Genomic DNA, 114967 nt, shown 5'->3' with positions numbered 1-114967 from the left:
ACGGCCGATGGAGGTTTTGCCTACGCCGGGGGGGCCCACCAGCAGGATGATGGAGCCGCTGATCTCCCCTTTAAAGGCGCCCAGAGCCAGGAACTCCAGAATGCGGTCTTTGACGTCATCCAAGCCGTCGTGGTGCTTGTTCAGCACCTTTCTGGCCTGGGCCAGATCCAGCTTGTCGGTACCTGTGATGCCCCAGGGCATCTGGGTAATCCAGTCCAGGTAGTTGCGGGTGACTCCATACTCTGGGGAGCCAGGCTCCAGCACGGAGAACTTTTGCATCTCCTCCTTGAGCTTCTTTTCCACCGCCTCTGGCAGGGTTTTGCCCTTGAGGCGGTGTTGGAACTCCTCCAGATCCGCCGTCTTGTCGTCCTTGGCCACCCCGAGTTCCCGCTGGATGATCTTGAGCTGTTCCCTGAGGAAGAATTCGCGCTCATGTTTGCTGATTTTGCGATTGACCTCTTCGGCAATCTCCGAGTGTAGGCGCGAGGCGTCCAGCTCCTTCTTCAGCAGTGCCAGGGTCTTCTGCATTCGCGGCAGCAGTTCAACGTTGTCCAGCACCTCCTGCAACAGGGGCGCCGGTGCCGTGGTGATGGCAGCGCCGAAATCGGTCAGGGGTGAAGGCTCATTGGGTCCGAAGCGGTTCAGGTAGTCTTTGAGTTCCTCGGAGAGCAGGGGGTTGATGGGGAGCATCTCCTTGATGGCGCTGATCAGCGCCATGGCGTAGGCCTTGATCTCCTTGGTCTCACCCACGGGCTCGCCTGGGTAGCTGACGTTGGCCAGATAGGGGTGCTCCTTGCGGACCCAGCTTTCTATTTGCACCCGCTCAATTCCTTCGGCAATAAACTGGATGTCGCCATCGTCAGTTTCCTTGACCTGATGGACGCGCACCATGCAGCCGGTCTTGGGCAACACTTCCGGGTTGAAGGCCTGGTCCCGGTCAAACTCCTCGCTGTAGAACAGGGCCAGCATCTGATGATCGGTCTGGCTTACCTGCTTCAGGGTTTCGCTCCAGTCACCCTGCTTGATCAGGACCGGCATCACCTGAGCCGGAAAGAAGGGGCGGTTCTGGATGGGCATAATCAACAGCTGCTTGGGGCGCTGTTCGTCCGGGACGATCAGCTCTGTGGTGCTGTGCTCTTCTTCGTTAATGAGATCAATCTCTTCGTGCTGCATAAACCCTTTCCAGCCAGAAATACTCTATCCACTGAAGATGGGGATGGAATTGGAAAAAGCAACCTGAGACAGGCAAAAACTCTCTATCGGTGGCCGTTGTTATCGTGCCCTTGCAGGAATGGGGCAAACAGCGTATCCCGGGCCCAGCGGTGGCCGGTATCCGCTTTGGCCCGTTGATGCCACAGGGCGGTGATGGTAATGGCCTCCATCGGCTGGGGGCAGGGGCGCGCGACCAGGTCGAGAGTCGCCGACGCTGTTCGAGCCAGGGATTCAGGCAACAGGGCAATCAGGTCACTGCCGGGGAGCAGTGGCAGTTGCATCTGCAGCGAGCCGGTGGTCACGGCCACCCGGCACTCCTGAAGCAGTTCGGCTGTCGGTGGGTGGCTGTGATTCAGCTGCTGGTGAACCACCAAAGGGTGCTGATTCAGCACGCCGGGGTGCCAGTCGTCCAGGGCAGGGTGAGCAGAATCCAGGACACAGACGACGGAGTCGTGCCGTAGCCGCTTTTGTATGAACCTGGGTTTGGCGCCTATGCCGGCTCCAATGAGCAGATCCAGCTCTCCATTGTCCAGGGCCTGGTTGCTGTGGCTGTCCAGAAGCGACAACTCCAGTGACATTGCCGGATGCTGAGCCCTGAGATTCTTAATTCCCCGGGCAAGGGCGCCTTCCACCATGAAATCGTGGGTGGCGATACGGTACTGGTGTATCAGCTTGCGGGGGTCCTCCTCTGACGGTGAGAGCAGGCCGTTAATTTGATCCAGCAGGGATTCCAAAGGTTGCTGCAGGGCCAGGGCTCTTGGCGTGGGATCCAGGCCAGCACCGGCGCGCACGAACAGGGGGTCGCCCAGGCTCTGGCGAAGCCTGGCCAGGGTATGGCTCATCGCCGATTGGCTCAGCTGCATTCGTTGGGCGGCGCGACTGACGCTGCGCTCTTGCAGTAGCACCCTCAGTGCCTTGAGCAGGTTGAGATCGATATTATTAATATCATGCATGATACGTATTGATGTTGGCCTATGTTATTCATGATTATCGCCGACTAGTCTGTGGGCTTCTACCCCCCCTGTTTAGGAGCCCGTTTATGGTGCTGGTAAAGAGTATTCTCACTCTGTTCTTTCTGTTGGCCGGTTCGGTAAAGCTGACCGGCTGGCTCAGACCGGTGTTCACCGTGCAATTGGATTACTTTCGAAGTTATGGGCTAAGCCGATTCATCATGGCGCTGGTGGGGCTGGCGGAGATGGGCGGCGCCGCAGCCCTGTGGCTGACCCCAGGCCTTGGGGCGCTGCTGTTGGCCTTGGTCTCCTTGGGGGCTCTGGCTTGTCACTTGAGATTTGATACCTGGAAAGAGGGGGTTCCGGCCATGGTGACTCTAACTCTGTCGTTGCTGCTCTATTGCCACCCACTGCCTCTCTGACGGGCTGAAAGACACACTCTTTGCTCTCCCTGTCTGATTGCCTGGCTCGACTAAACTTAGGAGGAGTCGGCGGATTATCTGTTTCTGCCAAAAACTGAGTCAGGCTAAAGCCACTGTTTCAAAGTGAGTTTGGCGGCTAGTCTTTGCCTACTCACGGGTCCGGGCCGGTGGTGGGCTACATTTTTACCCCTTGTGTTGCCTCGTTAGCTGTGATGGTCATCTTTTCGACGGTCAAAGAGGTGATTACCCTAAAATCTTTGGGGGTTTAGCGAAAATTTTTGTTCTCTGAGCCCCCGGGATTCCTGAATCCAAGTCATGAAGGCCAGATTGGTCTTACCTCTTGCAGTCTTTATGACTGAGATCACGGATGCACTCAGGTTTTCTTCAAACCTGGCTGGGGGGTTGATAGCCTGATCGATCAGGAATGGGGTTCAGCTGACCCTTTCCGGACAATTACCTCTGAAGTAGTAGGCCGGTGCGGCTGACGCCGGCCAGAGAAGAGCAAAAAATGATAAAGATCTCCATAAACAATCAAGAAGTTGAAGTTGAGGAGTCCGCCAATTTGCTGGAGGCCTGCCGGGCCGCTGGCTTTGAGGTGCCCTCCTTGTGCGGCGGCCCCAACGGTGAGGGCCAGGAGGCGTGCGGTCTCTGCGCAGTCGAAATCGACGGCGAAGTGACCCTGAGCTGCCGCTACCCGGTCACCAAGGAGATCCAGGTACAGACTCAGAGTGAGGCGCTTACCGAGACCCGTAGGGCTGCCCTTAAGCGGATTCTGTCTGACCATACCGCCGACTGCGAAGCGCCCTGTAAGGTGGCCTGTCCCGCAGACGTGGACATCCAGGGCTATCTCTACGACATCGCTCAGGGGGATCACACCAAGGCGGTCAATACCATTAAAGACACCCTGCCGATGCCGCTCTCCATCGGCCGGGTCTGTCCTGCATTTTGTGAAACTGCCTGCCGTCGTACCCTGGTGGATGAGCCCCTGGCCATTCGTCAGCTGAAGCGACACGCCGCCGATCTGGATCTCAATGACCAGCAGCACCTGGCGCCCATCGCCCCCAAGAAGGGCAAGAAGGTGGCCATCATCGGTGGTGGTCCGGCTGGTCTGTCTGCAGGTTACTTCCTCAGCCACAACGGTTATGACGCTGTAGTCTTCGAAGCCATGCCCAAAGCGGGTGGCTGGCTGCGCTACGGCATCCCTGAATACCGCCTGCCTAAGGCGACCTTGGATAAAGAGATTGAATTGATGTGCCGTGCCGGCATGGAGATTCGCCTTAACCAGGCCATGGGCCGCGACTTTACCCTGGATCAGCTGAGCCAGGAGTATGATGCGGTCTGTCTGGCCATTGGCGCCCAGAAAGCGGTGGCCATGGATTACACCGGTTCCGACCAGAAGGGCTGCATGCTGGGGGTGGACTATCTGAAGGAGTTCACCCTGGGCAAAGAGGTGTCCGTGGGTAAAAGGGTGGCGGTGATCGGCGGCGGTAACACCGCCATCGACTGTGCCCGTACCGCCCTGCGCCAGGGCGCCGAGGTCAGCATCATCTACCGTCGTACCAAGGCAGACATGCCGGCGGAAGATTACGAAATTCATGAAGCCGAGGTGGAGGGAGTCAACTTTGAGTTCCTCTCCCTGCCGGTAGAGAACCTGGCTGACGACAATGGCCGGGTCTGCAAGGTGAAGGTGGAAACCCTGAAACTGGGTGAGCCGGATGCTTCGGGCCGTCGCCGCCCCGAGTCCACCGGCGAATTTCGCTGGATGGAGTTCGATACCGTGATTGCGGCGGTGTCCCAGAAGCCGGATGCCGAGTTGCTGGCCTCAGAAGCCAGCCAGCTCAAGGGGGAGGCTCTGCCTCTGACCCGCTGGACCACCGCCGATGCGGATCCCACCACCATGCACACCGGCATGGCCAACCTGTTTGCCATCGGCGATTTCCGCCTCGGTCCGGCGACTGCGGTCGAAGCGATTGGCGACGGTAAGAAGGCCGCGGTGGCCATTGATGCCTTCCTGCAGCAGGGGCTGGTCGTGCCTCCTAAGGCCCAGTTCAATGCCCGTAAGGCCAAGAGTCTGAAAGAGGTGGAGGCCCGCTTCCTCGACCATTGGCCGAAAGAGCGACGCCTGGCGATGCCGGAGATCCCGCCGATGGAGCGTCGTGACAGCTTCGATGAGGTGGAGCTGGGCTTCGACGTGGATAAGGCCATTGCCGAAGCGGCCCGTTGCCTGGAGTGTGGCTGTCAGGTCAATACCGACTGTGGCCTGCGCGATTATGCCACCGAGTACCGCATCAGTGACGATGACCTGGATTACTCCAAGGCGCAGCAGAAACGCATCGACTCCAGTGCGCCTTTCATAAACTTCGACCCCAACCGTTGCATCAGTTGTGGCCAGTGTGTGGTGGCCTGTAACGAGCGCGGCGTTCATGGTGTGCTCGGCTTTGATAAGAGTGCCCCGCATCAGCGCGTCTGCTTCGATAATGGCGAGCTGATGGCCAACTCCAACTGCAGCCAGTGTGGCGCCTGTGTTCAGGCCTGTCCTGTGGGCGCACTCACCGACGCCAGGGATCGCAGTCAGGGCCGCACCAAACAGCTGAAAACCGTCGACACCATCTGCACCTACTGTGGTGTGGGCTGTGGTGTGCGCCTGCACGTTGATGAGCAGGAAAATAAGATTGTTAAGGTCACCGGTGTGGAAGGGTCCCCGGTGAACGAGGGGATGCTCTGTGTGAAGGGCCGTTTTGGCTTTGACTTCATCGGCTCCCAGGAGCGACTGACCCAGCCGCTTATTCGCAAGGATGGCGAGCTGGTGCCCACCACCTGGCACAACGCCATCGCCTTCATTGCGGCCAAGATCGAGAACATCATCAAGGCCAAGGGCGGTGACGCCATGGCGGGCTTTGCTTCCGCCAAGGCCACCAACGAAGACAATTTCCTGTTCCAGAAGCTGTTCCGCAGTGTTATCGGCACCAACAACATCGACCACTGTGCCCGCCTGTGTCACTCCACCACGGTCAGCGGTTTGCGCGCTGCGGTGGGCAGTGGTGCCATGACCAATGACATCCCGTCCATCAAAAAGTCGGATCTGATCTTTGTCATCGGTTCTGACACCACCGCCGCCCACCCGGTGATCGCTTCCCACATCAAGCAGGCGGTGCGTCACCACGGTGCCCGCCTCATGGTGGCGGATCCCAAGCGCATCGGGCTGGCAGACAGTGCGCAGCTGTACGCCTGCCACCGTCCCGGTACCGATGTGATGCTGCTCAACGGCATCGCCCGGGAGGTTCTGGTCAATGGCTGGCAGGATGATGGCTATGTGTCCCGTCGTACCGAAGGGTTCGAAGCGTTCAAGACCGAAGTGATGAAGCCGGACTACGAACCGGAGCGTGTCGCCGCCGTCACCGGTGTTCCCGCCGATCAGGTTCGGGAGATGGCCCGTCTCATCGGCACCGCCGAAAAGACCGCGGTCTACTACGCCATGGGCATTACCCAGCACACCACGGGTCATGACAATGTTCGTGCCATTGCCAACCTGCAACTGCTGTGCGGCAACATCGGTGTGGAAGGGGCGGGCATCAACCCGTTGCGCGGTCAGTCCAACGTACAGGGCGCTTGCGACATGGGGGCTCTGCCCAATTATCTGCCCGGTTACCAGAACCCGGAAGATCCACTGATTCGCGAGAAGTTCGAGGCGTTGTGGCATACGGACCTCTCCGGCAACAGCGGCCTGACCGTGACCGAGGTGATGGATGCCATCCTGGATGATCGCGTGGACGGTCTGTACGTGATGGGCGAAAACCCGGTATTGTCCGATCCGGACCAGCACCATGTGATCAAGGCGCTTAAGGCACTGGATCTGCTGGTGGTGCAGGACATCTTTATGACCGAGACCGCCCGCATGGCAGACGTGGTTCTGCCGGCCTTTGCCTTTGCTGAGAAGACCGGTCATTTCACCAATACCGAGCGCCGGGTTCAGCGTCTTAACGCTGCGGTGCAGGCTCCCGGAGACGCGCGTAAGGACTGGCAAATCCTACAGCTGCTGGCTCAGGCACTGGGTGCCAACTGGCGCTATAAGGATGAGCGGGCCATCTGCAATGAGATTAACCTAGCGGTGCCCCAGTACGCCGGCATCCGTTGGGACCGGGTCGGCACAGCCGGCATGCAGTGGCCCTGTGTGGATGACAAGTGCGACGGCATGCCGGTGATGCACGTGGATACCTTTGCCATTGGTGAGCGCGCCTTTATGGAGCCCATCCCCTTCAAGTACGCCGCCGAACTGCCGGACGAGGAGTACCCCTTGGTTCTGACCACGGGCCGGCTGCTGGAGCAGTTCCACACCGGAACCATGACCCGCAAGACCCAGGGCCTGAATGATCTGGCCGGTCCTACGGCGATGATCTCGGTACCGGATGCGGAGCGCCTGGGGATTGGCAACGGTGATCCTATCCGCCTGACCACCCGTCGTGGTGAAATTGAGCTCAACGCCTTTGTCACCAAGCGGATTCAGGTCGGGGTGGTGTTTACCGCCTTCCACTTCGAAGAGGCTCCGGCCAACAGGCTGACCAACCCGGCTCTGGATCCCCATGCTAAGATCCCTGAGTTCAAGGTGTGTGCTGTGCGCCTGGAGAAGCGGGAAGAGGCAGAAGTGGTCGCCTAAGCGGCCTGGTTGTTGTATAAAAGCCCGCAGAGAGCGGGCTTTTTTGTGAGACCAGGGGCATTATGGCACTTGGTACAGAGTGAGGAGACAGAGTGAAGGGCTGGATTCAGGGTTTAATCGTGTCGGTGTCTTTGATGGCTTCTCAGGCCCACTCTGTGAGTTACCCATTGCCTGCGGAAGGGGAGTACCTGGTTGGCTTCCCACAGGGGCATACCGTGGCGCCTGGAGAGCATCTGGCCCCCATCGCCGAGAAGTATGGCGTCGGGCTTATTGCCCTGATGGAGCTCAACCCTGGTGTGGATCCCTTCCTCCCCACACCAGGAACCAAGCTCAAGCTGCCCACTTACATGCTGCTGCCCGATGTGCCGCGCACAGGGGTGGTGATCAACCTGGCAGAGCTGAGGTTGTATCACTTTCAGGGTGAGCAGGTGCATGTCTATCCCATAGGCATAGGCCGCATCGGCCATGACACGCCTCTGGGGGCAACCAAGGTGACCCAGAAGACCCCGGATCCCACCTGGACACCCACCGCCTCAACGCGTGCAGAGTATCTGGCTCAAGGCATCGAATTGCCTCAGGTGGTCCCGGCGGGCCCCAATAATCCCCTTGGCAAGTTTGCCTTGCGCCTTGGCTTCGACAAAGGCCAGTACCTGATCCACGGCACCAACAAGGAGTTTGGAATCGGCCTGCGTGTCAGTGCCGGCTGCATCCGCTTGTGGCCCTCGGACATTGAGGAGCTGTTCGGCCAGGTTCAGTGGGGCGAGAAGGTGAGGGTGATCAATCAGCCCATCAAAGTGGCTACCGGGCCTCAGGGAGAGGTGATGCTGGAGGTTCATTCACCCCTGACCTCGAAAGATGGCCAGAAGCAGCCGTTAAAGTTTTCGCTGGAGCAGTTGAGGGTTGTAGAACAGAACCACGTCAGTGCGGAGTGGGTGACTCAGGCTCTGGTTGAGCAGAGTGGGGTGCCGAAAGTAGTGGGCTGGCCCTAGCCAGCCCACGGCCGATTCTTACTTGCGGTAGGACTCGGCAATGTTGTCGATGCGCTGGTTGGCGCGCATCGCTTCGGCGGCGGCGTCATCGGCTGCACGCTGAGCATTGGATGCGGCCTGCTTGGCTGCATTGATTTCACGATCCTGACGCGCCTGATCGCTGGTCATGCTTTCTACCTTGTTGGACAGAGCGCTGACTTGAGCTTCCAGTTCGGCGTTGTTGGCACAACCAGTCAGCATCAGTGCGGAAGCGGCAGCGGCCGCCATCAAAAATTTGGACTTCATATCCTCTCCTTTCCTTCATCAACACGGCACCGAATCGAATGTGCCGAGATTAGTTTGGCACAAATTTGTGCGATTGCATCTGGTTACAATAAAAAAATTTCCTGAAATGGCAATAAGTTTTAAGAAATTGTCGTGAAAATCACCCATGATGACATTTCGATGGCTGAATCAGACAAGGGACCGTCAATGTTCCAGGAGGGAAGATGGAGCTGATACTGTTACGTCATGCCAAATCCAGTTGGGAGGAACCCTATCAGAGCGATTGGCACCGGGGGTTGAATCCAAGGGGAGTGAAAGCCCTGCCTAAGGTGGTGGCTCAGTTGCATCGATGGCTGTCTGGGGTGGACCTGATCGTAGCCAGTGATGCCTGCCGGGCTCAACTGACCGCGGAAGCAGTCTCACAGGCCTTTCCTTCGGCCCGTTACGAGACACTGCCGCAACTCTACCGGGCGGACTGCGAGGAGTTTATGGCCCTGCTGAAACAGTTTTGGTGCGAGGGAGAGGTGCAGGTATGGGTGGGCCACAACCCGACACTCGAACTGCTTGTCCGGAGATGGTTGGGCTGTCCTGTCGAGACGTTTCCGACGGCTGCCATGGTCAGGGTCAGCTGCAACAGAGCGGGTGACATCGACGGCCCCGTCAGGCTTTGGACTGTGAAGGGGGGAGAGTGTCAGTTAATTTGACGATTCACTGCTGGCTGTCGTTAAGCCATGGTCTTTAGGCGGCGCGCTTCTGCTTCTTGATGGCACAGGCACAGAGGCCACCGCTGAGGGCGGGGCAGCGCTTGCAGGGAGACTTCTTGTAGGGACGACGGGCAAAGGCCATGGCCTCTTGCTCCAGGGGTCTTAGGCTGATGACCTTGGCCTTGACTGGCTCTATATGCAGAGCCTCAGCCACCAACTTGTCGGTCATCGCTTTCAGTTGCTTGTTATCGAGTGTCACCATCTCCCCGCGTTGCTGCTTCGCGGCCTTCTTGGCCTCTTTCAACGAGCGTTTAAGGGATTTCTTGAGGGCCTTGGTTTGGCGCTTGAGCTGCTTTTTGGTGTGCTTGTCCATCTGAAACTCCTCAATGGTGAGCTTCAGAGTTTAAATGATAACAATTCGCAGTCAATAGTGTGGCGAGAGTTTGTGAAGGGGACTGGGTTATCCCCCTTTTTGAGAGATCAGATGGTTTCATCCGCGACCAGAGGCACCAGGTGCAAGCAGCCATTGAGTACACCACTTTCACTCAGCTGGATGTTGGCGAACTCTTGCAGGCTGAGAGCATTGCCCTCCAGGGCGATGGATTCCATTCGGAAGTGCTCATCCAGGCAGACCAGCATGGTGGAACGAACAATATGACTGTACTGATGCAGGTTTTCCATCAGACGAGTGGCCAGAGTGCGTTTGCGGGTGTCAAACACATAGCTCAAGGTGGCGATGCAGGGAGTGAAAGGGTCGGTATCCAGCAGTTTGTCTTTACGCTTTTCTCTGATCATGTCCCGGAAAAGCTCACTGCGGTTGCGGTAGCCCCCATCTTCGGCCAGCTGATCCAGCTCACCCAGCAACTCGCTGTCCAGTGATACGGTAATACGCTCAGTTCCCATAACTCATCTCCCCAGGTAACAGGAACATACTAATTTTAAATTGTTCATAATAACTTGATTTTGATCAGGGATGAATCGGGGAGGGGGCGATCTTGTGATTCGCCCCATGATGATGCCGCATTAATTGCGACCAGCAGTAAATTCTTGATGCAGAGCCAAAGAATCACTGACTCTGATCAGTCGTTCCGTATCGCCGTTGGGCTTGCGGTAGTTGTAATGGGTAGCATCGATGGCCAGAACGGTATCACACCGGGCAGGGATGTAGGCCTCGCCGAGCCAGGCACCGGTGTCGAGCCTGTAGGTGTCGATGCGGGTTTCACTGATGCAGGTCTGGTCACCTTTCTGGGTCCAGGTCGCGTCACCTTCGAATCCCATCCCCATCTTGGTGTACTGACCCTGAGTGAGCAGGGTGCCATCAGCCTGGAAGGTCATGTACTGAAAACAGCTCTGGCCTTTGTCGGTGGACTGGCACCAGCTCCCCACTGGGGAGCTGGAGAGGGGGTGCGCCAACACGGGTAGGGTGGTGAGTAGAAACGCAGAGGTCAAAATCCGTCTCATGTTCATATCTCCTACGACTCTTCTTTCTTGGAGTCGTACATCAGGTTAGGGCTAACAATAGGGGGTATAAGTGGTTTTCTGCTCAAAGGGGGACGTTGAGTCGGGCAGCACGGGAAGACGCATAGGCCGATGAATTTGACCATTGAAGCTGAACTGGTGTGGAAATAAAGCTGTCATAGCGTCCTTCTATGATGTCAGGGCTGAGCCTAGATTGAGCAGCGCCTCTCGAAGTGGTGATTTGCAGGCCAAACTCCTTTTGTGCCTGAACTCCCCATAACTCCGACCAGCGGAAATAACTGGTCGGGATAGTACTCCTTTGTGACGGGGCCTTCAAATCTATCTAAGAACCCAATTCAATGAATTGAGAGGAAAATCCAGTTTCCGGGCTAAAGAATCACTGACAAAAGATGACAATGTTAAATGTGTGATCTCTCAGGTGGCATCAAGCCATAAATGAGGGCCGGTTCCCGGCTGTGGCCTGCATCTTATCCACCATGGAGAGGACTCTGCCATGCACCTTGGGGGCTTCCAGCAGGCCAAACAGGGTGCCGCTCACGACGACACTGCGGCCGCCGTGGGTATGGACCCGGTAGCTGAAGCAGATTCTGTCCAACAGGGTGCGCTGGCGGGAGCGGGCAAGGTCAATCTCTTCCAATGAGAGGCTGATTCGTCCGCGCTCCGGGCTGTCACCCAGTTCTCCCATCATGCCCGACAGATTCTGTGGGTTGACTTCGACCACGTGGTCGCCTTTATCTCTGACCTGAAAGAAGACGCTGATGACACCGGCCACAAACAGGCCGCCGGCCATATGGCCTGTAATCGCGATCGACACCAGGGTAGCGACAATAAAGGCCAGGGTGACCACCAGCCCATGGCCGCGAAGGAATCCGTCTCGAGAGGGGGAAAATCGCTCAATCATGGGCGCCTCCCGTTAGAAAGTGTAGTGAGCCTGTCCATAAGCGCCTCGTTACTGCCTGTGAGGATGTAGTTCCATCCTATGCCTGCCATTGGCCCGAAACAACGATTCGGGTATCTCGATGTGCGGTTGTGTGATCTTCAGGTTCAATTTGCTGAAAAGGGGATCTTAGCCGTGATTATTAATGAAAAAATGAGACATTGAGTTATAAGGTAAGTCTCTGTTGCCAATGTTAATTGTGTGTTTTTCAATGTTTCTGTTTTGAGCTTGGCAGCAGGCTTGGAACGGCTGAATTTAACAGAAAAATCCGAATAGGTTTTTGCGTGGTTGGTGAAAGGTTAATCAGAGGTTGCCGATGTTGCTGTCAGTGCGGCTGTGGTGTCAGGGGAGTCATTTCGCCGTGGGTGCCAGCGCTAGAGAAACTCGATTCCCCGGCTCTGCCACAGCGGTTGCCGATCACCGAGGAGAGATCACAAGCGACCATGAACAGAGCCAGTGAATATTTCTGGTGGAAGAGGATAAGCGCAGAGCCTGGATCAAGGAGGGCGCCAACGGCTCTTGCTGTTTCTGACTCGATCAGGAAGTTGAATTCACTGTGAAACAAAAGCCTCAATTAAGTCCTTTGGCAGAATTACTTAAAATGGTGGTGGGATGAGCCTCGAAGCTCCTGCGTGGTTAACGGCCATTTAACAATGGCCAACCTAATGAAACAGGATTTGGTGAAAAAGTACCGGATATCTCACTTTCGCCATTGAATATGATTTTATCACCCTCATTTATCAGAATATTTCCTTGAAGTGAAAATGAAACTGATTATCATTCGCCTCGAATAGTTTGCAGAGGTTTACAAAGATGCAGTTTCGTTACTCCCTATTGGCCATGGCGTGTACCGCGGCCCTGATGCCCCAGATGGCCCATGCCGCGGAAGAGAAAGTGGACCAGCCTGAGCGCATTACCGTCTACGGTCGACAGAACCAAGTGGTGATGAACTCCGGTCTTGCCACCAAGTCAGACATGTCTCTGATGGAGACCCCGGCGGCAGTGGTGGTGATCGACAAGGATCTGATTCAGGCACAGGGAGCCGACAAGCTGCAGGATCTGGTGCGCAACATCAGTGGCCTGACCCAGGCAGGCAACAACTACGGCATCGGTGACAACCTGGTGATCCGTGGCCTGGGGGCCAACTATACCTACGATGGCATGTATGGTGGTGCCGGCCTGGGCAACACCTTCAACCCCACCCGCTCCATGACCAACGTCGAGTCCATCGAGGTGCTCAAGGGGCCGGCGACCGGCCTCTATGGCATGGGCAGCGCCGGCGGGGTGATCAACCTGATTGAGAAAAAGCCTCAGTTTGACTCCAGCCACGAATTCACCGGCGAAGTCGGCCAGTGGGACACCTACTCCCTGGCCCTGGACAGCACAGCCGCCCTGAGCGACAACACCGCCTACCGGCTGGTGGCCAAGAGTGCCCGCAGTGACGGCTACCGTGGTGTCGGCACCGATCGTGACGAAGTGTATGCCTCCCTCAAGGGGCTGTTGAGCGACGATCAGGACCTGCTGTTCTCCGTGGCCTACATCAAAGATGCCATCGCCGTGGACTCCATCGGTCACCCGATCCGCATCTACAACGCCGACTCAACCGGCGGCAAATCGGCAGGCGAAGTGACCTGGGAAGACCTCATCAACGATCCCAACGGCGTTGGCCTGCAATTGACCGACGAACAGCGTCAGCAGCTGGCGGACTCCCTGGCCTCCGGTGATGGTCTGGAACCTGTCGATCTGGGGGACTCCAATCTCATCTCCCCCATGGCCAGGGACAATGAAGGGGAGGAGCTCAGATTCAAGCTGACCCACAACATCCACTTCACCCCTGAACTGTTCCTCAACCAGCAGCTGCAGTATCGCAACTATGACAGTGGTTTTGCCCGTCAAACCGGTGCCTACAACTACGTCTACTGGAACCGCCGCGGCACCATCAACGCCGATCCCCGGGCGCCGCTGGTGGAAGACGGGGTGCTCTACCCCTATGCGGCCCGCCGTCAGGAGTACCGTAAGGTGGAGGCGGATGAGTCCTCCTGGCAGTACTTCGCAGATCTGCGCTACGACTTCAGCCTGGGCGGCATCGACAACGAGCTGCTGGTCAACGCCAACTACGAAGACCGGGATATCCGTTTCAAGCAGTACTCCATCTACGACGCCGACAAGGTGATCAAAAATTCCGACGGCGAGGTCATCTATCAGGGCCAGCTGCCCTACATCTACGATCTGCGTAACCCCAACTGGGGCGATGGCAGCTTCGAAGACTACGATCCTCTGATGACCGCCAACTACAACAAGACCGTCAGCGCCTGGGGGGTGGGCATTCAGCACGTGGCTTACCTGGACTGGGGCCTGACCACCCGCATCGGCGTGGCGTTCAACGAGATTGAGCAGAGCTATGAGCATTTCGGTGTGGACCCGCGCTACAGTGCCAGCCGTGCCCAGCCCACTCCTGAGCAGGACACCAAGGACAACGGCGTGACCTACAACCTGGGTGTGACCTACATGCCGAGCGACAACCTGTCACTGTTCATCAACCACTCCAAGGGGCGCACCGCCTACAGCATTCTGGGCAGCGTTGCCGGTGATGACTCCGATCGCAAGGACTCCGAGTCCATCAGCAATGACGTCGGCATCCGCTATAAAGGGTTCGACGATCAGCTGCTGGCCTCCCTGGTGGTGTTCGAAAGCTCACGCACCAACCTGCGTTTCACCAACCCTCTCTACGAGGAGGGTGTGACCGGTCCCGAGGTGCCTCAGTACCTGTATGACGGTGAGGAGCAGACCAAGGGGGTGGAGCTGGACATGAATGCCCACCTGAATGAGCAGTGGAAGCTGAACATCAACGCCATGTATCAGGATGCCCGCGACAAGAAGGACCCGACTCGCAGCACCTACGATGTACCTCAAAAAGGGGTGCCAAAGGTGACCGCCAGTGCCTGGGTGACCTACGATGCCCAGTGGTTTAACCTGAATCAGCCCCTGAGCCTGAGTCTGGGCGCAGCCTACGTGGATGAGCGCAGCACCCACTCCAGCGCCTTCGGCATCCCCGATGGCCATGTGCCCGCCTACACCAAGGTGGATGCGGCCATCGCCTACGATGCCAGCGACTGGAAGCTGCAAGCAAACCTGGATAACCTGTTTGACGAGACCTACTACGAGAAGGCGATGTTCCTAGGCGGGATGCCTGGCGAAGAGCGCAACTTCAGTCTGAGTCTGACCTATCGTCTCTAACCTGACGACTCAATGAAAAGGGGAGCCATCGGCTCCCCTTTGTTATTTCAGTCTGGCGGTTCTGCCTCGGCCATCGGCGCTGGCGATCATCGAGTCCAGTTGCGCCTCCAGCTCACGGTAGTAGGGATTCCAGCTGAGCCTGGCCACCATCTGGTCAGGCTCCTTGGTGCCCCAGGCGCCGTACCAAGGCTGCGGGTTCTGTGGACAGGCTGCTTCCAGCTGTTCGCTCTGGCCATTGTCACAAATGCGATAACGCCCCTGCCGGCCATAGTACTTATTGTCCGGCCTGAACAACACACTCATGTGGGCGATGCTGGCGATTCGCTGTTTGGGCAGGCGTCCAGGCAGGGTGGTGGTTCTGGAGGGCGGCGTCTCCAGCTCGCCATACCACACCAACTGGCTACCGGGGTGGGTGAAGTGCTCTTGGAACAGCGACAGCACCCCCTGGGGCGCAATCACGCTGTCGGCGGCGCTGATGGTCACCAGGGCCGGGCGGTCGACCCCCTTGCGGACCAGGGCGTCGCGTACCTGCACCGAACTTTGGTAGTAGAGGGCTGCGCCGTGCATGGTCAGCGACTCATAGCGGTAGTAGTTGGTTTCCGGGTCCAGGTTGGCCCAGGTCACCAGCCAGTCCAGGTAGGGGGAGAGGGCGGTGGTTTTAAACCTGGGTTCAAACCCGGGGGAGAACAGCAGCAAGCCGTCGATTCTGGGGTTATCTATCGCTTCGGTGGTGACAAGGTTGGCGCCGGTGGAGAAGCCCCCCAACCACAGTTCATCCACTTGTTCGCCCAGCAGTTTGGTGTGGTGAGCCACGGCCCGGTTCCAGCTCTGAAGACTGGCCAGTTGCAGGTCCGCCGGGCGACTTCCGTGGCCCGGCAGCAGCAGGGTGCGCACTAGGAAGCCACGATTCGCCAGGCTCTGGGCGATGTCTTCGAAGTAGGTGGGCGAGTCGCTCAAGCCGTGCACCAGCAGTATTCCTCGCCTGGCCCCTTCGTGGGGGATCACCTCGAACGGCGTGTTGGCCTCAATCTCTGCCAGGGTGTCACCGGAGACAAAGGCGCGGTTGTCCCTCAGCCACCGCCGGGTTTCCTCCCGGTAGGCATCGAAGCTGGATTGCTCGAAACCGGGCAGGGATGAGGAGGTCTGATAGCTTTCTCCCTGTGGCGTCTGAATGCAGGCCAGCAACAACAGGGCGGCGGTAATGGGCAACAGCAGTCTGAGCAAGTGATGAACTCCATATCGGCAATATCCCTCTATCCTACGCAACCCTCCCTCACCGGCACCAGTCCATAACGTAACCAAGTTTTAGCTTGTTCCTTCAAAAAAAGAGCCCTGCTGTTTAGCAGGGCTCGTGCGCTAGCAAAAACGGGTCAGGCTTACGCCTTTTCCACTCTTACTGGAATGCCTTGACGGCAGTTGGTGCCGGCGTAGTAGTCGTTGAGCATGGAGACCTTGCCGGGACGGGTCGGATCGGCGGGGATCATCTGATTCACCGCAGTACCGCCGCCACGGCGGGCGATGCCTTCGATGACCTTGCCGTCGATTATGCGGGTGTCTGCACCATAGGCCTTCTTGTGACCGAAGCAGTGGGACACACACACGGAGCCTTTGGCCACACCGGAGTCCGCCTGCAGCACGCCTTCGGCTGGGGTGCCGTTGCCGGATACCACCCGAACCTTGTCACCATCGGTCAGCCCCATCTCGGCGGCGGTATCGATGTTCATGTAGACGAAGTTCTGCGGTGTTACCTCGGCGCAGCGGTCAAAGGCGGCGGAGTAGTTGGAGCGCAGGGTCGGCTTGTAGTTGGAGAACAGCAGCGGGAACTCCTTCTCAGGCCAGTGCTGCTCCCAGGTGTCGCCGTTCCAGAAGCGTTTGGCTTCGTAGGAGGGCACGCCAGGATAACGCTCGCCAGAGTGGCAGTGGCGCAGCTGAGCCATGTCGGCGTTGTAGATCTGCAGGAACTTGCCGCCGCCGCCATTGATGAAGTTGCCGTCGTATCGCTCGGCTTCCTCGTAGTAACCACCGCGGGAGAGCAGGGCTTCCACCTTGGCCGCTTCCTCGCCGGTCAGGCGGGGACGCAGAGGCGCCATGGAGTACTCCAGGGCCGCCCACTCGCGGTCCTCATCGGATACCGCTGGCAGCTTGCTGCACTGGGCGGCGATGTTGGCCAGGTAGCGGGAGTGCCAGTCTTCGAAGGTCAGCAGGTCCACCTTGCGACCGTCGGCGGCGGGGATGGCACCCTTACCGAAGCCGGGCAAGTCCATGGCCATGGCCATATCGATCATGAACTGCTCCATGCAGATATGCTGGCCCTTGGCGTTCTTGGGGGTACGCGGGGTCACCAGAGGCGCACCTGCGACCACACCCAGTTTGAATGCGCCCCACATGCGGTCGGCGGCGTACTCTTCGTACATCACGCGATCCGGGATGAAGTAGTCGGCGTAGCGGTTGGTTTCGTTCATGTAGCAGTCGATGGCGACAAACAGAGGCAGTTTGTCGGTGTCCACCAGCGCCTTCTCCACATCGTTGCTGATGGAGGCGGCACTGTACAGGGCGTTGCTGCGCCAGTTGAACAGGGCCTTGGCGGTGTAGGGGTTGGCATTGGTGTGGGCGGTCAGCGCCTCGGCGGCGTTGAAGGAGGCGTAGCCTGCCACCAGGTTGTGCCACATGTCGCTGGCGGGGTAGGGGTTCTCGCCCTTGGCCACCTTCTGCTTGTACTCGGTGGAGTCCTCATAGGCGCCGGAGCGGCAGATGTTGATGTCTGCGCTGACATCCAGTTCACCGTCGAAACCACCCAGGTTGTAATTGCCTTCGAAGCCCCAGTAGGCGCCGTTGGCATACAGGGTACCGCCCTTGGCGTCGTGGGAACCGATCAGGGTGTTCATGGTGGACACCAGCCAGCCGACCATGATGGCATCACCACTGTTGGCACCGGAGTTGGTCACTACCGTGGCCTTGCGGCCATGGTGAGTCAGGTCCTTGGCGGCCTGCTTGATCTGGGATTGCTGGATACCGCAGTCGGCAGACAGCGAGGCCAGAGGCGCCTGGTTGGCCTGGGCCTTGAGCAGGGCCAGGGAGGAGGTCAGCTGAACCTGATTGCCGTTAACATCGGTGAACAGGCCGTCGACGAACAGATCGGCCTTCTTCGCCAGGTTGGCGGAAACCAGTTTGCCGTTCTCAACCACCATGGCTTCGTCGCCGCCCACGCCGAAGTCGGAGGCTTTGGCGAACAGGGTGAGGTCCTTGTGCTTGGCGTCGGTGACCACTAGGTGGCTGGCGTTGCTGTGGTTCACTTCACCGGCAGCCTTGGCGGCGTCGGCGTTGGGAATCGCCAGGAATTCGGCGTTAAACCAGTTCTCAGTGAACATCACCTGCATCATCGCCATCATAAAGGCGGCGTCGCGGCCGGGGCGAATGGGCAGCCACTGGGCACGGGTGTCGTTGGCCACCTCGGTACGCAGCAGGGGGTCGACGCTGGTGTACTTGAGGTTGCGCTCGACACGGGCGTCTGCCAGGTTGCGACCCAGCAGGTTCAGGCTGGCGCCGGAGGACCCTGGGGCGGTACCCAGGAACATGGCGTACTCGACGTTATCCCAGTCGATGTCACCCAGGCCGGGCTCCAGGCCGGGAGCCAGGCCGATGCCATAGCCGATGCCGGTGGGCGCACCACAGTAGGCGTGCTTGGTCACCAGGTTCACGGTGCCGTAGGCCTGACGCATGAAGCGCGCGTAGAGGCTGCCGCGCAGGGTATCCTCTTCACCGAAGGTGGCCAGCAGGCGGTTGGCGGCGGAGCCGAATTCCGGATAGCCCGGAACTGCTGGCTTATCCAGTTGACGAATCGCCTTGATGCCCTCCACGTGGCCTTCTCCGAACAGGTCGCCCCCTTCGAGGATCTCGGTCAGGGCCTGCTCGTAGCTGATGCTCTTCCATTTGCCTTCGCCGCGCTTGCCCACACGCTTGAGCACCTGGGTGACACGGCGTGGGTCGTCCACACAGCCAACGCCACTGGCGCCTTTGCCACAGGTGGTGGCGCGGTTTTCCAGGCCGGTGTTGCCTGCCAGAGCGGCATAGCTGTCACGGACCGGCATGCTCAGGGGCAGGGGAGAGCCGGAGTTCATCTCGCAGTAGGGGTTACCGCCGACCTTGAGCACCTTGTCGCTGGCTTCGTCGATGCGCACGCGCAGGCCGCACATGTTGTTGCAGGTGAAGCAGCGGGTGTACATGGTGCGGATGCCCGGGGTCTTGTGCAGCTTGCCGTCGGCACCCAGCTGGGCTTCGGTCGGCAGGGGATTACCAAAGCGGGTATTGCTCTTGGCCACGTTCAATGGCGCGGGCTCGCCACCCTTGGGGGTGGAGCTGCAGGCGGTGCCGGTGGCGGCCGCAGCGGTGACGATGCCGGCGCGGGTGATAAAGCTTCTTCTGTCCATCGTCATCTCCTATCGTTGCCATTCCAGGTGGTTGAGTTTCAGGATCTTCTTGTCATCGCTGGGCTGTGGCAGGCCGATGTAGAGGATGCTGGGCAGGTTGCCAGACTCGGGCAGCATGCCGTATACCTTGTTGTCGCGAACCAGCTTGGCCACGTCGCTGTTGGGATCGTTCAGATCGCCAAATACCCGGGCTTCGCCGATGCAGGTTTCCACACAGGCGGGCAGCAGGCCCTGCTCCAGGCGGTGCACGCAGAAGTTACATTTCTCAGGCGCGGTCTTGTACTTGGGATCCTTGCGGCGGGCGCCGTAGGGACAGGCTTTAACGCAGCGCTGACAGTGGATGCACTTGTCGTAATCGATGACTACGATGCCATCTTCCGGACGCTTATAGGTGGCGTTCTTAGGGCACACCTCGACGCAGGAGGGGTTCTCACAGTGGTTACACTGGTTGGGCACCGCCAGGGTGGCCACACCGTCTGCGGTTTCCACAGAGGATTGGGTCACCCGGGTACGGGCGCGGCCTTCGGGTACCTGGTTCTCGATGGAGCAGGAAACGCTGCAGGAGAGGCAACCGGTACAACGGCGAACGTCGAACACCATGGCCATGCGCTTACCCTGGGTCTGGGCCAGCAGGCTGGTGCTGGGGATCAGGGTCAGAGCCGCACTCCCTGCCGCCATTTTGAGTAATGAACGTCTGTCTAACATAAGAGGTCCTTTAATATGCCCGGCCAATTTGGCAAGGCTGAATAAAGAGAAACTGGGCAGGGGATAAAATAGTTGAAACGGAATTAAGAGGGGAGCATTAGCTATATTTTAAGCGTTGTATTGCAGAGGTGCTCCCATCTTTCCAATAGCGAAAATCGTGTCTTGCGGATAGTGCAATGTAATCTGTTTCTGTCGGGTGTTAATGAGAGGTTGCCTTGCCAGGCCCATGTTTACGCGGCCTGACGCTTGTTTTGGCGGAAAGTTCACCAGTGCGAGCATGTGACTTAAGGTGGGTTAATTTTCATGAGGAAGAAAATTTAATGCCTGAGTTTCAATATATGGCTTGGCTGGCATTATTCATAATAGAAAAAACTAAATGTGGATATAAATAACGTGATTGGAATCAATAAATTTTTTCTTCAAGACAAGTGTGACTGCCATTAAATAAGTCCTCTGCATCGGTTTGGTGTATGTGCCGAGACCGGGTGAGGCACGCCACCTTAAATTCTGAAACACTTTAATAACAACTTGCTGTGAGCAGGCCAGTATACTTGAGCGAAAAATTTTCGGACAACGGCGATGAACCTCTCCCGCTCTTCACTGAAAAATCCTGCCGCTGTGCTGGTCATCGTGGCGCTGATCTTCCTGTTTGGTACCTTGGCGATGCTGAAGCTGCCGATTCAGCTGACCCCGGATATTGAGCAGCCGCAGATCACCATCTCCACCGGTTGGCGCAGTGCCGCCCCGGAGGAGTTGGAGTCGGTGATCATCGAGCCTCAGGAGAACGTGGTTAAGAACACCCGTGGGGTGGTGGATGTGGCCACCACCATCAACAGTGGGTTTGGCAATATCACCCTCACCTTCGATGTGGGCACCGACATGCAGCAGGCGATGCTGGATGTGATCAATAACCTTAACCAGGCACCGCCGCTGCCGCTCGATGCCTTCGAGCCTAGGGTGGCGGTGGGCGGGGGGCGCGACGGCCCTAATGCCGCTTCCCTGCTGGTGAAGATTCTGCCGGACAATCCGGTGCAGGAGATCGACCAGTATCAGAAACTGATTGAAGACGTGGTGGAGCCAAGGCTGGCGCGCATCCAGGGGATCAGCCAGGTCAACCTTAACTCGCAGCGCCCCAGGGAACTGAGGATCAGCTTCGATCCCTTCGCGGCCGCCGCCATGGGAATTCAGGTAAACCAGATCAGCCAGACCATCGCCCGGGCATCTGACGTGTCCGGCGGCTTTGCCGATGTAGGACGCCGTCAGTACACGGTGCGTTTTGCCGGTCAGTACGACGTGCAGAACCTCAGCGAGATGATCGTTGGCTATCAGAACGACCGGCCCATCTATCTGCAGGACATCGCCACCGTCGAGGATACTCTGGTGGACCGTTTCGGCTTTACCCTGAGAAACGGCTCGCCCGCCTACTACATCACCCTGAGCCGGGCCAGCGACGCCAATACGGTGACCCTGCTGGATGAGGTGAATCGGGCCATTGACGAGCTCAATGTCGGCCCCCTGGCAGAGGCGGGGTTGGCCATCGATCTCAGTTTCGACTCCTCGGTGCACATCCGTAACGCCCTGACTCTGGTGAAGAGCAACCTGGGGTTGGGGGTGATGCTGGCGTTGGGGATCCTGTGGCTGTTCCTCCGAGGTGTGAGGACCACCCTGATCATCGCCACCACCATTCCCATCTCCATCATGGTGGCCTTCCTGGGGCTCAGCCTGTTTGACCGAAGCCTCAATGTGATCTCTCTGGCCGGTCTGGCATTCTCCGTGGGACTGGTACTGGATGCGGCGATCATCGTCCAGGAGAACATTGTCCGTCTGCGCAATGAGGGGATGGCCAGTCATAAGGCGGTGCTCAAGGGGGCAATGCAGGTGACCGGGGCCCTGTTTGCCTCCACCGCCACCAGCGTGGCCATCTTCCTGCCGATTCTGTTCATGGAGGGAATCGAGGGCCAGCTGTTTTCTGATCTGGCCCTGACCTTGTCTATTGCGGTACTGGCTTCTCTGATTACTGCTATTACCGTGCTGCCCATCGCCAGCAAGTACTGGCTGGCGGGCATCAGTGATAACGACCCTTTCCAGGGCTACTGGACAAGACTCACGCGGCTGGTGATGAGCCTGACCGCGACGCCGCTGCGTCGCACCTTGTGGGTGGCGGGGCTGCTGGGCGGTTCTGCTGCGGTGACCCTGCTGCTGATGCCCAGGACCGACTTTATGCCCAGGGCACCTATTGACGGCTTCTTTTTTAACATCAGCCTGCCGCCGGGGGGCAACCTGGAGTATGTGGATCGGGAGATGGCCCAGTTGGTGCGCGAGCGCATTCAGCCCCATCTGAGTGGCGAACGTCAGCCTGCCATCAAGAGCTACAATTTCTACTCTTTCGGGGCCGGGTTCAGCGGCGGCTTTATCTATGCGGCGGACCCAACCCATGTGGAGGAGTTGATGGCGGTGGTTCAGGAGGAGATCCTGGCGGGACTGCCCGATACTCAGGTGTTCCTGTTCCGGGGATCGATGATTAACGTCAGTGGCGGTGGCAATGGCCGCTCCATCAGCGTCAACATTCAGGGTCCGGAGCTGGAGCAGCTGATTGATACGGCCCAGGCGGGACTGGCGGCGATTCAGGCGGCTATGCCCGGGGTCAGTGCCCGGCCGGTGCCCGGATTGGCCATTGCAGAACCCGAATTGCAACTGATCCCCAACGACAGGCGAATCACCCAGGCGGGGCTGAGTCGGGCCGACGTGGCCAACACGGTGCGGGCCTACACCGACGGTCTGTTTATCAGTGAGTATTTCGACGGCAACGACAGGATGAACGTCATCCTGCGGGGCAGCGAATGGCGTACCCCCGAGGAGCTGGCCGCGCTGCCGGTGCACACTCCCTTGGCGGGTTTGCAGACCCTGGGAGAGCTGGCGGAGGTGCGGCGCACCGTGGGGCCAACCCAGCTCCGGCGGGTGGATGGCAAGCGCACCATCAGCCTGGAGATCTCCCCGCCGGAGGATATGTCCATGGAGGAAGCCCTGAGCAAGCTCAACGACAGTGTGCTGCCCGAGATGCGCCAGGTGCTGCCGGCCAATGCCACCATCAAGCTCAGTGGCAACGCCAACAAGATGGCCGAGGCCATCGACGAGATGCTGGTGAACTTTGCCCTGGCCCTGGTGATCCTGTTTTTGCTGATGACCGCGCTGTTCAAGTCGGCTAAGGACAGTCTGCTGGTGCTGCTGGTGATGCCGCTGGCTACCGGCGGTGGGGTGATCGCCTTGGCATTGCTGAATCTGGTGACCTTCCAGTCTCTGGATCTGCTGACCATGATCGGTTTTATCATCCTGCTGGGGCTGGTGGTGAACAACGCCATCTTGCTGGTGGACCAGACTCGCCGGGGGGAAGCTGAGGGGCTTGCACGGCGTGAGGCGGTGGCCCAGGCTGTGCGTATCCGGGCCCGACCTGTGTACATGAGTACCCTGACCAGCCTGTTTGGCATGCTGCCGCTGATGCTGATGCCTGGGGTGGGCTCGGAGATCTACCGTGGGCTGGCCACGGTGATCGTTGGTGGCATGGCCATCAGTGCCTTGTTTACCCTGATTTTACTGCCCGCCCTGCTGAGAATGGGGGAGGGACACTCTAAACAAGAAAGTGACGAGGGCCAGCCTGTGGCGGTGCCTCTGGAGGTGAGAGGATGACACACCTGAAACTACTGCTGCTGGCCCTGCTCAGCTTTGGAGCTGTGGCCAACGAGCCGCCAGCGACACCAGTCGAAGTGGCCGAGGTGCGCCATACCGATTTGTCTCCCACCGCCAAGCTGCTGGGGACAGTGCACAGCCGTCATAACATCGCCATTACTGCCGGGGTCAGCGGCCAGCTGACCTGGGTGGTGGAGCCCGGCACCCTGGTGAGCCAGGGTGAACTGCTGGTGAAGATGGACACCTTTCCCCTGGAACTGGCCAAGCTGGAGCAGGAGGCACGCATCCGCCGTGCCCAGATTAACCTGCGCTACCTGAAGCGGGAACTGGAGCGGTTGGTTACCCTGCAGGCTCAGAACAACGCCGCCGAATATCAACTGGATGAAAATCGCAGCCGTTATGAGTTGGCCAACGCGGATCTTGAGATTGCCCAGCTCAAGCTGAAACAGCTCAATGACCAGCTCGCCAGGGCCAATGTCCGAGCGCCCTTTGACGGGGTGATCACTGAGCGGCTGCAGCGGGAGGGCACCGACGTTAATCGTGCCGACCTGCTGTTGCGGATGATGGACACCAGCAACCTGGAGGTGCACCTGCATGTGCCGGTGAAGTACATGGGCAACATCGACAAGGGGCGTCCGCTGCAGGTACTGAGTGACAACCGACTGACCCAGGGCACCATCCGCGCCATCATTCCTGCGGCGGATCCCCGCTCTCAAACCATTGAGCTGCGAATGTCTCTGCCTGCCGACAACGCTCACCACCTGACCGCAGGTGAGTTGGTGAAAGTGGCGATTCCGGTGCAGCAGGCCCGTCAGACTTTGGCGGTGCATCGTGATGCCCTTATCCTGCGTCGCCAGGGTTCCTACGTGATGATGATCGATCAGGACAACGTGGCTCATCGTCGGCTGGTCGAGGTGGGCCATGGTGACGGCGACTGGGTGGCCGTCGAAGGGGAGTTGGCTCCAGGGGATCAGGTGGCCGTGCGCGGCGCCGAGCGTTTGCGTGAAGGGCAGAAGGTGCGGGTACAGGGCAGCCGAAGCTGATAATCGGGTTTCCCTTTCCCGGCAGACATTGGTATTCCTTGAGTGCTCAACCCTCAGTGAGTATTGAGCACGACTGACCTGATGGGCGCATCCGGTGATTCGGGGATCAGTTCAGGAGCGGGTAGTTGTTGCTGTTTTCGCGAGTTCCTTCTGTGTTTGCATCATAGCCTTGCTCATTGAGGTACTGGTCAAGGTTCTCCCACCTCAACGGCTTAGACAGATAGAAACCTTGCAGGCGATTGCACCCCAGAGCCTTGAGCCTGCTGTATTGAGTTTCTGTTTCCACCCCCTCCGCCACGGTGTCCAGATTAAAGATACAGCCGAGTTCAAGCAGTACCTCTGCCAGCGGACGGTTTTGTTCCGTTCCCGCTGCTAGCTCACTAATGAAGCTGCGATCGATTTTAAGGGTGCTGACGGAGTGCCGAATCAGCTGCTTGAAACCTGTATAGCCTGTTCCAAAATCGTCCAGTGCGATCCCTACGCCCATTTTTCTGAGTTCACCCAGCAACTGTTCGGTGGATTCATCCCAGTCAACCAGCATGGTTTCGGTGATCTCCAGCTCCACCCTGTTGGGGGCGATGGCGTATCGGCTAAGAAGCCCATTGAGCTTCAGTAACAGCTCTGTGTTTTGAAGCTCAATGGCGGAAAGGTTGATGCTCATGCTGCCGTCAAAGCCATAGGAGTCTCTCAGCCTCGCCAACGCCTTGAGTCCCTCCTCCAGGACCCAGAAGTCAATCTGCCGAATCAGTCCATTGGACTCGGCGACGGGGATGTATTCGTCCGGCCCCATCTCCAGCAGGTCGGGGTGAGAGCAGCGAATCAGGGCTTCAAATCCGGACAACTGCATGTTTCGGCTGAAATGGATGGGCTGAAACACGAGGTAGAACTGCTTCCGCTCAAGGGCTTCCTGCAGTCCTTGCTCGATACTCAGCCGAGTTTGCTGCTGCTGTGCCAGATTTGGATTGAACAAAATGCACTGGCCTTTCCCTTTTGCCTTGGCCTGATACATGGCGGTGTCAGCACAGTGCATCAATGAGATGAGATCCCGTCCATCCTGCGGCGCCAGGGCGATGCCCAGGCTGACATGAACTCGATGTTTGATGTCATCGATCATCAATCCTTCTTTGGTGAGCGCCAGAATCCGTTTTGCCACGGCAACGGCATTGCCCGGCTTTCTCAGTCCGCCCAGAACCAGGGCGAATTCATCGCCTGCCAGTCGAGCCAGCATCAGCTTCTTGGGCGAGGAGAGAACGAGATCCGAGGCGCGGACCGTGTCCTGAAGGCGGCGGGCATATTGTTTGAGAAGTTCATCGCCGGTCTCATGGCCGTAGTTGTCATTGACCCTTTTGAAATTGTCCAGATCGATGAACAACAGGGCCGTCAGCAGACCCGACTCCTTATCCTTATCGAGAATCTGCTGAGCGGTTTGTTGGAAGTTTCGGCGATTTGCCAGTCCGGTCAAAGGGTCAAAACTCGCTAACTGATTGACGCTGGAGAGCAGAGAAACATAGGCGTTGTTGAGCTGGGAGATCTCGTCGTGTCCAGGAGACTTTGTTAATGGATGCCCAAGTTTCTTATGCAGCTTTACCTGGCCTGCCAACGTCAGCACTGGCGCAATGACATAGCGGTGTATCAAGCCTCTAAGCAGCGCGTAGGTGGCCAGTAAAGAGCAGAAGAACAGCAGTAATTCGTACTTAATGACCTGATGACTGTCACGCCAGGCTATTCCTTCCTCTGTCGCCAGGTTGATGGTGAAGAGTGGGGTACGGCTGAAGGCGGTGTCTTGATGCTGAGAGATCTCTCCCTGGAACAGTACGGAGAGAGGCTGGCTGCCCGTTTTCGCCCAGGAGTGGGAACCAGAAGGTTCAATCTGCACTGTCAGGCTGGACGAAGGCTCACTGATGGTTCCCTGAAGCGTCAGGGCGCGGTCCAGCTTCAGGGTCATCAGTGCATGAAATCGGGATTCGGCTGAGAGTTGCCGACTGTTGTGGATATTGGCCAGTCCTGGCACAAAGCCTTTGAGCATCACCAGGTAGGTTTCTCCCTCCACTCCGTTGTAGAGATAAAAGGCGGTGCTCTCCTTGTTATTGAGTCCGCTCCCCTGCCACCACCGCAAATTGTCCGGGATATGAGGTTGATAGGGAGGAGCGAAAGGATCCTGGTTGTCTGCAGAGACCAGTAACTCCCCGTTTGGTGCGTAGAGCTGTATCACCTCGAGATTGGGCAGTGTCTGACTCAGACCGGAATGAAACTGCTCTACAAGATACTGCAGCGACAGGCTGCCCGTTTGACTGATGCTGGGCGCTTTTAACGATCGGACGACCTGATAACTGAGGAGAAGCCTTAGGCTGTTGTCCATCAGGGTGGCCTGTTCCTCAAGACGCTTCTGGTAGTTTTCCAACTCCAGTGCAAGGCTACGCTCGATGTAGGCCTCAGAGTTGTTGACGGTCTGATTGACCGTCAACAAGGCGGCCAGAATAAACACCACGGTGATTACGGGGAGCAGGGTCCAGTTGAGTCTCTGATTCAGTCTCATCCCCGCCCTCCTAGTCTTTAATGGTGGCGACCATTTTGGCTCTAAGGTCGATGGCATCCTTGGACAAGCTGCGGAACACCTCGCTGCGATTGGTTATCTGCTCAGTGGGATAGAGCTCCCTGTCCTGTCTGTGCTTTAGGGTGGTCAATGCCTTGGCGCTGGCGATGGGGGTTGGCATCCAGGTGGTCTCCGCATTCAGTGCGGCGATCTCTGGTTGGTTGATGAAATTAAGGAAGGCCAGGGTGGCGGGTTTTATGGGGTGGCCTGCAGGTGCAGTCCAGCAGTCTACCCAAAGCATGGTGCCTTCGTTGGGGATGCGATAAACCCAGTCTTGTTGTCCGGTGGCCTCGATGATCTCCTCAACATCGGCCGAATAGGCCAGGGTCATGGCCATCTGACTGTCCTGCCGTCGGCTTAAGGCATAGGAGAGGCCGTAATCGTACGCAAGGACGTATTGTTGCTGCTCTTGCATCAATGCATAGGCCGCTTGAAGTTCGCTGCGTTCCTCGCTGTTGGGGTCGAAGCCTGCTGCGATAAGGGCCACCGCGGTGAAGTCATGGATGTCGGTCATCATGACCACTCGCCCTCTCAGGGGGCGGGACGGGGAAAACAGCTGCTTCCAGCTGATGATGTCGTGGACCAGGGAGCTGCGATAGGCAATCCCGAGTGTGCCCCAGCTGTATGCCAGGCCGTAATCTCCGCAGGCCTGTTGCCAACGCCGGTCTATATGTTCGCCATTTGGCACCTTATCGCTAAGAGGTTGGATCAGCCCATCCTGGGCATAGACTCGGGTTGCATTACTGTCGGTCATCACCAAATCAAACAGCAGACCTCCATCCGTCGCCAGAATGGCGTTTCGTTCAGTATCACTGCTGATGAACACCTGATGAATGCTGTGTCCTGTCTGCTTGGCAAAGGCAGCGATCACCTCTTTTGACAGGTAGGCTTCCCAGGTCAGCACTCTAACCTCATCGGAGATGACTAAAGAGGGGGCCAGAAACAGTGCCGCACCCAGGCTGAGAGACAGTCTATGCATAACCTATCCTTGGTCGCTTCAGATGAGCCCTTTGGCATCTAGAGATGCCAAAGTCTTTGAAAAAGTTTCCCCTTTTTGAGCTTAGTTCTTTGATTGAATTCTGTACATGAGGGATGGGTGCTCAGGAATTGAAATACTGAGGCGGAATGCCGTTTTCGTGCCGGTGGCATTTTCAACAGCCGCTCGGTTTTCGGAGAGCTTTGGTGGGCGCCTTGGCTGTAATCTTTTGATATTATTTGTGTTTTTTTGCGGGTCTTTGCGTTGGCACCCTGGCGCTCTGCGGTTTATCGGAACATCGAGGTGGTCATCTTTCCAGGCGGGAACGGACACAAATTGATCCAAGAATTTCTCCCGCAAATAGGTCGGACGACCGCAGTTGATTATCTGGTTGGGTGGATCCCTTCCAGTTCTCCCGCTTGAATCTGCTCCATCAAGGTAGCGTCACCCAGGGGTTGCTGGCCCACCTTGAGCAGAATCAGGGAGAAGCTCTTGGCCATGGCTCTTTCATGAGAGCGGATGGCATCTGGGTCGCCCATGGCCAGCACGGAGTGGTATTGCCAGGTCAGGCTCTTAGGCAGTTCGGCTTCAAACCTCAGTCCCAAACCATTTCTCAGTTGGTACTGCTCATCTTTGCCGTGGCAGGCTTCGCACTCCACCTTTTGAAGCCTCAGTTGCTGCTTCATGGCGTCGGCAAACACTGGGTGACCGCTGGCCTTGGTACAGAGCAGCAGGGAAAGCAGCAGAAGGGTAGAGATCCTGTTCATCGCGCCCCCACTTTTCAGGGATAACCTGAAGTTATTATATGTATAAGTGATTTAGGGTCGATGACTTTTTAATCAGGGGGTGTGATCAGCCTATCAGAACACTCACCAGGCTGTGCGAAACAGTGGGTCTGAAAGCGGGTTACTGGTTCTTGAGGTTGTCGATGACCGCCGAGATACGGCGTTTAGCTTCTTCAGGCCTGTCATAGAGCAGAACGCTTCTCTTCATGACCTCGGTGCCGGGATAGAGTTCGGTATTCCCCTTGTGAGCGTCCGAGGTGAGTTTCCTGGCGGCACCGATAGGTGAGGGGAACCAGGCCTGTTCAGCATTGAGGGCAGCAATCTCGGGGCGGTTTATGAACTCCAGGAAGGCCAGGGTGGCCTTATTGACGGCACGGCCTGAGGGGATCACCCAACAGTCGACCCACAGGAGAGTTCCTTCGTTGGGAACCACATAGGTCCAGTCTTTCTGCCCAGTGGCGCTGATGATCTCTTCCACATCGGCGGAATAGGCCAGTGCCATGGCCATCTCGCTCTCTTTTTGCCAACTGAGGGCATAGGAGACCCCATAGTCATAGGCCAAAACATGTTGTCTCTGAGCCCGCATCAACTCGAAGGCACGCTGGAGTTCCCGAGGATCCGAACTGTTGGGGCTGAAACTGTGAGCCATCAGGGCGGCGGCAGTAAACTCTTTGGAGTCGGTCATTGTCACCACCTTTCCCTGGAAGGGGGCTGGAGGTACAAACAGTTGTTGCCAGGAGTCAATCTGTATCCCAAAGGATTGGCGGTAGGCTATCCCCAGGGTTCCCCAGCTGTAGGCGGCGCCAAACTCACCACAAGCCTGTTGCCAGTCTGCGTCGATGTGAGCCAGGCTGGAAACCACCCCAGTCATCTTTTGAATGAGCCCTTGTTTGGCGTATGCCTGGGTAGCCCCATTGTCGGCCATGACCAGATCGAACAGGGTGGCACCGCCTGCATCGAACATGGCATTACGCTCTGAGTCGGAGCTGATGAAAAACTGCTCAACCCGGTGGCCGGTTTCCAGGCGAAAGGCATGGACTACCTTATCCGAAAGGTAGGCTTCCCAAGTCAGCAACTTCACTTCACCTGAATAGGCGAGGGCGGGAAGAAGCGCCAGGATGAGCACTGGAAGAGTTCGATTAAGCATAAGCTCGACTTGGTTTTGGTCTGACAGGGACGGTGTCTCTGCATAGGGCGTGTCAAACAGAAAATTATACCTTGAACTAAGAGTATTATCGAAAACTTTGAAATGGATTCAGTGGTGGAAGGAAGTCCCGATGAGAAGCCACCAGGCGGGCGAGGCTCATGCTTACTAAGGTATTGAATCGGAATCTAATAGGCATTAGGTTAACTTCGGCTGTAACGGTAATGTTGAATTCACTAAAGGTCTAATGGCCGGAATCGGTGAATCCGATACACTTTGACTAATCTGTTACGCCATGGATAGGTGCACCGGCGCCTGGGGTATCCAACGTAATCTGCCTGCCTTTGGGCGAGGTGGCATGAGTGCACCCACAAGGACGCCATATGTTTCAACCGGAAAAAATAATCATTGCCGACGATCACCCGCTGTTTCGTCAGGCCCTTCTCTCTGTTCTGGAGAAACAGTTTCCCAATTCCCAAGTGCTGGAGGGGGAGTCGGTGCGCCAGTTGAAGGGGTTGTTGGCGCAGCATGGTGATACAGACCTGCTTTTGCTCGACCTCAACATTCCTGATGCCCATGGTTTCAATACCCTGGTGCAGATTCGCTCTGAATACCCCGAGCTTGGAGTGATCATCATTTCGGGCCAGGAGGATAATCGCACTATCGCCCAGAGCGTTCGCTGCGGAGCCGCTGCCTTCGTGCCTAAATCTCAACCTGTTCCCAGAATGATAGAGGCGGTGGAAGCGGTGATGTCCGGTCAGCAGTGGTTGCCCGAGGGGACGGACCTGAGCGATGGCGCCAGGGATGGCGTCGAGGAGAAGATCGCCAGTCTCTCCCCGCGCCAGCACAAGATTCTGATGATGTTTGCCGATGGTTTGCTCAACAAGCAGATTGCCCAGGAGCTGGGTTTGTCTGAGGCCACCATCAAGGCCCACGCCAGTGCGATCTTTCTCAAGCTGGGGGTGCGCACCCGCACTCAGGCGGTGATTGCCATGAAGCAACTGCAACCGGGGGCGGTCAGCTGACCAGATGCTCGCCCAGGACTTAGCTGTTCTGGGTATCCAGCTCCTGACCATAGTTCTGTTGCAGCTCCCTGACCAGGGTGGCACTCATCAGTGCCCGCAGAGCAACTGGCTTCACCAGCTTGCGCAGGAACCCGAAGCCCGCCTCTTTGGCCTGGTTGACCACCCCTTCGTCTGTGGTGGCACTGATCAGGATGCCGGGCAGGGGCCGGGCACTTAGCTGCTGCATCCGCTGCATCACCGAGATGCCGTCCTCATCGTTGTTCAGCTGGTAATCCACCAGCATGATGTCCATCTCGCCATGGCGGCTCTGCAGCAGGGCCTGGGCGCTGGCCAGACTGTCGGCGACAAAGACGCTGCATTGCCAGCTGCCGAGCAACTGCTCCATGCCGGCGAGTACTGCCGGGTCGTTATCGATGCACAGCACCCGAACCCCTTGCAGGGTAAAGGCGCTGGTCTTGGTGGGCACAGCCTGAACCTGAGGGCGGGCAGGAGGCAATGCCAGAGAGAAGCAGCTGCCCCGTCCTGCTTCAGAGTCCAGTGACAGCGTGTGTCCCAGCAGCTGGCTCAGCCCCTGGGCGATGTTCAGTCCCAGCCCCAGGCCATTGGGGCCGCCGCTCTGCAGGCGGGTGAACTGCTCGAACACCAGTTGCTGCTTCTCTGCGGGGATGCCGGGACCATTGTCCAGTACCTGGATCTCCAACTGCTCGCCCCGGCGGCAGCCCAGCACCACCTTGCCGCCACTGGCGTACCTGAGCGCGTTGGAGAGCAGATTTTGCAGGATTCGCCGTAGCAGCTGCTTGTCGCTGTGTACCCAGGCACTGCAAGGCACCGCCCTCAGGGTGACCTGGTAACGGGGGGCCAGGGCGCCGAACTCCCCCACCAGGGAATCCAGCAGGGATTGCAGGGGGAAGGATTCCAGTTTGGGCACTATGGTGCCACTCTCAATCTTGGTGATGGCGTTCAGATCCAGCAGCAGTTCATTGGCCACCTGCAGGGAGCGATCGATCTGCTCCAGGCCCGCCCTCTGGTTGGGGGTGAGGCTTCCCTCTTCCATCAGGGTGGAGGAGAACAGTCGGGCGGCGGACAGCGGCTGCAGCAGGTCGTGACTGCAGGCTTTGAGGTACTGACTCTTCTGGCGGTGTGCGGATTCCGCCTGTTCCCGGGCGGCATCCAGCTTGGCGTTGGAGCGGGCCAGCTGCTCATTGGCCATGGCCAGCTTGTTGGTGCGCTCGGACACCAAGGACTCCAGATCCAGGTTCTTTTCGGTCAGTAGCGCCTCCGCTTCCCGGTAGACGGTGATGTCGGAGAACAGCATCACAAAGCCGCCGCCGGGCATGGGGTTGCCCTCGATGCGAATCACTGTGCCATCGGGCAACTGACGCTCCGAGCTGTGGCGGCTGCCTTGGCGCAGGTAGCGAAGACGCCGGGCCACCTGGCGTTCCACTTCCTCCTCATCGTCGATAAGTTGGCTCAGGTTGTAATGGATGAGGTCTTCCACGGGACAGCCGGGATAGACCAGGCCCTCGGGGTAGTTAAACAGGCTGAGGTAGCGGCGGTTCCAGGCCACCAGCTTGTGATTGTTGTCGGTGACGGAAATTCCCTCGGAGGCGTTCTCGATGGCGCTCTGCAGCAGCTCTCGGCTCAGTGCCGTGCGCTGACTGGTGGCTTCATCCATCAGCTGAGCCACCTCATCCAGGGCGATGTCCCTTCCCTGCAGGGCACAGGAGATCACCAGCCGCGCCGAGGCCGACCCCATCACCGTCGCCAGCAGGTTCTCTGTGTAGAGCACCAGCTCCTGATCGGCATTCTGTCGCCCCTCCCTGAACCTGGGGTGGTTGCGGTAGTAGAGATCGAATCCCTGTGTGGCTTTGTCGTGACCGACGAAACGGGCGGCCAGCAGCTCCAGCTCCCTGGGGTCGATGCGCCCCGCCTTGATGGGCAGGCGTTCATGGATGTCGGGGCGGGCGAAGAACAACTCCATCTGCATCTGCTCTTTGACCGTCTGCCGGCTCAGGGCGGAGATCAGCCAGATCATCCCCATATTCACCAGCAGGCCCAACAGGGTGGCCATGGTGGTCGCTCCAAAAGGCGAACCCTCCATGGGGTGGGCATAGAGCCCCAACTGAGGAGCCAGATTGAACAGCAGCCAGATGCCAAATCCGGCGCCGATGCCGGATATTACACCGGTCAGGCTCACCTTGCGCCACCAGAAGGCGGCGAACAGCGCCGGGCCAATTTGGGCGATGGCGCCGAAGGCCACTTCTCCCAAAGAGGAGAGGGTGTGGGGCGGGGCCACCAGGAACATGGCAAACGCCAGGGAGATCACCACCAGCACCAGGCCCTTGCGCACCATCAGCAGCCTGGCTCTGAACCTGAGGAAGTCGGTCTCCTCCAGGGCACTGCGACGGAACAGGGCAGGGAACACCACTTCGTTGCTGAGCATGATGCTCAGGGCCATGGTGGAGATGATCACCATGGCACTGGCGGCGGAAATGGCGCCGAGGAAGCTGAGCAGGCTCAGCCAGTAGTGGCCGTGATAAGCGGGCAGGAACAGTACATAGGCGTCCGGTGCCATGGAATCACCATAGAGCAGGGCGCCCGCCTGGCCCAAAGGGGCGGCGAAAAAGGCAAACACCAGTACGTAGAGGGGAAACAGCCAGCGGCTGATCTTGGCCTGTTCCGGGTCTTTCAGCTCCACCATGGTGACCTGAAACTGCCGGGGCAGGCAGAGAAAGGCGCACACCACGATCACCGTCAGCCCCAACATGGACACCAGGCTGTTGCCGGTGAACGCCGGCTGGGCGGCGGCTTCGGTGGCTCGCTGCCAGATCTGGGCCGGGGAGTCGAAGGCCACAAAGGAGACAAACAGACCCACCACCAAAAAGGCGATGAGCTTGATCAGCGATTCGAAGGCGATGGCCACCATCACTCCGGGGTGGCGCTCGGTGACGTCGATGGCGCGGACCCCGAAGATGATGGTAAATCCCGCCAACACCAGGGTAACCAACAAGCCCAGCTGCCAGGAGGTCAGGGTCATGGTCTCCCGCAGGATCTCGTAGGAGTCGACGATCGCTTTCAGCTGCAGGGCGATGTAGGGCAGGGTGCCAAACAGGGCCACCAGGGTCACCAGTACCGCCAGTTTCTGAGACTTGCCGAAACGGGCCGCCAGCAGATCGGCGATGGAGGTGATGTTCAGTCTCAGGCAGACCCGGATGATGCGTTGGATAAAGGGCCAGCCAATAACAAACAGCAGGATAGGGGCGATGTAGACAGGCAGGTAGGAGAAGTCGCCGCGAGAGGCCTGGCCGGCGGTCCCCAGAAAACCCCAGGAGGTGCAGTAGACCCCGAGCGAGAGGGCGTAAATAAGGCTGTGCTGATGGGCCGCCAGTTTGTGGCGGTAGCGATCGCCGAGAAATGCGATGGCAAACAGCAGGCCGATGTAGGCCAGGCTGACCAGCACCAGGAGCCAGTTTGGAAACATGAACTATCCCTATCGTTGTTCTTTAGCCCAAAACTCCTTAGGGCCTGTTTTGCATCAGTGTAACCCTGCTCAGCGAAGGCTCACCTAAGACTTTCGTATTAATACCTCTGGCCTAATACCTATTCCCAATTGTGAGACAGGTCGCCTTTCACGATGTTTAAGGCACCACTACAACAAGGGATGAAAATGATGAAACACTCAGTCAAACTCGCGGTTGCCGGCTCTCTGCTGGCCTTTTCCGGCAGTGCTCTGTCCGGTTACGAGATTGAATTGTCAGAGAACGACAAGCTGATTTTCGGCGGATATATCAAGGTGGATGCCCGATACGTGGACGGGGATGTGGCCTATAAGGACTTCTGGACTGGCGGTGGTACTCCTCTGGAGGAGAGCGCGTCCCAGTTCCGCATTTTTGCCAACGAGACCCGTTTCAACACCAAGTACATCCACGGCGATGTGACCGGTTTCATTGAGATGGATTTTTTCGGCACTGGCGGCAACCAGGTTATCTCCAACTCCACCAGCCCCCGTATCCGTCACGCCTTCGTCAGCTACAAAGGTATCCTGGCCGGCCAAACCTGGACCACCTTTATGAACACCAGCGCCATTCCTGAGTCTGCCGACTTCGCCGGTGCCCTGGTGGGCCTCTCTTTTGTGCGTCAGGGACAAATTCGCTATTCCGCTGGCGGCTTCCAGGTTTCGGTGGAGAACCCCGAGACCTTTGGTGGTGATACCTCCAACGACAGCATGCCTGATGTGGTCGGTCGTTATAACTTCAAGGGAGACTGGGGTAACGTCAACGTCTCGGTTTTGGGCCGCGAGCTGAATACCACGGGCGGCAGCAGCGAAACCGCTTTCGGTGCTTCTATTGCAGGTAAGATCAACACCTTCGGTAAAGATGACTTCCGCTTTCAGTACCACCAGGGGGAGCTGGGCCGCTACATCTCCGGTGGCGCTGCCATGGACGTAGTGGGTGAAGAGGTGGAAGACACCACCGCCTGGCTGGCGGCCTATCGCCACTACTGGACTGACACCCTGCGCTCTACCGCGCTTTATGGTTGGGTGGAGACCGACGTCACCAAGGTTGAGCGCAGTCAGTGGGGCGTCAACCTGTTCCAGAACCTCACCAAGGAGCTGGCCATCGGTTTCGAGGTGGGTCAGTTCAAGATGGAGGAGGTCGACAAAGACTCCTTCTATGGTCAGTTCTCCATGCGTTACGCCCTGTAGCGCACCTTTCGGCGCGACGGGGATTCTCCCCGTCGCCCTCTGTGACACCCCAGTCGGGCAGTGGATGCCCCTACCCAAGAATCAGGAGTTTGGGAATGACAGATTCCATCCTCAAAGTCGAGCACGTCTCTCTCGCCTTCGGCGGGGTCAAGGCGCTGACCGACGTCAGTTTTGAAGTGCCCCGGGGATCGGTGTTTTCCATCATCGGCCCCAATGGCGCGGGCAAGACCTCCATGCTGAACTGCATCTCAGGTCGTTACCGCCCCCAGAAGGGGGCCATCCATTTTGACGGGCGTGAGGTGACCCACTTGCGGCCCAACGACCGAGCCGATCTGGGGATTGGCCGGACCTTCCAGAACCTGGCGCTGTTTGGCCATATGACGGTGCTGGAAAACATCATGGTGGGTCGGCACCACCTGATGAAGAACAACTGGGTGACCGGCCCCCTCTACTGGTTCTCTCCGGCGGAGAAAGAGGAACTGGCCCATCGACGCGAGGTGGAGCAGATCATCGACTTTCTCGACATCACCCACGTGCGTAAGTCGGTGGCGGGCACCCTCTCCTATGGCCTGCGCAAGCGAGTGGAGCTGGCCCGGGCCATGGCCCTCAAACCGAAATTGATTCTCCTGGATGAGCCCATGGCGGGGATGAACCTGGAGGAGAAGGAGGATATGGCTCGCTACATCCTCGATCTCAATGAGGAGTTCGGCATTACCGTGGTGATGATCGAACACGACATGGGTGTGGTGATGGACATCTCCCACGAAGTGATGGTGCTGGACTTCGGTAAGAAGCTGATCAGCGGACTCCCCGAGCAGGTGATGGCGGATGAACACGTCAAACGCGCCTATCTGGGCCTGGAAGACGGTGACGAGATGCAGGAGGCAGGCTGATGAGTCAGGCATTCAACGCGGCCGATCACGGCTTTGAGATGGGCGAGCTCAATACCTTTCCCAAGATTCTGCGCCACAACGGCCAGCACTGGCCCGGTGACGTGGCGATGCGGGAGAAGGAGTTCGGTATCTGGAACGAATTCACCTGGGCCGACTATTTGGACCGGGTCAAGTGGATGTCTCTGGCTCTCCATAAGCTGGGAATCCAAGCTAAGGACACCATCGCCCTGCTGGGGGACAACCGCCCCGAGTGGGTGTGGGGCGAGCTGGCGGCGCACACCCTGGGCTGCTACTCGGTGGGAATATACCAGGACTCTCTCCACGAAGAGGTGGCCTACCTCATCAACCTTTCCGGCACCAGTGTCGTGATCGCCGAGGATGAGGAGCAGTGCGACAAGCTGTTGGAGCTGGAGGATCAGATCCCCGGCGTAAAATACATCGTCTACTGCGACCCCAGGGGGATGCGCAAGTACGACGACGAGCGACTGGTGGATGTGGAGGACCTCTACCGCATCGGTCGTGAGCAGGAGAACAATCACCCCGAGCAGTTTGACCAGATGGTGGATGCCACCAACCCCGACGAGGTGGCCATCTACTGCACCACCTCAGGCACCACCTCCAAGCCCAAGATTGCCCTGCTCAAAGGGGGCAACTTCATCAAGCACTGCAGTGCCTACCTCAGAGCGGACCCGCGCAGCGCCGGTGACAACTATGTGTCCGTACTGCCTCTGCCCTGGATCATGGAGCAGGTGTACGCCGTGGGTCAGGCGCTCATCGCCCGTCAGATCGTCAACTTCGTCGAAGAGCAGGAGACCATGATGGCCGATCTGCGGGAGATTGGTCCCAGTTTCGTGTTGCTGGCACCACGGGTGTGGGAGCAGATCCTGGCGGACGTGCAGGCGCGGATGATGGACTCCACTCCGCTGAAGCAGAAGCTGTACGACTTTGCCATGAAACGGGCGGAGCGGGCCCTGGACCAGGGCAAACAATCCACCCTGGCCGACTGGCTGCTGATGAAGGCACTGCGCGATCGTCTGGGTTTCTCCTTCCTCAAATCCGCCGCCACCGGTGGCGCTGCCATGGGGCCGGATACCTTCCGCTTCTTCCAGTCCATCGGTGTGCCACTGCGTCAGCTGTATGGCCAGACGGAGATGTGTGGCGCCTACACCATCCACCACGCCGATGACGTCGATTACGACAGCGTCGGGGTGGCCTTCGACAACGCCGAGGTGAAGGTGATCAACGCCGATGCCGAAGGGCTGGGCGAAGTGGTGGCCAAGACCGAGGGGATGTTCTGCGGCTATCTGGGCAACCAGGCCGCCTATGATGAGGATGTTCGCGAGGGCTGGATGCACACCGGCGATGCCGGTTACTTCAAGGAGTCCGGTCATCTGGTGGTGATCGACCGCATCAAGGATCTGGCCCACACCAGCACCGGCATTCAGTACTCCCCCCAGTACATCGAGAACAAGCTGAAGTTTTCCAGCTTCATCGGTGAAGCGGTGATCCTGGGCAAGAACCGCCCCTACCTGTCCGCCATCCTCTGTATCCGTTTCTCCATCGTCGCCAAATGGGCAGAGCAGCAGGGGCTGGCGTTCACCAACTACATCAACCTGGCCAGCCTGCCGGAAGTGTACGCCAAGCTGGCTCAAGAGGTGGAGAGGGTCAACGCCACTCTGCCACCGGCGCAGAAGATCGCCAAGTTCGTGCTGCTCTACAAGGAGCTGGATGCGGATGACGGTGAATTGACCCGGACCCGTAAGGTGCGCCGTGGCGTCGTCGCCGAGAAGTATGGCGACATCATCGACGCCATCTACAACGATGAGGCCCAGGTGGACATCGACACGGTGATCACCTTCCAGGACGGCTCCAAGACCCGGGTTCAGACCCAGCTGGAAGTGGCCACCCTCATTGAGCAACCCAAGGGCCAAGAACCGGGCGATGAGCAAAGGAGAGCATCATGAATTTCGAGCTGTTACTGCAACTGGTGGTCAACGGACTGATCGTTGGCCTGCTGTACGGGGTGGTGGGGATGTGCTTCGTACTGGTGTACAAGTCGACCCAGATTGTGAACTTCGCCCAGGGTGAATTCCTGCTGGTGGGCGCCTGGACCTGCTGGGCCCTGCTGGTGTACCTGCAGCTGCCGTTTTTTGTCGGCTTTCTGCTGAGTCTGGCCTTTATGGCGGTGTTCGGGGTGGCGCTGCAGATGATCGTCCTAAGGCCGATGATTGGCGAGCCGATCATCTCGGTGATCATGGTGACCATCGGTCTCTCCATCTTCTTCCAGTCCCTGACTAAGTGGATCTTCGGGGTGGCACCGGAGAGCTACCCCAAGGTGTTTGATACCCAGAGCATCAACCTGTTTGGCCTGAACATCGAGCTGGCGTACCTGATGAGCACCGGCATCGCCATCCTGATCATGGTGGGCTTCTACCTGTTCTTTACCCACTCCAAGCATGGCCTGGCGATGCGCGCCACCGCCTTCGACCAGCAGGTGGCCCAGTCCCTGGGGATCTCGGTCAAACAGGTGTTTGCCATGAGCTGGGGCATCGCCGCCACGGTATCGGCCACCGCCGGTGTGGTGATTGGCATGGTCAATGGGGTCTCCGACTCCCTGTCGGTGATGGGGATCAAGGTGTTCCCGGCGGTGATCCTCGGTGGTCTGGATTCCATTGTCGGTGCCATTGTCGGCGGCATCACCATCGGTGTGCTGGAGAATCTGGCGGAGTTTGTCGACAGCCAGTACCTGCACGTCGGCAACATGTACGACATTGCACCCTTCTATGTGCTGTTGGTGATTCTCTGGTTCAAGCCCTACGGCCTGTTCGGCACCAAAGACATTGAGCGGATTTAAAAGGAAGTAACCATGAGTTTTATTGTGAAAGGAGTGCGCCATGTCTAGCCCGGTCATGCGTCCATGCGGCGATTTTCGCACCAGCTATAAGCAGGACAACACCATCTTCGAGACGCGCACCATCCACTGGATGACGGTGGCGGGGATCGCCCTGGCCTGTCTGGCCCCCTTTGTGCTGGACGCCTACTACCTGACCCTGTTCATCCAGATCTCCTACCTGGGGATCGCGGCTCTGGGCCTGAACATCCTGGTGGGCTACACCGGGCAGATCTCCCTGGGACACGGCGCCTTCTTCGGGTTTGGTGCCTTCGCCTCCGCCTGGCTTAATACCAGCTTTGGCATTCCGGTGTTTCTCTGTATTCCCCTGGCGGGCTACCTGACCATGGGCGTGGGCATGCTGTTCGGCATGCCGGCGGCGAGGATCAAGGGGCTGTATCTGGCCATCGCCACCCTGGCGGCCCAGTTCATCATCGAGGACTTCTTCGGCCGCGCCGAGTGGTTCTCCGGCGGCAGCGCCGGGTCCATGGCGGAGCCGGTAAACCTGTTCGGCTTTGTGTTCGATACCGATGAGGCCTTCTTCTACATCGCCCTGTTCGCCCTGGTGTTCATGTATCTGTGGGGCTGCAACCTGATGCGCAGCCGTGATGGCCGTGCTTTCGTGGCGGTGCGCGATCACTACCTGTCCGCAGAGATCATGGGGGTCAAGCTGAATAAGTACCGGCTGCTCTCCTTCGGCATCTCCTCCTTCTACGCCGGCATCGGCGGTGCCCTGTACGCCCACTATCTGGGCTATGTGTCCGCAGAAGGTTTCACCATCTTCATGTCGGTGCAGTTCCTGGCGATGGTGATCATCGGTGGCCTGGGATCGGTGAAGGGCACCCTGTTGGGCTGCATCTTCATGGTGCTGCTGCCCGAGGCCCTGGAGGGGGGCGTTGGCCTGCTGAAGATGACTGACTGGGGCAACATCCCCATGGTGGTGGACGGCCTGGCCTACATCAAGGAGATGGCCATCGGCCTGGTGATCATCCTGTTCCTGATTTTTGAACCTCAGGGACTGGCCCACCGCTGGCAGCAAGTGAAGAACTACTGGAAATTCTACCCCTTCGCCTACTAGGGGAGTGTAATCCTTCCTCCCGGTTTGCCGGGGGGAGCGCGGGGATGCCGGGCGGTCGGGCATCCCCAACAACGGAAAACGGGCCTGTGGCGCCCGCAAACAAGGGATGACAACTATGTACAAGAAATCTGCGATCTTCGCCGCCACCGCGGCCATGATGATGGGTGCGCCGGCTCAGGCTGAAGAGTCGGTCTTCGTCGGCCATCTGGCGGACATGTCCGGACCTACCGCTTTCGTGGGCAAGGTGTACGCCGATGGCGTGCGCGATGCCATGACTTACATTAATGCCAATGGCGGCATCAGTGGCACCAAGCTGGAGTTTGAGACCATCGACTACGCCTACAAGGTGCCTCAGGCGATCGCTTCCTACAAGAAGTGGAAGTCCCGCAAAGGCATGGTGGCCATGCAGGGTTGGGGCACGGCTGACACCGAAGCGCTGATCTCCTTCGTGGCCAAGGATGAGATTCCGGTGTACTCCGCCTCCTACTCCGGTCACCTGACCGACCCCATGGGTAAGAACCCCAAGACGGCCAAGCCAGCCCCCTACAACTTCTTCTACGGCGCCTCTTACTCCGATGCCTGTCGTGGCCTGGTGCAGTGGGCCGCCGAGGACTGGAAGGCCAAGGGCAACAGCGGTAAGCCCAAGTTCACCCACATCGGCGCTAACCACCCTTATCCCAATGCGCCCAAGGAGGCGTGCGCCATCTACGCCAAGGAGCTGGGGTTCGAGGTGATGCCCCCTGTGGTGATCTCCATGAAGCCCGGTGACTTCAAGGCTCAGTGCCTGAGCCTGAAGAGCTCCGGCACCAACTATGGCTACATCGGCAACCTGGGTGGTTCGGTGTTGTCCCTGGTGAAGTCCTGCAACACCGTCGGCACCGACATCCAGTTTATGTCCAACATCTGGGGTGGCGACAAGAAGGTGTTCGAGGCCGCCGGTGAAGGCATCAAGGATTACATCTTCCCCACCATGACCCCCTTCTGGACCGACGAGGTGCCCGGCATGTCGCTGGTGCGGGAGATCTCCAAGGTCTCCGATCCCTCCGGCAAGGAGGAGCGTCTGCACCACTACATCCGTGGGGTGTGCTCCGCCTACTACATGAAGGAGGCGATGGAGTGGGCCAAGGCCAACGGCGGCATTACCGGTGAGAACATCAAGAAGGGGATGTACGCCCGTAAAAATTGGGTGCCTGCCGGTCTGGAAGGGGTCTGTCTGGCCGCCAACTGGAGTGCTGAGGATCACCGCGGCATCAACCAGGTCAACATCTACAAGGGCAACTACAACGACGGCAACGTTCAGATTGAGCGCGTCAGCCAGATGACCCTGGAGCGCCGTGACGACTGGCTGGGTTTCTGAGCCTGGCGAAGTAACAGATAAGGGGGGCACCCCGGTGCCCCCGGTCAAGGAATAAAGGAGTCCCCATGACAGAAGCTGCAGTTCAGATTCAAACCGAGGAGCCGGTGCTGGCGGTCAACAACATCGAGGTGGTGTATGACGAAGTGATTCAGGTGCTTCGCGGCGTCAGCATCGAGGTACCCAAGGGCAAGATCGTCACCCTGCTGGGCCCTAACGGTGCCGGCAAGTCCACCACCCTCAAGGCAATCTCCGGCCTGCTGAAGACCGAAGATGGCGAGGTGACCCGGGGGGACATCCATTTTATGGGCCAGCGCATCGATACCGCCCATGCGGAGGAGATCGTCCGTGCCGGCATCTTCCAGGTGATGGAGGGACGCCGCATTGTCGAAGACATGACGGTGATCGAGAATCTCAAGCTGGGGGCCTATACCCGCAGCGATAACGAGGTGGCACAAGACATCGAGATGGTGTTCGAGTACTTTCCCCGCCTCAAAGAGCGCACCGGCCTGGCCGGTTACCTCTCCGGTGGTGAACAGCAGATGCTGGCCATCGGCCGGGCCCTGATGGCCCGCCCCAAGATGATTCTTCTGGATGAGCCATCTATGGGCTTGTCACCTCTGCTGGTAAAAGAGGTGTTTGGCATCATCGAGAAGATCAACCGCGAGCAGGGGATCACCATGCTGCTGGTGGAACAGAACGCCAATTACGCCCTCAAGGCGGCCCATTACGGCTACATCATGGAGTCGGGCAAGATTGTGCTCGACGGCACCCGGGAACAGCTGCTGAACAATGAGGATGTGAAGGAGTTCTACCTGGGTGGAGGCAATGAAGAGCGTAAGAGCTTTAAAAACCTCAAGTCCTATAAGCGGCGGAAACGTTGGCTCTAAGGAGGTTGGTATGTGCGAGTTTTTCGACGACAAGGAGTGCCTGGACCCGCAGGAGCGGGAAGCGGGCCTGTTGGCGCAACTGGATGGTTTTATCGACTTTGCCCGGGGCAGCAGCCCCTACTTCGGCGCGCTGCTGGCTGAGCTGAATGGCCCGGTGGGCAGCCGGGAGGCGCTGGCCAGACTGCCGGTGACCCGCAAGTCTCAGCTGATTGAGCTGCAGGAGGAGCGCGGCCCCTTCGGAGGGCTGAACCCGGAGGGGGGCAGGGTGGAGCGACTGTTCCAGTCTCCCGGTCCCATCAACGAACCGGAGAACACCAGTAATGACTGGTGGCGCATGGGCCGGGCGTTTTACGCCGCCGGCTTTCGTCCCGGACAGCTGGTGCAGAACTGCCTCTCCTATCACCTGAGCCCAGGCGGTTTTATCCTGGACTCAGGCGCTCGCGCCTGCGGCTGTACCGTGATTCCCGCCGGCCCGGGTCAGACGGAGTTGCAGCTGGAGATCAACGCCAGTCTGAAGCCTCAGGGCTACTGCGGCACGCCGTCGTTCCTTAAGATTCTGCTGGACAGGGCGGCGGAGAGGGGGCAGAGCCTCTCTTTCACCCACGCCCTGGTGACCGGCGAGGCCCTGCCCGGGGCACTGCGCAGAGTGTTCCAGGAGGCGGGCATCGAAGTGCGCCAGGCCTATGCCACCGCCGACATCGGCCTGATTGCCTACGAGAGTGAGCCGGACCAGGGGCTGGTGCTGGCGGAAGACATCTTGGTGGAGATCGTCCGTCCCGGCAGCGGTGACCCCGTGGCCGACGGCGAGGTGGGCGAGGTGGTGGTCACCAGCTTCAATCGTGACTATCCGCTGATCCGGTTCGCCACCGGTGACCTCTCTGCCATGATGGACGGCCCCAGCGATTGTGGTCGCAGCAATGGCCGCATCAAGGGCTGGATGGGACGGGCGGATCAGACCACCAAGGTCAAGGGGATGTTTGTCCACCCGGTTCAGCTTGAGCGCCTGCGCAGCCGGGTGGCAGGCATGAGTCGCATCCGCGCCCTGGTGGAACGCCAGGCCCACAATGACCAGCTTACCTTGTTGTGTGAACCCCAGGCGGCGCCACCCTTACCCGAGTCGGAAGTGGCCACTTTGGCCCGCGCCCTGCTCAAGCTGGGCGTCGACGTAACCTGGGTGGAGCCCGGCAGCCTGCCCAGAGACGGCATCGTCATCGAGGATCGCCGTCCTGCTCCCTGATAGTTTCCCTAGTAACCTTTGACTGTAGTGGTTTGCCGGTGCACCTGCACCGGCTTTTTTGTGGGCCTGGACAGGTGTGGTTTCTCGATCCTGTGGAATATCGGCTCACTGATTATTGGACGGTTTGAAATTCCATAAAACCCCGAGAAACCCAATAAAGGAACCCAAGGCTAAAAATAATACGCAAAACAGCTTGGCGGATTCTTCAAAAATGGCAGAGACGATGGTCCTTGGTTCGTGGGTCGCATCGATAAAGGTATGGGCCACATAGAACGCGAAGCCTATAACAAACAACTCAAGAAGCATTCGACAGCGAACTATGCTCGGCAAAATTGACGCCATGATGAGTAATGCAACCACGCCATAGAGTATGACAATGACATCATTCCAGTTTCTATAGATGCCTGAGTCTAGGTATTGAGCAAGGACAGTCCCAAAGCGTTCATGAAATTGAAGCAGCTCATCTAAAGCGAGAATTCCGAAACCCAGAGTCATGATTACCCAGGGCCAGACATTGGGATCTTTTGCGCGAACGGTTATCGCCAATGAGCCCAGAGAGAAGGCACTGGCCATGGCCAGATAGATGGCTGACAAAGCGGTGATCGCACCATCTTCGTTGACGAAGTGATAGTCAGGGTGTTCTCCAGATGGAATAGCAAAAATCGCCAGTACGATATAGGCAAGAGTCGAGGCAGTAACAAAGGCAATAATAGGGTTGACCTTGGGAAGATCCGTCTGCTTTCGATAAGCGACTGCATCCCGCAATTTGTAACTGAAGCTGTTGTTCATATCTGCACCCGCTGATAATGATTGGATTAGTCTTGCTTGCTACACAGTGTTGATTTTTCTTGATTTAGTATTTTAGAACAGAAAAAGAGAGTTGTTGGTAACACTCATTTGTCATCGGCCATCACAAGGCGATTTTGGGAACAGTTGCCAGTAGATATACCCCGATATAAAACAATGTATTACACCCAATGAAAAGAGATCATAATCTCGGTGAGTGGGGATAATTCTAGGCGGATAGATAAGGTGTCGGTCGACGCGGCGCTCAAGGTGTGAATCTGTAACCCGGCCTCTGGAGCGGCAATCTATTTAACAATAAGAAACTGGCTAAAAAAGAATAGCTTAGATCAACAAAGCCATGGCTGGGTTGTGGCACCTTAGGTGAACAGGCGTTATATCGCGGGTAAGGAAAGGGCAAAGCCACATGACTGCACTATGTTTCGAACAGCTAAAACGACGTCATCGCCTTGAGCGGGAGATCTACCCAGAGGGGTTGAATCTGAGAGTCCATCGGGCGCTCAGCTGGCTAGACAAAGCGGAAAGCTGTGAGGATGACGACAGCAAACTGATCTTTCTGTGGATCGCCTTTAACGCGGCCTATGCGTGCGATATCCCCATAAAGTACCGGCCCGGTGAGCAGCATGTCTTTGGCGAGTTCATCAGTCGCCTTAACGCTCATGATAAGCAGGAGCGTCTGTCGCAATTGGTGTGGCAGAGCTTTACCGGGCCCATCCGAGTTTTGCTGGATAACCGGTTTGTGTTCCAGCCCTACTGGGACCATCTGAATGGCAAGCTGAGCGAAGAGGCGTGGAAGGCCAGCTTTGCCCGTGCCAAAAGGGCGGCCTCGAAGGCGCTGAGCAACAATGACACGCCCAAACTGCTTTCCATCGTATTGGCGCGAGTCTATACCCTACGCAATCAGCTGGTGCATGGTGGTGCGACCTGGAACAGTGGCATCAACCGCAACCAGGTCAGGGACTGCACACATCTGATGCAGGCACTGGTGCCCAGCATCATCAACATCATGATGGATGCTGCTCAGTCTCACTGGGGGGATCCCTACTACCCAGTGATCAATGATTCTTGAGTCGACGCCACTCAGTGAGTCACTCTGCGCCGGTTTTGTGCGGTCGCGAGTGTTTTGGCCATCTATTTGATAATTCGCAATTTATATATGGATAACCCTAGGGTAAAGTGGGCCCCTTATTGCAGGTGAGAGAGCAATCATTGTGTCGGGTAACAGAGGGGAAATGAATCGGATCCGATAAATGCATAACATCTCAATTCGTAACAAGATAGCCATTCTGGCTGCCATCTGCCTGATCCTGGCCCTTGGGACCATGGTCAGCTTCTTTCTGTACGACTCCAGTCAGTCCCAGGTGCTGATTCGCCAGCAAACCTCCGACAATCTTCGCCAGTCGGCCCGTGACTATGTGGGTGCCCTGGCCTCCGAGCAGGCATCCCAGGTTCGCAGTGTCATCGAGCGTCACCTGTTCCGGGTTGAGGTGATTGCCGAGTCTGTGTTGAGCATGCGCGCCGACTCATTGCGGCAAAGTGGCGACACGGCTAACTTGCGTCGGCATCTGAAAGAGTACATTCACCATCTGGTAGAGGCGCACAATGACATCAAGGGCATCTTCCTGGTGATGCGCCCCGACGGTCTGGATGAGCAGGACTTTCAGTTCCATGACAATTTTGCCCTGGCTTCGAACGAAAAAGGGCGCTTTGCCCCCTATTGGTATCGAGACGCCAGCGGCAAGCCGGTGCTGCAGGTCGTGAACGAGCAAGATGTCCGCAACAGCAGTCCCACCAAGCAGGGCATGCCACAAAACCAGTGGTTCAGTTGTCCGGTGGAGCGCGGTCGCGCCTGCGTGCTGAACCCCTATGTGGATGAGGTGGGCAGCGATCAGGAGTTGATCACCTCGGTTACCCTGCCGCTTATCTCCCAGGGTGAAATTATCGGGGTGGTCGGCATCGATCTGTCGGTCGCTGCCATGCAGCCGCTGATTGAGCAAGTGGACAGCAAACTGGTGTCCGGAAAAGGGCAGGTGGCGCTGGTCAGCCAGGATGGGTTCGTTGTGGCCAATGACACCGACTCCGCACTTTTGGGTCAGGGAAAGGCAATGTTGCCCGAACCCATTCAGGCGGCACTGAAGCAGCAGCCGGGTAGCTGTGAGTGGAGTGACGATCTGGCCTCCCTGTATGCTGTTCAGAGCATCCCCTTCAGTGGCACAGACAGTAGCTGGACCCTGGCCTTCAGTGCTCCGGCCGAGCAGGTGCTGGCCAGTGCGCTTGCCCTGGACAAGAGTATCGCTGAGCACAATGACACCGTGACCTGGCAGGCTCTGATGGTTGCCGTCGTCATCACCCTCCTATCCCTGGGGATCATCTGGATAAGCTCCCGGTATCTGGTGCGTCCCATCTGGAACATGACCCACAGACTGCAGTCCATCGCCTCAGGCGAATGGGACCTGACTCAGCGTCTGACCATCGAGCATCGGGATGAGGTGGGCACCTTGGTGCATTGGTTTAATCAGTTTCTGGAAAAGCTGCAAACCACGGTGCAATTGATCGATGAGTCGGTCAATCAGGGGCAGGCCACCTCACAGCGAGCCTCTGAGATTGCTGCGCGCACCAGTGACAGCAGTCAGCAGCAACTGCTGGAGATGGAGCAGGTGGCCACCGCCCTGGAGCAGATGACCGCCACCGCCAACAGTGTGTCAGAAAACGCCGTTCAGGCCGCCGATGCCGCAGGCGATGCCAGCGAGGCGGCTGTCGAGGGGCAACAGGTGGCCGGCGACACCAGTGTGGCGGTACAGTCCCTGGTGCAGGATGTGTCCGAGGCGATGCCCATGGCCCGTCAGCTGGAGCAGGAGAGCCAGAACATCGAGTCCATCCTCAAGGTGATTCAGGAGATCGCCGAGCAGACTAACCTGCTGGCACTCAATGCCGCCATCGAAGCGGCCAGGGCCGGGGAGCAGGGACGCGGCTTTGCTGTGGTCGCGTCTGAGGTTCGGGCCCTGGCAGAACGCACTCAAGAGTCGGTGGGCGAGATCCGCCGGTTGATTGAGCTGTTGCAGGGCGGTACCCGTAACGTCGTCCAGGCTATTAGCAGCGGCAACGACAAAGCCCTGGCCGCAGTCAGCCAGGTACAGGCGATGGATGATGCCCTCAAGGTGATCGTGGAGCACATCCGCCACATCACTGACAACGGTGCCATGATCGCCAACCTGGCTTCGGAGCAGAGCAGTGTCGCCAATGAGATCAGTTTGAACGTCAGCAACATTCGTGAAGCCAGCCGTTCTATTGCGACAGAAGCGGAAGCCTCGGCGGGACTCAGTGAGGAGTTGCAGCAACTGTCGGTGGAGCAGAGGCAGATTGTGACCCAGTTTAAAGTGTAGCGCTCATCCCGGTGTCGAAGGGCTCTGAGAATCAGAGCCCCATTCTGTCGAATGGCTCTGCACGCCTGTTGTTAAGGGCCAGCAAATCTGCATCCAATTTGCAATTTTATTGGGTTAATAATTATCCAGATAACAAGATTCAGTTCCAGAGTGTGATTTGTTTACAACCCTGAGAATGAAATAGTCACGCATACTTTACAGTGTAAATACACATATATAGATTTGAATCCATTTCGTTAGTTAGTCACAGTGCCAGGCGGCTGTAGAACGATGGAACAGACAAACTTTATTCACCGCAAGATCTCTTTTATCTCAGGAAGTTGCCTGATTCTGGCCTTGGCCATTCTGGTCGCTTTTTCCCTTTTTCATTCCGGTGAACTGCAGAAGCTGTCACGGCAACAGACAACCGAAAACCTTAAGGCTTCTGCTGAAAGCCATCTTCAGGCCCTGGCGGCTGAGCAATCCCAGGTGGTGAAGGCGATCATCGACAAGAACCTAGTAAGGGCTCGTGCGATGGCGCAAGCGGCGTTGTTTATGCGTACTCAATCCGCCCCCGGTGCCGAGGCACGGGCCCAGATAAATGCATTCTTGAAAAGCAGCCTGCTTGAGTACAAAGACGTTCTCGGTGTCTACATGGTGTGGAACCAAGACGCTTTGGGGCGGGACGCGGAATTTATCGGCGATGACGAGTTGGCATCCAACAGTGTTGGTCGCTTTACCCCTTACTGGTACAGGGAGGGTGAGGGCCAGATCGGGCTGGAGGTGATGCTGGAAGAGGACCTCCATGATACGGCTCTGAATGACTACGGCATCCCCGAGGTTGAGTGGTATCAGTGTGCTGTGCGCCAGAGGAAGGCTTGTGTGCTAGACCCCTATCTGGATGATGTCGGTGACAATGAGATGTTGATGACCTCAGTCACCTATCCTCTGCTCCAAGGGGGAGAATTGGTGGGCATGCTGGGCATCGACATCTCCCTGGCCGGATTGCAGCCCCTGATCGAATCTGTGGACTCCCGTCTGGTAGACGGAGAGGGTGAAGTGGCCTTGGTCAGCCAGGCGGGCATCCTGGTGGCCCGTGATAATGGGGATGGCCTGGGGGCTCCGCTGCCGGCCGCGGGGCAGATCGGCCGAGATCAGGTAATGTCCTGGCTGGGTTCCAATCAGCCTTTGATTCAATGGAGTGACGATGGCGAACAGCTTAGAACCTGGTCTCCGGTTCGTTTTGAAAATGCCGCTACCAGCTGGGGTTTGGTGCTAAGTGCACCCTCTAAAAAGGTTTTGGCTGCAGCAGTAGATCTGGACCGAAAATTGACTCAACTGACGAGTGTGGCTTTCCGTCAGGAGATCATCGCTGCAACTGTCATTGCTTTAACGGCCTTGTTGATGGTGTGGTTTACCACCCGTCGGTCGGTCAAGCCTATCCGAACGATCACAGAGCGAATCGAGACCATTGCCTCTGGCGAGTGGGATCTGACCCAGAGGTTGTCGCTGAAGAGTAACGACGAGATTGGGGTTTTGGCCCACCGGTTTAATCAGTTTTTGGAAAAGCTCCATGAAACAGTCAGTGCGATTGAACAGTCCGTAAATAGCGGAGAGGCCACTTCCCTTCGAGCCTCAGAGATTGCAGTGCGAAGCAGCAGTGGCAGTCAGCAGCAGATGTTGGAGATGGAGCAGGTGGCCACCGCTCTGGAGCAGATGACGGCGACCGCCAACAGCGTATCAGAAAATGCCGCCCAGGCTGCAGATGCCGCAGGAGATGCCGGAAACGCAGCCGCCGAAGGCCAGCGGGTGGCGACCGATACCAGCTTGGCGGTGCAGTCTCTGGTGCAGGATGTGTCGGAGGCGATGCCCATCGCCCGACAGCTGGAGCAGGAGAGTCAGAACATCGAGTCCATCCTCAAGGTGATCCAGGAGATCGCCGAGCAGACCAATCTGCTGGCCCTCAATGCCGCCATCGAAGCGGCGCGAGCCGGGGAGCAGGGCCGCGGCTTTGCCGTGGTGGCGTCCGAGGTTCGGGCCCTGGCGGAGCGCACTCAGGAGTCGGTCGGGGAGATTCGCCGGTTGATTGAGCTGCTGCAGGGCGGCACCCACAATGTGGTCCAGGCGATCAGCAGTGGTAACGACAAAGCCCTGACAGCGGTCAGCCAGGTGCAGGCGATGGACGACGCTCTTAAGGTGATCGTGGAGCACATCCGCCATATCACCGAAAACGGCACCACGATCGCCAGCCTGGCCTCGGAGCAGAGTAGTGTGGCCAACGAGGTCAGCCACAATGTCAGCAACATTCGAGAAGCCAGCCGCTCTATCGCCTCGGAGGCGGAGGCCTCCGCCGGCTTAAGCGAGGAGCTGCAGCAACTGTCGGTGGAGCAGCGTCAGATAGTCACTCAATTTAAGCTATAGTGACCCGGACACAGACAGTAACAGGGGCCCAGCCAGGGCCCCTTTTTTACATGATAACGATACTGCTGTAGCCCTGAGACTGGTAGCCGATGAGGGAGATAAAGGTGTTGCCCACCGGCTCGATGCCGGGCAGTAGCTGGCTGTTGTCGACCCCAAAGAGCTCGGTGGCGATAGAGCAGGCCTCCATGCGAACGCCCCTGGCTTTAAGCCGCTGAATCTGAGAGGCGATTTTTTGGCGTGCAGGGTTATGGCCATCCTGACCATGGATAAACTGTACCGATGCTCCCCGGAATGCGATGACAAAGTCGGGAGCTGTGCCTTGCGCTGTCAGCCCATCATGGGTCATCTCAATCACCTGCAGGTACAGCGGCAGTTTCTCCAACTCTGACAGGTTGATGTCAAACAGTGCTTTGCCTTGTGCCACCCCTTTCAGTGCTTGAGTATCCAACGGACGCTCTGTCGCATGAGCCGAGACCAGATTGAGACAGGCCAACAGGGGCAGACCAATGAGAAGCAGTTTTCTTATAGAGGGCATGGTGTTTCCTTGCGCTGAGAGGTGTTGAGGCAAGGATAAAGGGAAGAGCCAACCCTGTATATAAGAATTTTCTTAATTAGAGAAAATTAAAGTTCGTGTCACGAAGGCGATTTCTGCTGATAGAGGGCGGCAAGCCGCGGGTGCGGCTTGCCGAAGAGGGACTTTAGTCAACCAGGCCGTACTGCTCCTTAAGAATCTGGATGATCTCCGCTTTAGGGTTGTCGGACAACACCAGCTTCTGGCCGGTGATCTTCTCGGCGATGTCCACATAGGTTCGCGAGACCGCCATCAGCACCGATTCCGGCAGGTCGTTGTCACGGGCCAGGGCCTGACGCTCATCCATGCGATCTTTGTTGAGCAGGATATCCGGATCGGGGAAGTGGCTCAGCAGCATCTGGCGGAAGCCCTCCTTGGAGTTCTCCACGACGATGCCGTCCCGGTAGCCGGGGCCGTCCCAGATGCGGGAAGAGTCGGGAGTGCCAACCTCGTCCATGTAGATCAGCTTCTCCTGACCCTGGCTGTCGGTGACGTAACCGAACTCGAACTTGGTGTCGACAAACACCTGGTCCAGCTTGCCCAGGGCATCGCTGATGACGTCGAAGCCCTCTTTGAGCAGTTTTTCGTACAGGTCGATGTCTTCCAGGGTGCGGAAGTTGAAGGCCTGGTAGTTGTCGACGATGTTCTGACGGGTGATGTTCACGTCATCCGCTTCTGGAACCCCGGGAATGCCCTTGAGGATCCCCTTGGTGGAGGGAGTGATCAGCAGCTCCGGCAGTTTCTGATCTTTTTTCAGACCTTCCGCGATCTGGATGCCACAGAACTCACGCTCTCCCTTGGTGTAGCTGCGCCACATGGAGCCGGTGATGTACTGGCGGCAAATGGCCTCAATCATCACCGGGCGGGCTTTTTGCACAATCCAGACGAAGGGGTGGGGAATGTCCAGGATGTGGCTGTCCGCCAGGCCCTGCTCGCGGAACAGTCTAAACCAGTGGTTGGAGATGGCGTTCAGGGCGGCGCCTTTACCCGGCACTCCGGACAGGCCGTTTTCGCCATGCCAGATGCAGTCAAAGGCGCTGATGCGGTCACTGATCACCATGATGGCCAGGGGGGCATCGGCGGCGACGTCATAGCCCTTTTCCTTGATCAGGCGAGCGCTGTCTTCGGGGGTCAGCCAATAGACGCTGCGTACTTTGCCGCTGTGAACCGGCTGATCGGTACGGATAGGAAGATCGTTGTTAACGGCCAAAACTTTATCGGCGAGACTCATGACAACTGTCCTGTTTCTATGAGGTTGTAGGGTTGCGCCAGAGGCAGTGGGAGCGCAGTGTTCAGGGTGCGAATCCGGGGTAGGGTCCGGGGAGATCCGCGAGCTTTCCTGTTGTAGTTGAATTATGAAAACTCAGCGTTCTAAATTTCGCACAATGATGAGGGCGAACAGCCTGTTGTTTTTGCTGTTTTAGGCTTAGCCTTCCCCTACTTCAGCGGTAGAGATAGGGTTCATTTTCTGGGTCTGGCACTCCAAGTCACTTATGTAACTGGCAAATTCTGATGCGCGCCGGCTGTTTTTATCTCTGTTGGCGTGGCGTTTGCCGTCGCAATCAGTGGCGGGAATCATACCAGATATTGAGGGCGGCTCCATGGTGAGCGCTTGAAAAACCACCGATTATGGTCGAACACATTGTTCTCAAAAATGACCAATGGTCATCTCCTGCTCTCTGCTTGCCCAGGATTCTTTGGCAGTGTGCCAGATTCGCTTCTAGTCTTAGAGGTTATCGCTGAGGTGGAAACCTTTTATAGCTCAGGCTTCTGCCCGGTGCCGTTCTCAATGCGGTAAGTGGGATGTCGCCTATGACCATAGCCATCGTCCTGATCGCCCTGTTGCTTGCCTCTCTCTGGTTTCACTTCGCCGGAGGCTGGCAATTGCCCGAGCTGGCCTCCAACTGGGGCGACATTGACCTGACCATTGCCATTACCCTGGCCATCACCGGCCTGGTGTTTATTGCCGTTGTGGTGTTTATGGCCTGGGCGGTGTACCGCTACCGTTATCGACAGGATCATCAGGCGGAGTATCAGCCGGAGAACTCCCGGTTGGAGTGGTGGCTGACCGGGCTGACTGCCGTGGGGATCACCGCCATGCTGGTGCCCGGTCTCTACGTTTACTCCGATGTCGTCAGTGTGCCCGATGACGCTCATCAGGTTGAGGTGCTGGCTGAGCAGTGGAGCTGGAAGTTTCGCCTGCCGGGAGAGGATGGCTCGCTTGGCCGTACCGACATCCAGCGCATTACACCGGACAACCCCTTTGGCATCGATCCGGCCGATCCCCTGGGACAGGACGATCGCCTGGTGACCGCCAATCGGCTTCACCTGCCTCTGGATAAGCCGGTCCAGCTGCTGCTGCGCTCCAAAGATGTGCTCCACGATTTTTACGTCCCCCAGATGCGCAACAAGATAGACGCCGTGCCGGGCATCGTCTCCTCCATGTGGTTCACCCCGACTCGACCAGGGGAGTTTGAGATCCTCTGCGCCGAGCTGTGCGGGGTGGGGCACTTCAACATGAGAGGCAGCTTGCTGGTGGAGTCGCCAGACGCCTTTCAGGCCTGGGTGGCCGGACTGCCGACTTTCGCCTCCAGTATGACCGCCTCGGTGTCCAGCGATCTCAGCCCTCAGGCCAGGGAGGGGGAAGCTCTGGCCAGCTCTCAGGGTTGCCTGGCCTGTCATGGCTTCGAGTCCAGTCCGCTGGCACCCAGTTGGCTGGGCCTTTATGGCAAGCAGGAAACCTTGTCTGACGGCAGCACCGTTCTGGCGGATGACGCCTACCTGATTGAGGCCATACGGGACCCCGGCGCTAGCCTGGTCCAGGGGTATGCCAACGTGATGCCCCCCTATCCGACACTGACGGATCTGCAGTTGGGCGCCATCATCGCCTATATCCGCGAGCGGGGCGGGGAGGCCGGTGTCGCACCGCCGTCTCAAGAGGCGGGCGACGTCGAGCCGTCTTCACCGGTGCCCCTGCCTGAAGAGGCAGCCGTCGAGCCCCTATCCGGAGAGCAGTTGGCGCGCAGCAAGGGGTGCATCGCCTGCCACAGCATTGATGGCAAACCGGGGGTGGGCCCCAGCTGGCTGGGCCTGGCGGGCAGTGAGCGGCGACTGACCGACGGTCGCACCCTGATGGCCGATGAACCATACCTGCGCCGGGCCATCGCAGAGCCAGCGGCAGAGCTGGTGGAGGGGTATCAGCCCCTGATGCCCCCGATGCCGTTGACCGAGGAAGAGACCCAGGCACTGATTCTGTATATCCAGGAGCTGGCGGACAGCCCCTGACAGGAGGCGAACATGAGCCAGGAGTTTGATCATCCGGCGCCCACAGGGTTCTGGCAAAAGTACGTATTCAGCCAGGATCATAAGGTGATCGCCATTCAGTACACCCTGACCGCCGTGGCCGTCGGTCTGGTCGCTTTGGTGCTGTCTCTGTTTATGCGTCTGCAACTGGGTTTTCCGGACCAGTTTGACTTCATTGATCCCGCCTCCTACTACCAGATGATCACCATGCACGGCATGATCATGGTGGTCTACCTGCTGACGGCCCTGTTCCTGGGGGGCTTTGGCAACTACCTGATTCCCCTGATGGTTGGTGCACGGGACATGGTATTCCCCTTCCTCAATATGCTCAGCTACTGGGCCTATCTGGTGGCGGTGCTGATTCTGATGGCCAGCTTCTTTGTCACCGGCGGTCCCACCGGCGCGGGCTGGACCCTGTATCCGCCCCAGGCGATTCTCCAGGGCACCCCGGGTGTGGATGGTGGCATCGTATTGATGCTGGCCTCACTGGCGGTGTTCATCGTGGCGGCCACCATGGGTGGACTCAACTACGTCACTACCGTGCTTCAGGCTCGCACCCGTGGGATGACCCTGATGCGCATGCCCCTGACGGTATGGGGGATCTTTATGGCCACCATCATGGCGCTGCTGGCCTTTCCGGCGCTGTTTGTCAGCGCGGTGATGATGCTGTTCGATAAGCTGCTGGGCACCAGCTTCTTTATGCCCGAGCTTATCTCCCTGGGCCAGGCCACAGACTATGGCGGCGGCAGCCCCATACTGTTCCAGCACCTGTTCTGGTTTTTTGGCCACCCCGAGGTGTATATCGTGGCGCTGCCCGCCTTTGGCATCGTCTCCGATCTCATCAGTGTCAACGCCCGCAAGACCATCTTCGGTTACCGGATGATGGTGTGGGCCATCGTCATTATTGGGGTACTCAGTTTCGTGGTCTGGGCGCACCACATGTATGTTTCCGGAATGAACCCCTACTTTGGCTTCTTCTTTGCGGTGTCTACCCTGATCATCGCCGTGCCCACCGCCATCAAGGTGTACAACTGGGTACTGACCATGTGGCGGGGCAACGTGCGGATGACGGTACCCATGCTCTATTCGGTGGCCTTCGTACTGACGTTCGTCTTCGGCGGCATGACCGGGCTGTTTTTGGGCAATGTGGTGGTGGACCTGCCCCTGTCCGACACCTACTTCGTGGTGGCCCACTTCCATATGGTGATGGGGGTGGCGCCCATCCTGGTGATCTTCGGCGGTATCTACCACTGGTATCCCAGCGTCACCGGCCGCATGCTCCATGACGGCCTGGGCAAGCTGCATTTCTGGATTACCTTCCTAGGCACCTGGGCCATCTACTTCCCCATGCACTACCTCGGGGTGCTGGGCCTGCCGAGGCGCTACTACGCCTACGATGACTATGCCTTCATTCCTCCTGAGGCTCACAGCATCAACGCCTTCATCACAGTGGCGGCCCTGATAGTGGGTGTGGCTCAGCTGCTGTTTCTGTTTAACCTGGCCTGGAGTTACATCAGAGGCCCTAAGGCCAAGCCCAACCCCTGGCAATCCGCCTCACTGGAGTGGCAAACCCCCACCCTGCCGCCCGGTCACGGCAATTGGGGGCCGGAGTTGCCCGTAGTCTACCGCTGGGCCTATGACTACAGCGTGCCCGGTCATCCTGATGACATGGTGGTACAGACCGATCCCTGGCAGGGCGGCGACGCTTTGCCGGGGGATGCCCAGCCGGAGGTGAGCCGATGAAACTGCTGGATACGTTGATGCAAAAGCCCTGGCAGGATTCTGGCTACCTGCCGGAGGCTGCGACGCCCAGAAATGCCGGCTCCATCGGACTGTGGGTGGGGCTGGCGGTCATCACCTCGCTGTTTGTGCTCTTTATGCTGTCCGCCATCATGCGCTCTCAGTCCCCGGACTGGCAGCCGCTGACCGAGCAGCCCTGGCAGCCGCTGTTTGACCTGACGCCTTTGTGGATCAACACCCTGGTATTACTGTGCTCCTCCCTGGTGATGCAGCTGGCCTGCCTGCAGCGGCGCGAGGGCGGCGGCATGTTGGCCATGGCGGCGGGGCTTATCCTGGCGCTGGTGTTTCTGGTGGGGCAGTGGTTGGTATGGCAGGCTTTTGCCGAGCGTGGTTTTGGACTGCAGAGTGGCCCGGCGGCAGGATTCTATTTCCTGCTGACCGGCCTGCACGCCGTGCATCTGGTCGCCGCGTTGCTGGTCATCAGTTTTGTCCTGCCGGAGCTGTGGCGGGACACTGGCCTGGGGCGACTCAGGTTGCTGACCCGCTATTGGCACTATCTGTTCCTACTCTGGTGTGTGCTGTTTGCCCTCATCAGCCGGCCGCCGGCCACCTATAAACTGCTGGCAGCTCTCTGTGGAATTGATGTCGGAGGCTAAGATGAACGCTCTGCAACAGTTGGTCAGTGATTGGTCCGGGGATCGACGTACCTTTCAGGTTCCCTGGGGCAAGGCGATGATGTGGATCTTCCTGCTCAGTGACACCTTTGTCTTCGGATCTTTTCTGGTGGGCTACATGGTGGCGCGGATGTCCACCACGGTGCCCTGGCCCATCCCTTCCGAGGTGTTTGCCCTGACCGTAGGCGGTGTGACCGTTCCCCTGCTGCTCATTGCCATCATGACCTTCATCCTGATCACCTCCAGCGGCACCATGGCGATGGCGGTGAACTATGGTTACCGCAAGAACCGCAAGGTGGCGGCGGCCCTGATGCTGGCGACGGCGGTGCTGGGGGCCAGCTTTGTGGGAATGCAGGCGTTCGAGTGGAGCAAGCTGATTGAAGACGGTGTTCGTCCTTGGGGCAATCCCATGGGGGCCTCTCAGTTTGGCGCGGCGTTCTTCATGATCACCGGCTTCCACGGCCTGCATGTCTCCATCGGCGTAATTCTGCTGTTGGTGGTGGCCAATAAGGTGCGGCGAGGGGACTACGAGGCCAGCGGTGATTACGGCATTGTGGAGACCACCGGTCTCTACTGGCACTTTGTCGATCTGGTCTGGGTCTTTATCTTTGCCTTCTTCTATCTGTGGTAGGAGGGAGTATGCACACGAGTGACGGAGGACAGCAGCATCCGATAGGTCTCTACTTCAAGATCTGGGGGCTGCTGTTTGTACTGAGTGCCCTAAGCTACATGGTGGACTACGCAGGTCTGGAAGGGATGCTTCGCTGGACGCTGATCATCCTGTTTATGCTGCTTAAGGCGGGGCTGATCGTGGCGGTGTTTATGCACATGATGTGGGAGCGGCTGGCGCTGATCTACGCCATATTGTTACCGCCCCTGGCCCTGTTGGTGTTGGTGGCGCTGATGGCGATGGAGTCCGATTACACCCAGGTTCTTCGTCTGACTCACTTTGTTACCGGCGACTAGCCTAGCCGCGACTGCCAGAAGCGGTAGAGCCCTTCGATGTCGCTGCTGCACAGCAGTGGCATCGCTTCGGCCAAAAGGGTTTCATCCCACTCCCACCAACACATCTGCTGCAGCCAGGCGATCCGTTGTTCATCAAAGCGCATCTTAAGTACCCTGGCCGGATTGCCACCGACGACCGCATAGGGAGCGACGTCCCTGGTGACCAGGGCGCGGCTGGCGATGATGGCGCCATTGCCCACCTTGACGCCGGGCATGATCATCGCCTCGCTCCCCACCCAGACATCGTGGCCGAGCTCGGTATCGCCCGCGGTGGCAAACCCGTCAGCGGCGCCTTCAAACTCAGGGTTGTCCTGATAGAAAAAGGGGAAGGTGGCTGCCCAGTTGCTGCGGTGCCCCTGGTTACCCGCCATCATAAAGACTGCACCAGAGCCGATGGAGCAGTAGCTGCCGATGATCAGCTTATCCACGTCGGTGCGATCCGGGGCCAGGTAACGGGCACAGTCATCGAAGCTGTGGTTGTGATAGTACCCGGAGTAGTAGCTGTGCTTGCCAGCGATGATGTTGGGGTTGCTGGTCTGGTCTCGAATCGGAGCGCCACAGAAGGGCGAATCGAAATAGTTGTCCATGATGTTCCCAGATAAAGGGGCAGGGTGACGGAAGTCTACTCCTGCCCCAGCCAGAGTGCCAGGGTGTGTTAAACCTGGCTGAATCTCTTGTAATACCCTCCTGCTCCAACTACCACAGTGGGTGCTTCAGCCACCAATGCTGCATGCGTACGGCGCCGGATTCCACCCCCTGTTCGTGCCCCATATCCAGCACCATGGGGTGTTTGGACAGAACCTGGGTGAGGTCGGCTTCCTGGGCCGATTCAACGTCCACCAGCATCAGGTGCTGACCGCGTTCAATGGAGCTGTGGTAGCGCTGCCTGATCTCGTGAGGGGCACTGATGCCGATCAGACCTCCCTCCCAGATACAGAACCCCAGCAGGATCCCGGCAAAAATCAGGAAGGGGGCCCAGCCATAGACGCTGTTGCCCACGTCGAACAGGCTGGCTACGGCAAGGCAGAGCAAGGCAAGCTGGGCGCCAATTTTGGCGCCTTGCAGGGTGGAGTGTGCCAGCTCAAGGAACAGCAGTGAGTTGCCGTTCTGCAGTTGAAAGCGTTTGGCCAGGGAACCTTTGTCGCTGACCACATGGATCTGGGCCGGGCTCAGACCCTGCCGTTCCAGCTGGGTTTCAATCTGACCCAGTTCCCACAGGCTGTTGGCGAGGTACAGATGTCTGGTCATGATCCTCTCCCGGTTGCTCAGTCGCCTTCGCAGGCGGGCAATGAAAATCCGTGGAGTAAAGTATAAACAGCCTGCGGCAGTCTGATCTAAGTTGGTGCAGATTTGTGTCCCTGAGTGGCGGGCAAGTTGATATACTGCGCCGATTGCAATTTATATGAGCCTTTAACACCATGCTGAGCTATCGCCACAGCTTCCACGCCGGCAACCATGCCGATGTGCTGAAACACGCGGTTCAGGCGCTGATTCTTGAGTCGCTGAAGCGAAAAGATAAGCCCTTTGTTGCCCACGACACCCATTCCGGCGCCGGGCGCTATGATCTGACTTCCGAGCATGCCGAAAAGACCGGTGAATACGTGGACGGCGTCGCCCGGCTTTGGGGAGAAGACTGCCCCGAAGAGCTCCACCCTTACCTGAAGGCGGTAAAGGCACTCAATCCAAGTGGCAACCTGCGCTACTACCCCGGCAGTCCGCTGCTGACCCGGGCCTTGATCCGCGAACAGGACCGCATGGTGCTGACCGAGCTGCACCCGACGGACTTTCCCCGTCTGAAGCAGGAGTTTTCCCGCGACCGTCAGGTGAAGGTGTATCAGGAAGATGGCTACGCTCGGCTGAAAGCCTCCCTGCCTCCGAAAGAGCGTCGTGGTGTGGTGTTGATCGATCCTCCTTACGAGCTTAAAGGGGAGTACAAGGATCTGGTTAAGGGGGTCAAGGAAGGGGTTCAGCGCTGGGCCACCGGCACCTACGCCATCTGGTACCCCGTGGTGAGCCGTCAGGAGATCAATCGTCTGGAGCGTGCTCTGGAGGCCACCGGCATTCGTAAAATCCTGCAGATTGAGCTGAACGTCACTGAAGACACCCGTGAGTTTGGCATGACTGGCTCTGGGATGATTGTCATCAATCCACCCTGGACTCTGGAACAGCAGATGCAGAATGTGCTGCCCTGGCTCAGGGATAAACTGGCGCAGGATGAGATGGCCAATTTCCGATTGCGCTGGATCGTACCGGAATAGTGAAGTCAGACGGGGCCCCAAAAGGGGCCCTGTTTCGTTGTTGGGGCGGTTGACTGTTATCCAGGCTCAGGCGGGAACCGGGGCTTCGGCGAAGCCGTTGCTCAGGCCAGCTTCGCAGACCCGGTTTCTGCCGAGTCTTTTAGCCTGGTAGAGGGCGGCGTCAGCCTGTTGGTAGATCTGCCTGGAGGACTCAAACTGTCCAGGGTCGACGGTCTTGATGCCTATGGAGGCGGTGATGTGCAGGCTGCCTGACGTCAGAGGCATAGGTGTTTGGGCCAGCTTATGGCGAATCATTTCGCACTGGGCCACCAGGCCAGGCTGATCCGGTGCCGTCAGCATGGCGGCGAACTCCTCGCCGCCAACCCTGAAGCACTGGCCGTGAACCAGTGACACCGATTGATCAATGATGCTGGCGGCGTGTTTCAGGGCGCGGTCCCCCATCTGGTGTCCAAACCTGTCGTTGATGGACTTGAAGTGGTCCAGATCAATCAGTACCAGGGCCCGGGTCTGGCCACTGACCTCTATCTCAAGTTTGTCCAGTGCGTAGCGGAAACTGCGGCGGTTCTTGAGGCCGGTCATGGCGTCACAGTAGGCCTGCTCTTTGAGCTTCTGATTCAGCACCTCCAGCTCTTTGTTCCTGGCCATCACATCCAGGTTCATCTGCCTGGAGGAGTCGCTGCGGGCGCTGACCAGATCGTTTCTGAGCTGGTAGAACTGTTTGGAGATCAAGATCCCGAGCAACTGCATCTCAACGGTGAACAGGCCGCTGAGCAGGTATTTGGTGTCCAGGGAGATCGGCACCCAGCCCAGGGCGTTGGCAAAGCTCAGGCCGATGCAGATCAGCAGGCAGGGCCAGGCTAACAGGAACAGCAAGTTGGTCCAGCCAGGCAGTCGCCAGGCCATGATCACAGCGCAGCCACTCAGAAGGGCCAGAATCAACATCGACAGCGGAATCAGCATCGCCATGGTGGCCAGGTGCACGCCGGTCAATGTAAGCAACAGAGCAACCAGCATCAGGCCGATAAGCAGTTGCAGAACCCTTCTTAATACAGGGAAATGCTGGCGAATATTGAGAAAGCGCTCAGCAAAAAGGGAGGAGCTCAGAATCAGGGCGGTATAGCTGATCTGAAGCGCCCAGAAGTTAACTGTGGGCCACTCTGGCCACAGCCATCGGAAACCGAAACCGTAATAGAAGAGGGTGCATAACAGCGCCGTAAACAGATAGGCGCTGTAGGTGATGAAATTGGTGTTCTTCAGCACGATGGACAGGGTCAGGCCATACACCAGCATGATAGCCAGAGAGCCGAAGAACATGCCAAACAGAAAGTTACGCTCCAACTGGTGCTGGGCCCACTCCTCCTTGGTGTGCAGCTTGAGCGGCAGCAATTCGAAAAAGCCGCCTTCGGTGCTCAGTTTGACCCAGACATTGGTGCTGCTAAGTGGGGGCAGGGTCAGCTCAATGGTGGGGGTGATGCTCTGCAGCGGTCGCTCATCAAAAGGGACTCGGTCTCCCATTTTGTAGTGGCCAGCCAGCTCCGAGTAGACTTCGATGTAGTCCTGGGTGGTGGAGCTGAATTCAAGCAGCCTGCTGCGAGGGTGTTCCGACTGATTGCTGACAACCACTTTTAACCAGTAGGTGGCGTTGGAGATGCCGAAGCGAGCGGTGTCATCGGGCAGGCGCCGCCATTGAGCGGGGTTCATTCGGGCGATGTCGTAAACTGCGAGGTCGCTGCCGCCGTCCTCGAAATAGAAGACCTGCATCTCTACCGCTCTGGCCTGAGCCAAAAACGGCAGGAGTAAAAGGACGATAAGAGCTAAAAGGCTCCGGTCCCGCTTCCTGTTCACCCACCCAAATCCATTGGCGAATATTGTTTGCGCAATCTATCACCGTCAATTTTTCGTTGCACCGTCAAAGATATGTTGTGTGATCGGCGTCAAAGAAAATGGGGGCTTTTCGCCATCTGATGGGTTGACCTAACACATTGAGTGCGTGTTAGAAAGCCTCTGTGGAAAATGAACGAAACTTGGTGAGGCAGGCAATGAAAAGGCCGACTCTTGGGTCGGCCTTAGGCTTACGGCTGTGGTGATTACCACATCAGATCATCTGGGATCTGGTAGTCGGCGTAGGGGTCGTCCTCGGCTGGGGTACTTTCGTCGTTCTGGGCCAGGGGGATCACCATGCTGGGGTCGCGCTGCTCAATCTTCTCCACCACCTTGGAGGGCACCAGCTCGTAGTTCTCCTCCTGAATGACGATGCCGAGTTGGCCGGCGATCAACTGCTGTTGCTGAGTCTTGGTCACATAGACTTTGGTGATTTTGCCGTCGTGACTGAAGTTGTAGGCGATGTCACCCTTGTTGCGATCCTGCTTACTGGTGTCGATCAGCTGTTTGATCTGGGCCAGAATCGCTTTGGCTTGAGCCTCTTCCTGCTTCTGGCGGTTCAGCTCACGGTCACGCTCCTGCTGTTCACGTTTGCGCTGTTCAGCAAGCTGCTTGGACTCGTCGGTCACCACCTGCTTCGCTTTACGCTGCTTGTGCTTCTCTTTTTTGGCCTTCTGTACCGACTTCTTGTCGGCCAGGCCTGCTTTCAAAAGTTGGTCCGCTAACGACATGGTCGCTCCGTCCTTAATCAATAAATATCGCAGTGACCAAGTGTATCAGCTTGGCAGCCAAACCCAAATGGCCCCTTTGGCTCTGGATTTTCACAAGTCTCTGCCCTAGTGTGGTGGTTTTCATCATAGACGGTAACAGGCAATGACAGTCACCACCCACTCACTGGTTGTGGGCCAACAGGCGACAGGCACAGACATCACGGTACCCGTGATCCGTTTTTCTGGATCAGGCTCGGGGCCCAGCACTTACATACAGGCGAATGTGCATGGTGCCGAGGTGCAGGGAAACGCGGTCATCCATCATCTGGTGCAGATGTTAAAGAAACACCCTCCCTTGGGAGATGTGGTGCTGGTGCCCATGGCCAACCCTTTGGGCATCAACCAGAAAAGTGGCGAGTTTACTCTGGGCCGGTTTGATCCGGTAAGCGGAGAGAACTGGAATCGTCAGTATCACTTTGATCCAGGTTTGGTGCAGCATCTGGCTCAGACCATGACCCACGCCAGTGAGCAGGAGCTGGCTCAGGCGATGCGTGAAGGGATTCGGGCCCAGCTGGATGCCAAGCTGGCTTCGCCCTTTGGGGTCAAGAGTGGCCAGCATCTCGCGTTAAGGTTGCAGCAGATGGCGTTGGAGGCGGACATTGTTCTGGATCTGCACACAGGCCCTATCTCTGCCCGCCACCTCTATGTGCCCCAGTACGCGCGAGCGCGGGCACATCTGTTCAATATTCCTCTTAATATTCTGATTCCCAGCGATTTTGACGGGGCCATGGATGAGGCCAGTTTCAGCCCCTGGTGGCAACTGTCCGAGGCAATGGCGAAGCTGGGTCGGGAACTGCCGGTGTTGGTCGATGCCTTTACCCTCGAACTGGGGTCCCAGGAATACCTCAATGTCGACGACGCATACTGGGATGCCTTGGGAATCGCCCGTTATCTTCAGCACCAGGGCGTACTGCCTCAGTTTGATGCGCCTCTGCCCCAGATTACCCAACATGCCTGCCAGCTAAAGGATTATCGGCCGGTGTACAGTCCCTGTGGCGGTCAGATTGAGTACCTGGCCAGCCTGGGGCAAACGGTTGAACCTGGGCAACCGCTGGCCCGCATCTGGCATTTCGATGCTTTAATGACAGGCAAACGGGAAAGTCGGGATCTGACCCTGCCGGAAACCGCGATACCTGTGCTCAACTTTGCTTCGGCCAGCGTCCGCCAGGGGACAGAGCTGTTTAAGGTGCTGACCAATACCTTCCTACTGTAGAAGTTTGCATGGCCCCAGTTCTCAACTCGTTATTTTTTAAGCGGTTAGCCATATAGTGAACAGGATTTGGTGCGAAATGCAGCGGAAGGGCCCGGGGCTGGGCAAAGATAGACCATTTGCATCTGTGACCCTTGCAAATCTGCCGGGAGGGAGTATCATGCGTCCTCGTTGTCGGCCAGTAGCGCAGCCTGGTAGCGCACCGTCATGGGGTGTCGGGGGTCGGAGGTTCAAATCCTCTCTGGCCGACCACTTTTTCTTAAAGTTACAGAATGGATGACTCCCTCTGTAGCTGTCGACCCTGAAAAGTGCTTCGCACTTTGGGTCGGACCGGGACGCCGGCCGGGTTAAATCCCTCTGGCGACCACTTTTTCTTAAGGTTACAGAATGGAAGACTCCCTCTGTAGCTGTCGACCCAGGAAAGTGCTTCGCACTTTGGGTCGGACATTTCAGATGCAACTGCGAGCTCTGAAGTGACAATCAGTTTTGTCGGCCAGTAGCGCAGCCTGGTAGCGCACCGTCATGGGGTGTCGGGGGTCGGAGGTTCGAATCCTCTCTGGCCGACCACTTTACTGAGAAAAGCTCTTACCGTTAGGTAAGAGCTTTTTTCGTATCTCCGCCCCAGGAAAGTGCTGCGCACTTTGGGTCGGACCCTGGCCGGGCGTCGGGATGCCGCCCAGGTCGAATCCCTCTGGCCGACCACTATTCAAATGAACCGATTCACGAAAGTGAGTCGGTTTTTTTGTGCCTCCTTGCCGGAAAGTGCTGCGCACTTTGGGGCAAACTTTTAATCAGTGATGCTTCTCTTTTCCGGCAGTGCCGTAGTAGCCGGGAAAACTTAAATTATTTTAATGTTCGGCATACATGTTGGGAATTGAATAAAGAAAGAGCACTCGGATTGGCAAAGGTTGCAATTCGTGGGGGAGAGGGTATTATCCCTCCTCGTTGTCGGCCAGTAGCGCAGCCTGGTAGCGCACCGTCATGGGGTGTCGGGGGTCGGAGGTTCGAATCCTCTCTGGCCGACCACTATTTTGAGAGAAGCTCTTACCGTTAGGTAAGAGCTTTTTCGTTTCTCCGCCCCTGAACAGTGCTGCGCTTGGCAAGGGTCAACTGGATTTTGAGGAGCCGGCCTGCACCAGGTGTTGGTGCTCAGCGGGCACGGCGTCGTTGTACGGTTCGGAGACATCCCAGCGTTTCAGGTAGTAGGGCAGTAGGGCTTCTCTGACGCGCTCACGACGACAGAGTGTTTCAGGGTCCATGCCGTAGTCTCGCGCTATGATCCGCCTTTGCCTCTCTTCAAGCCTTGGATTAGGAATCAGGTTGACCTCAACCAGCCGGTTCCAGGCGGTATCCTCCTCCTTCCTTTGACCAGCCTGTCTCTGTTCCAGGCTCAGTTCCCCACGAAATCGACTGATCACAAAGTCCCGGAATTGTTGGTTCTTCTCACACCAGGCTCGTACGTGCCAACGAAAGCCGTTGTATACCAGGGTATGAGGGGCCAGAAGCCTGACAGGGTCATCCTCGGGGGGCGCTGCGGATAGGGACTCATAGTGTCCCTCGACGGTGAGCCCTTGACGTGCCGCCTGGATCAGGGTTCGCACTACCTGGGGGGAGACGTACCTGGAGGGGGCGTCCATATAGTGGGTGGCATCGGGCTGCAGACTGGTAAGTGACAGCATGTCGCCAAGGTCATCGTGGCGATCCAGCAGTTGCAGGTACTCATCAACCTGGCCTCGGCAGAAGGAGGGCGTAAACCCTTTGGCCGGTTTGTACCCTTTTAGGCTGCGGTCATACACCAGGCTGGCACCCGAGGATTCCTTTATGTAGGCATTGATGTCCTTTGAGGCTTGCTGGCGGCCGATATCGAAGGCCTGACACAGGTGATTGGTGGTCAGTCGCCCCTCCCACAGGGCGATGATTTCGATGAGGCGGTACCTCAATCTCTGGTCGAGGCGCATAGAGTTTCCATCTGCTTGAAAAGGCGACATGTTAATGTAGCCAGTAATGACATGTAGTTTCAAGCTACATTAATATTGGCGTCAGGCAACACCCTCATATGGTGGTTGCCGCATATTCGTTCAGTTGATTGTGTTTTCAACTTAAATCACTGTTTTAGAAAAATATTGCCATCACTATAATCCACTGAACTTCGCTACATTCATTTTGGTTAAAAAGAGAACGCTATGGAACTCTCTCTCAATGATCTGGGCCTGGCCCTGTTTGCCCTCACGGCCATCAACAGTGCCCTGATCCTCTATCTGCTGGTTCGCCAGTCCGCCATGACGGCGATGCAACAACAGCTGTCTCAGGAGACTGAAGTCCGAATCGGTGAGTCCGCTACAGAGATCGCGTCTCTGATTACCAAATGCGCCACTCAGGTTCAGGAGCGAAACTTCACCACCTGGGAGCAACTGAGTTCCAGCCTGAAGAATCATGCCAAGGCGGCGGAGGAGAACCACAACAAGCTGGCGCAGACATTGATTTCGGTGTCCGGAGAGCTCCGGGGCCACAACGAAGCCCTGCAAGAGCACCTGCTGGAGGCGATACAGGAGGGGCGAGCGCGCACCAAGGTGGAGTTGGCTAAGGTGTGTGACGAAGTGACTGCCGTCCCAGGAAGGGTGCAGCCTATGATGCAGGCGGAGCGCAAGCAGATAGAAGCGAGCCTGGTGAAAACCCACGAAGTTCAGCAGAAATGCAGGCAGGCAGTGGAGTCCAAAGTCGAAACCGAAGTAGCGGAACTGGGTCAGGCGCAAAAGCGTGCGAGCCAAGTGCTGACCGGTAAGCTGGTTGAGATAGCCGGGCAGCATCGACTGGCGGCGCACCAGGAGAGGCTGGCGTTGGTGGAGCAAGTGACTCAGCAGATACAGAGCCTGAAGATCAACAACGCGGTGGACCTCACCAACGCTCTGATGGAGGGGCGTGACCTGAAAGTGGAGACCGAAGAGTTTGTGAAGCACCTGGGCGAGTGCAAGGTCACGTCCATGGAGGATAAGCTCAGTGGTCAGGTGACAGAGATTCTCTACGAAGAGGGCCGTAAGGTAGCCAGTCGCACCTTCGAGAATGGTCTCCTCAAGTACCAGATTCAGTTCGACGGTCAGGGACGCGCCGTCAAGGGAGAGGAGTTCGGATCCGATGGAGAGGTGGCGTTCGAATACCGCTACGATCTTGCGGGCGAAGTCAGCGGTCGCCAGGACCACGCGGCTGCAGAGCAGTAATTAACATACACAGAATTCAAAAGGCTTATCCGATGTTTTTAAACCTTCTCCCTAAGAAAGAGCGTCAGCATTTCCTCAACCTGGCCCGCTATGCCATGGGGCTGAACGGCGAGTTCAAGTCCGAAGAGTTGGAGATCTACAACTCCTTTGTGCATGAGTGTGACCTGCATGGCTATCAGGCAAAATCCGGCAACAAGCAGGTGACCGAGTCCATCGAGGCGCTCGCCTCCGGCAGCACCGGTCACCGCAAGGCGGTGATGATCGAACTGTGCGGCATCATGCTGGCGGACAGCGCCATCTGTGACAATGAGCGGGTGTTCATTCAACGGCTGTCCGACGCCTTCGACATGGAGGATTTCGAGGTGCGCCGCATCGAGCGTTGGGTGGCGGCCATGAATGACCTGGTGGCCGAGGGCTATCAGATGGTGGAGGCCTGATTATGCTGGGAAGGGTATGGAGCTCGGTTCGCAGCTGCGCATCCAGAGTGGTCAGCCGGGTTAAGAGCGCCTGCTCTAAGGCGTGGAATGCGGTGACCGGCAAAGACAAGTTTCTGGAAGCGAAGAGGCTGCACGAAGAGTTGATGGCCCGCTATAAGCGGCAGCAGACGTTGTATCAGGAGCAGGTCGAGGCGAGAAGCCTGGCCATTGAAGGGCGCCTTAAGGCGATCAACGGCTTCAAGCAGCAGATTTTCGACACCCAGTTCCCCAGGTTCATCGCCCTGGCCAATCGGCTCCATAATGTGCGGGTGGCCGGCTGCCATTTCGAAGAGTTTTTTGACAACAAACTGATGGAGGTGGCCACGGCATCCGGGGTTCGCTCCAAAGCCGAGTTGTTCGAGATTGATTTCGACAACCTGGGCTTTCGTGAGGTGGCGTTGTCGGTGCTGACACTGGGGATCTACTCCCGCAAAAAGGCCAAGGAGTCACTGCAGCAGGTCAAAGATGAGGCGGTGCGAGTGGAGGAGGAGATCGCCAAGATGGAGGCTCAGCTGGCCAAGATCGAGGTGGTGGAGCAGTCCATCGTTCAGGTAGAGCTCTACTTCGATGAGTTGATCGCCAACTATGGTCGCCTGCTGGACAGGTTTGAGTATGGCATCAATTCTCAGCGCATCCTGCAGGTGGGAATGAACCCGGAGATGTTTGCCGCCAAGCTGGACTTCCGTCTGCTGCCGGTGGTGCACATCCAGGAGTTCCAGGCCCTGTTTAACCTCTCCGTGGTGCTCAAGCGCATGGCTCAGATGAGTTACCTGAGCCGGGACGGTGCCGTCATCGATGGGGAAGCCTCAGAGGCCGCCTCACTGTTCGCGCGTGCCGCAGCACTGAAAGCCGCCTGATGGGAGCCTCGACAATGCAACAGCATGCCCAACCAACACTGACCAGCGAAGCGGTGCTGGCCCAACTGAGTGGCGTGTCGCCTCTGCAGGCGAGCAGCGTACTCATCGATCTTGAGCTGTATGAGCAGCGGGAGTCGATTGAGGTGCTGGAGTCTGTGTATCAGGAGTTTGAATCCAGGTCCTCGGTGATGGATGAGTTGGTTAAGCCCATGGCGCTGAGTGTGCTCGATGGCATCATCAGTCACAAGGATCTTAAGCTCAATCGCACCGGCCTCTCTGCCTCCCGGGTGTGGAATGAGGTGCAGCAGTTTGACTATGGCGAGGGAGCGACCCTGAGCAACGATGCCCAGCAGTCCCGCCAACAACTGGATGCGATGCGTCAGGCGCGTGACTATGACGAGAAGGTGCGCGCCTCCATGACCAAGGAGAAGAATCGCGAGCAGCATAAGGAGGCCCACTTCGGGGGGGCGGCGCAAGGGTACAGTGACCTTGAAGTGAATGACGATGGCAGCAAGGTACGGGTGTATCGCAAGCAGGATAAGGCCATTGAGAAGGGCAGTTACTGGCGGGCGGTGGATACTGACCATGTGGTGCCGGTGAAGCAGATCAATGACCGCTACGCCAACAACGCCTTTTTGACCGAGAAGGATTTGGTGACCATCACCGACGGTGAGTTCAATCTGGTTGAGATCTCCAATCGGTTCAATCGCTCCAAGGGGGACAGCAGCTTCTCCGATATGCTAGCGGAGAAGCAGGCGCTGGAAGCCAAACAAGCGGGCGGTGGTCGTCTCAATGCCAAGGAGCGCAGCCGTCTGGCCAAGCTGTCCATGAACAGCGATGACACCTATGACGCTGCGGTGGACAAGCAGCGTCAGGCGGAGAAGGCGATCCACCAAAAGGCGCAGAAGAAGGCTGTGGAGAACCTGAAAGACAACAAGTGGTCAGTGTCCAAAAAAGCCGCAAAGCAGGCGGGGGAGCAAAGCGCTTACCAGGCCATAGGTCATGGCATCATCGCCCTGATAAAACCTCTAATCCATGAATTGATGGATGCGGTCCGCAATGGCTTTGCCGAAGGGGTGGGGGCCGAAACCGCCCTGGAAGGCCTGAAGGTGCGTCTGTCCAGGCTGATGAGATACCTGAAGCGGGAGGTATTGCCTACCCTGGCGCAAGGGATCAAGGATCTGCTGAGCAACTTTATCAAGATTCTGATTGAGGGCGTGCTCGGGCTGGTCACCGGCATGTTCAAGACGGTGATGAAGGTGATCTCCGAGGGGTTCTCGGCATTGGTGGGGGCTGGCAAGATTCTGATGCAGCCCGACTCGGCCATGAGTCGGGCTCAGAAGGCCGATGCCATCGTCAAACTCTTTGCCGCCACGGCAGCGGGCTTTGTGGTCTATTACTTTGAGGGCAGCATCCTGTCGGCGCTGCCCAAGGGCTTTATCAAGGACATCGCCCTGAGCACCTTAAGTGGCGTGGCCTCTGTGGTGGTGGTGTACTTGCTGGATCAGGCCGACATCTTCTCCACCAAGGCGGAGTTACGCTCCAAGCGGGTGGCGGAGATCTTCGAGCACAGGGTGGCGCAGATCAAGCTTAACACCGACGCCTTTGAAAAGGCCGCAGTCACCAAGCTGGCTCAGGACAAGCTGGCTTTTATGACCATCAGTGAGCAGATGCAGGGGTTGATCGACGCCGATGAGGATGTGAATCCGGCGGTGGAGACGCTGGCCAACACCTTCAACATCGAGTTGTCGGTAAAGGACACCGATGAGTTTCTGAACCTGTTGGAGAGCAGTGACGCCCTGGTGGTCTAAAAGAAACAGCGAAGCGGTCTGTGGACCGCTTCGCTGCTGACCTTCCTTGGCCGGGGGATATTCAGTTGACCGCTGCCAGCAGGCTTAATACGGCGGCTGGGGCGATAGCGGCAAAGGCCACGGCGGCCCAGTCCACCAAGGACTGGTTATCTTTCTTCGACATAGTGACTCCCGGAACAACAACAACAAACCCCAATCGGGGAGTAGGGGGCATGGAACACGCAATGGCGCGCTCATTCCTGTTCCACAAGCCTTAGTATCTGCGTCAAAACGCACCGCTATATTAGCCGAGCAATTCCCCGGTGAGCATTCGGTTATTCATTGGTATAAACTCGGTTGGTTTTTGCGACCGGACATAAAAAAGCCCCGCTGTGCGGGGCTTTCTGTTTTTATGGAATCAGTTGGCGAACAGCCTGCGATTCTCCTTCATCACCCTCAGCAGAATGGGCGCATCCAGCTTGGCGTCCCGGATGCGGTGGTGACCATTGTCGTACACCCGGTAGTCGCCATGCTTGTCGATCACCGTGGTGGAGTCCTGGGTCTTGATCGCCACAAAGCGGCGATTGCCCGCCACCAGGAAATCCAGAGTGGAGGGGGCGTACAGAGAGTCGCCCAGGCTGTATTCAGCCGGGTTGTTGCCGCAGCCCAGCAGGTTGGTCAACAGGGTGGGGGCCAGCGCGTAGTGGCTGGTGGGGTAACTGATCTGCTTGCTCACATCCCCGGGCCAGCGGATCATCAGCGGAACGCCGATGGTGGCATCCGAGAAGTTGCGGCTGAGGGTGTTGTGCAGACTGGTAAACTCCTGACCGTTGTTGCCGGTTACCACCACCAGAGTGTTGCTGTCCACCTTGGCCAGCAGTCTGGCTAACTGACTGTCGAGGAACTTCAGCGAGCTGCGGTATTGGTTGAACAGCACCGCCTGTGCTTCGTTGATATCCAGCTCCGGTTTCACCGTCGGCAGACCCACGTAGCCCACTGGCGTGCTGTACACCGAAGGCGCGTGGTACTGCACCAGCATGGCCAGCATGGCCAGCTTGCCGTTGCCAGATTGCAGCAGTTTCAGCGCCTGGTCCGTCGTCTGAACATCCCGCTCTGCGGCAGAGTCGAAGGGCTGTTCCTGCTTCAGGGTAAAGCTCTGCAGGGCCAGCTGGGTGGAGGGTTCAAGCTGAGAGCCTGCCACGCCCAGTGCCACCAGGTTGTACCCTTTGGCGGCCAGCTCGGAGGTCAGGACCGGCGACTTCTGATCGGCCAGCAGGGAAGCCTCATAGGCGGGCAAAAGCCCGTAAAGCAGACTTCTGAGCCCCTGGCCGGCCTCATTGGAGCCACTGTAGTGGTTCTTAAAGTCGTGAGTGCCTGTCGCCCACTCACTGAGGAAGGGCATGCTCTCGGGCGTGATCATATCCCGGCGCAGGGCATCGACGGTGATCAGCAGCACCGGCTGACTGGGAGTGGAGACACACTGCATAGGTTTAGTGGGGTAGGTCAGCTGCTTGGTGGGCTGAGCCGAGGTTTCCCGCTCCGCCAGGGTCTCTTCATCCACGATGCCGCGGCTGGCCATAAAGCTGCGTGCAGTGGCGGGATAGTGAAGAGGCAGCATCTCATCCTGCTGAACGATGGGCTGGTAGACATTGGCGTCGGCCCAGATGTGCAGCAGGTGACTGCCCAGGAACAGGCTGATCATCACAGAGGCAATTTTACCGCCCCAGTTGCGCCGTGCCAGTCGCTCGATCCGTTTCCACAGGCCGTTGGCCAGCAGCAGCTGCAGCGCCAGCATCGCCGCCGGAGCCACCAGCAGCCAGGGATTGCTGATCAGCTTGGGCAGGTCGGCGAATGAGATATCGAACACAAAGGGGTTGAGGTGCAGCCTGTAATGGTCGAACACCAGAATGTCGTACACCAGCACCATATGGGCCAGGGTGGCCATGATCGCCGCGTAACCCCTCAAGATCTTGGAGTAGGGCAGAATCAGGCTGATGGGAAACAGCAGCAGCAGGTAGAGCAGGAAGCCGACAAACGAGAAGTGACCCACCAGGGTGATCACTGAATAGAATTGGGCAAGCAGGGTATCCGGCCAGCCCAGCAGTTTCACATAGCGAACCGCGATGACGGCGGCCAGCAGGCCATTAATAAAGGCAAACCAGTGACCCCAGGTTACCAGACGGGAGACTTTGTCCCTTTGCAGATCGGTTGCGTGCATGGATGTGGCAGTATTCCTTATTAGGAGCTCATATCCTAAGCGGAAACAAGACGCTATACCAGTAAAGTGGTGTAAATCCTGCCTGTTTTGGAGGATAGACACTCAAAGGGAGGAAGGTGACCCATGGGATGGGTCACCCCTCGGGCATCAGGCGTCGTGGCGGCTGTCGACGGAGGCGAGCAGAGCCTGACCAAACTGTTCAGCCAGACGCTTGCGGGCGCCGGGAGCCACATCACGGTTGATGATGTCGGTGGCGCAATTGCCCAGTACCATCAGGGCCAGATCGGTGGGGGTCTGGTTTTTTTCCAGTACTAGAAGCAGCTCGTTCAGCAACTTTTCCACTTGGTCGTTGCTGTATTTGGACAGAATAGCCATGGCTTTTCCTGTTATGTTGATTCAAAGGCGCAGTATAATAGCCGATCTGTGCGTGAACCACTAACACCAGGAACAAGATGATTAAGATTGATCAGGCGATTCTGCATGCTGTGCAGAGGGACGGTGAGGGCCAGCTGCGCTGTAAGCTGCGTCCGCAGCCTCTGGAACAGTCCGACGCCCTGGACGAGCTGCTCGGTGAGTTGCATCGTCTCTACACCGCCAAGGCGGGCAAAGGATATGGCTACTTCGGCGTACCAGAAGGCGATGGCGAGGCCAATGAAGCATTTTCCGAGGCCCTGACCCAGTGGCATACCGGTAACCTGGGATTCGTGGAATTCAGTGGCAAGGCCGGCAAGTTGCTGGAGGCGGAACTGGGGAAATACGATTTCGCTCAGGGGGGCTACCTGTTGCTGGCGTCCTACAACCACATCGCCTGTGATTATCTGTTCGTGGCGCTGATGTCGCCCAAGCCCAGTGTGTCTGTGTCTCAGGAGATGGAGGTCCATGGCAGCGAGCACCTGGATCTCTCCAACCTGCAACTGGCCGCCCGTATCGACCTCAGCGAGTGGCGTGCCGACCCCTCTTCCAAGAAATACATCTCCTTCATCAAGGGGCGGGCAGGGCGCAAGGTTGCCGACTTCTTCCTGGATTTCATGGGGTGCGTGGAAGGGGTGAACGCCAAGAGCCAGAACAAGGAGCTGGTTCAGGCACTGGAAGACTATGTGGCGACCACCGATCTGGATTCCGATGAGCGTCAACAGTGTCGTGATGCGGTATTCGATTACTGCAAGACTCAGATAAGCTCCGGCGGCGAAGTTCAGCTTAAGGACATTGCCGATGAGTTTGCCGACCGAGGTGCCGAGGAGTTCTACCAGTTTACCTCGGCCGGAGAGTACGACCTGGAAGAGACCTTCCCCGGGGATCAGAGCACCTTGCGTCAGTTGAAGAAGTTCTCCGGAACCGGCGGTGGCGTCTCGGTCTCCTTCGATGCCCATCATCTGGGGGAAAGGGTGGTGTGGGACCAGGTGAATGACACCATCACCATCAAAGGCGTTCCGCCAAATTTGTTGGACCAGTTGCAAAGACGCTTGAAAGCGTGAGCGTGATCGCATAAAAAGGGCCTCGTCGTTAAGACGGGGCCCTTTTTGTTTCTGGGATGTAAAAAACCAGATCGGTAACCGTTTGCCCAAAAAGCGAATTTATATTCAATTCGTACCTTAATTGGCTTTTTGTGCTCATATTTATGCATAAAGCCAGAATTTATATTTTACAATATGGGTAGCATCGGCTAACCTGCGCACCAATCGCATAGGCGAATCTCAATTCCAGATGAGCCGGTTGGTCAGCGCCGCCGGTGTTCATCAGATAAAAATTACAAGGCAACACACATGCATAAGCACGCAACCGACGACAATCAGGTGAAAACCAGCAGAAACCTGATGCTGTTCTTGCTGCCCTCCCTGTTGGGGGTACTGCTCTTTATGACCCCGGTGATCTACGAAGAGGGGCTGACCATTCCCATCGCCATTCTGGCCAACGGCCTGAAAGCGGTGATTGGTGATGCGCTGCCCAACGTGGTCGCTGCCGTGGTGATCCTGATGGGCATCGCCACCACTGTGGTGAAGCTGCTCAAGCCCAAGTTCGTGACCGGCAATGGTTTTCTCAACAGCCTGTTGAATGTCAGCCCACTTTGGTTCATTACCCGCCTGGCTGGTGCCATCTTCGTGGCCATGGTGGTGACCAAAACCGGTCCTGAGATGATCATCAGCGGTGATACCGGCAGCTTTGTCTTTGGCGATCTGCTGCCCACCCTGTTTGCCGTGTTTATCTTCGCCGGACTGCTGCTGCCTCTGCTGACCCACTTTGGCCTGCTGGAGCTCATTGGCACGCTGCTGACCAAGATCATGCGTCCGGTATTCAATCTGCCTGGCCGCTCCGCCATTGACTGTCTCGCCTCCTGGCTGGGGGATGGCTCTGTGGGCATTCTGATGTCCAGCAAGCAGTATGAGGACAGGTTCTACACCCAGCGTGAAGCGGCAGTGATTGGCACCACCTTCTCGGCGGTGTCCATCAGCTTCTCTCTGGTGGTGATCGCTCAGGTTAAGTTGGAGCACCTGTTTGTGCCCTTCTACGCCACCATCTGTCTGGCGGGTGTCGTGGTGGCCATCATCGTGCCCCGTTTGCCGCCACTGAGCCGCAAGAAAGATCTGCTGATCGATGGCAGCACCCGCGCCGCCGATGCCGAGATGATCCCACAGGGTCACAGCGTCCTCTCCTACGGCTATCTGAACGCCTTGAAGACCGCCGATCGCATCGAAAACCCTCTGGATGTAGTGAAAGAGGGGATCAAAAACGCCGTGGATATGGTGTTTGGCATCCTGCCCGTGGTGATGGCCGTCGGTACCCTGGGCCTGGTTATCGCAGAGTACACGCCGCTGTTTGCCTGGATGGGCGCGCCCTTTGTGCCTCTGCTGGAGTTGTTGCAGATCCCCTTCGCCCAGGAAGCGTCAGAGACCATGGTGGTCGGTTTTGCGGATATGTTTATCCCCTCCATCATCGCCGCCGGCATCGACAACGAAATGACCCGCTTTGTGATTGCCGCGATGTCCGTGACTCAGCTTATCTACATGTCTGAGGTCGGCGCCCTGCTGCTGGGCAGCCGCATTCCAATCAATGTCTTTGAGCTGTTTGTTGTCTTCCTGCTCCGTACTCTGGTCTCTCTGCCGGTGATTGCCGGGATGGCACATCTGGTGTTCTGAGCACAGACATTTTGAAAAAGCCGGTGGAAACACCGGCTTTTTTTGTTTTTGTACCCTAGGGTCGCTTTGGTAAGGTGTGTAACGGACGCGCAGGTTGAATGACACAAACCATAAGAGATGCGTGCCGGGTTTAGCTGACAGGGTTCGCCGGCTGTCAGGCGAAAGTCAGCGACTTAAACCAAAACTTATTAAAATTATTAATACTACTTACTTTGGAGGCTAGGGATGTCCAATCGATCCTCATTGATCCTAGGCATCTCTCTTGCGGTAGCTATGGCCCTAGCAGCGGCCATTTTGAGTCAAGGGATACAGAAATTTAAGTTACTGGATCGCACCGTGGTGGTGAAGGGGCTGGCGGAGCAGGAGGTGGCGGCCAACATCGCCATCTGGCCGGTGAAGTTCTCCGCCGCCGACAATGATTTGTCTGAGGTGTACGACGCTCTGGAGCGCCAGGCAGAGCAGGTGAGGGCCTTTCTGTTGCTGCAGGGGTTCAGTGACGGGGAGATCACTTTGAGCACGCCCAGCGTCACCGACAAGCTGGCACAAAGCTATGGCCCCGAGAGCTCGCCGCTGAGGTACAGCGGCAGCATGACCCTGACCATCTACACCGACAAGGTGGATTTGGTCCTGGGGGGGCGTCAACAGCTGTTTACTCTGGCCAAGCAGGGAGTGAACCTTTCGTCGGAGGACTACAACGCACGCACCGAGTTTATGTTTACCGGCCTCAATGATCTCAAGCCCGCCATGATTGAGCAGGCCACCCGCAATGCCCGGGAGGTTGCTCAGCGCTTTGCAGAGGACTCGCAAAGCAAACTGGGTAAAATTCGCCGTGCACAACAGGGGATTTTCTCAATTCGTGACCGGGATTCAACAACACCACACCGTAAAAAAGTTAGAGTGGTGTCCACAGTTGAATACTATCTGGTCGATTAGGGGAGGGGAGCCATGAGAATTATTGTATTAGCATTCGTGCTGGCCCTGACCGGTTGCGCGTCCGCGCCCTATGTTCCGCAAACTCTGGATGCCCACAGGGTTGTGGAGGGGGTGAGTGCGGACGAGTTCGAGCTTTGCTTTAAGGTCCCTGTAGGCAAACATCTGGCGGGTCCAGTGGTGTCAACGGTGATCTACACCGATGAGATGGGTGAGGAGCAACAGGTGGTGCTCTCTATGGAGTACGCTTCTAAGAGCTACCTGCCCGCACTCAAAGGCATTCTGATGTTCCGTCATCCGGAGTATGAGTATCACTTTCGCCTGACCCCGCACTCCAAGCAGGTGTGGACCGAGCTGCAACAGCAATTGAGTCACACCGCCGGTCGGGCTGAACTCAAGCCCTACCCGGAAAATGGCATGTGGCACCATGAAGATGCCCCTCGGGCGGTGGCTGAGAACAAGGGGATGGAAGCCGGGCTCAAGCTCTGAGCCTTGCTGAAACCAAAAGAAACGCCGGGCATTGCCCGGCGTTTTTTTACTCATACCAACTGCAATTGGTATTTTATCGGTCGAAGCTCAGCCTCTGACCCACGGGTTCGGAGATCACCTCCTGACCGTCGTAGGCCTTGATGCCGCCGACCCAGGTGGCGGCAATGGTGGAGCGGAAGGTGTAGCCTTCGAACGGGCTCCATTGGCACTTGTAGAGCAGGTTGTCCTTGCTGACCGGATAGGGCTTCTCCAGATCAATCAACACCAGGTCGGCGTGGTAGCCCTCGCGCAGATAGCCACGCTCTTTCAGGTTGAAGCGCTCGGCCACCGCATGACTGGTTTTTTGAACCACCGACTCCAGGCTCAGCACACCATCATGGACATGCTCCAGCAGGGAGAGCAGGGCATGTTGCACCAGAGGAACGCCGGATGGCGCCTTGAAGTAGGTGTTCTGCTTCTCTTCCCAGGTGTGGGGGGCGTGGTCGGTGGCGATGACATCAATAACGTCGCGCTTGACCGCATCCAGCAACGCCTGACGGTCACGCTCGGTTTTCACCGAGGGGTTGCACTTGATCTGGGCTCCCAGGGTGTCGTAATCCCTGTCGCTGAAGAACAGGTGATGAACGCAGGCTTCGGCGGTGATGTTGGCCTTGGATAAGCTGTCCAGGCTCTTGTGGGCTTCAAACAGGGCCAGTTCGTCCGCCGTGGTGATGTGCAGTACGTGCAGGCGAGTGCCGTGGGCTTTAGCCAGCTCAATGGCCATCTTGGTGGATTTGATGCAGGCTTCCCGCGAGCGGATCTCCCCATGAAGCTTCATGGGCACCGCTTCCCCATACTTGGCTCTGGCGGCTTCCTCATTGGCATCGATCATCGGGGTGTCTTCGCAATGAGTGACCACAGGCACCTTGGCACTGGCAAAGATCGCCTCCAGGGTGTCGCGATTGTCCACCAGCATGTTGCCGGTAGAAGCCCCCATGAAGATCTTGATGCCACAGGCCGCCTGTGGGTCCAGGTTGCGAATGTCTTCCAGGTTGTCGTTGGTGGCGCCCAGGTAGAAGGCGTAGTTGGCCACGGACACCTCGGCGGCGCGGGCGTATTTGGCCTCCAGGGCGTCGGCGTTGGTGGTCTGTGGGTTGACGTTGGGCATCTCCATAAAGCTGGTGATGCCGCCGGCCACCGCCGCACGGGATTCGGAGAGGATATTGCCCTTATGGGTCAGACCGGGCTCGCGGAAGTGAACCTGATCATCAATCATGCCGGGGATAAGCAGTTTGCCTTGTGCTTCGACGATCTGCGCGCCTTGCGGTGCGTCGATCTCCGGGGCGATCTTCTGGATGCGACCGTCGGCGATCAGCAGATCGCCCTGTTGACGGATCCCTTCGTTCAGCAGGGTGGCGCGTTTAATCAGTGTGATACTCATGGGCCGCTCTTATGCTCTTGTTTGGGTACAGACGCCGCCTATAATAGCGGATTGGATCTCCCTTCGCCTATAAGGATGTGACATGTTCCGCAGTTTGAGCCTTGTTTTCTTTTCTCTTTTTACTCTTTCTCATGCGTCAGCCCTGGAACTGAGGGACCCTCTGACCCAGGGATCTCTGGTTCGGGCCAAGGTGGAACCGGGCAGTCAGGTCACCCTGAATGGCCAACCGGTTCGAGCCGATGTCGAGGGTAACCTGGTGTTTGGTTTTGGCCGGGATGCCGATCTGGAACACAAGGTGGTGGTGACGTCAGCCAGTGGTGAAGCCACCGAGTTTCCCCTTACCCTGACCAAACGCACCTATCGGATTCAGCGAATCGAAGGGATCGCCAAGCGGATCATGGAACCCAAGCCGGAAGACATAGCCCGCGCCCGTCAGGACAGCGCTCAGGTGAAGAAGGCCAGGGCGGTGGACTCGGGCCGTGTCGACTGGCAGCAGACTTTTATCTGGCCCCTGACCGGCCCCATCACCGGCGTCTATGGCAGCCAGAGGGTATACAATGGTGTGCCCAAGCGTCCCCACTTCGGTGTGGATGTGGCGGCGGCCACAGGCACCCGGGTGGTGGCGCCGGCGGACGGTGTCATCACCCTGGCGGTGCCAGATATGTTCTACTCGGGCGGCACCCTGATCATCGACCATGGCTATGGTGTCTCCTCCTCTTTTCTGCACCTGTCCCGCTTGCTGGTGAAGCCTGGGGATGAAGTACGCCAGGGGCAGGAGGTGGCGGAAGTCGGTGCCACAGGACGGGTCACCGGTCCCCACCTGGATTGGCGCATCAACTGGTTTGGGCAGCGTCTGGACCCTCAGTTGTTGGTCCCAGAAATGGCTGAAAATCCCTGATTTTTTTCTACAGATGTTACATCTTAGCGGTTGTGGCATCTGTGCTCTCCTGCTAGCATCCAAGATTCGGAGTAGCCAGTGAATCTATCTGGGCTCGGTGGCAATTCGGATTGATTTATTTCAACAAATTCGATGATGTTGCTCCGATAAACCTACCCTTACCCTGATTACACAAGGAGAGTGTGATGACTAATGAAGCACAGAAGCTATTGATTAAACTGGGCTTGGATGCGGACTTGGCCGAGCGTTTTGCTGTTTCTCCCGAGCTGGTATGCGAAGAGTTGAAGCTCGACCAGAATAGCCGCGACCAGATTCTTCAGCTGAGCGAAGATGGGGATGATGATAAGACCATTCCCTTCTCTACCACCTGGGTAACCTGGATTACTCTGCCCTCAATGGGTGCCGGTAAACAGGGCTGACCTAAGCGATTTTATTGGGGGAGTTGCTCCCCCAATATTCTGTTCCAGCGAGTGGACCATGCCATTGCAGCTTTTTTCTCTTCTTCTGACCCTTCTGATGTCGACCCTGGCCATTGCTGATGAGGCAGTAGCCCCCCCCGAACCCGGCTCGACCGAGGCGAAAATCGTGGAGCTGGAACAGATGTCCCGTCAGCAGCCAACTCTGGCACTGAAGCAGGCGGAGAAGTTGCTCGAACGCTTCAACTACCTAAAACCACAGCAGCTGTGCAAAACCCTGCAACTGGCGGCCTTAAGCCATCTCGGGCTGGGGGAGAACCACAATGCGCTTCGCCGTTCCAAGCGCGCAGCGGAGTGTGCCGAGGAGTTGGGGCTCTACGGTGAATTGGTGTACAACCTCAAATTGCAGGCCATCGCCTCCCACCATCTGATGGAGGAGGTAGAGGCCTTTGGACTTTATCTTAAGGCGCTGAAATACCTAGACAAGGTTGAAAACAATCAGCGTAAGGCCGACATTCTTATGTCGGTGGCCAATGTCTACATCAGCATTGGCGATCCGGAGCAGGCGCTGTTCTATGCGGAGCGGGCCAAGGCCACCTATCAAGGGGACCCCTCTTTCGATTGTCTGAACACCATGGTGGTCCTCAACATCCACCAGATGCGGGGCAATCGGGAGGAGATCGAATGGGCTCACGCCCTGGCCAATGAGGTCTGTCTGAATCTCGATAACATCTACATGGTGATTGCCGCCCTGATTCAGCAGGCCCAGGCCGACCTGGAGATCGGCAACAATGAGCGGGCGCTGACTCTTCTGAATCGCGCCTGGGAGATGCAGCTGAAGGGCAACATCGAACTTAATCTGGGCGCCTTGTTCTACAACAAGGCCAAGGTATTGGTGACCCTGGAGCGCTACCAGGAGGCACAACAGGTGATCGAAGAGTTCTTCGGCCGCTTCAGTGGTACCGAGACTCCGGCGATGCAGGAGAATTTTGAGTCTCTGCAGGCGGAAGTGGACCTGGCACTGGGGCGCTTCGAACAGGCGGCCAAGCATTATCGAAAAGCGCTGAAGGCACAGCAGGAAGCGGCCGAGAAGAACAACAACATCACCCTGGCTGTTCAGAAAATTCAGATGGATTCATTGCAACACCAGGCCCAGGTAAAAGAGGCCCAGGCGCTGCAGAAGGCCCATGAGGCGGAGTTGGAGGAGGAGCGGGCCCGCAGTAAGGGGTTCATCGCCGTCAGTGCCGCCATCGCCTTTGGCATTGTGGGCATGGCCCTGGTGAATCGTCGCATGGGGCGTAGTCGTAAGTTGTATAAAGATCTTGCCCATTTTGATGGCCTTACCGGATTGTTCAGTCGCTGGTTCTGGTTGCAAAGCGCCGAGCGCCGATGCGCCAGCCTCGATCCGGCCACCCCGGCGTCGGTCATTCTGCTGAGGATTGATGAGCTCAGAGGCCTGAACCTGGAGCATGGTTACAGTGTGGGGGACGGCGTGTTGCAGAGAGTGGCTGCCGAGATTAAGGCGATCAAGCCCGAGACCGCCATGCTGGGTCGTACCGGCGGAAATCAGATAGCCCTGCTGCTGCCAGACTTGTCGCGCCCCGCCGCGGCGACGCTGGCAGAGCAGATTCGCACTTGTATTGAATCATTGCCGACCGATGAGATGGATCTCAAACGGGGCATCACCGCCACCCTTGGGGTGTGTGGTTACAGTCGCCAGCGCGATCTGAGCGAGCTGGTGCTCAAGGCCGACAAGGCTTTGGATGAGGGCCGCCAAGGAGGCGGTAACCAAGTGTTTGTATTCGAGGGAAGCTAAAAGATGAAACAGGGACGTTTAGACATCGTAGGGCTGGGCATCAATATCCCCCGCCACACCACCATGTTCACCGAAAGCCTGATCCGCAATGCCGATAGGGTATTCCATCATGTCACTCACCCGGTGGCACAGGAGTACATGGACCAGCTTAACCCCAATAGCCACTCACTGCACCGCCATTACACGGAGCAGGAGGACAGGCCAAGGGCATACCACGCCATGGCCGATGAAGTGGTCAGCGCCGTGGCCGCCGGTGAGAGGGTGGTGATGGCCCTCTATGGTCATCCCCGCGTCTTTGCCGTGGTGCCCAAATTCTGTATTGAACAGCTGCAGGAGCTGGCTTTGCCGGTCACCATGCACCCGGGCATCGGCGCCGATGCCTGCATCTACGCCGACCTGAACCTGGATCCCGCCGAGCCGGGGATCTGTCACGTGGAAGCGAGTCAGTTTCTGTTCTACAAGCTGCAACCCATGCTTCAGTGCCACCTGGTGCTCTGGCAGGTCTCCATTGCCGGCGACACCACCTTCACCACCATTCAACGCAGTCAAAAACAGGAGCGTCAGAGGCTGGTGGACAAGCTCAGGCGCTGGTATCCGGCGGACCACCCTGTGTGTCTGTATGAAGCGGGCATCACGGCTCTGCATAAGGGACGCCAGGAGTGGATCGAGCTTAAGGACCTGGCCGAAGCCCATCTCAACCCCTGGACCACTGCCGTGCTTCGACCCTGCAAGGGGCTTGAGGTGGACGAGGAGTTTCTCGACCCGGATCAGCTGCAGAACTGATTCTCTGCTCGCCGCACCGAGAGATAAAAAAGCCCGGGAGTGACCCGGGCTTCTTTTGGGGTGAATCGAGCCGTGTCAGGCCTTGTGCTCGCCCATCTTCTCCAGCACCACCACCAGTACAAAGCCCAACACGGCACACGCCAGCGCCAGCATCAACTGGTTGGACTCTCCGGTGATCTGCTCAAACTGACTGGGCAGCAGGTTCTCCTGTAGCAGCGGCACCTGGTCACCCTTGGAGTTGGTGCGCCAGGTGAGGGTCTGCTTCCAGGGCCAGATTTTGCCCAGGGTACCGATCAGCAGACCGGTGAGAAACGCCAGCGTCTGGGTATGAAACGTGCGCAACAGGAAGGAGAGCACATGGGAGAAGCTCAGAAGCCCCAGCACGGTACCGCTCAGGAAGATGGCGATGATGACAAGATCGCGCTCGTTGACCGCGCCCAGAACCGGGCCGTAGAGGCCCAACAGCAGCAGGATAAAGCTACCGGAAATGCCAGGCAGGATCATGGCGCAGATGGCAATCATGCCACCCAGCAGGATGTTCACCGGTGTGGGGTCCAGCGCCAGGGGACTGGCCACTGAGATGAACCAGGCCAGGCCTACCCCCACCGCCAGGGAGACCATCTGAGCGGGCCCCCAGCGGCCAATCTGCTTGCCGATATGGAGAATGGACACCAGAATCAGTCCAAAGAAGAAACTCCAGATGGCGATCGGGTGGTCGGTGAGCAGATAGGAGATCACCTTGGCCAGACTGGCAATGGAGAGGCCAATGCCTGCCATCAGGGTGATCAGGAAGGTGGCATTGACGTGGGTCCAGGCCGCCTTGAAACCGTCCCGGCGGATCATGCCAATCAGCCTGGGGTTGATGCGGCGGATGCTCTCCAGCAGCAGATCATAGATGCCGGTGATAAAGGCGATGGTGCCGCCGGAAACGCCAGGCACCACATCGGCGGCGCCCATGGCCATCCCTTTCAGGAAGGTTTTAAAGTCCAATCTCATTAAGAACGCTGTATCTGATTGAGTTTGTCGGCATTATAGGGCGAGTATGTGGAAAAGTCGTGTATCGGGAGAGCGAAGAGGCCCATGAGTTTCGAAAGATTGATCGACAGGCGTCGAAGCGACAGCCTCAAGTGGCAAAAGTATCAGGGCGCAGACGTGCTGCCTCTGTGGGTGGCGGACATGGATTTCGCCATCCCGGCCGAGGTGACCCGGGCACTGAAGCAGAGGCTGGAGCACGACATCTTCGGTTATGGGGTGCTGTCCCAGAGCACCAAGCAGATCCTGTGTCGCTGGCTGGAGGAGCGCTGGCAGGTGCAGGCCACCCCGTCACAGCTGGTGACCCTGCCTGCGGTGGTGCCCGGTCTCAATTTTGCCATCGAAGCGATGGCGTGCACCGACATCGGCTTCTTTTCTCCTGTTTATCCACCGATCCGCCAGGTCGCCCAAAACCTGGGGATCCAAGGTCGGGCCTTCGAGATGCCTCTGCAAGGGGGGCGCTATCAGATGCCTCTGGAACAGATTGAACAGGCGGCCAAGGAGGGGATGCAGGCCCTGCTCCTGTGTAATCCCCACAACCCCGGAGGCACCATCTGGCGACAGCCTGAACTGGAGGCGCTGCTGGAGCTCGCCCGGCGTCATCAACTGTTGCTGGTGAGCGATGAGATCCATGGTGATCTGATTCTGCCCGGTCACCGTCATCACTCCCTTTCGGAGCTGGCTGGTGAAGAGGACGCGGTGATCACCCTGATCTCCGCCGGCAAGAGTTTCAACCTGGCGGGATTGCCCATCGCCTTCGCCCTGGTGAAACAAGCAGAGCTTCGTCGACGCCTCAAAGGCACCCTGGCAGGCCGCTGTGCCACTCACAACGTATTGGCGGCGGTCGCCATGGAAGCGGCGTTTGAAAGTTGTGCCCCCTGGCTGGAGGAGCTGACAAGCTATCTGGGAGAGAACTGGGGGCGAATTGAGTCGCGTCTGGGGGGCATCGAGGGGATCAGCCTGATGCAGCCGGAAGCCACCTACCTTGCCTGGATAGATTGCCGCGGCCTGGGGTGGGAGGAGGAGCCCTCCAAGGTGTTTACCCGGTATGGGGTGGGGCTGTCCTGTGGCAGCGAATTTGGTGCGCCGGGGTTTGTCAGGCTTAATTTTGCCTGTCCGGCACAGACTCTCGAACAGGCCCTGGACCGTATGGTCAGGGCGCTGTCAGAGTATAGGGATCACGCCTGAGGCGCGCGATGTCCTATCACTTCACGGATGTCGAAGGGGTGCAGCTTAATGGTCAGCGGCCCCTGTTTGAATGACACCGTAGGATTGGCCAACGGCTCGTCATCCGCCTTGGAACCACTGGTTTTCACCTCGATGTCCAGGGTGCCATCGGCGATCACCGGCCATTTGGCGGTCACGACGGGCAGCTTGCGCACCTCGGCCAGCATCTGTTCCGCTGTCTGGGCTCCGCAGGGCAGGACAAACTCGATATGCTCCCAGCCATCCGGGCGCTTGCGTCCATCGGGGAAGGGCAGCTCGATCACCTCCACGTCCCACTCACCCACTTTCATCGGATCATCCAGCTCAATCAGATAGATGGGTCGGCCGTTGATCACCTTATCCGAGATCACCTTACCGCGCTTGCGCAGGTGGTTCAGCAGGTGGTCTGCGTCCGATTTTTCCGTCACCCTCAAGGCGATATGGTCCACCGCCAGAGCCGCCTTAACCAGCCCAAGGCGGTTGGCGAACATGGTGATGTTGTGACCAAACTCAGGGAGTTTGGATAGCAGTTGTTCAATATTCATCGATGGCCGCCTGCTCTATGGTGTTGCCGTCCAAGTCCATGACAGTGAGAAGTGTACCATCAAAATGACCCAGGCTCGGGGCAAAGCCCCCTTTGGGCAGGGTAATGGAACCGGGGTTGAACATCAGTCGTTCCTCCTGCCAGCGGGCCATGGGGATGTGGGTGTGGCCGAAGCAGATGATGTCCCCGGTGGCCAGAGGCGGCAGCTTGCTGTCGTTCCAGAGGTGACCATGGGTAATGAAAGCCCGTTTTTTGCCCAGCAGCATGTTGGAGTAATCCGCCAACAAGGGAAAGCTGCAAAGCATCTGGTCTACTTCGCTGTCGCAGTTGCCGCGCACAGCCAGGATCCGCTCGGCATGCTGATTCAGCAGCTCGGCGACCCTGGGGGGATTGTAGCCCTCAGGCACCGGGTTTCGGGGGCCATGATTGAGGATGTCACCCAGCAGCACCAGGTGATGGCAATTCAGTTTGTCCGCCCATTCTAGAGCCTTCTCCAGGGCCGGCAGGCAACCGTGAATGTCAGAGATAAACAGCATCAGTGAGACTTCATTCTTGGTAGGGTTCATCGAGTGTAACTGCCCCCTGTTCACATGACCAGTCAAGAGCGGCTTAAGGGTTTCAGGCTGTGAACTCTTCGAACAATTTCGCTCAAAACTGCGGATTTTCTGCGTTTTCATTCCCCACAAGCTGGGGTAACGTCAAAGAACAACCCTAAAACTGAAGGGCGAGGAGGGAGCCTATGAGCAGTACCGATAAGCATCCACTGGATTCAGGACCACTGGAGGGCCGCGCCCAGGTGGATCAGGAGGTGACCAGTGGCGCCGTGGCCGATATGTGGCTCTGCCTGCTGACCAACCTGGAGCAGCATGAGGTGAATGCCCTGGGGGAGTGCAACATGGCTCTGGCCTTTGACCTTGAACTGGCGGTGAGGGTGGCCGAGCGGGAGAGCCAGCCGGTGGCCTCGGTGATGGGGGAGGTGCTGGCGTTCTACAATGACAAACTGGCGCTGTCACTGGACTGCGACGAGCTGGCCCCCAGGCTGGCAGTCAGTGCCAGCCGGCAACGGCGGGGGGGCTCCCAACTGCACTGATGCCTGGATCACCCCTTGAGTGCGCGCCACTAGCCATAAATCAGTGGCGGCGCTACGCTGTGATCCCCTGGCTTGTACGGTGCGCTGATGTTTCGCAGATTTTTGATTCCTATTCTGTTTTATCCACTGGCGCTAACGGCTGATCCCCTGCCTTCCCTGGCCGGTGAAGATCAGTTCGGCCAGCCCTGCGCACTGAGTGCTGATACCCGCCTGCTGCTGTTTTCCCACGATAAGGCGGGCTCCCACCTGGCCATGGAAGCCATTGAGCGCCTGTGGCCCGACGGGGATGCCCCCATGCAACTGGTGGTGGACACCCGGGATGTTCCCGGCTGGGTCATGAGCTGGTTTATGCTCCCTAAATTGCGCAGGCACAACACGCCACTGTGTCTGGATCAACAGGGGGTGATGACTCAGGCGCTGTCCCCGGACGAGGGACAGGTGCTGCTCATCGGCCTCGACAACCTGAACATCGAGAAGCGGGCCGGTTTTACCGTAGTTGATGCCCTGACCGAGGCCCTGGAGCGGATCCCCGGCGCCTGACAGGTTATAGTGTAAGTCACGGATTTTTTGCCAATGGAAGGATGTCGATGCGTATCGCTGTCTGTCTGCTGTTGATGAGCCTGTGGGGGAGTGGCGCCATGGCAAAAGAGCTGGTGGCCGCCGTCGAGCGGGTGCATCTTGGCCCAGGGGCCATCGACTTTATGGCCAGGGTGGATACCGGCGCCGCCATCTCCTCCCTCCATGCTACCGACGTGCGCCTATTGCAAAGCGGTAACCAGCAACAGGTACGATTCGTTACCGAAAACCATCTCGGTGAACAGCTGACCCTGACACTGCCTGTGGTGGACACCATGAGGGTACGTTCTGCCCAGGGCAGTGAGAGGCGTTATGTGGTGCTGCTGCCTGTGGGTTTTCGTGGCACCCAGAGGGCGATCAAGGTCAACCTCAAGAATCGAGGCCACATGGCCTATCGTCTGCTGCTGGGCCGGAACTGGCTCAGTGGTTATTACCTGGTGGATGTCGATCGGCCCACCTCCCCGGAGTAACCCTTGTCCTACCTGATATTTGTCACCCTGCTGTGGGCCTTCTCCTTTAGCCTGATTGGCCAGTTTCTGGCGGGCCAGGTCGATCCCTGGTTTTCCGTGTGGTTCCGGGTGCTGCTGGCGCTGGTGGTGATGCTGCCCTGGTTGAAGCTGCGCCACCTCAAACCCGCTCTATCCCTGAAGTTGCTGGCCATCGGCGCTTGTCAGTTGGGGGCCATGTACGCGTTTTACTATCACGCCTTCGAGTTTCTCTCGGTGGCCGAGGTGCTGCTGTTTACGGTACTCACCCCGGTTTACGTCACCCTGTGGTACGACTGGCTCTGTGGCCGCTTCTCTCCCTGGTACCTGTTGACTGCGGTGCTGGCGGTGGCCGGCGCGGTGGTGATCAAGTACACCGGCGTCGAGGATGACTTCCTGCTGGGCTTTTTGATCGTGCAAGGCGCCAACCTCTGCTTTGCCATCGGTCAGGCCAGTTACAAGTGGCTGATGGAGAGAGAGGGACACGATCTGCCACAGCACCAGGTTTTCGCCCTGTTCTATTTGGGCGCCTTTATGGTGGCCACTCCCGCTCTGCTGATCTTTGGCAATGTCGACAGGTTGCCTGTGACACCGGTTCAGTGGGGCGTGCTGCTGTGGCTGGGGGTGGTGGCCTCTGGGGCAGGTTACTTCCTGTGGAATAAGGGGGCGACCCAGGTCGATGCCGGGGCCCTGGCGGCGATGAATAACCTGCTGGTGCCTGCGGGCCTTGTGGTCAATCTGCTTATCTGGGAGCAGAATCCAGACTGGCCCAGGTTGCTGGCGGGCGGGGCGGTGATTCTGTTCTCCCTCTGGTTCAACGAGGCCTGGGTGAAACCCCGGGTGGAGGCGTCCTCCAGGGGGAGACTGACTGGATAGCCATCAACCTAGCTCGTTATGTAATCAATTGATTTTTCGCTGATAAAAACCTGATTGACCTCAGGTTACTTTCCTTCTCTTTTTGCATAGAGTAACTGCTCTGATCTTAGGGAGCGCACCTCATGCCGCAGAGTTTTCACTATCCGAAGAGCCCGGGAGATGTCCCCGACGGGCTGACTGAGGCCAACGCCAGGTACAGAGTGCAGGCCTGGCTGGCGATGACCGGTCTGCTGGGCTTCATCCTGGTCTATTTTGCCTTGGCGTTCTGCTTCGGGTTTATTGCCTATGGCAACGCCGTCTCATTCCTGTCCGGGGGCGGCCCCTTCGCTGCATTGATTGCTGCCATGGCTGCGCTGCTTACCCTGTTCATGGTCAAGTCCCTGTTTACCGTGCGTCGCTCATCCAGCATTGGTGGCGAGGAGGTGACGGCTGAGGATGAGCCGGTGCTGTTCGAGTTTTTGCATACACTGGCTGATGAGATAGGCGCGCCCAGGCCCCACAGGGTGTTCATCACCCCCGAGGTCAACGCGGCCGTTTTCTACGACCTGTCGTTGATCAACCTCATCTTCCCAACCAAGAAGAATCTGGTGATTGGCCTGGGTCTGGTGAATGTACTGAATCTGGGTGAGCTGAAGGCGGTACTGGCTCATGAGTTCGGCCATTTTGCCCAGGGCTCCATGGCGGTTGGCCGCTGGGTCTATGTGGCCCAACAGGTGATCGCCCACATGGTGGCGGTGCGAGACTGGCTGGATAAAGTGGTGAGATTCATCTCCAGGGTGGATCTTCGCGTCGCCTGGATTGGCTGGATCCTATCCCTGGTGATCTGGTCGATTCGCTCCCTCATGGACACCCTGTTCCGGGTGGTTGTGATCGCCGAACGTGCGCTCAGCAGGGAGATGGAGTTCAACGCCGATCTGGTGGCGGTGTCGGTGACCGGCAGTGATGCCCTGGTCAACGCCCTGTACAAGCTTCAGTCTGCCGACGAAGCCTGGCAGGAGACAGTGGATCTGGTGTCCAGTCAGGCGCGAAATGGCAAGCGCATCGATGATCTCTTCGATTTGCAGAGCCAGGCCGTTGCCGCCATTGGCCGGGTGCTGAATAACGCCGCTTACGGTTCGGTTCCTCTGCCTCAACGGGAGGATGCCAGCCAGCACCGGGTCTTCTCAAAGGAGATGGCCTTGCCTCCACAGATGTGGTCCACCCACCCGGCGAACCGGGATCGCGAGGACAATGCCAAGTCTCAGTATATTGCTGCAGAGATTGACGCCCGCTCAGCCTGGTCGGTGTTTGCGGATGCCCAAGCCCTGCGGGAGCGCATCAGTGATGGCCTCTATGTGGCAGACAAGATTGCCGAGTTGGAGGAGGTGGTGGCCGAACAGGTGCTGGCTCAGCGTTACGACCGCCCCGCGTTTTCACCGAAATACCGGGGCACCTACCTGGCGCGTACGCCCTTCAGAAGCTTCAGCAGCCTGGATGAGCTGTTTCAGACCGCATCAATTACCCAGGCGAATGACCAGGCGTTTGGCCTGCTCTACACGGATGCCATTGCCCGACAGCTTGAGTGCGCCCGCAAACTGGATGTTGAACGCCAAACTCTGCAGGCGCTGGCATCGGGCAATCTGGAGCCTTCTGGCGGCATCATTCGCTATCGAGGCAAAGAGATAACCCGCGATGAGATCCCCAAGGTGATGCTGCAGATTGCCAAGGAGCGCAATGAGGTGGAGTTCTCCCTCAAGCGTCACGATGCCAACTGCCGCCAGACACACCTGCTGGCGGCGCAGCAGCTGGATCCCGCCTGGCATGATTATCTGAAGAGCCTCAGTCAGTTGCTGCACTGTACCGATCACTTGCGGGCCGTTGCCCACAATGAGTTGGCACTGCTGACCAACACCTGGCAAGTGATCACCGCCGATGGTCAGATTGGTTATTTCGAGAAGCGGCGCATTCTGAAGGTGTGCGAGAAGATTCAGGCGAAGATGCGCGAGATTTCCCAGGTGGCACTGGCCATCGAGTTGCCGCCGACCGTCGCAGAGGTGGTTGGGGTTACCGACTGGGCGTCTCAATTCCCAGCCTTTACCCTGGGTGATGTGGATAAGGGCAACTGGCCTGATTGGTGCCAGGCGGCCTCGGAAGCCATAGAGGGTTATCATCAGGCGATGGGATTGATCTACTCCGCCGCCATAGATCGCCTGCTCGAAACTGAAGAGTTGGTGAAACAGCACTATTGCAGTGGCACACCGCTGCCCGAGGCGCCAGTGCCCGGTGGTGGCCCGGAGAGTTACCCCAACTTGTTGCCGGGAGATGAGCATGTGCTGCAGCGAAAACTGGACCTGTGGAACCGTTTCCAGTTGGCTCATGGCGCTGCCCCCACCTTGATGCGACTGATGGTCTCTCTGGCGGTCGTGGGTGGCACCATCTGGTGGGGGTTACAGGGTGGCGCCCTGTAAGTCAGGTCAATGAACGGCTGTGCATACGCTCTGCCAGCCGTTTGATTCTCAGCCCTGGATAACGTGGGTGTCCATGTAACTTGCTGGATAAAGTGGGTGTCCATGTAACTTATGTAACTTGTTAATTGTCGGACTTTCCCTGTATACCTACCTGAGTAAGGTCAAGAATTGAGCGGGGTCCGGGGACTCTGCAGGCTGTTAATTTCAGGGGAGAAGACGATGAAGGTCTCTGGGCAGTTTGATGTGACACTCGACCCCATGGACAGCTATGCAGAGGGCACGGCCGGAGCGGTGCTCGGACGGATGTCCATCGACAAGGTGTTTCATGGCGAGCTGTCGGCGGTCAGCCGTGGAGAGATGCTCAGCGTGATGACCCCGGTGAAGGGCTCGGCCGGTTACGTGGCCATTGAGCAGGTGGTGGGATCCCTCTCCGGTAAGCATGGCAGTTTTGTGTTGCAGCACTTTGGGGTGATGGCCGACGGCAGTGACCGCCTGATTCTGGAAGTGGTGCCCAACTCCGCCACCGGTGAACTGGCAGGATTATCCGGCAAGATGGCCATCCGCATCGATGAGGGTCAGCACTTCTACGATTTTGAGTTTGAGCAGTCCTAGCGATTTCATCTTTCATCCACTCTAAAGATGGGTGTCTCGATAAGGACATTTCGGTGAAGCCTCAGAAAGACGCGATGAGTTAAAGATAGAAGCTGAGCTCTCTGCGGAGAGCTCAGCTTAAAAAATGGACTAGCAGCGAACGATAAAATTGGTCTCTTTGCAGGTAGTCTCGCCATGAGCAGTTGCGCAAGAATTAGCAGTTTTAACCTCTAGACACACACCACCACCTCCAATAATTCCGGCGCCAGTGCCGCTACTACTGTCACTACCATCGCCACCACCGGATGAACCAGAACCTTCCTCATTTAATTTGGCTTGAGAGTCAATGAAATCTCTTAAGCAGCCCGAAATGAGAGTATTTGACAGATCTACAGTATTTCCATTAAACAGAAGGTTTACCTGGATGCCGTCAATAAAGGAAGCGCCTTGCATTAGCTTGTAGCTAACATTCAGATGGCGAGTTCCGCTTACGTTAAGCTCCCCGTTATACCGTGCTTCAAATACAAGGATATTATCTAAGCTGTTGCCGTATACCTGACTCATGAAGCTGCCCACTTCGTTGTGCTGGAGGCTGACTTGAATCCCGACGCCATCTTTCAGGATGGTCACTCCACCGCCAGTAAAACTTGTTTCTGAGAAATAATCGCCCCAAGAGCTATCACCCAGTTGCCCTTCTAGAGCTCGAGTTAAGCCTTGGTGAACCTGAGACTGACTTCTCTGGTCTTTGAAGTAGCTCACGGGGTGGTTATCACAGCCGCCTGCATCAGCAGATGTGGCTGAGTATGGCTTTCTCAGAATGGATGAGGTATTGAGCTTGTTAGATGAAAGAGAATTAATAGCCTCTCTAAAGTCAGAGTCAAGGGAGTAAAAATCCTCCAATAATGCTTGCTCTTTCGATGAAACACTCGATGTGGAGACGCTGACCTTGATGTCTGTAGAGTCGCCAAAGGTTCTCACATGAAATTTGTAAGCTGTGCGGGTAATGGGGTTGGCAACGATGATTGGTTTTTGGGTGGAGTCACAAACAAGGCTCGTACTACCAAACTCCATGGGAGAGTTGGGGTCTCCTTCCCAGCGACACTGGGGTGGGGGTGGGTACTTCTTTGCAATCTCTAGTGCTTTTGAGTAATCGCAGGTATCACAGGAATAGACCTCTATATTACTGGCCATAGAGGCAAACGAAATTAGCAATGTTAATAGTAGAGTTCTCATATACATAAGTCCTTTTAGTATCGAGTTGTCTGCATCCTTTCAGACTGAGAATCAAATTCAAAGTTACTTAGAGCTTCTAAGTGCGTCAAGAAATGGGGTGTTCGCGTTTGTGATTTTGCATTGTGATTGAACTGTTTTGATACTGTCTGTTGACGTTTCTCAATCCTATTAACTGCGAAAAGCCTTAGCAAGACACCCATCTTTAATAAAGCCCTAACAAGACACCCATCTTTAATGGTTGACCGAGTCGAGTTCCTAGTGAGGCGTTCAGGGCAGCAAAAAGGGGCCAGATGGCCCCTTTGTCGTTTTTGGGCGCTGGTGGTTTACCAGACGCGCAGGGCCAGCCCCTTCAGATAGAAACCTTCAGGGAATCCGCTGCCGATGGGGTGATCGGGGGATTGGCTGAGGCGCTCCAGGATCTGGGCGTCACGGCCGGCGTCCACTGCGGCATCGGCCACAATTTTCTGGAACAGGCTGGCATCCATCAGGCCGGAGCAGGAGTAGGTCAGCAAGGTGCCGCCGGGTTTGAGGATCTGCATCGCCACCATGTTGATGTCCTTGTAGCCGCGGCAGGCGCCAGGCAGTTGCGCCTTGTTGTCGGCGAACTTGGGCGGGTCCAGGATGATCACATCGAAGCTGCGCCCCTGCTCGCGGTACTCGCGCAGCAGCTTGAACACGTCCGCTTCGACAAATTCGGCACGGCTCAAATCCAGGTGGTTGATCTCGGCGTTCTGTTTCGCCAGGGCCAGCGCCGGAGCGGAGACGTCGGCGTTCACCACCTTGGCGGCGCCAGCTTTCAGGGCGTAGGTGCCAAAGCCACCGGTGTAGCTGAAACAGTTCAGCACCTCTTTGTCCTTGGCGTAACGGCTCGAGGCCAGACGATTGTCCCGCTGGTCCAGGTAGTAGCCGGTCTTGTGGCCGGTGACCACGTTGACCAGCAGCTTCAGGCCGTTCTCCTCGATGGCCATGGGTTGCTCGGGCAGTTCGCCCTTGAGCAGGCCTGAGGTGGGCTTGAGGCCCTCTTTTTTACGTACGTCCACATCGGAGCGCTCATAAATGGCGCACTGGGGGTAGAGCTCGGACAGCACCTCTACCAGGGTGTTGCGCCAGGCATCGGCGCCGGCCGACAGCAGTTGACACACCAGAACGTCGTTGAAGCGGTCGATGGTGATGCCGGGCAGGCCATCGGACTCGGCGGCTACCAGGCGGTAGCCTGTGTAGGATCCGGCATTGGGCAAGGCATCACGGCCCGCCTGGGCACGCTGGATGCGACTGCGCAGCAGGTCGGCGTCAACGGCTTCATCCTGATTGAAGGTCCATACCCGAACCCGGATCTGAGACTGTGGGGAGTAGGCGCCACGGCCCAGCCAGCGACCGTCGTGGGCGAAAACCTCCACGGTGTCACCCAGACCGGGCTTGCCATCGACTCTCTTAATCCCCTTGGAGAACACCCAGGGGTGGCGGCGCAGCAGGGATTTTTCCCGGCCTTTTACCAGAACAACGCTGTTTTGCATCACTTTGTCCAACTATTCGCAATTGGCGCGGATTGTAGGAGCTTGGGGCCGTTACGGCAAGGCCGAAGGTTGGGAAACCTTCGGCCTTGATGATTTGGCGTTGTTTCTCTCAGGCGAAACCAGAGAGGAGCGAGCCTGTATCAGCCCAGGCAGGGGGTATCGGTGCAGTGGTGCACCTCTACGGTCACGTGGGCCAGCTGCGGTACGTCGGCCAGCAGTTCCTTGTAGTAGGTGGGATCCTTGGGGTGGTGGGTTACCAGGCTGATGATGGCGGCGCTGTGATGGCCGGAAATGCGCCACAGGTGCAGATCGGCGACCCGGTTGTCGCAGTCCGCTTCGATGCGGCTTTTCACCTGGTCAGCCAAGTGATCATTGGGGCAGCGGTCCAGCAGAGTGGGGTAGGTGTCCTTAATCAGACCCCAACCCCAGCGGGTGATGATCACCGCACCGACGACCCCCATGATGGGATCCAGCCCGGGCATATCGAAGTAGCGGGCGGCCAGCAGGGCAAAGATGGCGGTGAGGGAGGTCAGGGCATCGGCGATCACGTGCAGGTAGGCTGCATAGAGGTTGTGATCGTGACTGTGACCATGGCTATGGCCATGACTGTGGCCGTGTTCGTGATCGTGGGAGTGCCCATGATCGTGATGATGGCCGTGACTGTGTCCATGGCTGTGGCCATGGTGGTGGTGATCGTCACCCTGATGCAGCAGGTAGGCACACACCACGTTGATCACCAGACCTATGATGGCCACGATCAGGGCGTTGTTGTAGTCGATGGCCACAGGCTCAATCAGGCGCCAGATGGACTCGATGGCCATCAGCATCGCCACCAGCACCAGGGCCACGGCGCTGGTAAAGCCCGCCAAAATGTTCACCTTGCCGGAACCGAAGCTATAGAGGGGGTCTTTGGCGGCCTTGCGGGCGAAGCTGTAGGCAAACAGGGTCAGGCCAAAGGCGGCGACGTGTGTGGCCATATGCCAGCCATCGGCCAGAAGGGCCATAGAGCCAGTGATGTAGCCGGTAACAATTTCGATCACCATCATGGCCGCGGTAATCAGTACCGCGTACAGGGTACGGCGCTCGTTCTTCTTCCGCTCCAGGGCGAAGCTGTGCTGGTGTTGCCAGCGTTCCAGGGAGTGACTGTGCATAGTAGTGATAATCAGTTTTATTATGGTTTGCTAATTTTAGTAGGAGCACAGTAGAAAAAACATGCGCTAAGTCATGTTATTAGCCCTGTAATTCTTGCGAGATTTTTTCGTCTGATTATTCCACCGCTTTACAGCGGCTCGGTCATGACGACAATAGGGGCCTCTGACGACAGGGAACAACAACTGAGTGACTGACATCAATTTCGACACCCGGGCATCCAAATTCGCCCGGAACATCTACAGCAGCAGCAAAGGGCGTATCCGCGAAGCGGTGGTGATGCGCGAACTGACCGACTATATGCTGTCCCGCTTTTCCCCGGGTACCCCGATTCTGGATGCGGGCGGTGGACAGGGACAGATTGCCCTTAAGCTGGCGGCTCTGGGTCACCCCATTACTCTGTGCGACCTGTCTACTGAGATGCTGGAACTGGCGGATGAAAGTGCCCAAAACCTGGGGTTGGCCGAGCAACTTCAGGTTATCCATGCGCCGATTCAGGATCTTGGAGAGCATCTGTCCGCACCGGTGCCCATCATCCTGTGTCATGCGGTGATGGAGTGGCTGGCTGAGCCCAAGGAAACTCTGTTGGGACTGGTGGAGCATCTGGCTCCCGGAGGCTGTCTGTCACTGATGTTCTTCAACTATCGGGGCATGGAGATTCACAATCTGGTGTCCGGCAACTTCGACAACCTGGGGCACACCATGGTCCATGGCAAGAAGAAGGTGAAACTGGCCCCCAAGCATGGGTTCGACAACCAGCAGGTAATAGACTGGCTGGAGCAGGCGGGCCTGGTGCTCGAACGACAAGTGGGGGTTCGGGTTATTCATGACTACCTGAGGGATAAATCGATGCAACAGGGCAAGTATGAGCAGTTGCTGGCCCTGGAGCTGGAGTACGCGCCACAGCCGGTGTACCGGGATATGGGGCGTTACACCCACCTTATCCTGAGGCGGCCCGGATGAGGGCTGGATCGGAACTTCTTTTATCTTTTTTGACAAAAGAGTGTTGAGAGTGCAATTTGTATCGCTGAATGTGAACAGTTCTCATCGGAGTGGGTGGTGAAAGAGAGACTACAGGCACTGGACCTGCGCGCCCTGCAGCCCAAGTGGTTGATGGCAGGAGTCCTGAGCATAGCCGTATACGCCATGATCCCCAGCTCCCAACCCCATCGAATACACCTGCCTGAACTGGTGTCGAGCCCGGCGCCAGTCTTGACCAGCCCCGCCGAGTTCGAGATGCCGGAGACCCTGAGCTACGTGGTGGCCAGTGGTGACAACTTGAGTGGCATCTTTTCTCTGATTGGCGTCAGCCAGCAGCAGATGGTGCAGGTGCTGGAAGCGGATTATTCGGTACTGGCGCTGGATACTCTGCGTCCCGGTCATAGGCTGAATTTCTGGCTGGATGAAGCGGACAACAGCCTGCAAAAGCTGGAGCTGGTGTTGAGCCCGGCCCACAAGGTGCGCTTTACCCTGGCGGCCCCCGGCAGTTTCGAGGTGGAGGATATCCTGCTCGACGGCCAGTGGGAATCCAAGGCCTTCGAAGGAGAGGTGCACGGCAGCTTTGCCCGGGTGGCGACTCAGGCAGGCCTGAGTGCCAACGATGTGGCCAATATCGAAAACCTGTTTGAGGACAAGGTCAATTTCCGTCGCGATCTTCGTGCCGGTGACCGCTTCGGTGTGGTGCGCAGCTCCCAATTTGTCGATGGTCAGGCCACCGGCGCCCACGAGGTGCTGGCGGTGAGTTTCGTGATGCGAGGCCGTGAAGTGAGCGCCTTCCGCCACAGTGACGGCCAGTTCTACGATCAGGATGGCAACAGCCTGCAGCGGGCCTTTCTGGCCAAGCCGTTCAACGGCAGGTACCGCATCAGCGATCACTTTAATCCCAGACGCAAACACCCGGTCACCGGCCGGGTGAAGCCCCACAATGGCACCGACTGGGCTCTGCCCAGCGGTACGCCGCTGCTGGCGGCCGGCGATGGGGTGGTGACCCGGGTGGAGAATCACCCCTATGCAGGGCGTTATGTGGTGATCGACCATGGCGGTCGTTATCGCACCCGCTACCTGCATATGTCGAAGATCAAGGTGCGTAAAGGTCAGCGGGTCAGCCGCGGTCAGCGTATCGGTCTGTCCGGTGCCACCGGAAGGGTGACCGGGGCGCACCTGCACTATGAGTTCCACATCAATGGCCGCCCGGTGAATGCCCTGAAGGCCGACATCCCCATGGCGTCATCGGTGCCAAAGAAAGATCGCCAGGCCTTCTACGCCAAATCCCATGAATACCGCACCATGATGGGTATTGAAGGGTAATGGCCCGGCCTGTTTGGGCGCCCTGCCCAAGCAGGCTTCTCTGCTTCTCTCCGGCTAACGTCGTATTTATTGCCTTATCTCAATGGGTTTATCCCATTCGCTGGCGTATTCTCTAATTAGGGATAAGCCAGACAAGGAGGGGCAGTATGACCAGGCAACTCAAGGTGGTGGTTACCGGCGGACCGGGTGGAGGTAAAACCACGGCGCTGGATCTGTTTCGCCGCGAACTCAGCCATCGAATCGCCATCGTGCCGGAAGCGGCCACCCTGTTGTTCTCCAGTGGCGTCAGCCGCAGCAACGACCCGGCGGTGCTGAAAGAGATCCAGAAAACCATCTTTGCCCTGCAGAAAAACCTGGAGGCGATCCAGCAACATGCCCACCCGGACAGGTTATTGGTGTGCGACAGGGGCAGTCTCGATGGGCTGGCTTACTGGCCTGAAGGGGAGAGCGCGTTTTTCCAGGCCGTGGACTCCTCATTGGAGCAGGAATTTTCCCAATACGATGCGGTGATTTTCTTCGAGTCTGCCGCCACTACGGGGCAGGATATCAGCAGCAACAACCCCACCCGCAATGAGTCCACGGCCCAGGCCGCCGAACTGGATAACAGATTACAGGCGGTCTGGTCGAAACACCCCAATTATCATTTCGTCCCCAATTCAGAATCCTTCTTAAGGAAAATCCTGTTTGGCATCATGACCATAGAGAATGTGATCAATCAGCACCACAGGGACAAAGACGGCCAGGGCGGATAAACGGCAGGTTCAGACCGCCTGATGCATCGCCGCCATGGTGGTGCGGTAACTGGTGCGATTCTCATCGCTGGGGGGCTGGCTGATGTCCAGGGTGACGGTGAATTCGCCTTCATCGAACAGCATCTCACAGGGGTAACCCTGGTTTTTAAGCAGCCGCAGCATGGGGTGGTTTTCGCTGTGCACCAGGGCGATCACCTGTTCGACGCCCCAGGCTTTGCCCGACTGGAACAGGTCGGCCACCAGGGTGTTGCCCACCCCCTGGTGTTGGTAATGGTCCACCACCAGGCAGGAGAGTTCCGCGACCTTGGAGTGCTCCGTGGCCCGAATCAGCCGGCCGGCGGCGACGATGTTCTGGTTGGGTCCCTTGGTGACCACAAAGGCCAGGGTAGTGGCAAAGTCGACCGTGGTGTAGCGGGTGAGGGATTCCAGGCTGGGCGCCTCGATGACCCGGAAGAACCGCATATACAGGGTGCGCTGGGACAGGGTGGGGAAGATGTCCAGGATCTCGTACTTGTCGTCAGGGCGTATGGCTCGGATAGCAACTTCGACGCCCTTATGGGTGTGCACCCGCTTGTAGTAGCGGCTGGCATCGTCGGCAGTCAGTATCTCGTCTGTCACCATAGGGCTGGCATTCCTACATCTGCTGGCGGAAGAGGGGCTCGCACGTCAAAGGGTCAGACCTTTGTCGAATTTGCGCACAGTTTACCAGTTTTGTTCCGGATAAGAATAGGGCAGATTTCAGACAGAAGGGAGTGCTGTAAGGAAATATGAACGCGCCTCGCAAAATGGCGAGGCGCGTGATATGACGCGAGCTGAATTCAGCCGCTCAGTTTGGGGATCAGGTGCGCAGGTTGGCCAGTTTGCCCTTCAGATCATCGGCGGTCTCAGTGAGGGCGTCGCAGCCTTGACGGGATTCGTTGGCAGCCACCTCCACTTCGTGGGATTGATTGCGCACCTGGGTCAGGCTGGCGGCAATCTCGTTGGCCACGGCGGTCTGCTCCTCTGCTGCGGTGGCAATCTGGGCGCTCATGCTGTTGACCCGCTCGGAGTGCTGGGTGATTTTGTCCAGATCGTCGCCTGCCTGACTCACCAGCTCACGGCCCTCTTCGGCGCGCGCTACCGTGTTGGTCATCACCTGTTCCAGGGCCTGAGTGCCGGTTTGCAGCTCCTCAATCATGGTCTGGATTTCCACAGTGGCTTCCTGAGTCCGCGCGGCCAGGTTGCGAACTTCGTCCGCCACCACGGCAAAGCCGCGGCCCTGTTCGCCTGCCCGGGCGGCTTCAATGGCCGCGTTGAGCGCCAGCAGGTTGGTCTGTTCGCTGATGGCGTTGATGGTGGTGACCACCTCGTCAATCTTGGCGGCATTGCTGTGCACCTGGTTCACTGCAGCGGAGGCGTTGTGAACGTCGGAAACCAGGGATTCGATGGCGGTAATGGTCTGTTGCAGGCTTTGATGGCCATGCAGAGACTGCTCGTTGGCCTGACGGGTTTCGTCGGCGGTGCTTTCGGCGTGGCTGGCCACCTCTCTCACCGTGGCGCTCATCTCTTCCATGGCGGACGCCAGGGTGTCCAGATGCTGCCGCTGGCCGACGGCCATTTCGCTGGAGGTTTCCATCTGGCTCAGCACCTGGTGGGCGGACTGGTTGATGGAGTCGGAGATCACCCTCAGGCTCAGTACCACATTGCGGCGAGTCTCGATAAGAGCATCAATGGAGTTGGCCAAGGGGCGAAAATCATCCCGGCCGGGGACAAAGTCCAGGCGTACGGTCAGATCGTTGGCACAGGCCTTGGCCATCACCTCGCGCATGTAGTCCATGGCGCCCATCACAAAGCGACGGACCACCACCGCCCAGAAGGTGCAGAACAGGGCCACAAAGAGGATCAGGTACATCGGGGTCTGGAAGATGCGCATCAACTCGTCGTTGACCACATAGTGCTCACTGACCACCAGTAACTGGTCGCCCAGGTGAGTCGCGGTGCGTACCTCATCACCCTGAACCAGAGACAGGCCCTGGCGAGCCGCCTGGGCCAGTTGGCGATCGCTGGATGCGGCCACCAGGGACACGCCGTTGAGGTTTTTGATCAGGTCCTGGCGCTGCTGGGCGGGCAGGGAAGTCAAAACCTGTTTTAGCTGGCTGACCTGGGTCTGTTGCTCCATCTGATGGGTGTGAATCAGTTCATCCTGTACCTTGGTGAATACGGCACCGGCCACGATGAGAAATCCCAGCAGCGGAAAGACGGCCAGAAGAGCGAACTTTTCCCTAAGGGAGAGTGAGATAAGCAAGCGCTCCAGCCAGCTGGGTTTGTAGGTGTCAGACATATGTTCTCTTTTTTGGAAAAACTACGACCATTTAGACAAGATATCGAACCATGAGGCATAGCCTTTAGCGGATTTGACATCAAAGGTGACAGCCGTCACAAACGGGGCTCGTTTGCCCTTTTGAGTGGCGAAAAAGGAATCATCATGCAGGCATTGACAGTGAACACAGAGGGAAAACTGGTTCTGGGGCAGGTGAGCGAGATGGCGGTGCCCGCAGATTGGGTCGAGCTGGAGGTCAAGGCCGCCGGAGTCAATCGGGCCGATCTGCTGCAGATGGCCGGGCATTACCCGCCTCCGCCAGGGGCCAGTGACCTGCTCGGGTTGGAGGTCGCCGGTGTGGTGGTACGGGACCAGGGTCCCTGGAAGCAGGGGCAGAGGGTGATGGCCCTGCTCGATGGTGGCGGCTATGCCGAGCGGGCCTGGGTGCCCAGAGGACAGCTGATGCCGCTTCCGGACAACCTGAGTTTCATCGAGGGGGCCGCCATACCAGAGGCCTTTGTGACCGCCTATCAGGCACTGGTGATCATTGGCGACCTCGGCCCGGGAGAGCGGCTGCTGATTCATGCCGGTGCCTCAGGGGTGGGCAGCGCCGCCATCCAGTTGGGCCGTGTTCTGGGCGCAGAGGTGACGGTAACCTGCGGTAGCCAGGCGAAAGTCGCGTTCTGCCACTCTCTGGGGGCAGACAGGGCCATTAACTACCGCCAGGGCGACTGGTGGGAAGGGGTGGCGGAGCAGGATCTGATTCTGGACATGGTGGGGGGCCACTACCTGGAGCCTAACTTGCGCAGCCTGGCCCTGGATGGTCGCATCATTACCCTGGCGATGCAGGGAGGGCGCCACGGCACGTTGGATTACGCCCGCTTACTGGCCAAAAGGGCGACCTTGACCGGCTCAACCCTGAGAAATCGCAGCAGTCACTACAAAGCTCGTTTGGTTCAGGGGTTTTTACGTCGCTTTTCAGAGAGTTTTGTGTCTGGGGAACTGAGACCTGTGGTGGACAGCAGCTACCCCTGGCAACAGGTGGCGCAGGCGCACAAGCGTATGGCTGCCAATGAAAACCAAGGAAAATTGATATTATCCCTTGAATCCAGCTGAACCGGGCCAAATTGCGGTTTTGCTTGGGTCCACAATGGAGTACAATTTGTCGTTTTCACGGAAACTCTCCCCCCATAATTTGCGGTTGGTACAGAGAAAATAACGATCATGCAGCAATTAGCAGAAATTGTCGCTAAAGGTCTGGCTGCGGTAGAAGCCGCCGCCGATCTGAAGGCGCTTGACGATATCCGGGTTCAGTACCTGGGTAAGAAGGGTGAAATCACCGCCCTGATGAAATCCCTGGGTTCCCTCTCTCCCGAAGAGAAGCCCAAAGCGGGCCAGGCCATCAATGAAGGCAAACAGCAGGTTCAGCGCGCCCTGAACGAGCGTATTCAGGCTCTGCAGACCGAGGCCCTGAACGCCAAGCTGGCCGCCGAGGCCATCGACGTGACCGCTCCTGGCCGTACACTGGCCGCCGGCGGACTGCACCCGGTGACCCGCACCATCGAACGTATCGAACAGTTTTTTGCTGAGATCGGTTTCTCCGTGAGCACCGGTCCTGAGGTGGAAGACAACTTCCACAACTTTGATGCCCTGAACATTCCTGCGCATCACCCTGCTCGTGCCGACCACGATACCTTCTTCTTCAACCCTGAGCTGATGCTGCGCACCCACACCAGTGGCGTGCAGATCCGCACCATGGAGAAGCAACAGCCGCCCATCCGCATCATCTGCCCTGGCCGCGTGTATCGTAACGACTACGACATGACCCACACTCCCATGTTCCACCAGGTCGAAGGCCTGGTTGTGGCTGAGAAGGTGAGCTTCGCCGAACTCAAGGGTGTGCTGCATCAGTTCCTGCGTAACTTCTTCGAGGAAGATCTGCAGGTACGCTTCCGCCCCTCCTACTTCCCCTTCACCGAGCCCTCCGCCGAGGTGGACGTGATGGGCAAAAACGGCAAGTGGCTCGAGGTACTGGGCTGCGGCATGGTTCACCCCAACGTACTCAAGGCGGTCAACATCGATCCTGAAAAGTACTCCGGGTTTGCCTTCGGTATGGGCGTTGAGCGCCTGACCATGCTGCGCTACGGCGTCAACGACCTGCGTGCGTTCTTCGAGAACGACCTGCGTTTCCTGAAACAGTTCCAGTAAGAGGCCGTCAATGAAATTCAGCGAATCCTGGCTGCGTGAGTGGGTGAGCCCTGCTATCTCCACTGACGAGTTGTCCGAACAGATCTCCATGGCCGGTCTGGAAGTAGACGGTGTCGATCCTGTTGCCGGTGAGTTCACCGGTGTGGTTGTGGGTGAAGTGGTCGAGTGTGGCCAGCACCCTGACGCCGACAAACTGCGTGTGACCAAGGTGAATGTGGGCGGCGAAGAGCTGCTCGACATCGTCTGTGGCGCGCCAAATTGCCGCCTGGGCCTGAAAGTGGCCGTGGCCACCGTCGGTGCGGTGCTGCCCGGCAACTTCAAGATTAAGAAAGCCAAGCTGCGTGGTCAGCCTTCTCACGGTATGCTCTGCTCCTTCTCCGAGCTGGGTATCGACGTAGAGAGCGACGGCATCATGGAGCTGCCTGTCGATGCCCCCATTGGCACCGATTTCCGTGAGTTCCTCGGCCTGGATGATTCCATCATCGAGGTGGACCTGACCGCCAACCGTGCCGACTGTCTCGGCCTGGCCGGTCTGGCCCGTGAAGTGGGCGTACTCAACAGCCTGTCGGTTAACCAGCCTGCCATCGATGCCGTTGCCCCGGTGATTGACGACGTGGTTGGCATCCGGGTGGACGCCCCAGAGCAGTGTCCCCGCTACCTGGGTCGTGTGGTGAAGAACGTCAACGTTAAGGCTGCCTCTCCTCTGTGGATGCAGGAGAAGCTGCGTCGCTCCGGAATCCGCTCCATCGACGCCATCGTCGACATCACCGCCTTTGTGATGCTGGAGCTGGGCCAGCCCATGCACGCCTTCGACCTGGCTCGCCTCAACGGCGACATCCAGGTGCGCATGGCCAAAGAGGGCGATGAGCTGACCCTGCTGGACGGCAGCGAGTGCAAGCCCAACGCCGATACCCTGTTGATCGCCGACGACAATGGCCCTCTGGCTCTGGCCGGCATCTTCGGTGGCGAGCACAGCGGCGTCAACGGTGACACCACCGACGTGCTGCTGGAGTGTGCCTTCTTCGCCCCGCTGGCGATCCTGGGCCGTGCGCGGGCCTACGGCCTGCACACCGATGCCTCTCACCGCTTCGAGCGCGGTGTGGATCCTCAGTTGCAGGCCCGCGCCATGGAGCGGGCCACTCAACTGCTGGTTGAGATCTGCGGCGGTGAAGTCGGTCCGGTTGTTGAAGCCGTGTCCGAGGAACACCTGCCCAAGGCGGCCACCATCACCCTGCGTCGCGAGAAGTTGGACAACCTGCTGGGCCATCACATCAATGATGAGCAGGTGGAAGAGATCCTCACCCGTCTGGGCTGCGAAGTCAGCGCCATCGACGGCGGCTGGCAGGCCAAGGCGCCCAGCTGGCGTTTCGATATGGCCATCGAGCAGGACCTGATTGAAGAGGTGGCTCGCATCTACGGTTACAACAACATCCCCAACCTGGCGCCTGTGGCCACGCTGGAGATGGTGGAGCACCGCGAGGCGGATCTGCATGGCAAACGCCTGCGCTCCCTGTTTGTGGACCGTGGTTTCCAGGAAGCGATTACTTACAGCTTCGTGGACCCCAAACAGCAGGCCCTGCTGCACCCCGGCGTTGAGCCCCTGGTTCTGCCTAACCCCATCTCCTCCGAGATGTCCGCCATGCGCCTGTCCCTGTGGACCGGTCTGCTGGGCTCCGTGGCCTACAACCAGGCACGTCAGCAGTCCCGCGTACGCCTGTTCGAGACAGGTTTGCGGTTCATCCCCGATGAGAACGCCGAAAATGGCATTCGTCAGGAGCCGATGATTGCCGGCGTGATTGCCGGCCCTGTGGCCGATGAGCATTGGCAGATGGACAGCCGCGCCGTCGACTTCTTCGACCTGAAAGGGGACGTGGAAGCGATGCTGGCCCTGACCAACGACGCCGATGCCTTCAGCTTCCGTCCTGCCAGTCACCCGGCGCTGCACTCCGGCCAGAGTGCCGAGATCCTCAAGGGTGGCAAGGTCATTGGCCTGATGGGCGCCGTTCACCCTCAGCACGAGAAGAAGCTGGGCCTGAACGGTCGCACCCTGGTATTTGAGCTCGAGATGGCCGCCGTTGCAGATCGTCAGGTACCCGACGCCCAGCCTGTTTCCAAGTACACCGCCAGCCGTCGTGATATTGCTGTTGTGGTGAAGGAAGAGGTTGGAGCAGGCGATGTTATCGGATTGATCAAGAAAATTGGCTTAAAACAGCTGGTTGGCGTAAACTTATTCGATGTATACCAAGGAAAGGGAATTGAACCCGGCCACAAGAGCCTGGCGATTGCCCTGACCTTGCAGGATGTCGAGCGTACGTTAGAAGATCAAGACATCGCCGACGCTGTCGATACCATCGTTGCCACTCTTGCTCAAGAGTTCAACGCACAGTTGAGGGACTGATATCATGGCCTTAACCAAAGCCGATATGGCAGAGCACCTGACCGAAACTCTCGGCATTCACAAGAAAGATGCCAAGGATCTGGTAGAGGCGTATTTCGAAGAGATTCGTCTGGCCCTGGAGTTGGGCGAACAAGTGAAGCTGTCGGGTTTTGGTAATTTTGAACTTCGGGATAAGAATCAGCGTCCTGGACGCAACCCCAAGACTGGCGAAGACATTCCAATCTCCGCCCGTCGTGTGGTGACATTCCGTCCCGGTCAAAAGTTAAAAGCCAGAGTAGAGGATCTGGAACTGGACAGGGAAGAAGCCTGATTCGGCTTTGAGTCTTTCGAAAACCCAGCCCTTAGCGGCTGGGTTTTTTTGTATAAGCTGGCTAATACCCATTTCACTGACTATTTGATCACTACAGTCGGTTTAGGCTGTCCCGCCCTGATTGGCACATGGTCTCCGGTGCAGTGGGCACATCGCGTATTCAGTGAAATTGGTGTACGGAAGGCGGGGGTTCTGTGGCCCCATGGAGAGGATAAATGGATTATCTGCTGACCAGCGCGGTGCTGTGGCCGCTGCTGCTGTATCAGGGGGTCAGAGTGCGCCGCACTGCGGTGCGTTTGCCCCAGGCGTCGGGCCGTCGTCATGGTCAGGTGGGCCAGGGGCCCAATCTGCGGGTGATGGTGTTGGGGGACTCCGCCGCCGCCGGTGTCGGGGTGGGCCACCAGCATCAGGCGCTGTCCGGCCAGCTCGCCACAGCTCTGCAGTCCAACTTTAACTTGCACTGGCGGCTGGTGGCCCGCAGCGGCTTGACCACGGCCAAGATGTTGAGATACCTGAGCAAACGCAAGGCAGAGACCTTTGATGTGGTGGTAATCTCCCTGGGGGTCAATGACGTGACCCGAGGGGTAGGCGCCAGAAAATGGCTCGGGCAACAGCAGCAGTTGGTGTCCTTGTTGCGGGAGAAATACGGTTGTCGCCACATAGTGGCTGCCGCCATTCCCCCCATTGGCCAGTTTCCCGTGTTGCCACAGCCTTTGCGCTGGACTCTGGGGCGGCACGCGTCTGTGCTGGACAACCGGGTGCGTCAGTGGATGGCGCAGCAACCTGACTGTGACCGGGTAGAGTTTGGCCCCCTGGATGATCCGGCGCTGATGGCCTCAGACGGGTTTCATCCCGGTCCCGAGATCTATCGGTTGTGGGCCGAGGAAGTGGCAGGTTGCATCGAGCGGCGCTGGGCAGAATCAACATCAGGAAAGGTGACATGAGCGAAACCATCAACTACATCGAATTTGGCAGCACGCACCTGGCGGCCAGCCGGAGCTTTTTTGAGTCGGCCTTTGGCTGGCGTTTCACCGACTACGGCGCGGACTACACCGCCTTCGATGGCGCAGGGCTTCAGGGCGGACTGTATCGCAGTGAGCGGGGCTGCCGGGTCGAGCAAGGGGGCGCTCTGGTGGTGCTCTACAGTGACGATTTGGAGGCCAGTCTGGAGAAGGTCTCCAGCCTGGGGGCACAGATCTGCCGTCCGGTGTTCGCCTTTCCCGGCGGTCGTCGTTTCCATTTTGTCGAGCCTGGCGGCAATGAACTGGCCATCTGGAGTGATAAGGAGCCGTTGGTATGAGGCTGGCGTTCTGCGTAACGGCTGTGTGGTTGCTGGTGGGTTGCCAGGCGGCGCCCGATAACGAGGCGCCACAAGTTTGCACTCAGACGGCCCCTGCGAGCCATCTGCTAGAGGGTGTGTCCATGGATGTCAGCCACCCGGGTCTGACCCCCATGCTGGCCGCCAAGGGGGATCTGGATGGAGATGGCATCGATGAAGTGGTGGATGTGGTGGTGCATCAGCCCGGGGGCAGCGGCAGCTTCTATTATCTGTCGGTCAACCTGGGACTGAGCTGCGGTTTCAAACCTTTGCCGGCGGTTTTCCTCGGGGACCGCATCGCCCTGGATGCCATGGAGGTGACAGGCCAGCGACTGTCAGTGACGTTCAGAGACAGGGATGCGAGCGAACCCATGGTGTCGCCGCCCACCCGGCTCAATCGGCTGCGCTTTGCCCTGGAGGAGGGCGAGCTGAAGCGGCTGGCGCGCTGATCAGTTCAGGGTGTTTACCTGGTCACCACCGGCCTGCTTGGCCCGGCTCAGGGACTGGCGCACCCGACTGACCATCTGCTCTAAGGCATAACCTGGTGGGTACTGAGCCACCCCCAGGCTGGCGGTGCAGTGTTCGCCATGGGTGAAGTGGGTCTGGCCAAACATGGCGTACAACTTGATGGCGGCGACCTTGGCTTCCGCCAGCTGGGTGTCCGGCAGGATCACCATGAAGGTTCCCCCCTCCCAGCGCCCCACCAGATCAGTGCGCCTGGTGTGGGCGTTCAGCAGTTGGGCGGTTTCGGATACCACTTCGTCACCGATCAGCCGACCGTGGCGGTCGTTGATCTCCGACAGGCTGTCTATGTCCAGCAGGATCAGTGAGAAGGGGCGTCCGTAACGCTCTTCATGCAGAATTTCCTGGGTGAGCAGCTCCTCCAATTGAACCCGGTTGGGCAATTGAGTCAGCTTATCGACCGTGGCCTTCTCCTCGAGTTCGTGGCTCGCTTGCTGTAACTCATCGGTGACGGCGTCGATAAAGTGCATCAGCCGCTCCATGATGCGGATGTGCTGATTGGCGTAGGGGTCGTCGACGCGCTCCTGGGATGCGTCCTCCAGGGATTGCTGAGCCTGCACCCGCTCGGCATCGGCGTCCCCTTCCCGCATTCCCACCGCCACCATGGTGGAGTTGAGCAGCAGCAGCTCCTCACCATTACCGAAGAACTCGCCATAGGTGTAGAAACCTGTGGTGGGAGCCAGCTGTTGGAAGGGCTGGGTTTCCATCTCCACCTGCTCCTGCATCAGGAATCGGCGGCAGCCGCAGCTGTAGAGGAACACCGCTTCTGGTGCGAAGGCTGCCATCTTACGGTGGACCTGGCGGGCATCGCGGATGATCATTCGCGGATCACCATAGCCCAGCCGCACCTGTTCCCCCTGTTTTATGTCGGCAAAGAACTCGATGCTGTGTCCGCGTCCCACCGCAATCGGGGTGCGTGCCAGGGTGTGCTCGCCCCGGGTCACCATCAGGGGGAACTCCAGGGCACTCAGGTGAAAACTGTCGTCGTTGGTGATGTTCAGGTAGCGGGACAGCACCTCGAAGGCGGGCCGGTTGTCCAGCAGCTTCAGCGTCAGATCCTTTACCTCGGTGGCGATCATGGGTTTGCTCAGTGCGCGCCAGCCCAGGTAGCTGTGGCAGTCGACCTTCAGGTCGGTGCCTTTAAAGATCACCGCCACGACGCCACTTTCATGAGATTTGTCCTGATGAACCACCAAAGAGCGCTTCACCTTGCCGTAGTCCGCGGCTCCGCCGCCAAACACCGGGAAGGGGGGGGAGGTGCGGCCCAGCTCAGAAATCAAAGTGTTGGTGTTAAAGGCGGTGGAGGTGGTCAGCAGCAGCAGGCCGGCAACCTCCAGCCGCTGCGCCAGTAACTGACCGAGTTCGCGACCGGCCTGGCTCTCTTTTCCACGGGCACAGGGCAGGAACAGAGCTTCCACACCGCTCGACTCAAACAGCGTCACGCCGATCACCGTCGTTCCGGTTTGGGTGTGGCCCTGATGAATCTCCCCGACGGTCGTGGCACCAACCACCTGCGCCTGTGGGAAACGGTTCAGCGTTTCCGAGGCGATCTGTTCGAGCCGCTTCGGATCCTGATAAGCACTGTACAGCTGAACCAGCATGGCGCTGGCACCAGGGGCCAGCCGCGTCAGTTCAGGATCTCCCAGGAACTGGGAGAGATCGTTGTTGTCTTCAAGCGTGAAGGAGAGCTGTTTCATCCGTGAGTCCGGCCAATCCGATGTTAAAACAGTGATCTTGTGACAGGTGAATGTAAATCACCTGCTACAGATCTCAGGGTCATTCTTACAAATTTGCCATCAGAATAGAATGGATGGTAAGTAAAGAATGGCCGTCGGGCCGCGGTTTTGTGAGCTTGAGATACTCAGGGGCATGATGATGAATATTCGTGAGATTTGTTCGAAAGATGATTTCCAGTTAGCTGAAATCATTAGAGAAGTGCTGGCGGAATTTGGGGCTGATCGTCCCGGCTTTGCCTGGCAGGACCCGGAGCTGGATGCGTTGAGCCGTGCCTATCTGGAGCAAGGGGCCCGTTATTGGGTCGCGGAGCTGGATGGACGCGTTGTGGGGGGAGTGGGTATCGCTCCCTTCGATTGCCATTGGCCGGCAACCTGTGAGTTGCAGAAGATGTACCTCAGTCCCCTGTGCCGGGGTAAGGGCATTGGACAGGCGCTGCTGGAAACGGCACTGAATTTCGCCGAGGGTCAGGGCTATCACCACTGCTACCTGGAAACTTTCGAACCCATGGTCCAGGCAAGGAAACTGTATGAGTCCAGGGGGTTTGAGCGGCTGCAGGCGCCCTGGGGCAACAGCGGTCACAGTGCCTGTGACTGCTGGATGATGAAGGCGCTCTAGGGCGTTACTCTTTGGGGGCCAGGTAGTGCGTGCCGGCCAGGTAACAGGCGATGCTCTGTTCGCTGGCGTCGAAATGGGGCTGTGGCAGAGTCCTGGGATCCACCCATAGCCAGCCTTCACACTTGTCCGGTTCCCGATTGACCGGATCCTCCCCTTGATGGTCTGCCAGCAGAACCACAGAAACGTAGTGTTTTCCCTCTTCGCGATAGGTACGAAGGTTGTTGGTGATCGCCAGAACCTGAGGGGTGTCGATGACCAGGCCGGTCTCCTCCCAGGCTTCGCGTATGGCGGTTTGCTCGAAACTCTCCCCCAACTCCAGGTGGCCGCCGGGAATGGAGAAGTAGGGGGCGTGACTGCCTTTGCGTTTGCCGATGAGAATCTTGCCGTCGTTGCGGCGAATAATGACGCCGATTCCGACCTTTGGGTGAGTCATAATCTGAATTCGGGTGATCCGGGCCACAAAGGATTACCCAGAGCCGTGTTAATGTCAAAGAGATGCTTGCACGGTGGGCAGCAATTCCCTAGCATGCTTTAGCGATTTCTAATGTAAGAGACTTTTTACTATGGCCGACAAGATCTATCACGTTCGTTCCTCCATGACTCAGGGCTGGAAAGTGACCGCTCAGGTGCGTAACCACACCCTGGTCATCGATCAGCCCAGTGGTGGCGATGAAGGTGCCAACCCCCTGGAAACGTTTCTGTTCTCTCTGGCCGGCTGCATCTCAACCATAGGCAAGATGGTGGCTCGTGAAGATAAAATTGATCTGCGCGGCATTGAGGTGGACGTGAAAGCGGTCCTGAACCCCGCCGGTCTGGTGGGCAAGGAGAGCGACGATCCTGTTGGCTTCAAATCCTTTGAGATTGTCGCCGACATCGACGCCGACCTGACCGATGAGCAGAAGCAGGCGTTTCTGGACAAGACCTGTCACCGCTGCCCGATTCACGACAACATACTGAGAGCCTCTGTGGCCACTCACCACATCGGCTGAATATGATTTAAGCGGTGCTTTGTAGGGAACTACAGTTTACCTACTTTCTGCTGTTATAATCTTGGCACTGACCAGTGTCCCCTGGGGGCCGAGTATCTCAACCATCCGTTGGGCGAGAGTCGGCCCCTTGTCGATCCTGCGTGTTCAATGTCCTTGCAAGTATATGAACGTGACTGCCAAAGATTCCTCTGTACCGGAGCACCGTCCCGGTTTTCGCCTCGGCCTGTTACACCCCAAATATCTGGGGGTGTGGCTGATAATGCCGCTGTTTATTGTCATCGCCTTCCTGCCATTTCGCTGGCGGGACCGGCTGGGCGCCTGGTTGGGGCGCAGCGTTGGCCGACGGGCTCAGCGCAGCCGTCGTCGGGCTGAGATCAACCTCAAACTCTGCTTTCCTGATTGGAGTGCCGAGCGGCGTCAGAAGGTGCTGGATGAGATGTTCGAATTGGCGGCGATCTCACTGTTGTCTGGCTCGACCTTGCTGGTGCGCAGCCGCCGCTGGCTGGAGCGTCATATTCAGCTGGAGGGTGAAGAGCATTTGAGCCCCTATCTGGATGGCGACAAGCCGCTGACCTTCATCGTACCCCATACCTGGTTTGTGGATTTTCCCGGATTGCTGCTGGCCTCCAGGGGCTACCCCATGACCACCATGGTCAACCCTCAGAAAAATGAAGCGACTGACTACCTGATGCAGAAGGCTCGCAGTCGATTCGGCGGCAAGATCTTCGGTCGTGGTGCAGGCATCCATTCATTGCTCGGCGCCATCAAAGAGGGATACAGCGCCTATTATCTGCCGGATCAGGATCATGGCCTGTCACGCAGTGCTTATGTACCACTGTTCGCCACCCATAAGGCAACGTTGCCCTGCATGAGCAAGATGCTTCAGGCCACCGACGGAGTGATCTTCCCCATGGCCGCCCTGTATGACCGTGAGCGAGGGGTATTTCGCGGCGTCATTCGTCCGCCGGTGACCGAGGTTGTTGCGGACGCAGAACAGGACGCTCGCCGCCTGAATCAGGAGATAGAAGCCTTGATTGGACCCGAGCCTGCGCAATACATGTGGATTCTGAAGTTCTTCAAGAGTCAGCCTCCGGGGCGGCCCGATCCCTACAGTCGTTGATGAAATCCTATTCAGTTATTATTTCGAAACCAATCTGACGCCCGAGTTTATCGGGCGATCGTTGTGAGTCAGTCAGGGTTCAGGTAAGGTGTGATCCGAATTCAGAAGCACAACCATTAGAACAATATTATGTCCCTGCCCATCTCTCCGAACCAACCCTACCGGGTGGAATTCTGCCGCAGTATGTTGTCGCCCAAGTACTGGCCCTCCTGGCTGGCGGTGGGGATGATGGTGCTGCTGGCGTATCTGCCTCACCGGGTACGCTATTGGATGGCCAGAGGACTGGCGCGGGTCATTCGCCCCTTCTGCAAGAAACCTTTCCGCATCGCCAGGGCCAACCTGGGCGCCTGTTTCCCCGACATGAGTGAGGCGGAGACCGAGGCGATCCTGAAGAAGATGATGTTCAACTTCTCCCTGGTGGGCTTAAGCATGGGGGTGTTGGCGGTCAAGTCCCGTAAGCACCTGGAGAAGCACATCGCCATCAAAGGGTTGGAGCACATCGAACGAGCCCGAGACCAGGGCAAGCCTATTGTCTTTCTGGTGCCACACCTGTGGGGTATCGAATACGCCGGCGCCAGGCTCTCCTCCTGGGGGCTGCCGATGATGGGCATGGTCAAGCACCACAAGAACCCGGTGTTCAACTGGCTCAGCGTGCGTCAGCGCTGCCGTTTCGGTGGCACCGTGTATCACAGAGATGCAGGCTTACGCACACTGGTTCAGGGGCTGCGTCGGGGCGAGAGTTTCTTCTATCTGCCTGATCAGGACCATGGTCCCGAGAAGAGCATCTTTGCCGATTTCTTTGCCACCCAGAAGGCGACCCTGCCGGTGATTGGCCGCTTGGCCAACTGCGGGGGGGCCACGGTTCTGCCATTGACCATTGGCATCGATAAGGAGAGGGGCAATATGACCATGGAGGTGTTTGAGGCATTGGATCTGGGCACTAAGCTCTCCAAGGAGGCGGAGGCGTCACTGCTCAACCATCAACTGGAGCGGCTGATAGGGGCTCATCCGGAACAGTACATGTGGTTTCTCAAAGTGCTGCATACCCGGCCCGAGGGGGCCAAGCTTCTCTACCGATAAAGACAGAAACGCCCGGCACTTGCCGGGCGTTATCTTTTCTGTGTCATCACAACGTTCGCATGGGGCATCCGGGGGCATGGCCGAGATCATGGCCTCACGCCTCGAAGCTGCTCAGAGAGCTGTGCCGGGTGTGTGCAGCGCTTTGAAACAGCAACAGCTCCCAGGCCAGGTTATGCAGGGTTTGGCTGTCGTTGCTGGTCAGCTCCTGCAGGCAGATATCGCCGGCCTCCAGCATCTCATTCAACTCTTGCTCCTGGAGGCGCATTACCGGCCGACCACTGAGTGAGTGGTACACGGTCAGGCTGCAGGGGCGCTGGTCCAAACGGGCATCAATGGTAAACAGCATGGTAGGTCTCCTCTCATATCGTTACCGCAAATGATAACTGTTCTCATTTGGGTGTCAAGGGAGAGACCACTGATTTTTGTGAATCTTTTTCGAATCGGTGAGTGCGCCAGGACCCAATCATTTGAATTTCTACAGTAATTCAGTGAGTTGAATAGCTAAATTGGTTTGTAGCCCGAGAATCCAAATATAAATGTTTGACGATCTTTAACTTTATAACTCAGGTTTATATTTTCAATCATTTAAGTAATGGGTGTAACTATTTGTAAACGAATAATCTATCCCGCTAATTTCACTAGTTAAATTACTAGGGGCCTCATTTTGTTTGTGTGCCTCGCCATCCTAAAAGTGTCTTAACTTGCTGTTACATAAGGATTTAATGGTGTGGCGTGGTGATATTGCGTCAATTTTGCGTCGCGGCAGATGAAAATGTTTTTGATTTTAAGTTTTGAGTCAATGTGATCTAGTTAACGTTCCTGTAGAAAACCAACTTTTATAAGTCTCTGTAAAACAAAGTTAATAAAAAATATATTTTTAAGGTCTTTTAATTTATGTCCGACCAGTATAACTTAATCATCGAATCGAACTTGAAGGATAACAAAAATGGACTACGTGGTTTTTGGGCGAGCCAATGAGACCGATGCCGAAGAGAACTTCATTGGTTTCCATTTTGAGCAATTTGATGTGCAGGCTGACAGCGCCGAGGGTGCGCTGGAGCAGGCCGAGGCACAGATGTGCCAGCGTCTGGATGACGTGAATGAACAGCAGAATAAGCAATTTCTGGGTTTCGAACTGACCGGTCTGCGGTTGAGCGACTACCTGGATCTTAAGGCCGAGATCGAATCCGGCGAGTTTGAGTTATTCAACTAACCACTCCAAGTGGGACTTAGGGGGATATGTCACGCCACCTGCTGGCGTTGCTGTATTTACAGGACGTTTAATAAAAACAACGGCAATATAATCAATTGATAAAGCCGTACTGAGATGATGCCCCTTAAGAGGGTGAAACAGATCAGTCCTATCGGCCCCGCACATGCGGGGCCGTTTTTCTTCCCCCTCTCTTACCAAGACACCCACAGTTACACCCCTTCCAATCGAGACACCCATCCTTATTTCGATCCTTCCTTATCGAGACATCCAGAGTTTTGCCCCTCTGTTGAGCTCCCTATCAAGACACCCATGTAGTGGTCTAATGATCCCGGACACCACTTAAGGTGGTAAAGTCACCACCGTAACAAGAGGTGTTCCATGACCAGAAAACGTCGTTCCTTCACGCCCGAGTTCAAGCTCGAGGCTGCCAGTCTAGTACTCGACCAGGGATACTCAGTCCCCGAAGCCAGCCGCTCTCTCGATATCGGTGAGACCATCCTCAGGCGCTGGGTTAAGCAGCTGGAGGAGGAGAGAGGCGGCACCACACCGACAAACAAAGCCCTGACTCCAGAACAGCAGAAGATTCAGGAGCTGGAGGCCCGGATTAACCGTCTTGAGCGAGAGAAGGTGATATTAAA

98 protein-coding genes and 3 tRNA genes (1 of these 101 cut by a window edge) are annotated in these 114967 nt (G+C 57.7%); 64 read left to right on the top strand and 37 right to left on the bottom strand.

What is annotated here, in order from left to right; translation table 11 throughout:
• Positions 1-1173, bottom strand: the start of a protein-coding gene (gene lon, locus G505_RS0111165; RefSeq protein ID WP_028109628.1) for an endopeptidase La. The gene continues 1215 nt to the left of window position 1, outside the view; 1173 of the gene's 2388 nt are visible here — the first part of the coding sequence; its start codon is at positions 1171-1173; its stop codon lies beyond the left edge, outside the window.
• A gap of 83 nt (positions 1174-1256) precedes the next feature.
• On the bottom strand, positions 1257-2165 hold the full coding sequence (locus G505_RS0111160; protein ID WP_028109627.1) for a LysR family transcriptional regulator: 909 nt from the start codon (positions 2163-2165) through the stop codon (positions 1257-1259).
• Between the two features lie 86 nt (positions 2166-2251).
• On the opposite strand from G505_RS0111160, the gene G505_RS0111155 reads away from it, so the two are divergent.
• From G505_RS0111155 to G505_RS0111145, 3 genes are all read left to right on the top strand, one after another.
• Positions 2252-2584 carry a DoxX family protein gene (locus G505_RS0111155; protein ID WP_028109626.1) on the top strand — a complete coding sequence of 111 codons (333 nt, stop codon included), beginning with the start codon at positions 2252-2254 and terminating at the stop codon, positions 2582-2584.
• A gap of 508 nt (positions 2585-3092) precedes the next feature.
• Positions 3093-7238 carry a formate dehydrogenase subunit alpha gene (gene fdhF / locus G505_RS0111150; protein WP_028109625.1) on the top strand — a complete coding sequence of 1382 codons (4146 nt, stop codon included), beginning with the start codon at positions 3093-3095 and terminating at the stop codon, positions 7236-7238.
• Between the two features lie 92 nt (positions 7239-7330).
• A complete protein-coding gene (locus tag G505_RS0111145) occupies positions 7331-8227 on the top strand; it encodes a L,D-transpeptidase family protein (RefSeq protein ID WP_028109624.1) in 897 nt (298 codons plus the stop codon).
• Positions 8228-8245: 18 nt separating this feature from the next.
• Here G505_RS0111145 and G505_RS0111140 read toward each other — a convergent pair whose 3' ends face one another.
• On the bottom strand, positions 8246-8512 hold the full coding sequence (locus tag G505_RS0111140; RefSeq protein WP_028109623.1) for an Lpp/OprI family alanine-zipper lipoprotein: 267 nt from the start codon (positions 8510-8512) through the stop codon (positions 8246-8248).
• 203 nt (positions 8513-8715) lie between these two features.
• Between G505_RS0111140 and G505_RS0111135 the strand changes: the two genes are divergently transcribed.
• Positions 8716-9195, top strand: coding sequence for a SixA phosphatase family protein (locus tag G505_RS0111135; RefSeq protein ID WP_028109622.1), 480 nt, complete (start codon positions 8716-8718; stop codon positions 9193-9195).
• 34 nt (positions 9196-9229) lie between these two features.
• On the opposite strand, the gene G505_RS0111130 is transcribed toward G505_RS0111135, so the two are convergent.
• The 4 genes from G505_RS0111130 to G505_RS0111115 form a co-directional block, all read right to left on the bottom strand.
• The gene (locus tag G505_RS0111130; protein WP_028109621.1) at positions 9230-9568 is read right to left on the bottom strand and encodes a hypothetical protein; all 339 of its coding nucleotides are present in this window, start codon (positions 9566-9568) and stop codon (positions 9230-9232) included.
• Positions 9569-9675: 107 nt separating this feature from the next.
• Entirely contained in the window at positions 9676-10098 is a 423-nt protein-coding gene (gene nikR / locus G505_RS0111125; protein WP_028109620.1) for a nickel-responsive transcriptional regulator NikR, read from the bottom strand.
• Positions 10099-10218: 120 nt separating this feature from the next.
• Entirely contained in the window at positions 10219-10656 is a 438-nt protein-coding gene (locus G505_RS0111120; RefSeq protein WP_028109619.1) for a hypothetical protein, read from the bottom strand.
• A 442-nt stretch (positions 10657-11098) separates the two neighbouring features.
• The gene (locus G505_RS0111115) at positions 11099-11575 is read right to left on the bottom strand and encodes a hypothetical protein (RefSeq protein ID WP_028109618.1); all 477 of its coding nucleotides are present in this window, start codon (positions 11573-11575) and stop codon (positions 11099-11101) included.
• Positions 11576-12424: 849 nt separating this feature from the next.
• Between G505_RS0111115 and G505_RS0111110 the strand changes: the two genes are divergently transcribed.
• Positions 12425-14848, top strand: coding sequence for a TonB-dependent receptor (locus G505_RS0111110; RefSeq protein ID WP_035385331.1), 2424 nt, complete (start codon positions 12425-12427; stop codon positions 14846-14848).
• A 42-nt stretch (positions 14849-14890) separates the two neighbouring features.
• On the opposite strand, the gene G505_RS21350 is transcribed toward G505_RS0111110, so the two are convergent.
• From G505_RS21350 to G505_RS0111095, 3 genes are all read right to left on the bottom strand, one after another.
• The gene (locus G505_RS21350; protein ID WP_051216102.1) at positions 14891-16072 is read right to left on the bottom strand and encodes an alpha/beta hydrolase; all 1182 of its coding nucleotides are present in this window, start codon (positions 16070-16072) and stop codon (positions 14891-14893) included.
• Positions 16073-16224: 152 nt separating this feature from the next.
• Entirely contained in the window at positions 16225-19275 is a 3051-nt protein-coding gene (locus G505_RS0111100) for a molybdopterin-dependent oxidoreductase (RefSeq protein ID WP_028109616.1), read from the bottom strand.
• A gap of 9 nt (positions 19276-19284) precedes the next feature.
• Entirely contained in the window at positions 19285-19980 is a 696-nt protein-coding gene (locus G505_RS0111095; protein WP_028109615.1) for a 4Fe-4S dicluster domain-containing protein, read from the bottom strand.
• Between the two features lie 579 nt (positions 19981-20559).
• On the opposite strand from G505_RS0111095, the gene G505_RS0111090 reads away from it, so the two are divergent.
• Together G505_RS0111090 and G505_RS0111085 are read left to right on the top strand one after the other, a co-directional pair.
• Entirely contained in the window at positions 20560-23664 is a 3105-nt protein-coding gene (locus G505_RS0111090) for an efflux RND transporter permease subunit (protein ID WP_028109614.1), read from the top strand.
• Positions 23661-24707, top strand: coding sequence for an efflux RND transporter periplasmic adaptor subunit (locus G505_RS0111085; RefSeq protein WP_028109613.1), 1047 nt, complete (start codon positions 23661-23663; stop codon positions 24705-24707). The genes G505_RS0111090 and G505_RS0111085 overlap by 4 nt, the downstream gene beginning before the upstream one ends.
• Before the next feature lie 106 nt (positions 24708-24813).
• Here the strand turns inward: G505_RS0111085 and G505_RS22460 are convergent, their stop codons facing one another.
• The 4 genes from G505_RS22460 to G505_RS21340 all read right to left on the bottom strand — a co-directional run bounded on the left by G505_RS22460 (position 24814) and on the right by G505_RS21340 (position 30208).
• Positions 24814-27243, bottom strand: coding sequence for a putative bifunctional diguanylate cyclase/phosphodiesterase (locus tag G505_RS22460; RefSeq protein WP_051216100.1), 2430 nt, complete (start codon positions 27241-27243; stop codon positions 24814-24816).
• A 10-nt stretch (positions 27244-27253) separates the two neighbouring features.
• Complete coding sequence (locus G505_RS0111075) at positions 27254-28279, bottom strand: polyamine ABC transporter substrate-binding protein (RefSeq protein ID WP_028109612.1); 1026 nt, start codon at positions 28277-28279, stop codon at positions 27254-27256.
• Between the two features lie 380 nt (positions 28280-28659).
• On the bottom strand, positions 28660-29043 hold the full coding sequence (locus tag G505_RS0111070; protein WP_028109611.1) for a hypothetical protein: 384 nt from the start codon (positions 29041-29043) through the stop codon (positions 28660-28662).
• 139 nt (positions 29044-29182) lie between these two features.
• Entirely contained in the window at positions 29183-30208 is a 1026-nt protein-coding gene (locus G505_RS21340) for a polyamine ABC transporter substrate-binding protein (protein WP_084643953.1), read from the bottom strand.
• 380 nt (positions 30209-30588) lie between these two features.
• On the opposite strand from G505_RS21340, the gene G505_RS0111060 reads away from it, so the two are divergent.
• Positions 30589-31230: a response regulator transcription factor gene (locus tag G505_RS0111060; RefSeq protein ID WP_028109610.1), complete on the top strand. Its 642-nt coding sequence runs from the start codon at positions 30589-30591 to the stop codon at positions 31228-31230.
• A gap of 19 nt (positions 31231-31249) precedes the next feature.
• On the opposite strand, the gene G505_RS0111055 is transcribed toward G505_RS0111060, so the two are convergent.
• Positions 31250-34711: a hybrid sensor histidine kinase/response regulator gene (locus tag G505_RS0111055; protein WP_028109609.1), complete on the bottom strand. Its 3462-nt coding sequence runs from the start codon at positions 34709-34711 to the stop codon at positions 31250-31252.
• 189 nt (positions 34712-34900) lie between these two features.
• Between G505_RS0111055 and G505_RS0111050 the strand changes: the two genes are divergently transcribed.
• The 8 genes from G505_RS0111050 to G505_RS0111015 all read left to right on the top strand — a co-directional run bounded on the left by G505_RS0111050 (position 34901) and on the right by G505_RS0111015 (position 44277).
• Entirely contained in the window at positions 34901-35935 is a 1035-nt protein-coding gene (locus tag G505_RS0111050; protein WP_425402181.1) for a DcaP family trimeric outer membrane transporter, read from the top strand.
• 95 nt (positions 35936-36030) lie between these two features.
• Positions 36031-36828: an ABC transporter ATP-binding protein gene (locus G505_RS0111045; RefSeq protein WP_028109607.1), complete on the top strand. Its 798-nt coding sequence runs from the start codon at positions 36031-36033 to the stop codon at positions 36826-36828.
• The gene (locus G505_RS0111040; RefSeq protein WP_028109606.1) at positions 36828-38792 is read left to right on the top strand and encodes a long-chain fatty acid--CoA ligase; all 1965 of its coding nucleotides are present in this window, start codon (positions 36828-36830) and stop codon (positions 38790-38792) included. The genes G505_RS0111045 and G505_RS0111040 overlap by 1 nt, the downstream gene beginning before the upstream one ends.
• On the top strand, positions 38789-39682 hold the full coding sequence (locus G505_RS0111035) for a branched-chain amino acid ABC transporter permease (RefSeq protein ID WP_028109605.1): 894 nt from the start codon (positions 38789-38791) through the stop codon (positions 39680-39682). The genes G505_RS0111040 and G505_RS0111035 overlap by 4 nt, the downstream gene beginning before the upstream one ends.
• Positions 39683-39722: 40 nt before the next feature.
• Positions 39723-40796, top strand: coding sequence for a branched-chain amino acid ABC transporter permease (locus G505_RS0111030; RefSeq protein WP_028109604.1), 1074 nt, complete (start codon positions 39723-39725; stop codon positions 40794-40796).
• 115 nt (positions 40797-40911) lie between these two features.
• A complete protein-coding gene (locus tag G505_RS0111025; RefSeq protein WP_028109603.1) occupies positions 40912-42153 on the top strand; it encodes an ABC transporter substrate-binding protein in 1242 nt (413 codons plus the stop codon).
• A gap of 65 nt (positions 42154-42218) precedes the next feature.
• Positions 42219-43040, top strand: coding sequence for an ABC transporter ATP-binding protein (locus G505_RS0111020; RefSeq protein WP_028109602.1), 822 nt, complete (start codon positions 42219-42221; stop codon positions 43038-43040).
• A gap of 10 nt (positions 43041-43050) precedes the next feature.
• Positions 43051-44277 (top strand): phenylacetate--CoA ligase family protein, encoded by a 1227-nt coding sequence (locus G505_RS0111015; protein ID WP_028109601.1) that lies wholly within the window; start codon positions 43051-43053, stop codon positions 44275-44277.
• Between the two features lie 105 nt (positions 44278-44382).
• Here G505_RS0111015 and G505_RS0111010 read toward each other — a convergent pair whose 3' ends face one another.
• Entirely contained in the window at positions 44383-45066 is a 684-nt protein-coding gene (locus G505_RS0111010; RefSeq protein ID WP_028109600.1) for a hypothetical protein, read from the bottom strand.
• Between the two features lie 421 nt (positions 45067-45487).
• Here G505_RS0111010 and G505_RS0111005 point away from each other — a divergent pair, with 421 nt between their 5' ends.
• From G505_RS0111005 to G505_RS0110995, 3 genes are all read left to right on the top strand, one after another.
• Positions 45488-46150 (top strand): HEPN domain-containing protein, encoded by a 663-nt coding sequence (locus G505_RS0111005; protein ID WP_028109599.1) that lies wholly within the window; start codon positions 45488-45490, stop codon positions 46148-46150.
• Positions 46151-46331: 181 nt separating this feature from the next.
• A complete protein-coding gene (locus tag G505_RS0111000; RefSeq protein WP_028109598.1) occupies positions 46332-48464 on the top strand; it encodes a methyl-accepting chemotaxis protein in 2133 nt (710 codons plus the stop codon).
• 270 nt (positions 48465-48734) lie between these two features.
• Positions 48735-50864: a methyl-accepting chemotaxis protein gene (locus tag G505_RS0110995; RefSeq protein WP_035385330.1), complete on the top strand. Its 2130-nt coding sequence runs from the start codon at positions 48735-48737 to the stop codon at positions 50862-50864.
• Positions 50865-50910: 46 nt separating this feature from the next.
• Here G505_RS0110995 and G505_RS0110990 read toward each other — a convergent pair whose 3' ends face one another.
• Positions 50911-51399: a DsrE family protein gene (locus tag G505_RS0110990; RefSeq protein WP_028109596.1), complete on the bottom strand. Its 489-nt coding sequence runs from the start codon at positions 51397-51399 to the stop codon at positions 50911-50913.
• A 163-nt stretch (positions 51400-51562) separates the two neighbouring features.
• The gene (locus G505_RS0110985; RefSeq protein ID WP_028109595.1) at positions 51563-52666 is read right to left on the bottom strand and encodes a phosphoribosylaminoimidazolesuccinocarboxamide synthase; all 1104 of its coding nucleotides are present in this window, start codon (positions 52664-52666) and stop codon (positions 51563-51565) included.
• A 581-nt stretch (positions 52667-53247) separates the two neighbouring features.
• Between G505_RS0110985 and G505_RS0110980 the strand changes: the two genes are divergently transcribed.
• Genes G505_RS0110980 through G505_RS0110960 form a run of 5 tightly spaced genes read left to right on the top strand, consistent with a single transcriptional unit; the run spans position 53248 to position 58118 of the window.
• The gene (locus G505_RS0110980) at positions 53248-54720 is read left to right on the top strand and encodes a cytochrome c oxidase subunit II (protein WP_028109594.1); all 1473 of its coding nucleotides are present in this window, start codon (positions 53248-53250) and stop codon (positions 54718-54720) included.
• Between the two features lie 12 nt (positions 54721-54732).
• Positions 54733-56481 carry a cytochrome c oxidase subunit I gene (locus tag G505_RS0110975; protein ID WP_028109593.1) on the top strand — a complete coding sequence of 583 codons (1749 nt, stop codon included), beginning with the start codon at positions 54733-54735 and terminating at the stop codon, positions 56479-56481.
• Positions 56478-57134 (top strand): cytochrome c oxidase subunit 3, encoded by a 657-nt coding sequence (locus G505_RS0110970; protein ID WP_028109592.1) that lies wholly within the window; start codon positions 56478-56480, stop codon positions 57132-57134. Before G505_RS0110975 ends, G505_RS0110970 begins: the two co-directional genes overlap by 4 nt.
• Position 57135: 1 nt before the next feature.
• Complete coding sequence (locus G505_RS0110965; protein WP_245568365.1) at positions 57136-57783, top strand: heme-copper oxidase subunit III family protein; 648 nt, start codon at positions 57136-57138, stop codon at positions 57781-57783.
• A gap of 8 nt (positions 57784-57791) precedes the next feature.
• Positions 57792-58118, top strand: a complete 327-nt coding sequence (locus G505_RS0110960) for a cytochrome C oxidase subunit IV family protein (RefSeq protein WP_051216093.1) — start codon at positions 57792-57794, stop codon at positions 58116-58118.
• Here the strand turns inward: G505_RS0110960 and catB are convergent.
• Together catB and G505_RS21335 are read right to left on the bottom strand one after the other, a co-directional pair.
• Positions 58115-58744, bottom strand: a complete 630-nt coding sequence (gene catB / locus G505_RS0110955) for a type B chloramphenicol O-acetyltransferase (RefSeq protein ID WP_028109589.1) — start codon at positions 58742-58744, stop codon at positions 58115-58117. The two genes, G505_RS0110960 and catB, sit on opposite strands and share 4 nt — an antisense overlap.
• A gap of 109 nt (positions 58745-58853) precedes the next feature.
• Complete coding sequence (locus G505_RS21335) at positions 58854-59405, bottom strand: hypothetical protein (protein WP_051216091.1); 552 nt, start codon at positions 59403-59405, stop codon at positions 58854-58856.
• 170 nt (positions 59406-59575) lie between these two features.
• Between G505_RS21335 and G505_RS0110945 the strand changes: the two genes are divergently transcribed.
• Positions 59576-60415 (top strand): 23S rRNA (adenine(2030)-N(6))-methyltransferase RlmJ, encoded by an 840-nt coding sequence (locus G505_RS0110945; RefSeq protein ID WP_028109588.1) that lies wholly within the window; start codon positions 59576-59578, stop codon positions 60413-60415.
• A gap of 66 nt (positions 60416-60481) precedes the next feature.
• Here the strand turns inward: G505_RS0110945 and G505_RS0110940 are convergent, their stop codons facing one another.
• Positions 60482-62176: a sensor domain-containing diguanylate cyclase gene (locus tag G505_RS0110940; protein WP_028109587.1), complete on the bottom strand. Its 1695-nt coding sequence runs from the start codon at positions 62174-62176 to the stop codon at positions 60482-60484.
• A 326-nt stretch (positions 62177-62502) separates the two neighbouring features.
• Entirely contained in the window at positions 62503-63027 is a 525-nt protein-coding gene (locus G505_RS0110935; RefSeq protein ID WP_028109586.1) for a DUF2058 domain-containing protein, read from the bottom strand.
• 142 nt (positions 63028-63169) lie between these two features.
• On the opposite strand from G505_RS0110935, the gene G505_RS0110930 reads away from it, so the two are divergent.
• The 4 genes from G505_RS0110930 to G505_RS0110915 all read left to right on the top strand — a co-directional run bounded on the left by G505_RS0110930 (position 63170) and on the right by G505_RS0110915 (position 65302).
• On the top strand, positions 63170-64279 hold the full coding sequence (locus G505_RS0110930; protein WP_028109585.1) for a succinylglutamate desuccinylase/aspartoacylase family protein: 1110 nt from the start codon (positions 63170-63172) through the stop codon (positions 64277-64279).
• Positions 64280-64451: 172 nt separating this feature from the next.
• Positions 64452-64528 (top strand) — tRNA-Pro (locus G505_RS0110925).
• Positions 64529-64766: 238 nt separating this feature from the next.
• Positions 64767-64843: transfer RNA gene (locus G505_RS0110920), tRNA-Pro, on the top strand.
• A 382-nt stretch (positions 64844-65225) separates the two neighbouring features.
• Positions 65226-65302, top strand: a tRNA-Pro gene (locus G505_RS0110915).
• An 80-nt stretch (positions 65303-65382) separates the two neighbouring features.
• On the opposite strand, the gene G505_RS21330 is transcribed toward G505_RS0110915, so the two are convergent.
• Entirely contained in the window at positions 65383-66234 is an 852-nt protein-coding gene (locus G505_RS21330) for a BrxR family helix-turn-helix transcriptional regulator (protein WP_051216089.1), read from the bottom strand.
• A gap of 225 nt (positions 66235-66459) precedes the next feature.
• On the opposite strand from G505_RS21330, the gene G505_RS0110905 reads away from it, so the two are divergent.
• Genes G505_RS0110905 through G505_RS0110890 form a run of 4 tightly spaced genes read left to right on the top strand, consistent with a single transcriptional unit; the run spans position 66460 to position 70635 of the window.
• Positions 66460-67491, top strand: coding sequence for a hypothetical protein (locus tag G505_RS0110905; protein WP_028109584.1), 1032 nt, complete (start codon positions 66460-66462; stop codon positions 67489-67491).
• Between the two features lie 32 nt (positions 67492-67523).
• Positions 67524-67928: a TerB family tellurite resistance protein gene (locus tag G505_RS0110900; protein WP_028109583.1), complete on the top strand. Its 405-nt coding sequence runs from the start codon at positions 67524-67526 to the stop codon at positions 67926-67928.
• Between the two features lie 2 nt (positions 67929-67930).
• Positions 67931-68824: a hypothetical protein gene (locus tag G505_RS0110895; protein ID WP_028109582.1), complete on the top strand. Its 894-nt coding sequence runs from the start codon at positions 67931-67933 to the stop codon at positions 68822-68824.
• Positions 68825-68838: 14 nt separating this feature from the next.
• Complete coding sequence (locus G505_RS0110890; protein WP_028109581.1) at positions 68839-70635, top strand: hypothetical protein; 1797 nt, start codon at positions 68839-68841, stop codon at positions 70633-70635.
• Between the two features lie 397 nt (positions 70636-71032).
• On the opposite strand, the gene G505_RS0110880 is transcribed toward G505_RS0110890, so the two are convergent.
• Complete coding sequence (locus G505_RS0110880; RefSeq protein WP_035385328.1) at positions 71033-72832, bottom strand: DUF3413 domain-containing protein; 1800 nt, start codon at positions 72830-72832, stop codon at positions 71033-71035.
• Between the two features lie 147 nt (positions 72833-72979).
• Positions 72980-73207 (bottom strand): DUF1414 domain-containing protein, encoded by a 228-nt coding sequence (locus tag G505_RS0110875; protein ID WP_028109579.1) that lies wholly within the window; start codon positions 73205-73207, stop codon positions 72980-72982.
• Between the two features lie 77 nt (positions 73208-73284).
• Between G505_RS0110875 and yejK the strand changes: the two genes are divergently transcribed.
• The 4 genes from yejK (at position 73285) to G505_RS0110855 (ending at position 77385) form a co-directional block, all read left to right on the top strand.
• Positions 73285-74307 carry a nucleoid-associated protein YejK gene (gene yejK, locus G505_RS0110870; protein ID WP_028109578.1) on the top strand — a complete coding sequence of 341 codons (1023 nt, stop codon included), beginning with the start codon at positions 73285-73287 and terminating at the stop codon, positions 74305-74307.
• A gap of 288 nt (positions 74308-74595) precedes the next feature.
• Positions 74596-75966: a YjiH family protein gene (locus G505_RS0110865; RefSeq protein WP_035385327.1), complete on the top strand. Its 1371-nt coding sequence runs from the start codon at positions 74596-74598 to the stop codon at positions 75964-75966.
• A 225-nt stretch (positions 75967-76191) separates the two neighbouring features.
• Positions 76192-76899 (top strand): SIMPL domain-containing protein, encoded by a 708-nt coding sequence (locus G505_RS0110860; RefSeq protein ID WP_028109576.1) that lies wholly within the window; start codon positions 76192-76194, stop codon positions 76897-76899.
• A gap of 12 nt (positions 76900-76911) precedes the next feature.
• On the top strand, positions 76912-77385 hold the full coding sequence (locus G505_RS0110855; RefSeq protein ID WP_157509178.1) for a hypothetical protein: 474 nt from the start codon (positions 76912-76914) through the stop codon (positions 77383-77385).
• A gap of 73 nt (positions 77386-77458) precedes the next feature.
• Here G505_RS0110855 and G505_RS0110850 read toward each other — a convergent pair whose 3' ends face one another.
• The gene (locus G505_RS0110850; RefSeq protein ID WP_028109574.1) at positions 77459-78805 is read right to left on the bottom strand and encodes a dihydroorotase; all 1347 of its coding nucleotides are present in this window, start codon (positions 78803-78805) and stop codon (positions 77459-77461) included.
• An 82-nt stretch (positions 78806-78887) separates the two neighbouring features.
• Between G505_RS0110850 and G505_RS0110845 the strand changes: the two genes are divergently transcribed.
• The 4 genes from G505_RS0110845 to G505_RS0110830 all read left to right on the top strand — a co-directional run bounded on the left by G505_RS0110845 (position 78888) and on the right by G505_RS0110830 (position 82718).
• Entirely contained in the window at positions 78888-79703 is an 816-nt protein-coding gene (locus G505_RS0110845) for a M23 family metallopeptidase (protein WP_028109573.1), read from the top strand.
• Between the two features lie 185 nt (positions 79704-79888).
• Complete coding sequence (locus tag G505_RS0110840; protein ID WP_028109572.1) at positions 79889-80122, top strand: hypothetical protein; 234 nt, start codon at positions 79889-79891, stop codon at positions 80120-80122.
• A gap of 97 nt (positions 80123-80219) precedes the next feature.
• Positions 80220-81935: a diguanylate cyclase domain-containing protein gene (locus G505_RS0110835; protein WP_028109571.1), complete on the top strand. Its 1716-nt coding sequence runs from the start codon at positions 80220-80222 to the stop codon at positions 81933-81935.
• 3 nt (positions 81936-81938) lie between these two features.
• A complete protein-coding gene (locus G505_RS0110830) occupies positions 81939-82718 on the top strand; it encodes an SAM-dependent methyltransferase (protein ID WP_028109570.1) in 780 nt (259 codons plus the stop codon).
• Positions 82719-82793: 75 nt separating this feature from the next.
• Here the strand turns inward: G505_RS0110830 and G505_RS0110825 are convergent, their stop codons facing one another.
• Positions 82794-83714: a polyprenyl-phosphate transporter gene (locus G505_RS0110825; RefSeq protein ID WP_211219965.1), complete on the bottom strand. Its 921-nt coding sequence runs from the start codon at positions 83712-83714 to the stop codon at positions 82794-82796.
• An 84-nt stretch (positions 83715-83798) separates the two neighbouring features.
• Between G505_RS0110825 and G505_RS0110820 the strand changes: the two genes are divergently transcribed.
• A complete protein-coding gene (locus G505_RS0110820; protein WP_035385326.1) occupies positions 83799-84938 on the top strand; it encodes a MalY/PatB family protein in 1140 nt (379 codons plus the stop codon).
• Here G505_RS0110820 and G505_RS0110815 read toward each other — a convergent pair.
• Together G505_RS0110815 and yfcE are read right to left on the bottom strand one after the other, a co-directional pair.
• Positions 84929-85501: a VOC family protein gene (locus tag G505_RS0110815; RefSeq protein ID WP_028109567.1), complete on the bottom strand. Its 573-nt coding sequence runs from the start codon at positions 85499-85501 to the stop codon at positions 84929-84931. The genes G505_RS0110820 and G505_RS0110815 overlap by 10 nt on opposite strands.
• Positions 85491-86066, bottom strand: coding sequence for a phosphodiesterase (gene yfcE, locus G505_RS0110810; protein ID WP_245568364.1), 576 nt, complete (start codon positions 86064-86066; stop codon positions 85491-85493). The genes G505_RS0110815 and yfcE overlap by 11 nt, the downstream gene beginning before the upstream one ends.
• Before the next feature lie 173 nt (positions 86067-86239).
• Between yfcE and G505_RS0110805 the strand changes: the two genes are divergently transcribed.
• From G505_RS0110805 to G505_RS0110780, 6 genes are all read left to right on the top strand, one after another.
• Positions 86240-86590, top strand: a complete 351-nt coding sequence (locus G505_RS0110805) for a hypothetical protein (protein ID WP_028109565.1) — start codon at positions 86240-86242, stop codon at positions 86588-86590.
• An 87-nt stretch (positions 86591-86677) separates the two neighbouring features.
• On the top strand, positions 86678-87130 hold the full coding sequence (locus G505_RS0110800; RefSeq protein WP_028109564.1) for a hypothetical protein: 453 nt from the start codon (positions 86678-86680) through the stop codon (positions 87128-87130).
• A gap of 47 nt (positions 87131-87177) precedes the next feature.
• The gene (locus tag G505_RS21325) at positions 87178-87636 is read left to right on the top strand and encodes an ATP-dependent zinc protease family protein (protein WP_051216086.1); all 459 of its coding nucleotides are present in this window, start codon (positions 87178-87180) and stop codon (positions 87634-87636) included.
• A gap of 3 nt (positions 87637-87639) precedes the next feature.
• On the top strand, positions 87640-88527 hold the full coding sequence (locus G505_RS0110790; RefSeq protein WP_028109563.1) for a carboxylate/amino acid/amine transporter: 888 nt from the start codon (positions 87640-87642) through the stop codon (positions 88525-88527).
• 122 nt (positions 88528-88649) lie between these two features.
• Complete coding sequence (locus tag G505_RS0110785; protein ID WP_028109562.1) at positions 88650-90974, top strand: M48 family metallopeptidase; 2325 nt, start codon at positions 88650-88652, stop codon at positions 90972-90974.
• Positions 90975-91193: 219 nt separating this feature from the next.
• Positions 91194-91586: a DUF3224 domain-containing protein gene (locus G505_RS0110780; protein WP_028109561.1), complete on the top strand. Its 393-nt coding sequence runs from the start codon at positions 91194-91196 to the stop codon at positions 91584-91586.
• Between the two features lie 129 nt (positions 91587-91715).
• Here G505_RS0110780 and G505_RS0110775 read toward each other — a convergent pair whose 3' ends face one another.
• The 3 genes from G505_RS0110775 to dmeF form a co-directional block, all read right to left on the bottom strand.
• Positions 91716-92636, bottom strand: a complete 921-nt coding sequence (locus G505_RS0110775) for a hypothetical protein (RefSeq protein ID WP_028109560.1) — start codon at positions 92634-92636, stop codon at positions 91716-91718.
• A gap of 485 nt (positions 92637-93121) precedes the next feature.
• Positions 93122-94312: a class I SAM-dependent methyltransferase gene (locus tag G505_RS0110770; protein WP_028109559.1), complete on the bottom strand. Its 1191-nt coding sequence runs from the start codon at positions 94310-94312 to the stop codon at positions 93122-93124.
• Positions 94313-94452: 140 nt separating this feature from the next.
• The gene (gene dmeF / locus G505_RS0110765) at positions 94453-95463 is read right to left on the bottom strand and encodes a CDF family Co(II)/Ni(II) efflux transporter DmeF (protein WP_051216084.1); all 1011 of its coding nucleotides are present in this window, start codon (positions 95461-95463) and stop codon (positions 94453-94455) included.
• 187 nt (positions 95464-95650) lie between these two features.
• Between dmeF and G505_RS0110760 the strand changes: the two genes are divergently transcribed.
• From G505_RS0110760 to G505_RS0110750, 3 genes are all read left to right on the top strand, one after another.
• Positions 95651-96424: a methyltransferase gene (locus G505_RS0110760; RefSeq protein ID WP_028109557.1), complete on the top strand. Its 774-nt coding sequence runs from the start codon at positions 95651-95653 to the stop codon at positions 96422-96424.
• Between the two features lie 96 nt (positions 96425-96520).
• Positions 96521-97768 carry a peptidoglycan DD-metalloendopeptidase family protein gene (locus G505_RS21320; RefSeq protein ID WP_051216082.1) on the top strand — a complete coding sequence of 416 codons (1248 nt, stop codon included), beginning with the start codon at positions 96521-96523 and terminating at the stop codon, positions 97766-97768.
• Positions 97769-97914: 146 nt separating this feature from the next.
• Entirely contained in the window at positions 97915-98520 is a 606-nt protein-coding gene (locus tag G505_RS0110750; RefSeq protein ID WP_028109556.1) for an AAA family ATPase, read from the top strand.
• Between the two features lie 9 nt (positions 98521-98529).
• Here G505_RS0110750 and G505_RS0110745 read toward each other — a convergent pair whose 3' ends face one another.
• Both G505_RS0110745 and G505_RS0110740 read right to left on the bottom strand, forming a co-directional pair.
• Positions 98530-99141 carry a GNAT family N-acetyltransferase gene (locus tag G505_RS0110745; protein WP_028109555.1) on the bottom strand — a complete coding sequence of 204 codons (612 nt, stop codon included), beginning with the start codon at positions 99139-99141 and terminating at the stop codon, positions 98530-98532.
• Between the two features lie 217 nt (positions 99142-99358).
• On the bottom strand, positions 99359-100840 hold the full coding sequence (locus G505_RS0110740; RefSeq protein ID WP_028109554.1) for a methyl-accepting chemotaxis protein: 1482 nt from the start codon (positions 100838-100840) through the stop codon (positions 99359-99361).
• Between the two features lie 144 nt (positions 100841-100984).
• Between G505_RS0110740 and G505_RS0110735 the strand changes: the two genes are divergently transcribed.
• The 7 genes from G505_RS0110735 to G505_RS0110705 all read left to right on the top strand — a co-directional run bounded on the left by G505_RS0110735 (position 100985) and on the right by G505_RS0110705 (position 107502).
• Positions 100985-101935, top strand: a complete 951-nt coding sequence (locus G505_RS0110735; RefSeq protein WP_028109553.1) for an NAD(P)H-quinone oxidoreductase — start codon at positions 100985-100987, stop codon at positions 101933-101935.
• Between the two features lie 108 nt (positions 101936-102043).
• Positions 102044-103027, top strand: coding sequence for a phenylalanine--tRNA ligase subunit alpha (gene pheS, locus G505_RS0110730; protein ID WP_028109552.1), 984 nt, complete (start codon positions 102044-102046; stop codon positions 103025-103027).
• A gap of 10 nt (positions 103028-103037) precedes the next feature.
• On the top strand, positions 103038-105425 hold the full coding sequence (pheT, locus tag G505_RS0110725; protein WP_028109551.1) for a phenylalanine--tRNA ligase subunit beta: 2388 nt from the start codon (positions 103038-103040) through the stop codon (positions 105423-105425).
• 4 nt (positions 105426-105429) lie between these two features.
• Positions 105430-105735, top strand: coding sequence for an integration host factor subunit alpha (ihfA, locus tag G505_RS0110720; RefSeq protein WP_028109550.1), 306 nt, complete (start codon positions 105430-105432; stop codon positions 105733-105735).
• A gap of 215 nt (positions 105736-105950) precedes the next feature.
• The gene (locus tag G505_RS0110715) at positions 105951-106679 is read left to right on the top strand and encodes an SGNH/GDSL hydrolase family protein (RefSeq protein WP_028109549.1); all 729 of its coding nucleotides are present in this window, start codon (positions 105951-105953) and stop codon (positions 106677-106679) included.
• On the top strand, positions 106676-107035 hold the full coding sequence (locus G505_RS0110710; protein WP_028109548.1) for a VOC family protein: 360 nt from the start codon (positions 106676-106678) through the stop codon (positions 107033-107035). Before G505_RS0110715 ends, G505_RS0110710 begins: the two co-directional genes overlap by 4 nt.
• The gene (locus tag G505_RS0110705) at positions 107032-107502 is read left to right on the top strand and encodes a hypothetical protein (RefSeq protein ID WP_028109547.1); all 471 of its coding nucleotides are present in this window, start codon (positions 107032-107034) and stop codon (positions 107500-107502) included. The genes G505_RS0110710 and G505_RS0110705 overlap by 4 nt, the downstream gene beginning before the upstream one ends.
• On the opposite strand, the gene G505_RS0110700 is transcribed toward G505_RS0110705, so the two are convergent.
• Positions 107503-109272, bottom strand: coding sequence for a sensor domain-containing diguanylate cyclase (locus G505_RS0110700; protein WP_028109546.1), 1770 nt, complete (start codon positions 109270-109272; stop codon positions 107503-107505).
• Positions 109273-109450: 178 nt separating this feature from the next.
• Between G505_RS0110700 and G505_RS0110695 the strand changes: the two genes are divergently transcribed.
• Positions 109451-109927, top strand: coding sequence for a GNAT family N-acetyltransferase (locus G505_RS0110695; RefSeq protein WP_245568363.1), 477 nt, complete (start codon positions 109451-109453; stop codon positions 109925-109927).
• 4 nt (positions 109928-109931) lie between these two features.
• Here G505_RS0110695 and G505_RS0110690 read toward each other — a convergent pair whose 3' ends face one another.
• Positions 109932-110360: a nucleotide triphosphate diphosphatase NUDT15 gene (locus G505_RS0110690; RefSeq protein ID WP_028109544.1), complete on the bottom strand. Its 429-nt coding sequence runs from the start codon at positions 110358-110360 to the stop codon at positions 109932-109934.
• 130 nt (positions 110361-110490) lie between these two features.
• Here G505_RS0110690 and G505_RS0110685 point away from each other — a divergent pair, with 130 nt between their 5' ends.
• From G505_RS0110685 to lpxM, 3 genes are all read left to right on the top strand, one after another.
• Positions 110491-110916: an OsmC family protein gene (locus G505_RS0110685; RefSeq protein WP_028109543.1), complete on the top strand. Its 426-nt coding sequence runs from the start codon at positions 110491-110493 to the stop codon at positions 110914-110916.
• A 169-nt stretch (positions 110917-111085) separates the two neighbouring features.
• Positions 111086-112036: a lipid A biosynthesis (KDO)2-(lauroyl)-lipid IVA acyltransferase gene (locus G505_RS0110680; RefSeq protein WP_028109542.1), complete on the top strand. Its 951-nt coding sequence runs from the start codon at positions 111086-111088 to the stop codon at positions 112034-112036.
• A 129-nt stretch (positions 112037-112165) separates the two neighbouring features.
• Complete coding sequence (lpxM, locus tag G505_RS0110675) at positions 112166-113116, top strand: lauroyl-Kdo(2)-lipid IV(A) myristoyltransferase (RefSeq protein ID WP_051216080.1); 951 nt, start codon at positions 112166-112168, stop codon at positions 113114-113116.
• Positions 113117-113210: 94 nt separating this feature from the next.
• On the opposite strand, the gene G505_RS0110670 is transcribed toward lpxM, so the two are convergent.
• The gene (locus G505_RS0110670; RefSeq protein ID WP_028109540.1) at positions 113211-113462 is read right to left on the bottom strand and encodes a hypothetical protein; all 252 of its coding nucleotides are present in this window, start codon (positions 113460-113462) and stop codon (positions 113211-113213) included.
• 600 nt (positions 113463-114062) lie between these two features.
• Between G505_RS0110670 and G505_RS0110665 the strand changes: the two genes are divergently transcribed.
• Together G505_RS0110665 and G505_RS0110660 are read left to right on the top strand one after the other, a co-directional pair.
• Complete coding sequence (locus G505_RS0110665) at positions 114063-114329, top strand: hypothetical protein (RefSeq protein WP_028109539.1); 267 nt, start codon at positions 114063-114065, stop codon at positions 114327-114329.
• 378 nt (positions 114330-114707) lie between these two features.
• On the top strand, positions 114708-114967 hold a 260-nt coding region (locus G505_RS0110660; protein ID WP_028109429.1), incomplete at its 3' end, for an IS3 family transposase.

Origin of the sequence: Ferrimonas futtsuensis DSM 18154 (assembly GCF_000422645.1) — a bacterium.
Taxonomy (GTDB): domain Bacteria; phylum Pseudomonadota; class Gammaproteobacteria; order Enterobacterales; family Shewanellaceae; genus Ferrimonas; species Ferrimonas futtsuensis.
This window is presented reverse-complemented; position numbering and strand designations above follow the sequence as displayed.

Excerpts from the sequence above, each read along its gene's own strand:
- G505_RS0111160 (WP_028109627.1), bottom strand. The coding sequence starts at position 2,165 with ATGCATGATATTAATAATATCGATCTCAACCTGCTCAAGGCACTGAGG.
- G505_RS0111155 (WP_028109626.1), top strand. The coding sequence starts at position 2,252 with ATGGTGCTGGTAAAGAGTATTCTCACTCTGTTCTTTCTGTTGGCCGGT.
- fdhF (WP_028109625.1), top strand. The coding sequence starts at position 3,093 with ATGATAAAGATCTCCATAAACAATCAAGAAGTTGAAGTTGAGGAGTCC.
- G505_RS0111140 (WP_028109623.1), bottom strand. The coding sequence starts at position 8,512 with ATGAAGTCCAAATTTTTGATGGCGGCCGCTGCCGCTTCCGCACTGATG.
- G505_RS0111135 (WP_028109622.1), top strand. The coding sequence starts at position 8,716 with ATGGAGCTGATACTGTTACGTCATGCCAAATCCAGTTGGGAGGAACCC.
- G505_RS0111130 (WP_028109621.1), bottom strand. The coding sequence starts at position 9,568 with ATGGACAAGCACACCAAAAAGCAGCTCAAGCGCCAAACCAAGGCCCTC.
- nikR (WP_028109620.1), bottom strand. The coding sequence starts at position 10,098 with ATGGGAACTGAGCGTATTACCGTATCACTGGACAGCGAGTTGCTGGGT.
- G505_RS0111120 (WP_028109619.1), bottom strand. The coding sequence starts at position 10,656 with ATGAGACGGATTTTGACCTCTGCGTTTCTACTCACCACCCTACCCGTG.
- G505_RS0111115 (WP_028109618.1), bottom strand. The coding sequence starts at position 11,575 with ATGATTGAGCGATTTTCCCCCTCTCGAGACGGATTCCTTCGCGGCCAT.
- G505_RS0111110 (WP_035385331.1), top strand. The coding sequence starts at position 12,425 with ATGCAGTTTCGTTACTCCCTATTGGCCATGGCGTGTACCGCGGCCCTG.
- G505_RS0111100 (WP_028109616.1), bottom strand. The coding sequence starts at position 19,275 with ATGGACAGAAGAAGCTTTATCACCCGCGCCGGCATCGTCACCGCTGCG.
- G505_RS0111095 (WP_028109615.1), bottom strand. The coding sequence starts at position 19,980 with ATGTTAGACAGACGTTCATTACTCAAAATGGCGGCAGGGAGTGCGGCT.
- G505_RS0111090 (WP_028109614.1), top strand. The coding sequence starts at position 20,560 with ATGAACCTCTCCCGCTCTTCACTGAAAAATCCTGCCGCTGTGCTGGTC.
- G505_RS0111085 (WP_028109613.1), top strand. The coding sequence starts at position 23,661 with ATGACACACCTGAAACTACTGCTGCTGGCCCTGCTCAGCTTTGGAGCT.
- G505_RS22460 (WP_051216100.1), bottom strand. The coding sequence starts at position 27,243 with ATGAGACTGAATCAGAGACTCAACTGGACCCTGCTCCCCGTAATCACC.
- G505_RS0111075 (WP_028109612.1), bottom strand. The coding sequence starts at position 28,279 with ATGCATAGACTGTCTCTCAGCCTGGGTGCGGCACTGTTTCTGGCCCCC.
- G505_RS0111070 (WP_028109611.1), bottom strand. The coding sequence starts at position 29,043 with ATGAACAGGATCTCTACCCTTCTGCTGCTTTCCCTGCTGCTCTGTACC.
- G505_RS21340 (WP_084643953.1), bottom strand. The coding sequence starts at position 30,208 with ATGCTTAATCGAACTCTTCCAGTGCTCATCCTGGCGCTTCTTCCCGCC.
- G505_RS0111060 (WP_028109610.1), top strand. The coding sequence starts at position 30,589 with ATGTTTCAACCGGAAAAAATAATCATTGCCGACGATCACCCGCTGTTT.
- G505_RS0111055 (WP_028109609.1), bottom strand. The coding sequence starts at position 34,711 with ATGTTTCCAAACTGGCTCCTGGTGCTGGTCAGCCTGGCCTACATCGGC.
- G505_RS0111050 (WP_425402181.1), top strand. The coding sequence starts at position 34,901 with ATGAAACACTCAGTCAAACTCGCGGTTGCCGGCTCTCTGCTGGCCTTT.
- G505_RS0111045 (WP_028109607.1), top strand. The coding sequence starts at position 36,031 with ATGACAGATTCCATCCTCAAAGTCGAGCACGTCTCTCTCGCCTTCGGC.
- G505_RS0111040 (WP_028109606.1), top strand. The coding sequence starts at position 36,828 with ATGAGTCAGGCATTCAACGCGGCCGATCACGGCTTTGAGATGGGCGAG.
- G505_RS0111035 (WP_028109605.1), top strand. The coding sequence starts at position 38,789 with ATGAATTTCGAGCTGTTACTGCAACTGGTGGTCAACGGACTGATCGTT.
- G505_RS0111030 (WP_028109604.1), top strand. The coding sequence starts at position 39,723 with ATGTCTAGCCCGGTCATGCGTCCATGCGGCGATTTTCGCACCAGCTAT.
- G505_RS0111025 (WP_028109603.1), top strand. The coding sequence starts at position 40,912 with ATGTACAAGAAATCTGCGATCTTCGCCGCCACCGCGGCCATGATGATG.
- G505_RS0111020 (WP_028109602.1), top strand. The coding sequence starts at position 42,219 with ATGACAGAAGCTGCAGTTCAGATTCAAACCGAGGAGCCGGTGCTGGCG.
- G505_RS0111015 (WP_028109601.1), top strand. The coding sequence starts at position 43,051 with ATGTGCGAGTTTTTCGACGACAAGGAGTGCCTGGACCCGCAGGAGCGG.
- G505_RS0111010 (WP_028109600.1), bottom strand. The coding sequence starts at position 45,066 with ATGAACAACAGCTTCAGTTACAAATTGCGGGATGCAGTCGCTTATCGA.
- G505_RS0111005 (WP_028109599.1), top strand. The coding sequence starts at position 45,488 with ATGACTGCACTATGTTTCGAACAGCTAAAACGACGTCATCGCCTTGAG.
- G505_RS0111000 (WP_028109598.1), top strand. The coding sequence starts at position 46,332 with ATGCATAACATCTCAATTCGTAACAAGATAGCCATTCTGGCTGCCATC.
- G505_RS0110995 (WP_035385330.1), top strand. The coding sequence starts at position 48,735 with ATGGAACAGACAAACTTTATTCACCGCAAGATCTCTTTTATCTCAGGA.
- G505_RS0110990 (WP_028109596.1), bottom strand. The coding sequence starts at position 51,399 with ATGCCCTCTATAAGAAAACTGCTTCTCATTGGTCTGCCCCTGTTGGCC.
- G505_RS0110985 (WP_028109595.1), bottom strand. The coding sequence starts at position 52,666 with ATGAGTCTCGCCGATAAAGTTTTGGCCGTTAACAACGATCTTCCTATC.
- G505_RS0110980 (WP_028109594.1), top strand. The coding sequence starts at position 53,248 with ATGACCATAGCCATCGTCCTGATCGCCCTGTTGCTTGCCTCTCTCTGG.
- G505_RS0110975 (WP_028109593.1), top strand. The coding sequence starts at position 54,733 with ATGAGCCAGGAGTTTGATCATCCGGCGCCCACAGGGTTCTGGCAAAAG.
- G505_RS0110970 (WP_028109592.1), top strand. The coding sequence starts at position 56,478 with ATGAAACTGCTGGATACGTTGATGCAAAAGCCCTGGCAGGATTCTGGC.
- G505_RS0110965 (WP_245568365.1), top strand. The coding sequence starts at position 57,136 with ATGAACGCTCTGCAACAGTTGGTCAGTGATTGGTCCGGGGATCGACGT.
- G505_RS0110960 (WP_051216093.1), top strand. The coding sequence starts at position 57,792 with ATGCACACGAGTGACGGAGGACAGCAGCATCCGATAGGTCTCTACTTC.
- catB (WP_028109589.1), bottom strand. The coding sequence starts at position 58,744 with ATGGACAACTATTTCGATTCGCCCTTCTGTGGCGCTCCGATTCGAGAC.
- G505_RS21335 (WP_051216091.1), bottom strand. The coding sequence starts at position 59,405 with ATGACCAGACATCTGTACCTCGCCAACAGCCTGTGGGAACTGGGTCAG.
- G505_RS0110945 (WP_028109588.1), top strand. The coding sequence starts at position 59,576 with ATGCTGAGCTATCGCCACAGCTTCCACGCCGGCAACCATGCCGATGTG.
- G505_RS0110940 (WP_028109587.1), bottom strand. The coding sequence starts at position 62,176 with ATGCAGGTCTTCTATTTCGAGGACGGCGGCAGCGACCTCGCAGTTTAC.
- G505_RS0110935 (WP_028109586.1), bottom strand. The coding sequence starts at position 63,027 with ATGTCGTTAGCGGACCAACTTTTGAAAGCAGGCCTGGCCGACAAGAAG.
- G505_RS0110930 (WP_028109585.1), top strand. The coding sequence starts at position 63,170 with ATGACAGTCACCACCCACTCACTGGTTGTGGGCCAACAGGCGACAGGC.
- G505_RS21330 (WP_051216089.1), bottom strand. The coding sequence starts at position 66,234 with ATGCGCCTCGACCAGAGATTGAGGTACCGCCTCATCGAAATCATCGCC.
- G505_RS0110905 (WP_028109584.1), top strand. The coding sequence starts at position 66,460 with ATGGAACTCTCTCTCAATGATCTGGGCCTGGCCCTGTTTGCCCTCACG.
- G505_RS0110900 (WP_028109583.1), top strand. The coding sequence starts at position 67,524 with ATGTTTTTAAACCTTCTCCCTAAGAAAGAGCGTCAGCATTTCCTCAAC.
- G505_RS0110895 (WP_028109582.1), top strand. The coding sequence starts at position 67,931 with ATGCTGGGAAGGGTATGGAGCTCGGTTCGCAGCTGCGCATCCAGAGTG.
- G505_RS0110890 (WP_028109581.1), top strand. The coding sequence starts at position 68,839 with ATGCAACAGCATGCCCAACCAACACTGACCAGCGAAGCGGTGCTGGCC.
- G505_RS0110880 (WP_035385328.1), bottom strand. The coding sequence starts at position 72,832 with ATGCACGCAACCGATCTGCAAAGGGACAAAGTCTCCCGTCTGGTAACC.
- G505_RS0110875 (WP_028109579.1), bottom strand. The coding sequence starts at position 73,207 with ATGGCTATTCTGTCCAAATACAGCAACGACCAAGTGGAAAAGTTGCTG.
- yejK (WP_028109578.1), top strand. The coding sequence starts at position 73,285 with ATGATTAAGATTGATCAGGCGATTCTGCATGCTGTGCAGAGGGACGGT.
- G505_RS0110865 (WP_035385327.1), top strand. The coding sequence starts at position 74,596 with ATGCATAAGCACGCAACCGACGACAATCAGGTGAAAACCAGCAGAAAC.
- G505_RS0110860 (WP_028109576.1), top strand. The coding sequence starts at position 76,192 with ATGTCCAATCGATCCTCATTGATCCTAGGCATCTCTCTTGCGGTAGCT.
- G505_RS0110855 (WP_157509178.1), top strand. The coding sequence starts at position 76,912 with ATGAGAATTATTGTATTAGCATTCGTGCTGGCCCTGACCGGTTGCGCG.
- G505_RS0110850 (WP_028109574.1), bottom strand. The coding sequence starts at position 78,805 with ATGAGTATCACACTGATTAAACGCGCCACCCTGCTGAACGAAGGGATC.
- G505_RS0110845 (WP_028109573.1), top strand. The coding sequence starts at position 78,888 with ATGTTCCGCAGTTTGAGCCTTGTTTTCTTTTCTCTTTTTACTCTTTCT.
- G505_RS0110840 (WP_028109572.1), top strand. The coding sequence starts at position 79,889 with ATGACTAATGAAGCACAGAAGCTATTGATTAAACTGGGCTTGGATGCG.
- G505_RS0110835 (WP_028109571.1), top strand. The coding sequence starts at position 80,220 with ATGTCGACCCTGGCCATTGCTGATGAGGCAGTAGCCCCCCCCGAACCC.
- G505_RS0110830 (WP_028109570.1), top strand. The coding sequence starts at position 81,939 with ATGAAACAGGGACGTTTAGACATCGTAGGGCTGGGCATCAATATCCCC.
- G505_RS0110825 (WP_211219965.1), bottom strand. The coding sequence starts at position 83,714 with ATGAGATTGGACTTTAAAACCTTCCTGAAAGGGATGGCCATGGGCGCC.
- G505_RS0110820 (WP_035385326.1), top strand. The coding sequence starts at position 83,799 with ATGAGTTTCGAAAGATTGATCGACAGGCGTCGAAGCGACAGCCTCAAG.
- G505_RS0110815 (WP_028109567.1), bottom strand. The coding sequence starts at position 85,501 with ATGAATATTGAACAACTGCTATCCAAACTCCCTGAGTTTGGTCACAAC.
- yfcE (WP_245568364.1), bottom strand. The coding sequence starts at position 86,066 with ATGAACCCTACCAAGAATGAAGTCTCACTGATGCTGTTTATCTCTGAC.
- G505_RS0110805 (WP_028109565.1), top strand. The coding sequence starts at position 86,240 with ATGAGCAGTACCGATAAGCATCCACTGGATTCAGGACCACTGGAGGGC.
- G505_RS0110800 (WP_028109564.1), top strand. The coding sequence starts at position 86,678 with ATGTTTCGCAGATTTTTGATTCCTATTCTGTTTTATCCACTGGCGCTA.
- G505_RS21325 (WP_051216086.1), top strand. The coding sequence starts at position 87,178 with ATGCGTATCGCTGTCTGTCTGCTGTTGATGAGCCTGTGGGGGAGTGGC.
- G505_RS0110785 (WP_028109562.1), top strand. The coding sequence starts at position 88,650 with ATGCCGCAGAGTTTTCACTATCCGAAGAGCCCGGGAGATGTCCCCGAC.
- G505_RS0110780 (WP_028109561.1), top strand. The coding sequence starts at position 91,194 with ATGAAGGTCTCTGGGCAGTTTGATGTGACACTCGACCCCATGGACAGC.
- G505_RS0110775 (WP_028109560.1), bottom strand. The coding sequence starts at position 92,636 with ATGGAGTTTGGTAGTACGAGCCTTGTTTGTGACTCCACCCAAAAACCA.
- G505_RS0110770 (WP_028109559.1), bottom strand. The coding sequence starts at position 94,312 with ATGCAAAACAGCGTTGTTCTGGTAAAAGGCCGGGAAAAATCCCTGCTG.
- dmeF (WP_051216084.1), bottom strand. The coding sequence starts at position 95,463 with ATGCACAGTCACTCCCTGGAACGCTGGCAACACCAGCACAGCTTCGCC.
- G505_RS0110750 (WP_028109556.1), top strand. The coding sequence starts at position 97,915 with ATGACCAGGCAACTCAAGGTGGTGGTTACCGGCGGACCGGGTGGAGGT.
- G505_RS0110745 (WP_028109555.1), bottom strand. The coding sequence starts at position 99,141 with ATGGTGACAGACGAGATACTGACTGCCGACGATGCCAGCCGCTACTAC.
- G505_RS0110740 (WP_028109554.1), bottom strand. The coding sequence starts at position 100,840 with ATGTCTGACACCTACAAACCCAGCTGGCTGGAGCGCTTGCTTATCTCA.
- G505_RS0110735 (WP_028109553.1), top strand. The coding sequence starts at position 100,985 with ATGCAGGCATTGACAGTGAACACAGAGGGAAAACTGGTTCTGGGGCAG.
- pheS (WP_028109552.1), top strand. The coding sequence starts at position 102,044 with ATGCAGCAATTAGCAGAAATTGTCGCTAAAGGTCTGGCTGCGGTAGAA.
- pheT (WP_028109551.1), top strand. The coding sequence starts at position 103,038 with ATGAAATTCAGCGAATCCTGGCTGCGTGAGTGGGTGAGCCCTGCTATC.
- ihfA (WP_028109550.1), top strand. The coding sequence starts at position 105,430 with ATGGCCTTAACCAAAGCCGATATGGCAGAGCACCTGACCGAAACTCTC.
- G505_RS0110715 (WP_028109549.1), top strand. The coding sequence starts at position 105,951 with ATGGATTATCTGCTGACCAGCGCGGTGCTGTGGCCGCTGCTGCTGTAT.
- G505_RS0110710 (WP_028109548.1), top strand. The coding sequence starts at position 106,676 with ATGAGCGAAACCATCAACTACATCGAATTTGGCAGCACGCACCTGGCG.
- G505_RS0110705 (WP_028109547.1), top strand. The coding sequence starts at position 107,032 with ATGAGGCTGGCGTTCTGCGTAACGGCTGTGTGGTTGCTGGTGGGTTGC.
- G505_RS0110700 (WP_028109546.1), bottom strand. The coding sequence starts at position 109,272 with ATGAAACAGCTCTCCTTCACGCTTGAAGACAACAACGATCTCTCCCAG.
- G505_RS0110695 (WP_245568363.1), top strand. The coding sequence starts at position 109,451 with ATGAATATTCGTGAGATTTGTTCGAAAGATGATTTCCAGTTAGCTGAA.
- G505_RS0110690 (WP_028109544.1), bottom strand. The coding sequence starts at position 110,360 with ATGACTCACCCAAAGGTCGGAATCGGCGTCATTATTCGCCGCAACGAC.
- G505_RS0110685 (WP_028109543.1), top strand. The coding sequence starts at position 110,491 with ATGGCCGACAAGATCTATCACGTTCGTTCCTCCATGACTCAGGGCTGG.
- lpxM (WP_051216080.1), top strand. The coding sequence starts at position 112,166 with ATGTCCCTGCCCATCTCTCCGAACCAACCCTACCGGGTGGAATTCTGC.
- G505_RS0110670 (WP_028109540.1), bottom strand. The coding sequence starts at position 113,462 with ATGCTGTTTACCATTGATGCCCGTTTGGACCAGCGCCCCTGCAGCCTG.
- G505_RS0110665 (WP_028109539.1), top strand. The coding sequence starts at position 114,063 with ATGGACTACGTGGTTTTTGGGCGAGCCAATGAGACCGATGCCGAAGAG.